The organism is Klebsiella sp. H-Nf2 (assembly GCF_002806645.1).
Lineage (GTDB): Bacteria > Pseudomonadota > Gammaproteobacteria > Enterobacterales > Enterobacteriaceae > Klebsiella > Klebsiella variicola.
Window position 1 is genome coordinate 57,672 of sequence record NZ_PIBL01000009.1, and the last position, 115,343, is coordinate 173,014.

The 115,343-nt window shown below is 57.6% G+C and carries 104 protein-coding genes and 1 riboswitch (2 of these 105 cut by a window edge); of the genes, 57 read left to right on the plus strand and 47 right to left on the minus strand.

Annotated elements, in window-relative coordinates:
• A protein-coding gene (mrcB, locus tag CWM58_RS19705; protein WP_100681587.1) for a bifunctional glycosyl transferase/transpeptidase crosses the window boundary here: on the minus strand, positions 1-353 show its 5' portion. Its footprint begins 2,203 nt before the window's first position; only the first 353 of its 2,556 coding nucleotides appear in the window; it begins with the start codon at positions 351-353; the stop codon falls past the left edge of the window.
• A 587-nt stretch (positions 354-940) separates the two neighbouring features.
• Here mrcB and gspS point away from each other — a divergent pair.
• Positions 941-1,315: a type II secretion system pilot lipoprotein GspS gene (gene gspS, locus CWM58_RS19715; protein ID WP_100681646.1), complete on the plus strand. Its 375-nt coding sequence runs from the start codon at positions 941-943 to the stop codon at positions 1,313-1,315.
• A 39-nt stretch (positions 1,316-1,354) separates the two neighbouring features.
• On the opposite strand, the gene gspB is transcribed toward gspS, so the two are convergent.
• Both gspB and pulA read right to left on the minus strand, forming a co-directional pair.
• Entirely contained in the window at positions 1,355-1,912 is a 558-nt protein-coding gene (gene gspB / locus CWM58_RS19720; RefSeq protein ID WP_100681588.1) for a type II secretion system assembly factor GspB, read from the minus strand.
• Between the two features lie 60 nt (positions 1,913-1,972).
• On the minus strand, positions 1,973-5,281 hold the full coding sequence (pulA, locus tag CWM58_RS19725) for a pullulanase-type alpha-1,6-glucosidase (protein WP_100681589.1): 3,309 nt from the start codon (positions 5,279-5,281) through the stop codon (positions 1,973-1,975).
• A 184-nt stretch (positions 5,282-5,465) separates the two neighbouring features.
• Here pulA and CWM58_RS28775 point away from each other — a divergent pair, with 184 nt between their 5' ends.
• Genes CWM58_RS28775 through CWM58_RS19790 form a run of 14 tightly spaced genes read left to right on the plus strand, consistent with a single transcriptional unit; the run spans position 5,466 to position 17,209 of the window.
• Positions 5,466-5,603: a hypothetical protein gene (locus CWM58_RS28775; RefSeq protein WP_004219434.1), complete on the plus strand. Its 138-nt coding sequence runs from the start codon at positions 5,466-5,468 to the stop codon at positions 5,601-5,603.
• Complete coding sequence (gene gspC / locus CWM58_RS19730) at positions 5,588-6,430, plus strand: type II secretion system protein GspC (protein WP_100681590.1); 843 nt, start codon at positions 5,588-5,590, stop codon at positions 6,428-6,430. Before CWM58_RS28775 ends, gspC begins: the two co-directional genes overlap by 16 nt.
• A 9-nt stretch (positions 6,431-6,439) precedes the next feature.
• A complete protein-coding gene (pulD, locus tag CWM58_RS19735; RefSeq protein ID WP_165785033.1) occupies positions 6,440-8,413 on the plus strand; it encodes a GspD family T2SS secretin variant PulD in 1,974 nt (657 codons plus the stop codon).
• Positions 8,410-9,903 (plus strand): type II secretion system ATPase GspE, encoded by a 1,494-nt coding sequence (gspE, locus tag CWM58_RS19740; protein WP_100681592.1) that lies wholly within the window; start codon positions 8,410-8,412, stop codon positions 9,901-9,903. The genes pulD and gspE (CWM58_RS19740) overlap by 4 nt, the downstream gene beginning before the upstream one ends.
• Before the next feature lies 1 nt (position 9,904).
• Positions 9,905-11,119: a type II secretion system inner membrane protein GspF gene (gspF, locus tag CWM58_RS19745; RefSeq protein ID WP_100681593.1), complete on the plus strand. Its 1,215-nt coding sequence runs from the start codon at positions 9,905-9,907 to the stop codon at positions 11,117-11,119.
• A gap of 20 nt (positions 11,120-11,139) precedes the next feature.
• Positions 11,140-11,562 (plus strand): type II secretion system major pseudopilin GspG, encoded by a 423-nt coding sequence (gene gspG / locus CWM58_RS19750; RefSeq protein ID WP_100681594.1) that lies wholly within the window; start codon positions 11,140-11,142, stop codon positions 11,560-11,562.
• Complete coding sequence (gene gspH / locus CWM58_RS19755; protein ID WP_100681595.1) at positions 11,562-12,077, plus strand: type II secretion system minor pseudopilin GspH; 516 nt, start codon at positions 11,562-11,564, stop codon at positions 12,075-12,077. The genes gspG and gspH overlap by 1 nt, the downstream gene beginning before the upstream one ends.
• The gene (gene gspI / locus CWM58_RS19760; RefSeq protein WP_100681596.1) at positions 12,074-12,439 is read left to right on the plus strand and encodes a type II secretion system minor pseudopilin GspI; all 366 of its coding nucleotides are present in this window, start codon (positions 12,074-12,076) and stop codon (positions 12,437-12,439) included. Before gspH ends, gspI begins: the two co-directional genes overlap by 4 nt.
• On the plus strand, positions 12,436-13,032 hold the full coding sequence (gene gspJ, locus CWM58_RS19765; RefSeq protein ID WP_023297079.1) for a type II secretion system minor pseudopilin GspJ: 597 nt from the start codon (positions 12,436-12,438) through the stop codon (positions 13,030-13,032). Before gspI ends, gspJ begins: the two co-directional genes overlap by 4 nt.
• Entirely contained in the window at positions 13,029-14,009 is a 981-nt protein-coding gene (gene gspK / locus CWM58_RS19770) for a type II secretion system minor pseudopilin GspK (protein ID WP_100681597.1), read from the plus strand. The genes gspJ and gspK overlap by 4 nt, the downstream gene beginning before the upstream one ends.
• Positions 14,002-15,198 (plus strand): type II secretion system protein GspL, encoded by a 1,197-nt coding sequence (gspL, locus tag CWM58_RS19775; RefSeq protein ID WP_100681598.1) that lies wholly within the window; start codon positions 14,002-14,004, stop codon positions 15,196-15,198. The genes gspK and gspL overlap by 8 nt, the downstream gene beginning before the upstream one ends.
• Positions 15,191-15,676 (plus strand): type II secretion system protein M, encoded by a 486-nt coding sequence (locus CWM58_RS19780; protein ID WP_100681599.1) that lies wholly within the window; start codon positions 15,191-15,193, stop codon positions 15,674-15,676. Before gspL ends, CWM58_RS19780 begins: the two co-directional genes overlap by 8 nt.
• A complete protein-coding gene (locus tag CWM58_RS19785; RefSeq protein ID WP_100681600.1) occupies positions 15,666-16,412 on the plus strand; it encodes a type II secretion system protein N in 747 nt (248 codons plus the stop codon). The genes CWM58_RS19780 and CWM58_RS19785 overlap by 11 nt, the downstream gene beginning before the upstream one ends.
• The gene (locus CWM58_RS19790; protein WP_008807384.1) at positions 16,409-17,209 is read left to right on the plus strand and encodes a prepilin peptidase; all 801 of its coding nucleotides are present in this window, start codon (positions 16,409-16,411) and stop codon (positions 17,207-17,209) included. Before CWM58_RS19785 ends, CWM58_RS19790 begins: the two co-directional genes overlap by 4 nt.
• A 46-nt stretch (positions 17,210-17,255) precedes the next feature.
• Here the strand turns inward: CWM58_RS19790 and hrpB are convergent, their stop codons facing one another.
• Positions 17,256-19,685 carry an ATP-dependent helicase HrpB gene (hrpB, locus tag CWM58_RS19795; RefSeq protein WP_100681601.1) on the minus strand — a complete coding sequence of 810 codons (2,430 nt, stop codon included), beginning with the start codon at positions 19,683-19,685 and terminating at the stop codon, positions 17,256-17,258.
• Positions 19,686-19,757: 72 nt separating this feature from the next.
• Here hrpB and thpR point away from each other — a divergent pair, with 72 nt between their 5' ends.
• The 9 genes from thpR to panD all read left to right on the plus strand — a co-directional run bounded on the left by thpR (position 19,758) and on the right by panD (position 26,754).
• Complete coding sequence (gene thpR / locus CWM58_RS19800; protein ID WP_061155729.1) at positions 19,758-20,294, plus strand: RNA 2',3'-cyclic phosphodiesterase; 537 nt, start codon at positions 19,758-19,760, stop codon at positions 20,292-20,294.
• Positions 20,294-21,010 carry a DNA/RNA nuclease SfsA gene (sfsA, locus tag CWM58_RS19805; RefSeq protein WP_008807388.1) on the plus strand — a complete coding sequence of 239 codons (717 nt, stop codon included), beginning with the start codon at positions 20,294-20,296 and terminating at the stop codon, positions 21,008-21,010. The genes thpR and sfsA overlap by 1 nt, the downstream gene beginning before the upstream one ends.
• Before the next feature lie 162 nt (positions 21,011-21,172).
• Positions 21,173-21,628, plus strand: a complete 456-nt coding sequence (gene dksA / locus CWM58_RS19810; protein ID WP_007749299.1) for an RNA polymerase-binding protein DksA — start codon at positions 21,173-21,175, stop codon at positions 21,626-21,628.
• Positions 21,629-21,687: 59 nt separating this feature from the next.
• Positions 21,688-22,569 carry a tRNA glutamyl-Q(34) synthetase GluQRS gene (gluQRS, locus tag CWM58_RS19815; RefSeq protein WP_100681602.1) on the plus strand — a complete coding sequence of 294 codons (882 nt, stop codon included), beginning with the start codon at positions 21,688-21,690 and terminating at the stop codon, positions 22,567-22,569.
• A gap of 62 nt (positions 22,570-22,631) precedes the next feature.
• On the plus strand, positions 22,632-24,026 hold the full coding sequence (pcnB, locus tag CWM58_RS19820) for a polynucleotide adenylyltransferase PcnB (protein WP_071839121.1): 1,395 nt from the start codon (positions 22,632-22,634) through the stop codon (positions 24,024-24,026).
• Complete coding sequence (folK, locus tag CWM58_RS19825) at positions 24,023-24,502, plus strand: 2-amino-4-hydroxy-6-hydroxymethyldihydropteridine diphosphokinase (protein WP_074386850.1); 480 nt, start codon at positions 24,023-24,025, stop codon at positions 24,500-24,502. The genes pcnB and folK overlap by 4 nt, the downstream gene beginning before the upstream one ends.
• A 120-nt stretch (positions 24,503-24,622) precedes the next feature.
• On the plus strand, positions 24,623-25,414 hold the full coding sequence (gene panB / locus CWM58_RS19830) for a 3-methyl-2-oxobutanoate hydroxymethyltransferase (RefSeq protein WP_025714105.1): 792 nt from the start codon (positions 24,623-24,625) through the stop codon (positions 25,412-25,414).
• Between the two features lie 11 nt (positions 25,415-25,425).
• Positions 25,426-26,280, plus strand: a complete 855-nt coding sequence (panC, locus tag CWM58_RS19835) for a pantoate--beta-alanine ligase (protein WP_100681603.1) — start codon at positions 25,426-25,428, stop codon at positions 26,278-26,280.
• Positions 26,281-26,373: 93 nt separating this feature from the next.
• The gene (panD, locus tag CWM58_RS19840; RefSeq protein ID WP_008807395.1) at positions 26,374-26,754 is read left to right on the plus strand and encodes an aspartate 1-decarboxylase; all 381 of its coding nucleotides are present in this window, start codon (positions 26,374-26,376) and stop codon (positions 26,752-26,754) included.
• A gap of 35 nt (positions 26,755-26,789) precedes the next feature.
• On the opposite strand, the gene CWM58_RS19845 is transcribed toward panD, so the two are convergent.
• From CWM58_RS19845 to CWM58_RS19860, 4 genes are all read right to left on the minus strand, one after another.
• Positions 26,790-28,043 (minus strand): polysaccharide deacetylase family protein, encoded by a 1,254-nt coding sequence (locus CWM58_RS19845; protein WP_100681604.1) that lies wholly within the window; start codon positions 28,041-28,043, stop codon positions 26,790-26,792.
• Positions 28,044-28,101: 58 nt separating this feature from the next.
• A complete protein-coding gene (locus CWM58_RS19850; RefSeq protein ID WP_100681605.1) occupies positions 28,102-28,542 on the minus strand; it encodes a PTS sugar transporter subunit IIA in 441 nt (146 codons plus the stop codon).
• A 122-nt stretch (positions 28,543-28,664) separates the two neighbouring features.
• Entirely contained in the window at positions 28,665-29,435 is a 771-nt protein-coding gene (locus tag CWM58_RS19855; protein ID WP_044614773.1) for an ABC transporter permease, read from the minus strand.
• Positions 29,432-30,358, minus strand: coding sequence for an ABC transporter ATP-binding protein (locus CWM58_RS19860; RefSeq protein WP_008807399.1), 927 nt, complete (start codon positions 30,356-30,358; stop codon positions 29,432-29,434). The genes CWM58_RS19855 and CWM58_RS19860 overlap by 4 nt, the downstream gene beginning before the upstream one ends.
• A gap of 184 nt (positions 30,359-30,542) precedes the next feature.
• On the opposite strand from CWM58_RS19860, the gene can reads away from it, so the two are divergent.
• On the plus strand, positions 30,543-31,205 hold the full coding sequence (gene can / locus CWM58_RS19865) for a carbonate dehydratase (RefSeq protein WP_012542834.1): 663 nt from the start codon (positions 30,543-30,545) through the stop codon (positions 31,203-31,205).
• Between the two features lie 58 nt (positions 31,206-31,263).
• On the opposite strand, the gene hpt is transcribed toward can, so the two are convergent.
• Both hpt and CWM58_RS28780 read right to left on the minus strand, forming a co-directional pair.
• On the minus strand, positions 31,264-31,800 hold the full coding sequence (hpt, locus tag CWM58_RS19870) for a hypoxanthine phosphoribosyltransferase (RefSeq protein ID WP_023322073.1): 537 nt from the start codon (positions 31,798-31,800) through the stop codon (positions 31,264-31,266).
• 4 nt (positions 31,801-31,804) lie between these two features.
• Complete coding sequence (locus CWM58_RS28780; protein WP_012542835.1) at positions 31,805-31,924, minus strand: hypothetical protein; 120 nt, start codon at positions 31,922-31,924, stop codon at positions 31,805-31,807.
• Positions 31,925-32,003: 79 nt separating this feature from the next.
• Here CWM58_RS28780 and CWM58_RS19875 point away from each other — a divergent pair, with 79 nt between their 5' ends.
• On the plus strand, positions 32,004-34,394 hold the full coding sequence (locus tag CWM58_RS19875) for a glucose/quinate/shikimate family membrane-bound PQQ-dependent dehydrogenase (RefSeq protein WP_061155736.1): 2,391 nt from the start codon (positions 32,004-32,006) through the stop codon (positions 34,392-34,394).
• Between the two features lie 81 nt (positions 34,395-34,475).
• Here CWM58_RS19875 and cueO read toward each other — a convergent pair whose 3' ends face one another.
• Positions 34,476-36,077, minus strand: a complete 1,602-nt coding sequence (cueO, locus tag CWM58_RS19880; protein WP_100681606.1) for a multicopper oxidase CueO — start codon at positions 36,075-36,077, stop codon at positions 34,476-34,478.
• Positions 36,078-36,223: 146 nt separating this feature from the next.
• Here cueO and CWM58_RS19885 point away from each other — a divergent pair, with 146 nt between their 5' ends.
• The 5 genes from CWM58_RS19885 to speD all read left to right on the plus strand — a co-directional run bounded on the left by CWM58_RS19885 (position 36,224) and on the right by speD (position 40,832).
• Complete coding sequence (locus CWM58_RS19885; RefSeq protein WP_002888808.1) at positions 36,224-36,571, plus strand: YacC family pilotin-like protein; 348 nt, start codon at positions 36,224-36,226, stop codon at positions 36,569-36,571.
• A gap of 247 nt (positions 36,572-36,818) precedes the next feature.
• Entirely contained in the window at positions 36,819-37,229 is a 411-nt protein-coding gene (locus CWM58_RS19890; RefSeq protein WP_061155738.1) for a hypothetical protein, read from the plus strand.
• Between the two features lie 560 nt (positions 37,230-37,789).
• Positions 37,790-39,004 carry an FKBP-type peptidyl-prolyl cis-trans isomerase gene (locus tag CWM58_RS19895; protein WP_165785828.1) on the plus strand — a complete coding sequence of 405 codons (1,215 nt, stop codon included), beginning with the start codon at positions 37,790-37,792 and terminating at the stop codon, positions 39,002-39,004.
• Positions 39,005-39,152: 148 nt separating this feature from the next.
• A complete protein-coding gene (gene speE, locus CWM58_RS19900; RefSeq protein WP_008807405.1) occupies positions 39,153-40,013 on the plus strand; it encodes a polyamine aminopropyltransferase in 861 nt (286 codons plus the stop codon).
• A 24-nt stretch (positions 40,014-40,037) separates the two neighbouring features.
• A complete protein-coding gene (gene speD, locus CWM58_RS19905; protein ID WP_008807406.1) occupies positions 40,038-40,832 on the plus strand; it encodes an adenosylmethionine decarboxylase in 795 nt (264 codons plus the stop codon).
• Positions 40,833-40,980: 148 nt separating this feature from the next.
• Here the strand turns inward: speD and yacL are convergent, their stop codons facing one another.
• Complete coding sequence (yacL, locus tag CWM58_RS19910) at positions 40,981-41,343, minus strand: protein YacL (RefSeq protein WP_004204373.1); 363 nt, start codon at positions 41,341-41,343, stop codon at positions 40,981-40,983.
• A gap of 187 nt (positions 41,344-41,530) precedes the next feature.
• Positions 41,531-44,128: a bifunctional aconitate hydratase 2/2-methylisocitrate dehydratase gene (gene acnB / locus CWM58_RS19915; protein WP_074386855.1), complete on the minus strand. Its 2,598-nt coding sequence runs from the start codon at positions 44,126-44,128 to the stop codon at positions 41,531-41,533.
• A gap of 429 nt (positions 44,129-44,557) precedes the next feature.
• Here acnB and CWM58_RS19925 point away from each other — a divergent pair, with 429 nt between their 5' ends.
• Positions 44,558-46,162, plus strand: coding sequence for a DUF3300 domain-containing protein (locus CWM58_RS19925; protein ID WP_100681608.1), 1,605 nt, complete (start codon positions 44,558-44,560; stop codon positions 46,160-46,162).
• An 11-nt stretch (positions 46,163-46,173) separates the two neighbouring features.
• Positions 46,174-46,980 (plus strand): DUF2950 family protein, encoded by an 807-nt coding sequence (locus CWM58_RS19930; RefSeq protein WP_100681609.1) that lies wholly within the window; start codon positions 46,174-46,176, stop codon positions 46,978-46,980.
• Between the two features lie 44 nt (positions 46,981-47,024).
• Here CWM58_RS19930 and CWM58_RS19935 read toward each other — a convergent pair whose 3' ends face one another.
• The 5 genes from CWM58_RS19935 to pdhR all read right to left on the minus strand — a co-directional run bounded on the left by CWM58_RS19935 (position 47,025) and on the right by pdhR (position 54,598).
• Positions 47,025-47,309 (minus strand): hypothetical protein, encoded by a 285-nt coding sequence (locus CWM58_RS19935; RefSeq protein WP_100681610.1) that lies wholly within the window; start codon positions 47,307-47,309, stop codon positions 47,025-47,027.
• Positions 47,310-47,473: 164 nt separating this feature from the next.
• Positions 47,474-48,898: a dihydrolipoyl dehydrogenase gene (gene lpdA, locus CWM58_RS19940; RefSeq protein WP_061155744.1), complete on the minus strand. Its 1,425-nt coding sequence runs from the start codon at positions 48,896-48,898 to the stop codon at positions 47,474-47,476.
• A gap of 206 nt (positions 48,899-49,104) precedes the next feature.
• Positions 49,105-51,003 carry a pyruvate dehydrogenase complex dihydrolipoyllysine-residue acetyltransferase gene (gene aceF / locus CWM58_RS19945; RefSeq protein ID WP_061155745.1) on the minus strand — a complete coding sequence of 633 codons (1,899 nt, stop codon included), beginning with the start codon at positions 51,001-51,003 and terminating at the stop codon, positions 49,105-49,107.
• A 14-nt stretch (positions 51,004-51,017) separates the two neighbouring features.
• Positions 51,018-53,681: a pyruvate dehydrogenase (acetyl-transferring), homodimeric type gene (gene aceE, locus CWM58_RS19950; RefSeq protein ID WP_061155746.1), complete on the minus strand. Its 2,664-nt coding sequence runs from the start codon at positions 53,679-53,681 to the stop codon at positions 51,018-51,020.
• Positions 53,682-53,818: 137 nt separating this feature from the next.
• Positions 53,819-54,598, minus strand: coding sequence for a pyruvate dehydrogenase complex transcriptional repressor PdhR (gene pdhR, locus CWM58_RS19955; protein WP_002888699.1), 780 nt, complete (start codon positions 54,596-54,598; stop codon positions 53,819-53,821).
• 644 nt (positions 54,599-55,242) lie between these two features.
• Here pdhR and aroP point away from each other — a divergent pair.
• The 3 genes from aroP to CWM58_RS19970 all read left to right on the plus strand — a co-directional run bounded on the left by aroP (position 55,243) and on the right by CWM58_RS19970 (position 59,154).
• Complete coding sequence (gene aroP, locus CWM58_RS19960; protein WP_008807413.1) at positions 55,243-56,613, plus strand: aromatic amino acid transporter AroP; 1,371 nt, start codon at positions 55,243-55,245, stop codon at positions 56,611-56,613.
• 184 nt (positions 56,614-56,797) lie between these two features.
• Positions 56,798-58,204, plus strand: coding sequence for a glycoside-pentoside-hexuronide (GPH):cation symporter (locus tag CWM58_RS19965; protein ID WP_008807414.1), 1,407 nt, complete (start codon positions 56,798-56,800; stop codon positions 58,202-58,204).
• Entirely contained in the window at positions 58,204-59,154 is a 951-nt protein-coding gene (locus tag CWM58_RS19970) for a family 43 glycosylhydrolase (protein WP_100681611.1), read from the plus strand. The genes CWM58_RS19965 and CWM58_RS19970 overlap by 1 nt, the downstream gene beginning before the upstream one ends.
• A 120-nt stretch (positions 59,155-59,274) precedes the next feature.
• Here CWM58_RS19970 and ampE read toward each other — a convergent pair whose 3' ends face one another.
• Both ampE and ampD read right to left on the minus strand, forming a co-directional pair.
• Positions 59,275-60,129 carry a beta-lactamase regulator AmpE gene (gene ampE, locus CWM58_RS19975; RefSeq protein WP_061155750.1) on the minus strand — a complete coding sequence of 285 codons (855 nt, stop codon included), beginning with the start codon at positions 60,127-60,129 and terminating at the stop codon, positions 59,275-59,277.
• On the minus strand, positions 60,126-60,689 hold the full coding sequence (gene ampD / locus CWM58_RS19980) for a 1,6-anhydro-N-acetylmuramyl-L-alanine amidase AmpD (protein ID WP_008807417.1): 564 nt from the start codon (positions 60,687-60,689) through the stop codon (positions 60,126-60,128). Before ampD ends, ampE begins: the two co-directional genes overlap by 4 nt.
• Positions 60,690-60,822: 133 nt before the next feature.
• Here ampD and nadC point away from each other — a divergent pair, with 133 nt between their 5' ends.
• The 4 genes from nadC (at position 60,823) to hofC (ending at position 64,920) form a co-directional block, all read left to right on the plus strand.
• On the plus strand, positions 60,823-61,716 hold the full coding sequence (gene nadC, locus CWM58_RS19985) for a carboxylating nicotinate-nucleotide diphosphorylase (RefSeq protein ID WP_061155751.1): 894 nt from the start codon (positions 60,823-60,825) through the stop codon (positions 61,714-61,716).
• A 181-nt stretch (positions 61,717-61,897) separates the two neighbouring features.
• Complete coding sequence (ppdD, locus tag CWM58_RS19990) at positions 61,898-62,329, plus strand: prepilin peptidase-dependent pilin (protein ID WP_061155752.1); 432 nt, start codon at positions 61,898-61,900, stop codon at positions 62,327-62,329.
• 10 nt (positions 62,330-62,339) lie between these two features.
• Entirely contained in the window at positions 62,340-63,725 is a 1,386-nt protein-coding gene (gspE, locus tag CWM58_RS19995; protein WP_100681612.1) for a type II secretion system protein GspE, read from the plus strand.
• Positions 63,715-64,920, plus strand: coding sequence for a protein transport protein HofC (gene hofC, locus CWM58_RS20000; RefSeq protein ID WP_100681613.1), 1,206 nt, complete (start codon positions 63,715-63,717; stop codon positions 64,918-64,920). The genes gspE (CWM58_RS19995) and hofC overlap by 11 nt, the downstream gene beginning before the upstream one ends.
• A gap of 36 nt (positions 64,921-64,956) precedes the next feature.
• On the opposite strand, the gene CWM58_RS20005 is transcribed toward hofC, so the two are convergent.
• Positions 64,957-66,000 carry a GMP reductase gene (locus CWM58_RS20005; protein ID WP_008807421.1) on the minus strand — a complete coding sequence of 348 codons (1,044 nt, stop codon included), beginning with the start codon at positions 65,998-66,000 and terminating at the stop codon, positions 64,957-64,959.
• Positions 66,001-66,343: 343 nt separating this feature from the next.
• On the opposite strand from CWM58_RS20005, the gene coaE reads away from it, so the two are divergent.
• From coaE to yacG, 3 genes are read left to right on the plus strand one after another with little or no spacing between them, the layout of a single operon-like run.
• Positions 66,344-66,964 (plus strand): dephospho-CoA kinase, encoded by a 621-nt coding sequence (coaE, locus tag CWM58_RS20010; protein ID WP_061155756.1) that lies wholly within the window; start codon positions 66,344-66,346, stop codon positions 66,962-66,964.
• The gene (gene zapD / locus CWM58_RS20015) at positions 66,964-67,707 is read left to right on the plus strand and encodes a cell division protein ZapD (protein WP_061155757.1); all 744 of its coding nucleotides are present in this window, start codon (positions 66,964-66,966) and stop codon (positions 67,705-67,707) included. The genes coaE and zapD overlap by 1 nt, the downstream gene beginning before the upstream one ends.
• Before the next feature lie 9 nt (positions 67,708-67,716).
• Entirely contained in the window at positions 67,717-67,911 is a 195-nt protein-coding gene (gene yacG, locus CWM58_RS20020; RefSeq protein WP_061155758.1) for a DNA gyrase inhibitor YacG, read from the plus strand.
• A 54-nt stretch (positions 67,912-67,965) separates the two neighbouring features.
• Here the strand turns inward: yacG and mutT are convergent, their stop codons facing one another.
• From mutT to leuO, 23 genes are all read right to left on the minus strand, one after another.
• Positions 67,966-68,358, minus strand: coding sequence for an 8-oxo-dGTP diphosphatase MutT (gene mutT / locus CWM58_RS20025; protein ID WP_061155759.1), 393 nt, complete (start codon positions 68,356-68,358; stop codon positions 67,966-67,968).
• A 57-nt stretch (positions 68,359-68,415) separates the two neighbouring features.
• Entirely contained in the window at positions 68,416-71,121 is a 2,706-nt protein-coding gene (gene secA / locus CWM58_RS20030) for a preprotein translocase subunit SecA (RefSeq protein ID WP_100681614.1), read from the minus strand.
• 62 nt (positions 71,122-71,183) lie between these two features.
• Positions 71,184-71,681 carry a secA translation cis-regulator SecM gene (secM, locus tag CWM58_RS20035; RefSeq protein WP_061155761.1) on the minus strand — a complete coding sequence of 166 codons (498 nt, stop codon included), beginning with the start codon at positions 71,679-71,681 and terminating at the stop codon, positions 71,184-71,186.
• A gap of 323 nt (positions 71,682-72,004) precedes the next feature.
• Entirely contained in the window at positions 72,005-72,922 is a 918-nt protein-coding gene (gene lpxC, locus CWM58_RS20040; protein ID WP_002888632.1) for a UDP-3-O-acyl-N-acetylglucosamine deacetylase, read from the minus strand.
• Between the two features lie 100 nt (positions 72,923-73,022).
• Positions 73,023-74,174 (minus strand): cell division protein FtsZ, encoded by a 1,152-nt coding sequence (gene ftsZ, locus CWM58_RS20045; protein WP_002888628.1) that lies wholly within the window; start codon positions 74,172-74,174, stop codon positions 73,023-73,025.
• Between the two features lie 62 nt (positions 74,175-74,236).
• Entirely contained in the window at positions 74,237-75,499 is a 1,263-nt protein-coding gene (gene ftsA / locus CWM58_RS20050; protein WP_004204343.1) for a cell division protein FtsA, read from the minus strand.
• A complete protein-coding gene (gene ftsQ, locus CWM58_RS20055) occupies positions 75,496-76,326 on the minus strand; it encodes a cell division protein FtsQ (protein WP_004204342.1) in 831 nt (276 codons plus the stop codon). The genes ftsA and ftsQ overlap by 4 nt, the downstream gene beginning before the upstream one ends.
• Before the next feature lies 1 nt (position 76,327).
• Positions 76,328-77,248, minus strand: coding sequence for a D-alanine--D-alanine ligase (locus CWM58_RS20060; protein WP_100681615.1), 921 nt, complete (start codon positions 77,246-77,248; stop codon positions 76,328-76,330).
• Positions 77,241-78,716, minus strand: a complete 1,476-nt coding sequence (gene murC / locus CWM58_RS20065) for a UDP-N-acetylmuramate--L-alanine ligase (protein WP_100681616.1) — start codon at positions 78,714-78,716, stop codon at positions 77,241-77,243. The genes CWM58_RS20060 and murC overlap by 8 nt, the downstream gene beginning before the upstream one ends.
• Before the next feature lie 48 nt (positions 78,717-78,764).
• Positions 78,765-79,835, minus strand: coding sequence for an undecaprenyldiphospho-muramoylpentapeptide beta-N-acetylglucosaminyltransferase (murG, locus tag CWM58_RS20070; RefSeq protein ID WP_100681617.1), 1,071 nt, complete (start codon positions 79,833-79,835; stop codon positions 78,765-78,767).
• Positions 79,832-81,106, minus strand: coding sequence for a cell division protein FtsW (ftsW, locus tag CWM58_RS20075; RefSeq protein WP_061155763.1), 1,275 nt, complete (start codon positions 81,104-81,106; stop codon positions 79,832-79,834). Before ftsW ends, murG begins: the two co-directional genes overlap by 4 nt.
• The gene (gene murD, locus CWM58_RS20080; RefSeq protein ID WP_100681618.1) at positions 81,106-82,422 is read right to left on the minus strand and encodes a UDP-N-acetylmuramoyl-L-alanine--D-glutamate ligase; all 1,317 of its coding nucleotides are present in this window, start codon (positions 82,420-82,422) and stop codon (positions 81,106-81,108) included. Before murD ends, ftsW begins: the two co-directional genes overlap by 1 nt.
• Before the next feature lie 2 nt (positions 82,423-82,424).
• Complete coding sequence (mraY, locus tag CWM58_RS20085; protein ID WP_008807434.1) at positions 82,425-83,507, minus strand: phospho-N-acetylmuramoyl-pentapeptide-transferase; 1,083 nt, start codon at positions 83,505-83,507, stop codon at positions 82,425-82,427.
• Complete coding sequence (murF, locus tag CWM58_RS20090; RefSeq protein ID WP_012968939.1) at positions 83,501-84,859, minus strand: UDP-N-acetylmuramoyl-tripeptide--D-alanyl-D-alanine ligase; 1,359 nt, start codon at positions 84,857-84,859, stop codon at positions 83,501-83,503. The genes mraY and murF overlap by 7 nt, the downstream gene beginning before the upstream one ends.
• A complete protein-coding gene (gene murE, locus CWM58_RS20095; protein WP_100681619.1) occupies positions 84,856-86,343 on the minus strand; it encodes a UDP-N-acetylmuramoyl-L-alanyl-D-glutamate--2,6-diaminopimelate ligase in 1,488 nt (495 codons plus the stop codon). The genes murF and murE overlap by 4 nt, the downstream gene beginning before the upstream one ends.
• Complete coding sequence (locus tag CWM58_RS20100; protein ID WP_061155767.1) at positions 86,330-88,096, minus strand: peptidoglycan glycosyltransferase FtsI; 1,767 nt, start codon at positions 88,094-88,096, stop codon at positions 86,330-86,332. The genes murE and CWM58_RS20100 overlap by 14 nt, the downstream gene beginning before the upstream one ends.
• Before the next feature lie 15 nt (positions 88,097-88,111).
• Positions 88,112-88,477, minus strand: coding sequence for a cell division protein FtsL (gene ftsL, locus CWM58_RS20105; protein WP_002888550.1), 366 nt, complete (start codon positions 88,475-88,477; stop codon positions 88,112-88,114).
• Positions 88,474-89,415, minus strand: coding sequence for a 16S rRNA (cytosine(1402)-N(4))-methyltransferase RsmH (rsmH, locus tag CWM58_RS20110; protein ID WP_061155768.1), 942 nt, complete (start codon positions 89,413-89,415; stop codon positions 88,474-88,476). The genes ftsL and rsmH overlap by 4 nt, the downstream gene beginning before the upstream one ends.
• Positions 89,416-89,417: 2 nt before the next feature.
• Positions 89,418-89,876 carry a division/cell wall cluster transcriptional repressor MraZ gene (mraZ, locus tag CWM58_RS20115; RefSeq protein WP_012542858.1) on the minus strand — a complete coding sequence of 153 codons (459 nt, stop codon included), beginning with the start codon at positions 89,874-89,876 and terminating at the stop codon, positions 89,418-89,420.
• A gap of 641 nt (positions 89,877-90,517) precedes the next feature.
• Positions 90,518-91,522 (minus strand): catabolite repressor/activator, encoded by a 1,005-nt coding sequence (cra, locus tag CWM58_RS20125; RefSeq protein ID WP_004145952.1) that lies wholly within the window; start codon positions 91,520-91,522, stop codon positions 90,518-90,520.
• Between the two features lie 180 nt (positions 91,523-91,702).
• Complete coding sequence (gene ilvN / locus CWM58_RS20130; protein ID WP_002888536.1) at positions 91,703-92,194, minus strand: acetolactate synthase small subunit; 492 nt, start codon at positions 92,192-92,194, stop codon at positions 91,703-91,705.
• A 2-nt stretch (positions 92,195-92,196) separates the two neighbouring features.
• Positions 92,197-93,921, minus strand: coding sequence for an acetolactate synthase 3 large subunit (ilvI, locus tag CWM58_RS20135; protein WP_061155769.1), 1,725 nt, complete (start codon positions 93,919-93,921; stop codon positions 92,197-92,199).
• A 394-nt stretch (positions 93,922-94,315) separates the two neighbouring features.
• Entirely contained in the window at positions 94,316-95,284 is a 969-nt protein-coding gene (leuO, locus tag CWM58_RS20145) for a transcriptional regulator LeuO (protein WP_100681620.1), read from the minus strand.
• Between the two features lie 613 nt (positions 95,285-95,897).
• Here leuO and leuL point away from each other — a divergent pair.
• The 9 genes from leuL (at position 95,898) to aroD (ending at position 106,078) form a co-directional block, all read left to right on the plus strand.
• A complete protein-coding gene (gene leuL, locus CWM58_RS20155) occupies positions 95,898-95,984 on the plus strand; it encodes a leu operon leader peptide (protein ID WP_004222662.1) in 87 nt (28 codons plus the stop codon).
• Between the two features lie 95 nt (positions 95,985-96,079).
• Positions 96,080-97,651 (plus strand): 2-isopropylmalate synthase, encoded by a 1,572-nt coding sequence (leuA, locus tag CWM58_RS20160; protein ID WP_061155771.1) that lies wholly within the window; start codon positions 96,080-96,082, stop codon positions 97,649-97,651.
• Positions 97,651-98,742 carry a 3-isopropylmalate dehydrogenase gene (leuB, locus tag CWM58_RS20165; RefSeq protein ID WP_008807444.1) on the plus strand — a complete coding sequence of 364 codons (1,092 nt, stop codon included), beginning with the start codon at positions 97,651-97,653 and terminating at the stop codon, positions 98,740-98,742. Before leuA ends, leuB begins: the two co-directional genes overlap by 1 nt.
• Positions 98,743-98,744: 2 nt before the next feature.
• Positions 98,745-100,145: a 3-isopropylmalate dehydratase large subunit gene (gene leuC / locus CWM58_RS20170; protein WP_100681621.1), complete on the plus strand. Its 1,401-nt coding sequence runs from the start codon at positions 98,745-98,747 to the stop codon at positions 100,143-100,145.
• A gap of 10 nt (positions 100,146-100,155) precedes the next feature.
• Positions 100,156-100,761, plus strand: coding sequence for a 3-isopropylmalate dehydratase small subunit (gene leuD / locus CWM58_RS20175; RefSeq protein ID WP_061155773.1), 606 nt, complete (start codon positions 100,156-100,158; stop codon positions 100,759-100,761).
• Positions 100,762-101,158: 397 nt separating this feature from the next.
• A complete protein-coding gene (locus CWM58_RS20180; RefSeq protein ID WP_074386870.1) occupies positions 101,159-103,192 on the plus strand; it encodes an FAD-dependent oxidoreductase in 2,034 nt (677 codons plus the stop codon).
• Positions 103,193-103,203: 11 nt separating this feature from the next.
• Positions 103,204-104,067 (plus strand): shikimate dehydrogenase, encoded by an 864-nt coding sequence (locus CWM58_RS20185; RefSeq protein WP_008807448.1) that lies wholly within the window; start codon positions 103,204-103,206, stop codon positions 104,065-104,067.
• Positions 104,068-104,077: 10 nt separating this feature from the next.
• On the plus strand, positions 104,078-105,292 hold the full coding sequence (locus CWM58_RS20190) for an MFS transporter (RefSeq protein ID WP_100681622.1): 1,215 nt from the start codon (positions 104,078-104,080) through the stop codon (positions 105,290-105,292).
• A 30-nt stretch (positions 105,293-105,322) separates the two neighbouring features.
• Positions 105,323-106,078 (plus strand): type I 3-dehydroquinate dehydratase, encoded by a 756-nt coding sequence (aroD, locus tag CWM58_RS20195; RefSeq protein ID WP_100681623.1) that lies wholly within the window; start codon positions 105,323-105,325, stop codon positions 106,076-106,078.
• Positions 106,079-106,115: 37 nt separating this feature from the next.
• Here aroD and CWM58_RS20200 read toward each other — a convergent pair whose 3' ends face one another.
• Positions 106,116-107,012: a LysR family transcriptional regulator gene (locus CWM58_RS20200; RefSeq protein WP_061155777.1), complete on the minus strand. Its 897-nt coding sequence runs from the start codon at positions 107,010-107,012 to the stop codon at positions 106,116-106,118.
• Positions 107,013-107,243: 231 nt separating this feature from the next.
• Here CWM58_RS20200 and CWM58_RS20205 point away from each other — a divergent pair, with 231 nt between their 5' ends.
• Positions 107,244-108,554, plus strand: a complete 1,311-nt coding sequence (locus CWM58_RS20205; protein WP_012542864.1) for an MFS transporter — start codon at positions 107,244-107,246, stop codon at positions 108,552-108,554.
• Positions 108,555-108,598: 44 nt separating this feature from the next.
• Here the strand turns inward: CWM58_RS20205 and CWM58_RS20210 are convergent, their stop codons facing one another.
• Together CWM58_RS20210 and sgrT are read right to left on the minus strand one after the other, a co-directional pair.
• Positions 108,599-109,783: a sugar efflux transporter gene (locus tag CWM58_RS20210; RefSeq protein WP_100681624.1), complete on the minus strand. Its 1,185-nt coding sequence runs from the start codon at positions 109,781-109,783 to the stop codon at positions 108,599-108,601.
• Between the two features lie 277 nt (positions 109,784-110,060).
• Positions 110,061-110,213 (minus strand): glucose uptake inhibitor SgrT, encoded by a 153-nt coding sequence (sgrT, locus tag CWM58_RS20220; protein WP_100681626.1) that lies wholly within the window; start codon positions 110,211-110,213, stop codon positions 110,061-110,063.
• Positions 110,214-110,300: 87 nt separating this feature from the next.
• On the opposite strand from sgrT, the gene sgrR reads away from it, so the two are divergent.
• From sgrR to thiQ, 4 genes are all read left to right on the plus strand, one after another.
• The gene (sgrR, locus tag CWM58_RS20225) at positions 110,301-111,956 is read left to right on the plus strand and encodes an HTH-type transcriptional regulator SgrR (protein ID WP_061155779.1); all 1,656 of its coding nucleotides are present in this window, start codon (positions 110,301-110,303) and stop codon (positions 111,954-111,956) included.
• A 37-nt stretch (positions 111,957-111,993) separates the two neighbouring features.
• A riboswitch (TPP riboswitch) is annotated at positions 111,994-112,213 on the plus strand.
• Between the two features lie 32 nt (positions 112,214-112,245).
• Positions 112,246-113,229 carry a thiamine ABC transporter substrate binding subunit gene (gene thiB / locus CWM58_RS20230; RefSeq protein WP_100681627.1) on the plus strand — a complete coding sequence of 328 codons (984 nt, stop codon included), beginning with the start codon at positions 112,246-112,248 and terminating at the stop codon, positions 113,227-113,229.
• The gene (gene thiP / locus CWM58_RS20235; protein ID WP_100681628.1) at positions 113,205-114,815 is read left to right on the plus strand and encodes a thiamine/thiamine pyrophosphate ABC transporter permease ThiP; all 1,611 of its coding nucleotides are present in this window, start codon (positions 113,205-113,207) and stop codon (positions 114,813-114,815) included. The genes thiB and thiP overlap by 25 nt, the downstream gene beginning before the upstream one ends.
• On the plus strand, positions 114,799-115,343 hold the 5' portion of the coding sequence (thiQ, locus tag CWM58_RS20240; RefSeq protein WP_100681629.1) for a thiamine ABC transporter ATP-binding protein ThiQ. It continues 157 nt past the right edge of the window; 545 of the gene's 702 nt are visible here — the first part of the coding sequence; it begins with the start codon at positions 114,799-114,801; its stop codon lies off the right edge, out of view. The genes thiP and thiQ overlap by 17 nt, the downstream gene beginning before the upstream one ends.

Here is a 115,343-nt window from a genome sequence, read left to right on the forward strand (position 1 = left end):
TGCATGTCCGGCTCAAGGTTCACCATCCGGCCATAGACCGCGGCCGGCAGCTCCCAAACTTTACCGTCAATGCGGCTACGGATTTTCTGATCGAGGTAGACGCCATAGGCGGCAATCAGCACCGCAAAGACAATCCCCAGCTTGACCAGCAGCCACAGCCAGCGGCGCTTACGACGAGGTTTGCTGCCGTTGCCTTTTCCTTTTCTCGGCACCGGTTTCTCATCCTCATAATCATCGTCATCATACTCGTCGTCGTAGTCCTCTTCCCGGACCCGGCGACGGGTGACTTTTTGTTTTGTCGGACGCGAGGGTCTCCCCTTACGTCCGATAGGCTCGCGGTCATCTCCCGCCATGCTTTTTCTCCGCAACGTTCAAGCGCAAAGGCCTGATTCTCAATACTTCCCCTGCACAGAGGAAGAAGAAATCTCTCAAATTAACGTCCAGGCTGCTTATCCTTCGGACGACAACCTGCTGGCAGGCAGGACATGCCGCCAGCCTTTCATGAGGTTGGTTTGCTTCGTTTTACATGATATTAACAATAAAAATTCACCATAAAATCATTATGTTAAACGCATCACCAGCAGAAATGGTCAGAACATAGCACGTAATGTTCAGGGCATACAGGATAGCACTAAAATGCGACATTCTTAACCAGCATTTTACCTCCTGCGCACGTAACAAGATGGGAAAGAGTATGTTTTTTAATAACATAAAAAATGACGCTCGCCATGATGCCAAACGCACTGGCCTCATCTCCGACTGAAAATATATTTCCCGGACGAAAGCATTTATTATTGAGAGAAGTAAAGGGGTTTAACTGATTTTCTGCTGATAAAAATGCGAGCCTGTTAACATTTATGCCGAATAATATTTTATGATGACACCAGGGGAATATTTGTTAAACTAGCGGCCAGTGATTCATTATTTTGATTACTCTACTATGCGCATTCCGTTTATATTTTCGCTTTGCGTGGTCGCCATGCTCTCTGGCTGCCAACAGAAACCCGCCTCAACGCTCAGCCCGGCCATCAGCAGCCAGGCGCAGCTGGAGCAGCTCTCGTCGGTAGCGGCCGGGACGCGCTATCTCAAGAATAAATGTAATCGTAGCGATCTGCCCGCCGATGAAACGATATATCGGGCAGCGGTGAATGTCGGCAAAGCGCGCGGATGGGGAAATATTGACGTGGCGACGTTAAGCCAAAATAGCGACCGGCTTTATCAACAACTTTTGCAGGACAGCACTCCGGAAGCCACACAGTGTAGTCAATTTAATCGCCAGCTCGCTCCCTTTATTACCAGTTTGCGCAGCGACTAAGCAAAATATTCTCAACGCGCATATTATTGCGCGTGCCCCTTATTCCCCTTTCGGCTCCTCGTCAATTTTCCCGCCGGGCCAGTCATCCAGCGCCGCCAGGGTAAATGTTGTGCCGTTGAAGCTAAAAATCGTCACATCCTGCTGGATCTGCTCCACCACCAGATTGGGCAGCGGGGAATCGCCCTCCGACCACGCTTTGCCGTTTAACACAATGCTGCGCTTTTCCGGTAGCGAGGCGTAGACATGGGCGCTGTAGCGCAGGGGCGGCAGCGTATCGCTGTCCACTACCGGCGCCGCAGGCGCGCTGGGTTTTACCGCCGGCGACGGTTTTTTTGGCGCGGTCTCCCCGGCGGCGGTTAACGGCAAAAGCGCCGCATGAGCCACCGGCAGAGGCAGCGTTTGCGGCGGTGACGGATGGCGCCACTGCTCGCCGCCAAACCAGCCGAGCGCGATAAATAATCCGGCGTACAGCGGGATAATCCAGCCGGGGACCTGCACCATCCGGCCGCGGCTTACCGGCGCGTCTGCCTGCGCGGACGGCGGCTGATGCGCCACCAGCGGCGGGATCCCTCTTTCACTATCATCACGAACAATCACAACCGTCTCCTGTTCCCCCACGGTGCAGAGAAGGCGCCCTTACGGGCACCCCACGTCACCTTATTTACTGCTCACCGGCAGGCCAGCGCCCTGCGATTCGCCCTGCGGCAGCTCGAGGACCGCTACCGACCAGGCTGGCAGCGTGACCGAGCCGTCAGCGGCAACCTGCACGCCGCTCGCCAGCGAACGGTCGCCTGCCGCCTGCTGGATGGCGCTCAGCTGCAGCGATGTGCCGGCGAAGTCCTGCAGCGTCCGGCTTTCCGGTGCGGCGTTGATCGCCACCACGATGGCGTCGACACGGCTGTCCAGACTGGCGCCAGCCTGCATCCCGTCATCGATGGTCATCACCAGCAGACCCGTCTGCTGATCGGCGCCGGTGTTGCGGAAGTCCACGCGCTTCATCACCGTCGCGCCGTCACCGAGGGTAAACAGCGGAGACGATTTACGCAGCGCGGTCAGCTCCTGATAAAACGCGGTCATCTGCTTGAGCTCCGTTTCACCCGGAGTAGCCACCGCGTCTTTCACCCGGGCGATAATGTCATAGTTGCTGCCATCATCGCTGCTGCGCGGCATACCCACGTTGTAGTTGTTGTCCTGCAGGGAGTAATCCACGCGGTTAAACCAGTCACCGGAATCATACGAATCGCGGGTAAAAGATTTAGAGCGCAGCAGCTCCGAGCCCTGCTGGTCAAAGGCGATCCCCTGGCCGAGCATCACCGTCGCCAGCGACACCGCCTGCATCCGGACGCGGGTATCGAGATCCGCCTCCTGAGCAGCTTTGTAGCTGATCATGTCCCACAGCGTTTGGTTGTCGTGTTTTGACACATAGTTCACGACTTCCGTCGGGTCAGCCGCATAGCCGCCAGGCGCGCCGTTATAGTCAATCTCGCTGCCTTTCTTCACCGCGCCGTCTTTGTCGATCAGCACGAAGTCCGCAAGGTTACCGGCCATGCCCAGACGGGTCAGATCGGCGAGGTGGCGCGCCTGATCGTCGGTCATGCTGGTCAGCTCATTCGGCAGAACGCCGGCGCCGCTGCCCACCCCCTGATTCTGGCGCAATGCATCGCCGGAATCGAACGGCCCGCCGCCGCGCACGGCGTCACGCAGACGATCGGAGAACGTGCCGATCCCGGTGCCTTTCAGATTGATTTGCGAGGCAATTTCAAAGCGATCGCTCTGGTTGGAATCCCAGCCTTCACCAAAGAAGTAAATGTCCGGGTTCAGCGCTTTAATACGCTCCCAGGCCGAGAGGATCTGCGCTTTCGGATGGTAGCCCATCAGGTCGAAGCGGAAGCCATCGATCTTATAATCGGTGGTCCATACCGCCAGTGAATCGGCGATAAGCTTGGCGAACATCCGGTGCTCTGGCGCCGAGTCGGAGCAACAGGTAGCCGATTCCACGCTGCCGGTGGTTTCATTCAGGCGCTGATAGTACCAGGGGACGAGCTTATCCAGCACCGAGGTGCGGTCGGTCGGGCCGGCGGCGTTGGTGTGGTTATACACCACGTCCATGATGACGTTCATTCCCAGATCCTGCTTGATCGCCTGAATCATGGTGCGGAACTCTTTAATGCGCGCCGTGCCTTCCGGATCGGTGGCGTAGGATCCTTCCGGCACCGTGTAGTGGAACGGATCGTAGCCCCAGTTATAGGAGTCGGTCTGCGCCACCAGCGTGTTCAACGCCTGCACCTGCGGGTTATCCTTGCTGTCGTTTTGCTTCAGCTGAGTCAACACCTCTTCGACCGTCGAACCGCTGTCGCAATAGCCCGCGAACTCGCTGCTCTTCACCGCGCTGTTGATCTCGCACAGGCGACTGAACGGCTGCTGAATATCGGCGACTTTGTCGCTGAACTCATTGACCGTGGCCAGATCGAAGACCGGCAGCAGCTCAATATGGGTCACACCCGAGGCCGACAGCTTTTTCAGATGCTGGACCATATTGCTCTCCTGGGCGGTGAGCGCCAGATATTTACCGCGCAGTTCAGCGGGAACGGTTTGATCCCAGGCGGACAGGTCGCGAATATGCGATTCGTGGATCGTCATTTTCGCCAGGTCGGCTTTGGTTTTCTGCGCGTGCGGCATCGTCAGCCCGTCCCAGCCTTCCGGCTTCAGCGCGCTGTCGTTGAGATCGACCACCTGGCTGTACTCCGAGTTGGTCGACAAACTATGGGCGTAGGGATCGGTCACTTCGTACTGCTCGACTTTACGCGACTGCGGGTGGTAGACGGTCATCGCGTAGCGGTAGAACGCGCCCTTCAGGTCGCTCCCGCCCTGCCAGGACCAGGCGCCGGAGGCGCTGTCGCGAGTCATCGGATGGCTGGCCACCACCTTCTTGTCGGCGCTGTAGACCACCAGTTCAACCTGCTGCGCCGTGGGTGCCCAGACGCGGAAGGTCACGCCGCTATCGGTTAGCTGGGCGCCGTAGCTCAGCGCCTCGGCGGCGGCGGCATAGGTATCGTCCAGCACGCCAGCGGTCTGCACCTGGGTGGCGGAGCTCAGGATCCCATCGCTTTCCGCAGATATCGCCACCGCCTCGCCCTGCAGCAATTCATCGACGTTGACATCATCCGGCAGCTTAAAGGCAGGATAGCTGGCGAGATGCGGGAAGCGCATGCTCACCTGCTGGCTGACGGTGGTGGGGGTCAGCTTGACATATTTATCGGTAAATTCGCCCTTGCTGTCGGCGGCCACCTTACTGCTGTGGCTGTAGTAGAGACGAACAATCGGTTTATTCTCTCCGCCCGACCACAGCAGGGTGGTTTTATCGACCCAGTGCGCATCGGCCAGCGCCACGCCAAAGGCGGCGCGGAAAGCGTCGGCGCGGGAGTCATAGACCGCGCTGTTGCCGGCGATGACCGATACCGTGCGATCGGTGAAATCGCCAAAAGAGACGCGCAGGTCGCTGTCGATCAGCTTATTGGTGCCATCGCGCACGATAACGTTGATACATCCGCTCCCTTTAGTCAGCGGGATCACCCAGTAAGGGCCATATTTGTCGCTACCGGCCGGCGTGGTGCTGACATCATTCCAGTCCGCCACCGGCGCGCTCAGCGCATCACAGGTTTCGTTATTCCACAGATAGAGGTTTTTAGTCGCATAGTCGGCCGGCGTGCTGCTGGTGATGCCGGCGATATCGACAAGGTGAATGACAGCCTGGTTGGCGGAAGCCTGCACCGCTTCGCCAGGGACGGCAACGTCCGGTAAGCGGACGACCACATCCTGCGGGTCGGGCGTGCCGGGAGTACCTGGGTTGCCAGGATTGCCTGGTGAACCCGGTGAGCCAGAGGGTGAAGAGGAAGAGCTGTTATCACAGCCACTCAATAATACTAACGATCCAAGAAATAGGGCATGACAGGTATATCTGAGCATTCGATAGTCCCTAATATGCTTATTAAATTATAAAAGGTAAGAAAGGATGAATATCTTTACAGCGCGCTAATTAGATATTTTTGCTTTCCGGGGCGCAATCATCCCCCACAAATGAGAGGGGGGCGTAGGAAGCCGGGGGAGTAAATCAATAAAGGGAATGACGACCCGAAACCGCAAACTGATTATGATTCGCCACGCTTATCGCCACTCTCCGGCAATAAATAATTCAAAAGCCAATAATCACCTACCTGTTTCGGTAGGGTATTACGCCAACGTGCAGAAAAATAAATTAGCAAAGGAATTAAAATGCCAGTTTCTGTGATGGGGTTAACAAATATAAATAAAGGGATAATTAAATTATTACCACAAATTGTGACGCTCATCATATTAATAACCGCTATCCCCCAGCTGGCGAAATTAACCTGGCGCGTGGTATTCCCTGTCAGTCCTGAGGATATTTCCGCCCTGTCATTAACCGCTTCTCCAATGGAGGAGTCGGAATTAAAAACCGAACGGCCCGTATTTACCCTGTTTGGTCTGGCGGCAAAAAACAGCCCTGCGCCAACGGATGCAACCCACCTCAATCAGGTGCCGGTTTCCAGCCTGAAACTACGCCTTACGGGTCTACTCGCCAGCAGTAACCCGGCGCGATCCATCGCCATTATAGAAAAAGGAAATCAGCAGGTTAGCCTTAGTTCCGGCGATACTGTCCCGGGGTACGATGCGCGGATCGTCGCTATTCTTCCCGACCGGATCATCGTTAACTATCAGGGACGCAAAGAGGCCATTTTGTTATTTAACGATACCCGCGCGCCGTCGTCATCGCCCGCTACAGCGGCCACTCCGCCTCTTGTGAAGCGACTCCGCGAACAGCCGCAAAATATCCTCACTTATTTATCTATTTCGCCGGTGCTCAGTGGCGACAAACTGCAGGGCTATCGCCTTAACCCAGGCAAAGACGCCACGCTATTTCGTCAGTCCGGCCTGCAGGAAAATGATTTAGCCATTGCCCTAAATGGCATTGATTTACGCGATCAGGCGCAAGCACAGCAGGCGCTGCAACACCTGAATGAACAGACCGAAATAACGCTGACCGTTGAGCGAGAAGGTCAACGACACGATATCGCTTTCGCGCTGGGGGATGAATAATTGCCAACCATAAAACGACTGCGGAAAATGCTGACTGCGCTGCTGATATTAACGCCGCTGCTATTTCGCCCGGCCATCGCAGAAGAATTTTCCGCCAGCTTTAAAGGCACCGATATCCAGGAGTTTATCAATACCGTCAGCAAAAACCTGAATAAAACGGTGATTATCGATCCCAGCGTACGCGGCACCATTACCGTACGCAGTTACGATATGCTCAATGAAGAGCAATATTATCAATTCTTCCTTAGCGTGCTGGATGTGTATGGCTTCGCCGTGATCAATATGAATAACGGCGTACTGAAGGTGGTGCGGGCTAAAGATGCGAAAACCTCGGCCGTCCCGGTCGCCAGCGAGGCTGCACCGGGCGAAGGCGATGAAGTGGTCACCCGGGTGGTGCCCCTGACCAACGTCGCCGCCCGCGATCTCGCCCCGCTGCTTCGTCAGCTGAACGATAACGCCGGCGCCGGCAGCGTGGTCCATTATGAGCCCTCCAACGTGCTGCTGATGACCGGCCGCGCAGCGGTCATCAAACGCCTGCTGACCATTGTCGAGCGCGTCGACAACGCCGGGGATCGCAGCGTGGTGACCGTTCCCCTCTCCTGGGCCTCCGCCGCGGAGGTGGTCAAGCTGGTTACCGAGCTCAATAAAGACAGCAGCAAGTCGGCGCTGCCGGGCTCGATGGTGGCGAACGTGGTGGCCGATGAGCGCACCAACGCGGTACTGGTCAGCGGCGAGCCAAACTCGCGCCAGCGCATTATCGCCATGATCAAACAGCTCGACCGCCAGCAGGCGGTGCAGGGCAACACAAAAGTCATCTACCTGAAGTACGCCAAAGCCGCCGATCTGGTGGAGGTCCTCACCGGGATCAGCAGCTCGCTACAGAGCGATAAGCAAAGCGCCAAGCCGGTGGCCGCGATCGACAAAAATATCATTATTAAAGCCCACGGCCAGACCAACGCCCTGATCGTCACCGCGGCGCCGGACGTGATGAACGATCTCGAGCGGGTGATCGCCCAGCTCGATATCCGCCGCCCGCAGGTGCTGGTGGAGGCGATTATCGCCGAAGTGCAGGATGCCGACGGCCTCAACCTCGGTATCCAGTGGGCCAATAAAAACGCCGGCATGACCCAGTTCACCAACAGCGGGCTGCCGATCTCCACGGTTATCGCTGGCGCCAATCAGTACAACAAAGACGGTACCGTCAGCAGCTCGCTGGCCAGCGCTCTGGGCTCGTTTAACGGTATCGCCGCTGGCTTCTATCAGGGGAACTGGGCGATGCTGCTCACCGCCCTCTCCAGCAGTACCAAGAACGATATTCTGGCCACCCCCAGCATCGTGACCCTCGACAACATGCAAGCCACCTTTAACGTCGGCCAGGAAGTTCCGGTATTAACCGGCTCGCAAACCACCTCCGGCGACAACATCTTTAATACCGTCGAGCGCAAAACCGTCGGCATTAAGCTGAAGGTGAAACCGCAGATTAACGAAGGCGATGCCGTGCTGCTGGAGATTGAGCAGGAGGTATCGAGCGTCGCCGACTCGGCCTCCAGCACCAGTAGCGATCTCGGCGCGACCTTCAATACCCGGACGGTGAATAACGCCGTGCTGGTCGGCAGCGGTGAAACGGTGGTGGTTGGCGGGCTGCTGGATAAAAGCGTCACCGATACCGCCGACAAAGTGCCGCTGCTCGGCGACATCCCGGTGATCGGCGCCCTGTTCCGCTCCGAGAGCAAGAAAGTGTCGAAACGCAACCTGATGCTGTTTATCCGCCCGACCATCATTCGCGATCGTGATGAGTACCGTCAGGCCTCTTCCGGCCAGTACACCGCATTCGACAATGCGCAAACCAAACAGCGGGGCAAAGACAGCAGCGAAGCGACGCTCAGCAATGACCTGCTGCACATCTATCCAAAGCAGGAGACCCAGGCCTTCCGCCAGGTCAGCGCCGCCATTGACGCCTTTAACCTCGGAGGCCGCCCATGACGCCAGTCGCCGAACGCCGTCCGCTGCTGCCCTTTGCCTGGGCCCGCGCGCATCATCTTGTGCTGCTCAGCGACGGCGAACGCTGCGAAGCGCTGTGCCGCGCTGATACCGCCGCCCGGGCGCTGCTGGAAGCGCGTCGCCTGGCAGACGGGCCGATGAGCGTCAGCCGTCTGGCGCCGGACGCGTTCGAGAAAGTGCTGGTGCTCAGCTATCAGCGCGACTCGGCGGAAGCGCACCGCATGATGGCCGATATCGGCAATGAGCTCGACCTCTATACCCTCGCCGAAGAGCTGCCGGACACCGACGATCTGCTCGACAGCGAGGACGACGCGCCGATCATCCGCCTGATCAACGCCATGCTCACCGAGGCCATCAAAGAGAAAGCCTCGGATATCCATATCGAAACCTATGAGCGCCATCTGCAGATCCGCTTTCGCGTCGACGGCGTGCTGCGCGAAATCCTGCGCCCGCAGCGGCGGCTGGCCGCGCTGTTAATTTCGCGCATCAAGGTGATGGCTAGCCTGGATATCGCTGAAAAACGGATCCCTCAGGATGGGCGGATGGCGCTGCGCATCGGCGGGCGGGCGATCGACGTCCGCGTCTCCACCCTGCCCTCCAGCCACGGCGAACGCGTCGTCCTGCGTCTGCTGGACAAAAACAGCGTCAACCTGGATCTGCTGACGCTGGGCATGCCCCCGGCCCTGCTCGATCGGGTCGACGCGCTGATCGCCCGGCCACACGGCATTATTCTGGTCACCGGGCCGACCGGGTCGGGGAAAAGCACCACCCTGTATGCCGCCCTCAGCCGCCTCGACGCCCACGAACGCAATATCATGACCATTGAAGATCCGGTGGAGTATGAGCTGGAGGGCATCGGCCAGACTCAGGTCAACGCCAAAGTCGATATGACTTTCGCCCGCGGCCTGCGCGCCATACTGCGCCAGGATCCGGATGTGGTACTGGTGGGGGAAATCCGCGATGGCGAAACCGCCCAGATCGCCGTCCAGGCCTCGCTGACCGGACACCTGGTGCTGTCGACCCTGCACACCAACAGCGCGCTGGGCGCCATTTCCCGTCTGCAGGATATGGGCGTAGAGCCCTTTTTACTCTCCACGTCGCTGCTGGCGGTGATGTCGCAGCGGCTGGTGCGCCAACTGTGCCCGCACTGCCGTCAACCCAGGCAGGCGGATGCCGACACCGCCCGGCAGATGGCGGTCCCGGTCGGCGCGCGGCTGTGGCAGCCCAAAGGCTGTCCGGAGTGTAATTTCACCGGCTATCGCGGACGCACCGGTATTCATGAACTGCTGCTGATTGACGACCGCGTCCGCGCCGCCATCCACCGCGGCGAGAATGAGATCACCCTGATCCAGCAGCTGGGGCCTGCCTACAATACCCTGCGTCATGCCGGACGCGACAAAGCGCTGGCGGGGATCACCAGCTGGGAGGAGGTGATGCGGGTCACCGAACAGCAAACGACGGAAAGCCTCTGAGATGGCCCTGTTTCGCTATCAGGCGCTGGACCCGCAGGGTAAAACCCGCCGCGGCGTTCAGCAGGCCGACTCCGCCCGCCACGCCCGCCAGTTGCTGCGGGACAACGGCTGGCTGGCGCTGGAAGTGACCGCCGCCGACCCGGCGCGCCGGCTGTGGCGCAGCGGTTCCCTCACCCGGCGTACCAGCGCCGGTGATTTAGCCCTGCTCACCCGCCAGCTGGCCACGCTGGTCGCCGCCGGGATCCCGCTGGAAAAGGCGCTCGATGCCGTCGCCCAGCAGTGCGAAAAGGCGCCGCTGAGAACGTTAATGGCCGGGGTGCGCAGCAAAGTACTCGAAGGCCATTCGCTGGCAGAGGCGATGCGCGGCTATCCCGCCTGCTTCGACGGGCTGTTCTGCGCCATGGTGGCGGCTGGCGAAACCTCCGGCCATCTCGACGGCGTGCTGAACCGGCTGGCGGACTATACCGAGCAGCGCCAGCAGCTTCGCGCCCGCCTGCTGCAGGCAATGATCTATCCCATCGTGCTAACGCTGGTCGCCATCAGCGTGATCGCCATTCTGCTCTCCACTGTGGTCCCAAAAGTCGTTGAGCAGTTTGTTCATCTGAAACAGGCCCTGCCGTTCTCCACCCGGCTGCTGATGAGCCTGAGCGATATCGTGCGCAGCGCGGGGCCCTGGCTGGTGCTGCTGTCGCTACTGGCGCTGCTGACGCTGCGTTATCTGCTGCGCCAGCCCCGCCGGCGGCTCGCCTGGGACCGGATGCTGCTGCGCCTGCCGGTCATCGGCCGCGTGGCCCGCAGCGTGAACAGCGCACGCTACGCCCGCACCTTAAGCATTCTCAATGCCAGCGCGGTGCCGCTGCTGCTGTCGATGCGCATCAGCGCCGGCGTCCTCAGCAACGCCTGGGCGCGCAGCCAGCTGGCGGCGGCCAGCGAATCGGTACGCGAAGGCATCAGTCTGCATCGGGCGCTGGAATCCACCGCCCTGTTCCCGCCGATGATGCGCTACATGATCGCCAGCGGCGAGCAGAGCGGCGAGTTGACCGCGATGCTGGAGCGCGCGGCGGAGAACCAGGACCGGGAGCTGAGCGCGCAGATCCAGATGGCCCTCAGTCTGTTTGAACCCCTGCTGGTGGTCACCATGGCCGGCATGGTGCTGTTTATCGTGCTGGCTATCCTGCAGCCGATCCTGCAACTGAACACCCTTATGAGTATGTAACTGTATTAATGGAGAAAACTATGCAACGGCAACGCGGTTTCACGTTACTGGAAATTATGGTGGTGATCGTCATTCTCGGCATTCTCGCCAGCCTGGTGGTGCCTAACCTGATGGGCAACAAGGAGAAAGCGGACCGCCAGAAAGTCGTCAGCGATCTGGTGGCGCTCGAGGGGGCGCTGGATATGTATAAACTGGACAACAGCCGCTACCCCAACACCGAGCAGGGACTGCAGGCGCTGGTGACCGCCCCGGCCGCCGAGCCGCACGCCCGCAACTACCCGGAAGGCGGCTATATCCGCCGTCTGCCGCAGGACCCGTGGGGAAATGAGTATCAGCTGTTAAGCCCGGGTCAGCATGGCGCCATCGACATCTTCAGCGTCGGTCCGGACGGGATGCCCGATACCAATGACGACATCGGCAACTGGACCCTCGGGAAGAAATAGTGTCTCAGCGCGGTTTCACGCTCCTTGAGATGATGCTGGTCCTGCTGCTGATAGGCGTCAGCGCCAGCATGGTGCTGCTGGCGTTTCCCTCCGCCCGCACCCAGGAGGCCACACAGATCCTGGCGCGCTTTCAGGCGCAGCTGGATTTTGTCCGTGAGCGCGGGCAACAAACCGGTCAGCTCTTCGGCATCGTCATCCACCCCGACCGCTGGCAGTTTATGCGCCTGCAGCCTGCCGACGAAGACGCTCCGGCGGCGGCTGATGACCGCTGGGGCAACGCGCAGTGGCTGCCACTGCAGGCCGGACGCGTCACCACGGCGGAAACCCTCCCCCGGACCAGGCTGACGCTGCGCTTTCCCGACGGCCAGGCGTGGACGCCGGGCGAGCAGCCCGACGTACTTATTTTTCCCGGCGGCGAAGTCACGCCGTTTCAGTTGCGAATTGACGCCGCGACGGGCATCAACATCGACGCCCAGGGTGACAGCCAGCCGCTGGCGGCGCGGGAGCAGCCATGAAACGCCAGGACGGAATGACGCTTATCGAAGTGATGGTCGCGCTGGTGATTTTCGCGCTCGCCGGCCTGGCGGTGATGCAGTCCACCCTGCAGCAGACGCGCCAGCTTGGGCGTATGGAAGAGAAAATCCTCGCCAGCTGGCTGGCGGATAATCAGCTGGTGCAGCTGCGGCTGGAGAAACGCTGGCCCGCCCTCAGCTGGTCCGAAACCACTGTGGAAGCCGCCGGAACGCGCTGGTTTGTCCGCTGGCAGGGGGTGGAAACCGCGCTGCCGCAGCTGCGGGCGCTGGACGTGGAGGTCCGGCGGCAAAAAAGCGATCCCGCGCCGCTGGCAACCCTGCGCACCTGGGTGACGCCGCCATGATAACCAGGATGCGCGGTTTCACCCTGATTGAAACGTTGCTGGCGCTGGCTATCCTCGCCGTCCTTAGCGCCGCCGCCGTGATGGTACTGCAGAACGTCATCCGCGCCGATGGCCTGACCCGCGAGAAGAGCCAGCAGATCGCTGCCCTCCAGCGCGCCTTTCGCCAGATCGCCGACGATGTCACGCACATCATTCCCCGTCGCGCCAGAAACAGCGACACGCTTTTCTTCGCCGGACGTTTCCAGTTGCAGAGCGACGACTGGGGGCTGGCCTTCAGCCGCAGCGGCTGGCCGAACCCGCTGGGGATCCTCCCGCGCTCGGAGATCCAGAACGTCAGCTACCGTCTGCGTCAGCAGCAGCTTGAGCGACTGAGCTTCGATCAGCAGGATCCGCTGACCGGCAGCCAGCCGACGGTTCGGGTGGTATTGCGCGAGGTGACAGCGTTTCGCCTGCGGTTCTACGCTGACGGACGCTGGCAGGAGACCTGGGATCGCTCGCAGACGCTGCCGCAGGGGCTGGAGATCACCCTGACGCTGGCGAACAGCGGGGAGATAACCCGCCTGTTTTTACTCACCCCGGGAGGCAGCCAGTGAAAAATCGGCAACGCGGCGTCGCGCTCCTGATGGTGCTGTTCATCCTCGCCCTGATGATGATCCTCGCCAGCGCCATGACCGAACGCACCGCGGTCATGTATCAGCATACCGCCGTGACCCTCGATAATCTGCAGGCCAGATGGTATGCCCTGGCGGCGGAAAATATGGCCGCCGCGCTCCTGCAACGCGACGCGCTGGACTCACCCAGTCAAACGAACCTGGCGCAAAGCTGGGCGCAGGAGGGGCGCCGCTTTACCCTCGACGATGGCGAAATCCTCGCGACGATCCGCGACGGGCACGCCTGCTTTAACCTCAATGCCATCAATCATCGCGCGGATGAAACCAGCAGCGGAACGCCCTACCCGACCGACGTCTTCGTCCGGCTGCTGGCGCTGCTCGGCGAGTCACCGCTGCGCGCCAGCCAGATCGCCGCCGCCCTTGGCGACTGGACGGACAGCGACGGCCAGCCGCGGCTGAACGGAGCAGAGGATGAGGTCTATATGGCGCAAACCCCGGGCTATCTCGCCGCCAACCAGCCGATGCAGGATGTCAGCGAGCTGCGCCTGCTGGCGGGTATGGACGCCGCGCTCTATCAGCGCCTGCTCCCCTTCGTCTGCGTCCAGCCGGATGACGCGCTGCAGGTCAATGTCAACACCCTGCGGCCCTCCCAGGCCGCCCTGCTGGTGGCCCTCTTTCCCGGCGAGCTGACGCTGCAGGAGGCGCAACAGCTGCTGCACAACCGCCCACGAACCGGGTGGAGCAGCGTCGCTGCGTTTCTCGCGCAGCCGACGCTGCAGAAAACCGATACCACGCTTGCCCGCCCCTGGCTGACGGTGCACAGCACGCGCTTTATCGCCGCCTTTACCGTGGTGACCGGCAATCTTCGCTTTCAGCTGCACAGCGTCCTGCAACAGGAGGGGCGCACGTTTACCGTCGTCCAGCGGCGATATGGACTTTCTATGGTGGTCGATGAATAAGTTTAACGCTTCTCCCCAGGCCACGCTGATCGTGCGCTTCGCCCCCGGGCAGGCACCGCTGCACTGGCAACTCTTCGCTCCCGGCGAGCCGCACCACGAGGCCAGCGGCCGGTGGCCGGCTGACGACGCCAGCCCTTTCCCGGCGTTGGCGGCGCACTACCCCGCCTGGGTGCTAATCCCGGCCAGCGACTGCGCGTTTCACTCGCTCACCCTACCGGTGGGTTTGCGTAAACCACCGCTGCAGGTCGCCCCATTCCTGCTGGAAGAGCAGCTGGCCGACGATGTCGAAGCCACCCATTTTGCCCTGATCCACCGCCAGCAGGCGCAGTGCGAGATCGTCGCCGTACAGCGGCAGAAAATGCGCGACTGGCTGGCCCGCTGCGAGTCGCTCTCCCTTCGGCCCCTGGCGTTGACGCCCGACGTGCTGGCCCTGCCCTGGCATCCGCCCGCGTGGAGCGCGGTGCAGGTGGACGAGCAGTGGCTGATCCGCCACCAGCCGTGGGGCGGCATGGCGGCGGAAAACGTCTGGCTGACGGAGCTGCTGCAGAGCGAGGCGGAAGAACCAGTCATCGACAGCTATTCACCGCCGCCCGCAGCGCCGGGCGTCTGGCGGGCGCAACCTGCGCAGACATTGCTGACCCTTGCCGCACGCCATCCGGCAGCGCAAAAGCTCAGTCTGCTGCAGGGGGAATTCGCCGTCCGTCGGCGGCGGCCTGCACAGGCGACCTGGCGTTCGGCGCAGTATGCCGCGCTGGCTCTGGCGTTACTGGTGGGGACAAACAGCGTGCTGGACCATCTCGATCTGGCGCGTCAGGCCGAGGCGGCACAGCAGGCCAGCCGGGCTTTCTATCACCGCTGGTTTCCGACGGAGAAAAAGGTGATTAATCCGCGACTGCAGATGCAGCAACACCTGCAAACCCTCGCCCGTCAGGCGCAGCATGCCCCCCTCGTCGAGCGCCTCAGCGCGCTGCAAAACATCCTCAGCGACACGCCGGGGATCCGCCTGCAGGCGCTGAGCTGGGATGCCGCGGGCAACCGTCTGCAGCTGGATATCGCCGCGGTCTCTTCCCGGGCGCTGGAGCAGTTCACCCAGCGGGCGCAGACGCGGTTTCGCGTCCGGCCAGGCGACATGACCACGAAACCGGATGGCATTGAGGGACAACTGACGCTGGAGGAAAACAATGGCTAATCTGCTTATCTGGTGGCGGCAGCGCACGCCGTCCGAGCAGCGCCTGCTGCTCGGACTCGTGGGGCTGCTGGTGGTATGCGCCCTCTGGTACGGACTGTGGCAGCCCTGGCGAGCCCGTGAGGCGCAGTGGCGACAAACCCTGATGAAAGAGCAGGCCAGCCTGCGCTGGATGACGCAGCAGACTCCGCGCCTGCAGCAGCTCAGCCAGCAGCCCACGCCGGCGGCAAAAGAGGCGCTCACCGCCCTGGTGATGCGCGAGGCGGCGAGCCACGGGCTGGCCGTCGCCCGCCTGCAGCCGCAGGGAAAACGTCTGCAGGTCACCCTCCAGCCCTGCACCTTCCAGGCGCTGATGGCGTGGCTCGACGCCCCGGCGATGCGCGGCGTCAACGCGGTCTCCCTGTCCGTGACCGGGCAGCCGTCGCGGCCGGGCTGGGTCACGGTCAACCATCTGCTGCTGGAACGCGACGATGAAAGCTAAAGGGATCGCGGTGGCGCTGCTGCTGGCGCTCTATCTACTGTGGCTGGCTGCTACCGCCCCGGCGCGCCTGCTGGTCCCGATGCTGTCGCCCGGCGTACAGGTGGGCAGCCTTAGCGGCAGCGTCTGGCGCGGCGCGGCGCAGCCGGTCTACTGGCATGGCGAACGGCTTGAACGACTGGCGTGGTCGCTGACCCTGGCTGGCTGGCAGGTCTCTCTCAGCGATCCCCGCGGTGTGGAGGGTCAGGCCCGGCTGTGGGGCCTGCGCGATCTGCGCCTGCAGGAGGGGCGGCTCACCGCCCCCGCCAGCCTGCTCAGCCGCTGGCTGATGTCGACCATGCCCGTCAGCGCCGCGGGAGAGGTCACTTTCAGCCTGGCCGAAGCGCACTTCAGCGAGGGGCGCTGCCGACAAATCACCGCCGGAGGCGCGCAGTGGCGTCAGGCCCGACTGCACTCCCCGGTCGGCAGCCTGGAGCTGGCCCAGGTTAATGGCACCTTCCGCTGTACGGCGGACGGCGCCGTGGCGCTGACCCTCCGCCAGGATTCTCATCAGCTGAGCCTCAGCGGCCAGGGGACCCTGTCGCCCGATGGCCGCTATCTGTTTCGCGGTACGCTACAGCCCCGGCAGGGAATGCCGCCGCTGTTGGCGCTGCTGGTGACGCGCCCCGCCTCTAAAAACGAGCCGGGTCGCACACCGTGGCAGATTCAGGGAAAATGGTTACCCCAGGAGCAAAAATGACGACATTAACGGCATTATCGCTGCACTTTCCCCTTGTCTGGTATGGCTTCCTGCTGCTGTTCGGCCTGGCGCTGGGCAGCTTTTACAACGTGGTGATCTATCGTCTGCCGCGCATGTTGACCCAGACCGCGGACGACGAGCGGATAACCCTCAGCACCCCGGGCTCCTCCTGCCCGCAGTGCCGCCAGCCGATCGCCTGGCGGGACAATATCCCGCTGCTCAGTTTCCTCTGGCTGGGCCGTCGCGCCCGCTGCTGTCAGGCGCCCATCGCGTGGAGCTATCCGCTGACCGAGCTGGCCACCGGCCTGCTGTTTATCCTCGCCGGGGCGCTGCTCGCGCCGGGCCTGCCGCTGGCGGGCGGCCTGCTGCTGCTCTCGTTCCTGCTGATGCTGGCGCGGATTGACGCCCGGACCCAGCTGTTGCCCGACCGTCTGACGCTGCCCCTGCTGTGGGCCGGGCTGCTGTTCAATCTTAACGAGGTGTACATTGCCCTGCCGGACGCGGTCGCCGGGGCGATGGCCGGTTATCTGGCGCTGTGGTCGGTCTACTGGCTGTTCCGCCTGCTGACCGGGAAAGAGGCGCTGGGCTATGGCGATTTTAAGCTGCTGGCGGCGCTGGGCGCCTGGTGCGGCTGGCAGGTTCTGCCGCAGGTGCTGTTGCTCGCCTCGGCCTGCGGGCTGGTGTGGACCCTGCTGCAGCGCCTGTGGACCCGGCAGTCGCTGCAGCAGCCGCTGGCCTTCGGCCCCTGGCTGGCGCTGGCCGGAGGGGGCATTTTTCTCTGGCAGCAGATGGTCTAGCGGTTACTGCCCGTCTGGCCGGGCAGGATACCGCCCGGCCAGACGGCTACGAATATTTTTTGCTGCGGCGGGTCGGGGCGGTGTTGGCCGGATCGTCCGGCCAGACGTGTTTCGGGTAGCGTCCCTTCATCTCTTTTTGCACCTCGCGGTAGCTTCCCTGCCAGAAGGCGCTCAGATCGCGGGTGATCTGCAGCGGACGCTGGGCGGGCGACAGCAGCTCCAGCACCAGCGGCACCCGCCCCTCGGCGATAACCGGCGTCGTGGCCTCGCCGAACATCTCCTGCATACGTACCGCCAGCGCTGGCGGGTTCTCCGCATGGTAACGGATCGCCAGACGGCTGCCGGTCGGCACGGTATAGTGCGTCGGCAGCTCGCGATCCAGCTTCTGGCGCAGCGGCCACGGCAGCCAGTCCTGTAGCGCCTGACGCAGATCCAGTGCCTTCAGCGCCCGCAGCGAGTGAACGCCGTTCATCTGCGGCAGCAGCCATGCCTCCAGCGAGGCCAACAGCGAAGCGTCATCCACCGCGGGCCACGCCTCTTCCGGCAACCACTGCGCCGCACACTGCAGCCGCAGTCGCAGCTGCTCAGCCTCTGGCGTCCAGTTGAGCACACCGAGGCCTTTCTCACGAATCCCGTTGAGCATCGCCTGATGCAGCTCCGCCTCAGAGGGCTTCGCCAGCGGCTGGGTCTTGATCACCAACTGGCCTATCACCGTCCGCCGCCAGGCTTTCAGCGTCCCCTGCGCTTCATCCCACTCCACCGTGTCGGAACGCTGCGCCAGCTCGGGACGGGCGGCGATCAGCTCGCCGATATCTACTGGCAGAGCCAACAGCATGCGGGCATCCGGCGAGGCGCTGCCCTGCAGCAGCAGCGGAGCGATCAGCCACTCATGGCGGCCGAGCGCGTCGTCGGCGTCCAGCATCGCGCCCATGCCGTTCGCCAGCTGGTAGCGCCCCTCCTGACCGCGGCGGCGGGCGATGCGATCGGCGAAGGCCGACGCCAGCAACCCCGCCATTCCTCCGGCATCGGGCTGGCCGCCGCGGCGGGCCAGACGCTTCATCAGCTGCTGCGCCCGCTGCTGCCAGTTGGCCTGCTGACGGGAAAAGACGGCGCCCAAATCCGCCACCCCGCCGCGCGGAGGCTCCTCAAGGATCGCCGCCAGCCTGGCCGCCGTCGCCGCCTCGTCATCGGTCTGCGCGGCGGCCAGCATCGCCGCCAGCCGGGGCTCGTTGCCGAGGGTCGCCATTTTGCGGCCAAACGCCGACAGCCGCTCGCCGTCCAGCGCCGAGAGCGCCTCCAGCAGGCGGCGCGCGGCGGCCAGGTTCACCGCGGGCGGCTGATCCAGCCAGGCCAGCGCGGCCGGATCGTGGCAGCCCCACTGCAGCAGCTCCAGCAATAGCGCCGACAGATCGCTGTGCAGGATCTCCGGTTCGCTCTGCGCCGCCGCCCGTTCCGCCTGTTCTTTGCCGAGCAAATGCAGGCAGATCCCCGGGGAGAGACGACCGGCGCGTCCGGCGCGCTGCGTCATCGATGCCTGGCTGATGCGCTGCGTCACCAGCCGGGTCAGCCCGGTGCGCGGGTCAAAGCGGGCGACCCGCTCCTGGGCACTGTCGACCACCAGGCGGATCCCCTCGATGGTCAGACTGGTCTCGGCAATGTTGGTGGCCAGCACCACTTTGCGCTTCCCGACCGGCGCGGGGAGGATCGCTATACGCTGCTCACTTAAAGGCAACGCGCCATACAGCGGGCAGAGGATGACATCCTCCGCCACTCGCTCCGTCAGCTGGTCGAGAACGCGCTGGATCTCGCCGACGCCGGGCAGAAACAGCAGCATCGACCCCTGTTCATGACGCAACAGCTCCGCCACCGCCACCGCCACGGCCTCATCAAAACGCTGGTGCGTGGGAAGCGGGTTGAAACGGCGCTCCACCGGATAAGCGCGCCCCTCCGAGACCACCACTGGCGCCTCAGGAAGCAGACGCTGCAGGCGATCGTTGTCGAGGGTCGCCGACATGATCAGCAGCTTGAGATCGTCACGCAATCCCTGCTGGACGTCGAGCAGCAAGGCCAGCGCCAGATCCGCCTGCAGGCTGCGTTCGTGAAACTCATCGAGGATCACCAGCCCCACGCCCGCCAGCTCCGGATCACGCTGGATCATGCGCGTCAGGATCCCCTCCGTAACCACCTCAAGGCGGGTCTGCGGCCCAACGCAGGTTTCGGCGCGCATGCGGTAACCTACGGTCTCGCCCGGCTTTTCGCCAAGTACTTCAGCCAGCCGCTGCGCGACATTACGCGCCGCCAGGCGCCTCGGCTCCAGCAGGATAATGCGCCCCGCGATGTTGCCCTCGGCGAGGATCTGCAGCGGCAGCCAGGTCGATTTCCCGGCGCCGGTCGGCGCGTTAAGCAAAACCTGCGGCGCGTGCTGCAGGGCGGATAACAGTTCTGGGAGGACGGCGGCAACCGGCAATAAGGACACAAAAGGCTCCGGGGGTTAACATTCAGGGGCTCGCATTGTAGCATCCCCCTAATTCATTACCGAGTCTCTATCATGTCTGAGCCGAAAAGGCTGTTTTTTGCGATTGAACTGCCGCCTGCCGTCCAGAAACAGATTGTCCAGTGGCGGGCAAGCCACTTCCCCGAGGATGCCGGCAGGCCCGTCGCGGCGGATAACCTCCATCTGACGCTGGCGTTTCTCGGCGAGGTGAGCGCGGAAAAACAGCGGGCGCTGGCCGCCCTCGCCGGCCGTCTCCGTCAGCCGGGCTTTACCCTGACGCTGGACGATGCCGGACAGTGGCTGCGCTCGCGGGTGGTCTGGCTCGGAACCCGTCAGCCGCCGCGCGGCCTGCTGCAGCTCGCCAGTATGCTGCGCGCTCAGGCGGCGCGCAGCGGCTGCTATCAAAGCCCGCAGCCGTTTCATCCACATATTACCCTTTGGCGCGATGCCCGCCAGGCGGTGCCGATCCCGGCCCCCGGCTTTCACTGGTCGTTTCCGGTGAACGAGTTCGTGCTCTATGAGTCCAGCTTTGGCCGCGGGCGCACGCGCTACACGGCGCTGGAACGTTATCCGTTTCATAAGGAAAGTTGATGCAGTTTGATCCGCCGTTACAACCCGCTATTTTGCTTAAACGTTACAAACGATTTCTTGCTGACGTGGTTACCCCCGATGGCCGTGAGCTGACGCTTCACTGCCCCAATACCGGCGCAATGACCGGTTGCGCCGCCCCGGGCGACACCGTCTGGTATTCCACTTCTGACAATGCGAAGCGCAAATATGCCCATACCTGGGAATTAACTGAAACGCAGCAGGGTGCGGTTATTTGCGTCAATACACTGCGCGCGAATTCGCTGGCAAAAGAGGCGATTTCCGCCGGAATAATCCCTGAGCTTTCAGGCTATAACCAACTGAAAAGCGAAGTGAAATATGGCGAAGAGAATAGCCGTATCGATATTATGTTGCAGGCAGATGACCGACAAAACTGCTATATTGAAGTGAAATCGGTTACGTTGGCGGAGAAAGAATACGGTTATTTTCCCGATGCGGTGACCACGCGCGGCCAGAAGCACCTGCGGGAGCTGATGGCCGTCGCGGCGAATGGCGACCGTGCGGTGATTTTATTTGCCGTTTTGCATTCGGCAATTGACCGTTTCTCCCCCGCGCATCATATTGATGCCAGATACGCACAGCTGTTAACAGAAGCCCGCGACAAGGGGGTGGAAATTCTCGCCTGGAAGGCGGAACTTTCTACGACGAAGATGACTCTGAATAAGCCGATTGCCGTGGTGTTAAACCCCGGTAAATAAGTGGCTAAATAGTGTTCGGGTCGCAAGCGCGAATACGCTTTTCTTCACAGGGTTGTCAAGTGTAACGTTTAGATAATTGCTATCCGGAAAAGCATCTGCTATTTATAGCGGCCTGATTTTCCCCCACATGGGGATCGATAGTGCGTGTTAAGGAGAAGCAACATGCAAGAAGGGCAAAACCGTAAAACATCGTCCCTGAGTATTCTCGCCATCGCTGGGGTGGAGCCGTACCAAGAGAAGCCGGGCGAAGAGTATATGAACGAAGCCCAGCTGGCGCACTTCAAGCGTATTCTTGAAGCATGGCGTAATCAACTCAGGGATGAAGTGGATCGCACCGTAACGCACATGCAGGATGAAGCTGCCAACTTCCCGGATCCGGTAGACCGTGCCGCCCAGGAAGAAGAGTTCAGCCTGGAACTGCGTAACCGCGACCGCGAACGTAAACTGATCAAAAAGATCGAGAAAACGCTGAAAAAAGTTGAAGATGAAGACTTCGGCTACTGCGAATCCTGCGGCGTGGAGATCGGCATTCGCCGTCTGGAAGCGCGTCCGACTGCGGATCTGTGCATTGACTGCAAAACCCTGGCGGAAATTCGCGAAAAACAGATGGCGGGCTAATCCCCTGCTGCCTCACTCTCTGGCGGGAGTCTCTCCCGCCTGGTTCTGTTGTCCGTAACATGACTGACTCACGCTATATTGGGCGCTTTGCTCCCTCCCCCTCCGGTGAACTCCACTTCGGCTCTTTGATTGCCGCGCTCGGCAGCTACCTGCAAGCCCGCGCGAACCAGGGTATCTGGCGCGTTCGTATTGAAGATATCGACCCGCCGCGCGAAGTCCCCGGGGCCGCCGACACCATTCTGCGCCAGCTTGACCACTACGGTCTGCACTGGGACGGCGACGTGCTCTGGCAGTCGCAACGACATGAAGCTTACCGCGAGGCGCTGGCCTGGCTGGGTGAACAAGGGCTGAGCTATTACTGCACCTGCACCCGCGCGCGGATCCATGCCGTAGGCGGGATCTACGATGGTCACTGCCGCGACCTCGGGCTGGGGGCGGAAAACGCCGCGCTGCGCCTGCGCCAGACCCGTCCGGTGCTGCAGTTCACCGATCGCCTGCGCGGCACGCTGGTCGCCAACGAGCCGCTGGCGCGCGAGGATTTTATTATCCACCGTCGCGACGGCCTGTTTGCCTACAATCTGGCGGTGGTGGTTGATGACCACTTTCAGGGGATCACCGAGATCGTCCGCGGCGCTGACCTGATTGAGCCGACGGTCCGGCAGATTTCACTGTATCAGCATTTTGGCTGGCAGGCGCCGGACTACCTCCATCTGCCGCTGGCCCTCAATGCTGACGGGAATAAACTCTCTAAACAAAACCACGCACCGGCGCTGCCGGAAGGCGATCCGCGCCCCGAAATTGTCCGGGCGCTCCGGTTTCTTAATCAGGACATCGCCCAGGACTGGCAAGCCCTGAGCATTGACGATTTACTCAGTCAGGCCGTCGCCAACTGGCAGCCCGCAAAAATCGAGCATTCTCAAATGGCTCCCGCTGAGCTATGATTAGCCGCTATTTTTATACTGTACAGTTGATCTGAAGTCCGTCTGACACTACGAGGTGCACCATTTTTACCCGAGTCGCTAATTTTTGCCGTAAGGTGCTAAGCCGTGAGGAGCGCGAGGCAGAAGCCGCCGTCGAACCCATGCCTATGACGGTGATCCCGCGTGAGCAGCATGCTATTTCCCGCAAAGATATCAGTGAAAACGCCCTCAAGGTCATGTACCGCCTCAACAAGGCAGGCTACGAATCCTGGCTGGTCGGCGGCGGTGTCCGCGACCTGCTGCTTGGCAAAAAGCCGAAAGATTTTGACGTCACCACCAACGCCACGCCGGATCAGGTGCGCAAGCTGTTCCGCAACTGCCGTCTGGTCGGGCGACGTTTCCGCCTGGCACACGTCATGTTCGGGCCGGAAATCATTGAAGTCGCCACCTTCCGCGGCCATCACGAAGGGCACACCACCGATCGCGTGACCTCCCAGCAGGGTCAGAACGGCATGCTGCTGCGCGATAACATCTTCGGCTCGATCGAAGAGGATGCCCAGCGTCGCGACTTCACCATCAATAGCCTTTATTACAGCGTGGCTGACTTTACCGTTCGCGACTACGTCGGCGGCATGAAGGATCTGCAGGACGGCGTGATCCGCCTGATCGGCAATCCGGAAACCCGCTATCGCGAAGATCCGGTGCGCATGCTGCGCGCGGTGCGCTTTGCCGCCAAGCTGGATATGAGCATCAGCCAGGAAACGGCTGAACCGCTGCCGCGCCTGGCCACCCTGCTCCACGACGTGCCGCCGGCACGCCTGTTCGAAGAAGTGCTTAAGTTGCTGCAGGCCGGGTATGGCTACCAGACCTATATGCTGCTGCGGGAATACAACCTGTTCCAACCGCTGTTCCCGACCATCACTCGCTACTTTACCGAGCGCGGCGACAGCCCGATGGAGCGGATCATCAGCCAGGTGCTGAAGAACACCGATACCCGCATTCATAACGACATGCGCGTCAATCCGGCCTTCCTCTTCGCGGTGATGTTCTGGTATCCGCTGCTGGAGACGGCGCAAAAAATCGCCCAGGAGAGCGGTCTGGCGTACTACGACGCCTTCGCCCTGGCGATGAACGATGTCCTGGACGAAGCCTGCCGTACGCTGGCGATCCCTAAACGCATCACTACCCTTATTCGTGATATCTGGCAGCTGCAGCTGCGCATGTCCCGTCGTCAGGGCAAACGCGCCTGGAAGCTGATGGAACATCCGAAATTCCGTGCCGCCTACGATCTGCTGGAGCTGCGTGCCGGGGCGGAAAACAACAGCGAACTGCAGCGTCTGACCAAATGGTGGGGCGAATTCCAGGTTGCCGCGCCGCCGGAACAAAAAGACATGCTCAACGACCTCGGGGACGATCCGGCGCCACGCCGTCGCCACCGCCGTCCGCGCAAACGCGCGCCGCGTCAGGGTAACGCATGACCCTGGTCTATATCGCGCTTGGCAGTAACCTTGCTTCTCCGCTGGAGCAGGTGCAGGCGGCCATCCGCGCGCTGGGCGATATTCCGCACAGCCGCGTGGTGAACGTCTCTTCGTTCTACCGCACGCCGCCGCTAGGCCCGCAGGATCAGCCGGACTATCTCAACGCCGCCGTCGCGCTGGAAACCACCCTGGCGCCCGATGCGCTGCTCGATCACACTCAGCGCATCGAGCTGCAGCAGGGTCGGGTGCGCAAAGCTGAACGCTGGGGACCGCGCACGCTCGACCTCGACATCATGCTGTTTGGCGATGAGGTCATCAATAGCCCGCGCCTGACCGTTCCGCACTACGATATGAAAAACCGCGGCTTTATGCTCTGGCCGCTGTTCGAGATCGCCCCGGATCTCCATTTTCCTGACGGCCCTGCGCTGCGCGCCGTGCTGGATAATCTGGGCGCGGAAAAACCCGCGAGCTGGTAATCCCCTCTCCCTTTTTTAGCATTTGCGGCGATCGTCGTAATCGGTTGCCCAAAATCATTGCCCCTCTGAATGCTGCTGTTAGAATGCCGGTTAATATGACTTTCATCATCAGGAAATGTTATGAAACCGACCACCATTGCCCTGCTGCAGAAATGCAAACAGGAAAAGAAGCGCTTTGCCACCATTACCGCCTACGACCATAGCTTCGCGAAGCTGTTCGCCGATGAAGGCATTAATGTGCTGCTGGTGGGCGATTCCCTGGGAATGACGGTACAGGGTCACGACTCCACCCTGCCGGTCACCGTGGAAGATATCGCCTATCACACCCGCGCCGTCCGCCGCGGTGCGCCGAACAGCCTGCTGCTTGCCGACCTGCCGTTCATGGCCTACGCCACTCCCGAACAGACCTTCGAAAATGCGGCCATCGTGATGCGCGCTGGCGCCAATATGGTCAAACTCGAAGGCGGCGCCTGGCTGGCCGATACCGTGAAGATGCTGGCGGAACGCGCGGTGCCGGTTTGCGGCCACCTCGGCCTCACGCCGCAGTCGGTAAACGTATTCGGCGGGTATAAAGTGCAGGGGCGCGGCGATGCGGCGCAGACCCTGTTTGAAGACGCGTTAGCGCTGGAAGCGGCTGGCGCGCAGCTGCTGGTGCTGGAGTGCGTGCCGGTAGAACTGGCGAAACGCATTACCGAAGCCCTGACCATTCCGGTGATCGGCATCGGCGCGGGCAACGTCACCGACGGGCAGATCCTGGTGATGCATGACGCATTCGGGATCACCGGCGGCCACATCCCTAAATTCGCCAAGAATTTCCTTGCCGAAGCGGGCGACATCCGCGCCGCGGTACGGCAGTATATTGCCGAAGTTGAATCCGGGGTCTATCCGGGCGAAGAACACAGTTTCCATTAAGGAGTCTTGTTGTGCTGATTATTGAATCCGTGCTGCTGCTGCGTCAGCATATCCGCCGTCTGCGTCAGGAAGGTAAGCGTATCGCGCTGGTTCCGACGATGGGCAACCTGCATGATGGTCATATGAAGCTGGTTGATGAGGCTAAAGCCAGCGCGGACGTGGTGGTGGTCAGTATTTTCGTCAATCCGATGCAGTTTGACCGCGCCGACGACCTGGCACGCTACCCGCGTACCCTGCAGGATGATTGCGAAAAGCTGAACAAGCGCCATGTCGACTTTGTCTTCGCACCGACGCCGGCGGAAGTCTACCCGCAGGGCACCGAAGGCCAGACCTACGTCGACGTCCCTGGCCTGTCCACTATGCTGGAAGGCGCCAGCCGCCCGGGCCATTTCCGCGGCGTGTCGACCATCGTCAGTAAGCTGTTCAATCTGGTTCAGCCGGACGTCGCCTGCTTCGGCGAGAAAGACTTCCAGCAGCTGGCGCTGATCCGCAAGATGGTCGCTGACATGGGCTACGATATCGAGATTATCGGCGTACCGATCGTCCGCGCGAAAGATGGCCTGGCGCTGAGTTCGCGCAATGGCTACCTGACCGCCGACCAGCGCAAAATCGCTCCCGGCCTGTACAAGGTGCTGAGCACGGTGGCGGAAAAACTGGCCGCCGGCGATCGCCAACTCGACGAGATCATCGCTATCGCTGAACAGGAGCTGAATGAAAAAGGCTTCCGCGCCGACGACATTCAGATCCGCGATGCCGACACCCTGCTTGAGCTGACAGATGCCAGCCAGCGCGCGGTGATCCTGATGGCCGCCTGGCTGGGGCAGGCCCGCCTGATCGACAACCAGATCGTCACGCTCGGTCAGTAGACAGCGGGTAAAAATCGGGCAATACTTGCCCGGGCTTTTCTCAGGGCGGACGACCTGTCCGCTCTGCTACATTAAGGTTGAAGGGTAGAAGTTATGATGCGTAATATGCTGCAGGGCAAGCTCCACCGCGTAAAAGTCACGCAGGCTGACCTGCACTATGAAGGTTCATGCGCCATTGACCAGGATTTCCTGGATGCGGCCGGTATTCTGGAGAATGAAACCATTCACCTCTGGAACGTCACCAACGGCAACCGTTTCTCCACCTACGCCATTGCCGCCGAACGTGGTTCCAGAATCATCTCCGTCAACGGCGCCGCCGCGCACTGCGCCAGCGTCGGCGATATCCTGATCATCGCCAGCTTCGTCACCATGTCGGACGAAGAGGCGCGCACCTGGCAGCCCAACATCGCCTACTTCGAAGGCGACAACGAAATGAAGCGCCAGGCGAAAGCCATTCCGGTTCAGGTCGCCTGATGACCGCGGCGCTGCGCTCAGGCACAGCGCCGGTGTTACCCCTGCGGCTGGTTACTGATCAGCCGCGACATCGTCTCCAGCGAATCCGTGCGTAAGATATATAACCGCTTCAGCAGAAACGGATTGTCCCCCGGCTTCACCTTCCCCCGCACCGTCGTCACCGCCATATGAAATCCGGCGTCATTCGCCGCCTGCACCGCCGTGGCGTTATAGCCGCCGAAGGGATAGGAAAGGTAGAGAACATGCGGATTAAACTGGCTGAGCGCCCGGCGCGAGTGGGCGAAATCAAACAGAATATTATGGTAATTGCGGCTGAATAAAATCGGCCGGCGGCTGGCGTCAATCCGATGCAGGAAGTGGGTATGCGACTGAATATCAAAAACATCCTGGATCTGCCTTAGCTCAGAAATACTCATGAACTGCAGCGATTTCGGATCCCATTTCTGCGGATGGCGCTTAATACGCGAGGAGATAATAAATGCAGTGGCATGGAAGCCATACTGTTTCAGCACCGGATAGGCGTAACGGTTTACCGATTTCAGGCCGTCATCGAAGGTAATGACCACTGCCCGCGCCGGAAGGTTGATTTTATTACGCACATAGCCTTCCAGTTGATACAAGGTCAGCGTGGTATAGCCCTGATCGCGCAGCCAGGTCATCTGGTTGTTGAAGGCGCGTACCGAGGTGGTGGTCGAGGTATGGCGGAAACGGGTGTTCTCTTCGTCGCGCAGAATGTGGTGATAGGTCAGCACGGGAATACCGTTATCTTCCTGCGCATCCAGACTGCTGACCCACGCCAGCCGGTCGCCAATGCGGATCTGAAACCAGGTCTGATTGAGCCGGTCTTTCAGCTTGCTGAGGATCGGATAGCGCAGATTAGTGGCCAGCGTACCAAACGGCACGCTGCTCACTGAAGGAGCGTCATAGAGCGGAGTATCTTTCCAGGTGAGTAAATTCTGGTTACTCAACGGTTTATTGAGATCCCCCAGTCGGTCCTCCACTCGCTGTTTACCCTGTACCGGCTCGAGGTGGCCTTTATCAATAAACCCGGTGCCGAAGCCGAAGCGAAATTCATAATAGTCAGCCGCCGTCGGGACGACCGCGAGGATCTGCCCGGCACGCACATTGCCGACGCTGACCACACGGTTCCCCACCTGCGCCCAGATGACCGCATCTTCGGTAGTCTGCATATAGCGTACAGGCTTGCCCTGCTGGCTAAGCAGGCTGGCGGAAGCGCTGAGCGAGGTCAGTAAAAAAAGAAACGTAAAAAATCGGGCAAGCATGCGCATCGAACCGGTAAACCATCAACGGCAGTTATTGTAACAAAAGCAGCATCTGTCACGCTGCTTAATTTCCGAAGGTATCATGGCGCAAGCGGAACGGGGGATTCTTCTGCTGCTGATGCCACAAGCTGCTCACCATCGGCCCGCCCGCACTGACGATAGTCTGACGGAACGCCTCGCTGCTTAACGTGCCCCGCAGCAGATACATTCGCTCAAGTAATGAATAGCTGACGCCGGAGATCACTTCGCAATGGGTATGCTTGTGGCTCATCAGCGCGGCGGCCCGATAAGGTGCCGCGCCGGTTCTGTCGGTCAGGAAAATGACGCCATCCCCGGAGTCGGTGGCATGCAGCGCATCGCACATCATCCGGCTCAACATATTACTGCTGAGATTGCGCCAGTAATTGACCGCCCGACACTGGGCCAGCGGACCAAACTTTTGTTCAAGACGATCCAGCATCTCCTGCGCCAGCTCATCGTGACAGGTAATAACCCAACCAAGCATGCTTCCCTCCTTAGCCAGCAAACAATGTAGCAAGGGGAGGATGGCGTATCGGTGATGGCGGTCAAAGATAAGCGGTTAGCGCTTCGCGTATTGGCGTCAGGAAGCGCTAACCGTGATGAGCATCAGCTGCGCAGGCCGCGGCCGCGCTGGATTAACGACCAGCAAAGCAGATAGAAGGCGACGATGAAGACCACCAGCACCGCAAAGGTCGTCACCAGCGGCACATCGTTGATACCCAGGAAGCCGAAGCGGAAACCGCTGATCATGTAGACGATGGGATTCAGATGCGACAGCCCCTGCCAGAACGGCGGCAGCAGGGTCAGCGAGTAGAACACCCCGCCGAGGTAGGTCAGCGGCGTCAGCACAAAGGTCGGGATCAGGCTGATGTCGTCAAAGGTCTTGGCAAACACCGCGTTCAACAGGCCCGCCAGCGAGAACAGCACCGCGGTGAGGAGCAGCGTCAGGGCGACAAACAGCCAGGAGTGAACCTGGAACGGCACAAAGAACAACGACACCGCCGTCACCAGGATACCCACGCACAGCCCGCGCGCCACGCCACCGCCAACGTAGCCGGCGATAATGACATGCGTTGGCACCGGCGCCACCAGCAGCTCTTCAATATTGCGCTGAAACTTGGCGCTGAAGAACGACGAGGCGACATTGGCGTAAGCGTTGGTGATCACCGCCATCATGATCAGGCCCGGCACGATAAACTGCATATAGGTAAAGCCATGCATCTCGCCGATGCGCGACCCGATCAGGTTGCCAAAAATCACGAAGTACAGGGTCATGGTGATCACCGGCGGCACCAGCGTCTGGATCCAGATGCGCATAAAACGGTGGATCTCTTTGGTCCAGATGCTTTTCAGCGCGACCCAATAAAGCTGCATCATGCTGACTCTCCTTTTCGCTCATGCACCAGCGTGACAAACAGCTCTTCCAGACGGTTAGCTTTGTTACGCATACTCAGTACCTGCACCCCCTGGGCGCTCAGTTGGGCAAAGACGCTGTTAATCCCCTGCTCGCGCAGAACCTCGACTTCCAGCGTCGAGGTATCGACCAGCTGGTACTGGTAGCCTTCGAGCTTCGGTACCGGGCTTTTTGGCGCGAGGTCAAGAATAAAGGTCTCAGACTTCAGCTTCGACAGCAGCGCTTTCATCGAGGTGTTTTCCACCAGCGCGCCGTGCTGGATGATGCCGATGTTGCGGCACAGCATTTCGGCCTCTTCGAGATAGTGGGTGGTCAGGATAATGGTGGTCCCGCGATCGTTCAGATCCTTGAGAAAGCCCCACATTGAGCGACGCAGTTCAATATCGACGCCAGCGGTCGGTTCGTCGAGGATCAGCAGCTTCGGCTCATGCATTAACGCGCGGGCGATCATCAGGCGACGCTTCATCCCGCCGGAGAGCATCCGCGCGCGTTCGTTGCGTTTTTCCCACAGATCGAGCTGTTTTAGGTATTTTTCGCTGCGGGCGACGGCTTCTTTGCGTTCCACGCCATAGTAGCCCGCCTGGTTAACGACAATCTGTTGCACGGTCTCGAACGGGTTGAAGTTAAACTCCTGCGGCACCAGGCCAAGCTGACGCTTGGCGTTGACGACATCTTTTTCCAGATCGTAGCCAAAGACATTGACCTGACCGGAGGTTTTATTCACCAGCGAACTGATGATGCCGATAGTCGTGGATTTTCCGGCCCCGTTCGGCCCCAGCAGGGCATAGAAATCCCCCGCCTCGACCTGCAGGTCGATTCCCCGCAGCGCCTGAACCCCGCCGGGGTAGGTTTTTTTGAGCTGTTTTAATTCCAGAGCAATGGTCATTAAATATCTCTTCTCGTGTCGTGACACGTCATTAACCCGCCTGACTCACGTTTGCGTTCTACTGGCGCTGGCGCCGCCAACGCATCGGTAGCCTGACGTATCACGGGTTAAGATGGTTTTAAAAAAGGTGAGCTTACCCTATATTAGCGCAACGCACTTACTTGGTTACAGGCCGATAACGTCCATGAATGATATAGATACACTCATCAGCAATAATGCACTATGGTCAAAAATGCTGGTGGAAGAGGACCCCGGCTTTTTTGAGAAACTGTCGCAGGCGCAGAAACCGCGCTTTCTGTGGATTGGCTGCTCTGACAGCCGCGTTCCCGCTGAGCGACTTACCGGCCTGGAACCAGGCGAACTGTTTGTCCATCGTAACGTCGCCAATCTGGTGATCCACACCGACCTGAACTGCCTGTCGGTGGTGCAGTATGCCGTCGATGTCCTCGAAGTCGAGCACATTATTATTTGCGGCCACTACGGCTGCGGCGGCGTGCAGGCGGCGGTGGAAAACCCGGAGCTGGGGCTCATCGACAACTGGCTGCTGCATATCCGCGATATCTGGTTTAAGCACAGCTCACTGCTGGGTGAAATGCCGGAGGAGCGCCGTCTGGATACCCTTTGCGAACTGAACGTGATGGAGCAGGTATACAACCTGGGACATTCGACGATTATGCAATCGGCGTGGAAGCGCGGACAGAAGGTCACCATCCACGGCTGGGCATACGGCATTCACGACGGGCTGCTGCGCGATCTGGATGTCACCGCTGTGAGCCGGGAAACCCTCGAACAGCGCTATCGCCACGGGATCTCCAACCTCAAGATCAAGCATATCAACCACAAATAGCCTTCAGGCTTAGCCACCCTGGAGAGCGCGGCGCGCGCTGTCCAGAGTGGGATATCTCTTACTCGTCCAGCAGGGTGACTTTGCCAATATACGGCAGATGACGGTAGCGCTGGGCGTAGTCGATACCGTAGCCCACCACGAACTCGTCCGGAATGGCGAAACCGACGAACTCAACCGGGACGTTGACTTCACGACGGCTTGGTTTATCCAGCAGCGTACAAATGGCCAGCGATTTCGGCTCGCGCAGGCTGAGGATCTCACGCACTTTAGACAGGGTATTGCCGGAGTCGATGATGTCTTCCACGATCAGTACGTCTTTACCGCGGATGTCTTCATCCAGATCTTTGAGGATTTTCACATCACGGGTAGTGGACATGCCGCTGCCGTAACTGGAGGCGGTCATAAAATCGACTTCATGCGGCACCTGCACTTCACGGCACAGGTCGGCCATGAACATAAATGAGCCGCGCAGCAGCCCCACCAGCACCATTTCGCTGCCGCTGTCCTGGTAATGTTCGTTGATTTGACGACCCAGTTCCGCGATGCGCGCTTTGATCTCGGTTTCCGGGATCATCACTTCTACAGTATGTTTCATAAGACTAACCATTTGATTCTAAATATAAATCATCAAAGCCGCTGCTTTCGCCCCGACGATGACCGGCAAGCCATCCAGTATACCAGCAAAAAGAAATCTTCGGTGCAGGGATTAATAAAGCCATATTTGTGATTCCGATCACACTTGTTAAAACCTATAATTAATTGCAGTTAAAAAATTAACAAACATACGAGTAACTTTCTATGGCTGAAACAAAGTCTCAACAATCAAGGCTCCTGGTGACGCTGACTGCGCTATTTGCAGCGTTCTGCGGCCTCTATCTTTTAATCGGCGGAGCATGGCTGGTCGTGCTTGGCGGCTCCTGGTACTACCCCATCGCCGGTCTGGTGATGCTGGGCGTGACCGTGATGCTGCTGCGCGGCAAACGCGCTGCGCTGTGGCTGTACGCCGCGCTGCTGCTGGCGACCATGATCTGGGGCGTCTGGGAAGTCGGCTTCGACTTCTGGGCGCTAACGCCGCGTAGCGACATCCTCGTCTTCTTTGGTATCTGGCTGATCCTGCCCTTTGTCTGGCGCCGTCTGCCCTCCCCTTCCACTGGCGCCGTAGGCGCGCTGGTCGTCGCCCTGCTGATCAGCGGCGGCATGCTGACCTGGGCCGGCTTTAACGACCCGCAGGAAGTCAACGGTACCCTGAGCGCCGACGCCACCCCGGCCGCGCCGATCTCCACCGTCGCCGACGGTGACTGGCCGGCGTATGGTCGTAACCAGGAAGGCCAGCGCTTCTCCCCACTGAAGCAGATTAACGCCGACAACGTGAAGAACCTGAAGGAAGCCTGGGTATTCCGCACCGGCGACCTGAAGCAACCGAACGACCCGGGTGAAATCACTAACGAAGTGACGCCGATTAAAGTCGGCGACACGCTCTTCCTGTGTACCGCCCACCAGCGTCTGTTCGCGCTGGACGCGGCCACCGGTAAAGAGAAGTGGCATTTTGACCCGCAGCTGAACGCCGATCCGTCGTTCCAGCACGTCACCTGCCGCGGCGTCTCTTATCACGAAGCCAAAGCGGATAACGCCCCTGCTGACGTCGTCGCCGACTGTCCGCGCCGCATTATCCTGCCGGTGAACGATGGCCGCCTGTTCGCGGTAAATGCCGACAACGGTAAGCTGTGCGAAACCTTTGCCAATAAAGGTATTCTCAACCTGCAGACCAACATGCCGGTCACCACGCCGGGTATGTATGAACCCACTTCTCCGCCGATTATCACCGATAAGACCATCGTGATTGCTGGCGCGGTCACCGATAACTTCTCTACCCGCGAGCCGTCTGGCGTGATCCGCGGCTTTGATGTGAATACCGGTAAACTGCTGTGGGCCTTCGATCCGGGCGCGAAAGATCCGAACGCCATCCCGAGCGATGAGCATCACTTCACACTCAACTCACCGAACTCCTGGGCGCCTGCCGCCTACGACGCTAAGCTGGATCTGGTCTATCTGCCGATGGGCGTGACCACCCCGGATATCTGGGGCGGCAACCGCACGCCGGAGCAAGAGCGTTACGCCAGCTCGATTGTGGCGCTGAACGCCACCACTGGTAAGCTGGCCTGGAGCTACCAGACCGTCCACCACGATCTGTGGGATATGGATATGCCCTCCCAGCCGACGCTGGCGGACATTGAGGTTAATGGTAAAACCGTACCAGTCGTCTATGCCCCGGCGAAAACCGGCAACATCTTCGTACTGGATCGCCGTAATGGCGAGCTGGTGGTCCCGGCCCCGGAAAAACCGGTTCCGCAGGGCGCTGCCAAAGGGGATTACGTCGCCAAAACTCAGCCGTTCTCCGATCTGAGCTTCCGTCCGAAGAAAGATCTGACCGGGGCGGACATGTGGGGCGCCACCATGTTCGATCAGCTGGTGTGCCGCGTGATCTTCCACCAGATGCGCTATGAAGGTATCTTCACCCCGCCATCTGAGCAGGGCACTCTCGTCTTCCCGGGTAACCTGGGGATGTTTGAATGGGGCGGTATCTCCGTCGATCCGAACCGTCAGGTGGCTATTGCCAACCCGATGGCGCTGCCGTTCGTCTCTAAACTGATCCCACGCGGCCCGGGCAACCCGATGGAGCCGCCGAAAGATGCGAAAGGCTCTGGCACCGAGTCCGGCGTGCAGCCACAGTACGGCGTCCCGTACGGCGTCACTCTGAATCCGTTCCTGTCGCCGTTCGGTCTGCCGTGCAAACAGCCGGCCTGGGGCTATATCTCCGCGCTGGATCTGAAAACCAACGAAGTGGTATGGAAAAAACGTATCGGTACTCCGCAGGATAGCCTGCCGTTCCCGATGCCGGTTAAGCTGCCGTTCACCATGGGGATGCCGATGCTTGGCGGTCCGATCTCCACGGCCGGTAACGTCCTGTTCATCGGTGCGACCGCAGATAACTACCTGCGCGCGTACAATATGAGCAACGGCGAGAAGCTGTGGGAAGCCCGTCTGCCAGCCGGCGGTCAGGCCACCCCAATGACCTACGAAGTGAATGGCAAACAGTATGTTGTCATCTCTGCCGGCGGTCACGGCTCGTTCGGTACCAAAATGGGCGATTACATCGTCGCCTATGCGCTCCCGGATGACGCCAAATAAAACGCAAAACGGCAACGAAAGTTGCCGTTTTTTTGTGTTTATCCCTTCTCCCCATGGAAGATGGCAGCAGGCCGCCGAGCCCTAAACCGTGAATCCCAACATCATCCCGGTGTCTTCATGCTCCAGCAGGTGGCAGTGGGCCATATAGGCAAACTCCTTCGGCGCTGGATGATCAAACTTCACTAACACTTCACTGACGTCACCTTCCACACGGACGGTATCTTTCCAGCCGCTGCGGTGGGCGGCTGGCGGTTTGCCGTTCTCGCTGAGGATGCGGAACTGGGTGCCGTGGATATGGAACGGATGCAGCATCATGTCGCCCTTACCCGATATCACCCAGCGCTCGTACTGGCCTCTGGCTGCGGCAAACATCGGCACATTCATGTCGAAGGCTTTGCCGTTGATGCGGTTGGCGTTATGGAAATCAAACCCCTTGCCTGACGACATGTCATGATCCCGACCAGCCCCGTGGTTCATATTGCTCATGTCACCGTGGTGCATATTGCTCATGTCGCCCATGCCGCCATGCCCCATCATGCCGTGGTCCATTCCCGCCATCGCCTGGTCGCCATACTTTTCCATCAGCGCCTGCATGCCCATCCTGTCGAGCATCGGATCCATCGACAGCTGGAGCTGACGCTGCGTCAGCCCCGTCAGGGACGGTAGCGCTGGCAGCGCGGCCAGCGTATCCAGCAGTTTGCCGGAGGCGGGAATGACCAGTGGCTGAACGCGCAGCACCGGCTGCGGTTTATCAAAAGGCGCAATAGCCATGCCCATCTGGCTCACCGGCAGGGTCACCAGATCGAAAGGTTTACCGTCGCTGGTGTCCACCAGCACCTCAAAGCGTTCCCCCATCAATACCGGCAATTCATCGACCTTGACCGGCTCGGCCAACAGACCGCCGTCACTGGCCACCACGTACAGCGGACGCTTATCGCTGGTGGCAAAATTGAGGGAACGGGCATTACAGCCGTTTAGCAAGCGCAGACGGAGCCAGCCGCGCGGGGCGGCATGTTCGGGATAGAGAGCGCCATTGGTCAGCAGCGTATCGCCAAACCAGCCGACGGCGGCGCTCATCACATCCAGCTGGTAGTCGATCTCGCCGGCGGCGGTGAACTTCTTGTCCTGGACAATCACCGGCACATCATCGATTCCCCATTGCTTAGGCAGCAGCAGGCGTCCGCTCTCTTCATCCTCGATCAGCACCAGGCCGGCCAGCCCCATCGCCACCTGCCGGCCGGTGGTCCCGTGTTGATGCGGATGAAACCAGCAGGTGGCCGCCCGCTGCGTCGGCGTGAAGCTCACCGTACGGGTGGCGCCCGGGGCGATAACGCCCTGCGGCCCCCCGTCGACCTCGCCCGGGACCTCCAGACCATGCCAGTGCAGCGTGGTCTCTTCCGCCAGCTGGTTGGTAATGTCCACCGTGATGGCCTTCCCCTGCGTCAACTGTAGCGCAGGACCCAGCAGCGAACCGTTATAGCCCCAGGTGGTGGCGTGCAGAGCGCCAAACTGCGTTTTGCCCGCCTGGATCGTCAGGGCGATACGGTTGCGCGCATCGGCCGTCAACAGCGTCGGTATCGGCAGAGCCGGGCGACTGGCCGCAAAAACCGCACGGCTCCATAGCGGTAATGCACTGGCCACGCTGACCGCGGCGGTCAGTTTGAGGAAGTCTCGACGTTGCATATTCACATCCTTTTTATTCTGCGGGCGAATATTTGAGCTTAAACCCTACCGTAACGGGAAGGTCAAGCAGAAGAGTAAGAATAAAGATCGGCGCTGTGTAAAGAAGTATGCTAATTTGAAGCGTCGGTGATCTAATGGTAGAAAAAATGAAGACGCTTTTCAGAACAATGGTACTCGGCAGCCTGCTTGCTCTCTCCGCCAACAGCTACGCGCTCAGCGAATCAGAAGCAGAAGATATGGCTGATTTAACCGCGGTTTTTGTGTTTCTGAAAAACGACTGTGGCTACCAGAACCTGCCCAATACACAGATCCGACGCGCGCTGGTGTTCTTTGCCCAACAGAACCAGTGGGACCTGAGCAACTACGACAGCTACAACATGAAAGCGCTTGGCGAGGACAGCTACCGCGATCTCAGCGGTATTAACATCCCGACGGCGAAAAAATGCAAAGCGCTGGCCCGCGATTCGCTCAGCCTGTTGGCTTACGTCAAATAATCTCCTGCGCGGACAGTCACGCTCCGCGCTGTTACCGTTTCATTTGTCACCTCTCAATATTTATATTTATTATTGTATATAAACAAACCTTATTTAATTGCAAACCCATCAATTCGCCAAATAAATTAAACCCCTAATAATGATGAATGACTAAAAAACTAATAAAATATCATTACTCATATATTGCAAAATAAAAAGCACCCTTCTAGAATCCGGTGAAAATATACCTACTTCATGGACTGAAATTGTGAATATCTCTCCGACTCTCCGTATTATCCCGCTCGCCGCACTTTTATTAGTGGGCTGTAGCAATACCTCATCTCGCCAGCAGGTAAAACCGATCACCACGCCGCTCACATCACAGCAGCAGGCTGAGCAGGAGCGAGCGGCCAGCGAACAGGAGCGTATTGAGTCCTGCCGAAAGGCGCTGGATTCACTTAAAGAGGTGAACCCACAGCAGGCAACTAAACTCAGCAATGAGTTCAATGCCCTGGTGCGTTCGGCATCACAATACAACAACGTGCGCGAGAAAGTGGCCGATCCCACCCGACTGGGCATTGACTCCATGTATCAGTTTAAATCCATCAAACTGTGTTCCGATATCCAGAAAACGCTGATCGATACCCTGGTACAGCGTGGTGAAAACAAACTGCCATGAACAAACCCGCCACGCTGACCCCTAAAGCACCACTGCTGATGCTCGTCGCGGCGCTGGCGCTTTCAACCTCATTCTACGCCGGTGCTACGCCGGCTTTTCTCGATTACGCCCAGCAGCAAACTCAGCAAGCTCAGGCGCAAGAAGAGAAAAGCGCGGCGGCCACAGCAAAGCAAGCGTCAGGCGCTCGCCAGAACGCGGACAATAAAAAAACGACGGCCAATAACGCACAGTTGCAAAAAAGAATCGCCAGCCAGCAGGCAACGATCGCGCAAAAAGATAAAACTATTCAACAATTAAAAAAACAGCTTACCGCCACGCCAGCCACGGAAACGTCCATTGCGAATGAGCAAGCGGCGTTAAATAATAAAATAAAACAATTACAGCTCGCCTTAACCGCCGCCACGGCGGAAAATGAGACGTTAATTAAAAAGGAAGCGGTTGCCCAGAATAATACTCTGCAACAGAGCCAGGCTGCCGCACTTAAGCAGATCCAACAATTAACGTCGCAGCTTCAGAGCGTCGAAGCGGAAAATAAACGGCTCAGCGCCAGCCTCACCACGCTGAATACGGATAAACAAACGCTGACCACCCGGCTGGCCGCCGCGGAAAAAGCACAGCAGACCGCGCTCGGCCAGCTCAAAGCCCTCGACACAGACAAGCAGTCACTCACCGCCCGGCTGATGGCTGCGGAAAAAGAGAAACAGACCGCTCTCGACCAGGCCAAAGCCCTTAACGCCGACAAACAGCCGCTGGCCACCCGACTGGCCGCGGCGGAAAAAGAGAAGCTGTCCGCTCTCGAACAGGTCAAAGCGCTGACCACCGATAAGCAGTCGCTGACTATCCGGCTCGACGCCGCGGAGAAAACGCAGCAGGCCGCCCTCGACCAGGTCAAGGCGCTGAACGCCGACAAGCAGTCCTTGACCACCCGACTGGCCGCCGCGGAAAAAGCGCCAACGACCCGCCCTGATCCAGCCGCAGCGCCAAAAAATGAGCCACCGGAGATGGCGGTGGTTGTTGCGGCCTACCGCCTGCAGGCGGACAAAGACAACGCCCAGCTACGGATGAAAGAAGATGAAATCCAACTGCTGAGAACACAGCTTTCTGTACAGTCCAAAACGCGTAGCGGCGAGAGCGCCAACATCAAACTCAGCGCATCCGGAGAACAGCAGGCTTACGCGATCGGCGCCTCGATGGGAACAGAAGCCCTTAACGTCCTCACCACCCGTCGCACTCAGGGGATTACCGTCGACGCCGGGCTGGTGTTACGGGGTATCGAAGATGCCTTTAGCGGCCAGCTTCGTCTCGGAGAACAAGAGCGTAACAAGGCGCTGTTTGACGTCTCACAGCAGGTTTTCCAGAACCTGAATAAAATCGAGCAGAAAAACATCAGTGCCGGTAAGAAATATCAGCAGACGTTTGCGCGCAAAAAAGATGTGGTCTTCAAAGATGGCGTCTACAGTCGTATCGATTATCCAGGCAAAGGAAAAATAAGCGGTAACGATCTGGTCACCGTAGTAATCAAAGAGATGCTGACGGACGGGACAGTGATCAACGATATGGAAGCGAAAGATCAGGCGCTCACCCAGAAGCTGGATGCCTATCCCCCGGTGTTTCGCGGACCGCTGCAACGTCTGCAGAACCATGGATCCTTGACGCTGGTCGTCCCGCCCGAAAAAGCCTATGGCAGTAAAGGATTGCCACCGAAAATCCCGCCTGGCGCCACCATGGTTTATTCCGTGCGGATAGTAGATACCCAACCCGCACCGGCGAAATAATCTCGTCCACCTCACCGCCCTCCCCGGGCGGTGGCGGTTATTCCTGCCGCATTGCTGCAATAACCGCCGTGCATCCTCATCTATAGTTGTCTATGATGTTGCACTCGTTTTACGGGTGTAACAGATGTTAACGAAGAGGAGCCTCACCGTGGCCGATAATCCACTGTGGCATGAAACGCTGCATGACCATTTTGGTCAGTACTTTAGCGTTGATAACGTGCTGTACCACGAAAAAACCGATCATCAGGATTTGATCATCTTCGACAACCGCGCCTTTGGCCGGGTGATGGCGCTGGATGGCGTCGTACAAACCACCGAACGTGATGAGTTTATCTATCACGAAATGATGACCCACGTGCCGCTGCTGGCCCACGGCAACGCGAAGCATGTCCTGATCATCGGCGGCGGCGACGGCGCGATGCTGCGCGAAGTCTCTCGTCACCGTAGCATCGAAACCATCACCATGGTGGAAATCGATGCCGGGGTGGTCTCATTCTGCCGTCAGTACCTGCCCAACCATAGCGCCGGGGCCTACGACGATCCGCGCTTCACGCTGGTGATTGATGATGGCGTCAATTTTGTTAACCAGACGACGCAAACGTTTGACGTGATCATTTCGGACTGTACCGACCCTATTGGTCCGGGCGAAAGCCTGTTCACCTCGGCTTTTTATGAAGGCTGCAAACGCTGCCTGAACCCGGGGGGCGTATTCGTTGCGCAAAACGGCGTTTGTTTCCTGCAGCAGGACGAAGCGGTCGGAAGCCATCGCAAGCTGAGCCATTATTTTCGCGACGTCAGCTTCTACCAGGCAGCCATCCCAACCTATTACGGCGGGATCATGACCTTTGCCTGGGCGAGCGACAACGAGGCGTTGCGCCATCTCTCCAGCGAAATCATTCAGGCGCGCTTTCACAAAGCCAACCTGACCTGCCGTTACTACAATCCGGCAATTCATACGGCGGCCTTCGCCTTACCACAATATCTGCATGATGCTCTGTCCGCACCGTGACGCGAAGTAAGGGGGTGAACTAAATTGAAAAAATTGAAGCTGCACGGCTTTAACAACCTGACCAAAAGCCTGAGTTTTTGTATCTACGATATCTGTTACGCCAAAACGGCGGAAGAGCGCGACGGCTACATCGCCTATATCGACGAACTCTATAATGCCAATCGCCTGACGGAGATCCTGACAGAAACCTGTTCTATTATTGGCGCCAATATCCTGAATATCGCCCGCCAGGATTATGAACCCCAGGGTGCCAGCGTGACCATTCTGGTCAGCGAAGAGCCTGTCGATCCCAAGCTTATCGACCAAACCGAACATCCAGGTCCGCTACCGGAAACCGTGGTCGCCCATCTCGATAAGAGCCATATCTGCGTGCATACCTACCCGGAGAGCCATCCGGAAGGCGGCCTGTGCACCTTCCGCGCCGATATCGAAGTCTCTACCTGCGGGGTCATTTCACCGCTCAAAGCGCTGAACTATCTGATCCACCAGCTGGAATCGGACATTGTGACCATTGACTACCGCGTGCGCGGCTTTACCCGCGATATCAATGGGATGAAGCATTTTATCGATCATGAAATCAATTCGATTCAGAACTTTATGTCCGATGACATTAAGTCGTTGTATGACATGGTCGATGTGAACGTTTATCAGGAAAATATCTTCCATACCAAAATGTTGCTCAAGGAATTTGACCTTAAGCACTACATGTTCCATACCCGACCGGAAGAGTTGACCGCCGAAGAGCGCAAGGTCATTACCGACCTGCTGTGGAAAGAGATGCGCGAGATTTACTACGGCCGCAATATTCCTGCCGTGTAATATTGGAAATGCCCGGTGGCGCTTGTGCTTGCCGGGCCTGTGGTACTGCGCCGCCTGGTCGCCCAGGTAAGGCACCAGCCGCTACCCGGGGATTTCCCCTGCTCACGCTACGCTTAGCAGGGCTACGGTCTTGCGCCACCCGGCATAATTAACGCTGCTGCATAAATTCACGATAAGCGGCAACGACCTGCAGGAAATCCTCCACGCCGCAGAGAGAGAGGCTTTCTTCGTCGTAGTAGCTCATCCCCTCCTCGATTTCATCGCCAGAAAATTCCAGCTGATTGGCGCGGATCATCACCTCTTCGCCATCCAGCCACAGCGTATATTCATGGCCAGCCCGCTGCCAGGAACGTTCACTGCCCTTCACGGTGCGTGCAGCCTGCTCTACTTCATCAAGCAGGGCAAGATTGTCTTTCACCTCTTCGTTGAACCAGTGGCCAATCGCCTCGTGATCCATCGACATTCGCACCTTTACCACTCCGGTAATATCGCGCAGAAATTCGTAGTCCATAGTCTTTTCCTCTGCAAGGGCAATGCGTCACCGCTGCACTGTACCCATGCAGTAATTATCGCAGCAGACAGAAAGAAAAAAAGCGTAACGGGCAGGAGGTTTGGAAATAAAAATGCCCGGTGATGCAATGTTCACCGGGCATTGAGGAGTTTGTCGCCAAACGGTCAGCCGGGCTGACCGAATGGTTTTACACCGCGGTCTGGAAGATCACGCCGTCAGCTTTTTCAGTGTACTGATCCAGCTGGTTGAAGTTCAGATAACGGTAGGTATCTTCCGCTGTCTTATCCACCTGCGCCACGAAGGTCTGGTACTCTTCCGGCGTTGGCAGTTTGCCGAGCAGAGAAGCCACCGCTGCCAGCTCGGCAGAGGCCAGATAGACGTTAGCGCCGGTACCTAAACGGTTCGGGAAGTTACGGGTAGAGGTGGAAACCACCGTTGCACCGTCGGCCACGCGCGCCTGGTTACCCATACACAGGGAACAGCCAGGGATTTCGATACGCGCTCCGCTCTTACCAAACACACTATAGTAGCCTTCTTCGGTCAGCTGCGCGGCGTCCATACGGGTTGGCGGCGCCACCCACAGGCGAGTCGGCAGCTGGCCTTTGTGGCTGTCCAGCAGCTTACCGGCAGCACGGAAGTGGCCGATGTTGGTCATGCAGGAACCGATGAACACTTCGTCGATCTTCTCGCCCTGCACGTCAGACAGCAGACGGGCATCGTCCGGATCGTTCGGCGCGCACAGGATTGGCTCTTTGATATCCGCCAGATCGATATCGATCACTGCCGCGTATTCCGCGTCAGCGTCGGCTTCCAGCAGCTGCGGATCCGCCAGCCATTTTTCCATGCCCTGGATACGGCGTTCCAGCGTACGGCGGTCGCCGTAGCCTTCGGCGATCATCCACTTCAGCAGGACGATGTTGGAGTTCAGATACTCAACGATCGGCTCTTTGTTCAGCTTGATAGTACAGCCAGCAGCAGAACGTTCAGCGGACGCATCGGTCAGTTCAAATGCCTGCTCGACTTTCAGATCCGGCAGACCTTCGATCTCCAGGATACGGCCAGAGAAGATGTTTTTCTTACCTTTCTTCTCAACGGTCAGCAGGCCCTGCTTGATGGCATACAGCGGGATGGCGTGAACCAGGTCGCGCAGGGTGATACCCGGCTGCATTTTCCCTTTGAAGCGCACCAGCACCGATTCCGGCATATCCAACGGCATCACGCCGGTCGCAGCGGCGAAGGCCACCAGACCAGAGCCCGCCGGGAAGGAGATACCGATTGGGAAACGGGTGTGGGAGTCACCGCCGGTACCCACGGTATCCGGCAGCAGCATACGGTTCAGCCAGGAGTGGATAACGCCATCGCCCGGACGCAGAGAAACACCGCCGCGGTTCATGATGAAGTCCGGCAGGGTATGGTGCGTGGTCACGTCAACCGGCTTCGGATAAGCCGCAGTATGGCAGAAGGACTGCATCACCAGGTCAGCGGAGAAGCCCAGACACGCCAAGTCTTTCAGTTCATCACGGGTCATTGGACCGGTGGTGTCCTGAGAACCGACGGAGGTCATCTTCGGCTCGCAGTAGGCGCCCGGACGGATACCGGCAACGCCGCAGGCGCGGCCAACCATTTTCTGCGCCAGAGAGAAGCCGCGGTTGCTTTCCGCCACGTCTTTCGCCTGACGGAATACATCGCTGTGCGGCAGACCCAACGCTTCGCGCGCTTTGGTGGTCAGGCCGCGGCCGATGATCAGCGGAATACGGCCACCGGCGCGCACTTCGTCGATCAGCACATCGGTTTTCAGCTCGAAGCTGGCCAGCAGTTCGTTGGTCTCGTGGTTACGCACTTCGCCTTTGAACGGGTAAACGTCAATCACGTCGCCCATGTTCAGGTTGTTCACGTCCACTTCGATAGGCAGCGCGCCCGCATCTTCCATGGTATTGAAGAAGATTGGGGCAATTTTGCCGCCCAGGCACAGGCCGCCGCCGCGCTTGTTCGGCACGTTCGGGATATCGTCGCCCATAAACCACAGCACCGAGTTGGTGGCGGATTTACGCGAAGAACCGGTACCGACAACGTCGCCGACGTAGGCCAGCGGGTAGCCTTTCTGCTGCAGCGCTTCGATTTGTTTAATCGGGCCGACCGCACCCGGCTGATCCGGCTCAATACCTTCGCGGGCGTTTTTCAGCATCGCCAGCGCATGCAGTGGGATATCCGGGCGAGACCAGGCATCCGGCGCCGGAGACAGGTCATCGGTATTGGTTTCGCCGGTGACCTTGAAGACGGTAACGGTGATTTTCTCTGCCAGCTGCGGGCGGTTCAGGAACCACTCAGCATCAGCCCAGGATTGCATGACCCGTTTAGCATGCTCATTGCCTGCTTTTGCTTTCTCTTCTACGTCGTAGAAGTTATCGAACATCAGCAGAGTATGAGACAGCGCTTTCGCGGCAATCGGCGCCAGTTTCGCGTCGTCCAGCGCATCAATCAGCGGGTGAATGTTGTAACCGCCCTGCATGGTGCCCAGCAGTTCAATGGCTTTTTCAGGGGTTACCAGGGGGGAGGTCGCTTCGCCTTTGGCGATCGCGGCAAGGAATCCAGCTTTAACATAGGCGGCTTCGTCAACGCCCGGCGGTACACGGTTAATCAGCAGGTCTAACAGGAATTCTTCTTCGCCCGCAGGCGGGTTTTTCAGCAGTTCTACCAGCGCGGCCATTTGGGTTGCATCTAAGGGTTTGGCAACAATCCCCATGGCGGCACGCTCAGCTACGTGCTTACGGTATTCTTCTAGCACGACGGTTCTCCTCGCTCTCATTGTCATAATGCGGCCTACACGTCTTCAATCAATCTGCTTCGGTATTGGCAGTTTGCCGCCTTGACGCATCTTGAAGGATTTAGTGGCTGGGCGATTTTCTTCACGCTCCTGTGAGACAGCAGTTTGTAGGGTAAATGCCCGATACCGCGTCGGCAGCATAGCAGGATTTTTGAAAGGTGTTAATCTGTTTACAAAAAAGCAACATTAAAATTTAGCTGAATCGTTAAGGGCAGGATATTGCAGGCTTTCTGTTCAAATCCCGCGACAAAAATTCCTCTCGGTGTCGAGTTTGCTGGGCCGATCCCAACAAAAATCAAAAAAAAACACACCACTTACATATACTCAGCAGACGAGCCGTTTTCGCCGATACTTAAGCGAGATGGGTTACTTTTTGGGTCAGGAGCTTCTATGTCACTGCCGTTCAAACCCCATATTATCGCCCTGGTCTGCAGCGCAGGCTTACTCGCGGCGGCGGGAACACTCTATGTGCAAAGCCGTACCCCAGAGACGGTCACTGAAGCGACGGCGCAGCCTGCACCGACACCTGCGCCAACCCCAGCCACGCCACCTGCCACCGCACAACCGGCAGCCACCACCTATACGCCAGCGCAGATTGATCAGTGGGTCGCGCCCATCGCGCTTTATCCGGACAGTTTGCTGTCGCAGGTGCTGATGGCCTCCACCTATCCGGACAACGTCATGCAGGCGGTGCAGTGGTCCCAGGACAATCCTACCCTGAAAGGTGACGCGGCCGTGCAGGAGGTGACCAGCCAGCCGTGGGATCCCAGCGTCAAATCCCTTGTCGCCTTCCCAGCCCTGCTGGCGATGATGGGCGAGAACCCGCCGTGGGTAGAAAACCTCGGCAACGCTTTTTTGGCCCAGCCACACGATGTGATGGACTCGGTGCAGCGCCTGCGCACCATTGCCCAGCAGACCGGGACGCTGAAATCCACGCCGCAGCAGAAAGTGATTGTCACCGCTGCTGCGCCTGCACCGACCACTACTGCAAAAAGCAACACCGTATCAACGTCAACCACTACCGCGGCGGCGCCCGCGCCGACCCAGGTCATTAAAATAGAACCGACCGACCCGCAGGTGGTGTATGTCCCGAACTACAACCCTGCCTCGGTCTATGGCACCTGGCCGAATAGCGCCTATCCGCCGGTCTACCTGCCGCCCCCTCCCGGCGAGCAGTTTACCGACAGCTTCGTCAAAGGCTTTGGTTACAGCCTCGGCGTCGCCACGACCTGGGCGCTGTTTAGCAGCATCGACTGGGATGATGATGACTACCACCATCACGATGACGACTACCACCGCGGCGACTACTCGCACAATGGCGATAACATCAATATCAATGTGAATAATTTCAACCACATTACCGGGCAGAATCTGCCGGGCAACCGCGTTAACTGGCAACACAACCCTGCCTATCGCGGAAACGTGCCTTATCCCGATAATACCGTCGCCCAGCGTTTCCATCAGACCAACGTTGCCGGTGGACTGAGCGCCACCCAGCATACGCCGGTCGATCGCGATGCCCAGCGCCAGGCGGCAATGACCCAGCTTCAGCAGCGCAATGCGCCGGCGGCCACAGCGGGTAACCTGGCGGCAAACAATCCCTCGCGTGATGCCCAACGTCAGGCAGCCTCGGCGCAATTAAAACAAGCTACCCAGCGCAGCAACTATCGCGGTTACGACAGCACACCGACCCAGCAGCAGCGTCGCGATGCGGCAAAAACGCAGTTGAAAAATCCCACGCCGCAGCAACAGCAGCGTCGAGAAACCGTCAAAAGCCGCGAGCAGAACCCGACACCTCAGCAGCAACAGCGTCGGCAGCAGCAGGTTAGTCATTTACGTACCAGCGCTCTTAGCGGCAACGAAAGCCGCGCCCCCTCCTGGCAAGCGCAGCAGGAACGGGGACTGCAAAGCCGCCAGTTTTCCGGCGTAAACCGCGAACAGCGCAACGGCGCCAGAGAACGTTCTTCCGAACACCATGAACTGCGCCGCCGCTGAGGATGAGCAGAATGAGAAATCTATTACCTATTGCCCTGTTCACATTGATGCTGTCACCGTTAGCCGCGTTCGCCCAGCAGCAGTTTTCTACCCCGGAACAGGCCGCGAGCGCGCTGGCTGAGGCGCTCAGTCAGCAAAATGAAGCGGCGCTGAGCAAGGTGCTCGGTGATAACTGGCAGCAATTTTTACCGCCCGATGGGATCGACCCCAGCGCCGTCGACCGCTTTCAGCGCGACTGGCAGGTGAAACATGTCATCGTGCAGCAGGGTGATAACGCCTGGCTCGACGTCGGCAGCGAGGCATGGCGGCTGCCTGTGCCTATCGTAAAAACGTCTCAGGGCTGGCGCTTTGATATGGCTGCAGGCGAAGAGGAGATCCTCACCCGCGCCATCGGTCGCAATGAGCTGTCAGCGATAGCCGCCATGCACGCTTACGTTGATGCCCAGCAGGATTACTACCAGCTGAACCACCGCTGGGCGCAGAAAATCATCAGCAGTGAAGGCAAAAAAGATGGGTTGTACTGGCCGACGTCGCCGGGTGAAACGCCCAGCCCGCTGGGGCCAGCTTTCAGCCCGACGGAGCCCGGTACCGGTTATCATGGCTATCGTTTCCGCATTATCGCAGGCCGCGAAGACCAGGATACGGCCTTGCTGGCCTGGCCTGTGGAATGGGGCGAAACCGGGGTGATGAGCTTTATGATCGATCAGCACGATACCGTTTATCAGGCTAATCTCGGTGAAGAGAGCGCCGCAAAAGCGCAGGCCATCACGCGCTTTGCCCCCAATGCTGACGCCGGCTGGCAGGTTGTCAAACCATAAAAAAACGCCAGGTTGCCCTCAAGCAACCTGGCGTTTCTATTCGCTTAGCCCTGATGGGGCATCAGAGACGGGTCGCCGGCAAAAGTCGGCTTTGTGCTGGATAATGCTGCTTCATCAGCGCTGATGCTTCCGGAGTTCGCCGCCCATACCCCTTCATTGCTCTTTGTCACCTGCTGATGCTGGGCATTCAGATCCTGGCCCATCGCCGCGATATGGGTCGTTTCCGTACCACCGCTGTTGTCCGCCCAGGGAATGGTCACGTCAGCCGCGCAGGCCACACCGGATAAGCACGTTGCAGCGACCAGCGCTGCGGTTAAAAAGCGTTTCATCTCACACCTCAATCATATCGTTAACTGCCTATAAGTTTATGGCGTGACTATTTTCAAAGTATGTATAAGGTGTAGCGGTTTATGAACGGTGACATAGTTCTAAACATCAGGCATAAAAAAAGCGGCTCCGGGAGCCGCTTATGCTTTTTGCCTGAAAGAAAAAGTTACTTTTTCTTCGCTTTGGCGTTTGGCAGATCGGTGATGCTGCCTTCGAAGACTTCTGCCGCCAGGCCAACGGACTCGTGCAGAGTCGGGTGAGCGTGGATGGTCAGCGCGATGTCTTCAGCGTCGCAGCCCATTTCGATAGCCAGACCGATTTCACCCAGCAGCTCGCCGCCGTTGGTGCCGACAATCGCGCCGCCGATAACACGGTGGGTCTCTTTGTCGAAGATCAGTTTGGTCATACCGTCTGCGCAGTCGGAAGCGATAGCACGGCCGGAAGCAGCCCACGGGAAGGTGGCGGTTTCGTAGCTGATGCCTTTCTCTTTCGCTTCTTTCTCAGTCAGACCAACCCATGCCACTTCTGGCTCGGTGTAGGCGATGGACGGGATCACTTTCGGATCGAAGTAGTGTTTCAGACCAGAGATAACTTCTGCGGCAACGTGACCTTCATGCACGCCTTTGTGCGCCAGCATCGGCTGACCGACGATATCGCCGATAGCAAAGATGTGCGGCACGTTGGTGCGCATTTGTTTGTCAACGCGGATGAAGCCACGATCGTCCACTTCCACGCCAGCTTTGCCTGCATCAAGGTTTTTGCCGTTCGGTACGCGACCGATAGCCACCAGCACGGCGTCGTAACGCTGTGCTTCAGCCGGCGCTTTTTTGCCTTCCATGGAAACGTAAATACCGTCTTCTTTCGCTTCAACGGCAGTCACTTTGGTTTCCAGCATCAGGTTGAATTTCTTGCTGATGCGTTTAGTGAAGACTTTCACCACGTCTTTATCGGCCGCCGGGATAACCTGGTCGAACATTTCAACCACGTCAATCTCTGAACCCAGCGCATGGTATACGGTACCCATTTCCAGACCGATGATACCGCCACCCATGACCAGCATGCGTTTCGGTACGGATTTCAGTTCCAGAGCGTCGGTGGAATCCCATACGCGCGGATCTTCATGCGGGATAAACGGCAGCTGAATCGGACGGGAGCCCGCCGCGATGATCGCGTTGTCGAAGTTGATCACGGTTTTACCGTTTTCGCCTTCCACTTCCAGGGTGTTGGCGCCGGTAAATTTACCCAGACCGTTAACCACTTTCACTTTACGGCCTTTGGCCATACCAGCCAGGCCGCCGGTCAGTTGAGTGATAACTTTTTCTTTCCAGGTGCGGATCTTGTCAATGTCGGTTTTCGGTTCGCCGAAAACGATGCCGTGATCGGCCAACGCTTTCGCTTCTTCGATAACTTTTGCCACGTGCAGCAGCGCTTTAGACGGGATACAACCCACGTTCAGACAAACACCACCGAGGGTGCTGTAACGTTCTACGATGACGGTTTCCAGACCTAAATCAGCGCAACGGAAGGCTGCAGAGTAACCTGCGGGGCCTGCCCCAAGTACCACGACCTGAGTTTTGATTTCAGTACTCATCATGACCTCTGTAATTTATATCCGGCGGGTCTGACGCTATTATTCTTACGCCCAAGTCCACCGGGACGTTCTATCCGCGTGTATTTTACAAAATTGTTAACAATTTTTAAACAACAAACGGCAAACGATTTTGTCCTTTGTTGCTGATAATCCCCAACAGCCTGAGATTATCAGAAAAAAGCCGGCCGTCAGGCCGGCTTTTTCGATTACATCACCAGGCGGCGAATGTCGCTCAAGGTGTTGTTAATGATGGTAATGAAGCGGGCACCATCAGCACCGTCGATGACGCGGTGGTCGAAGGACAGAGAGATCGGCATCATCAGACGCGGAACGAACTCTTTACCATTCCATACCGGCTCCATCGCGGACTTAGACACGCCCAGGATGGCCACTTCCGGCGCGTTAACAATCGGCGCGAAGTGGGTGGTACCCAGGCCGCCGATGCTGGAGATGGTGAAGCAACCGCCCTGCATTTCGCCAGCCGTCAGCTTGCCATCGCGCGCTTTCTTCGAGATGGTGGTCAGTTCACGAGACAGCTCGGTGATGCTCTTCTTATTCACGTCTTTGAAGACCGGAACCACCAGACCGTTCGGGGTATCAACCGCCACACCGATGTTGATGTATTTCTTCAGCGTCAGACGCTGACCATCTTCGGAGAGCGAGCTGTTGAAGCGCGGCATCTGCTCAAGCGCAGCGGCAACGGCTTTCATGATGAAGACCACTGGGGTGAATTTCACGTCCAGTTTACGCTTCTCAGCTTCGGCGTTCTGCTGCTTACGGAACGCTTCCAGATCGGTGATATCGGTTTTGTCGAAGTGGGTAACGTGCGGGATCATCACCCAGTTACGGCTCAGGTTAGCACCAGAGATTTTCTGGATACGACCCAGTTCCACTTCTTCGATTTCACCAAACTTGCTGAAGTCAACCTTCGGCCATGGCAGCATGCCCGGGATACCGCCGCCAGCGGCAGCCGCCGGTGCGGATTCAGCGCGTTTAACCGCGTCTTTCACATAAGCCTGAACGTCTTCGCGCAGGATACGACCTTTACGGCCGGTGCCTTTCACTTTCGCCAGGTTAACGCCGAACTCGCGCGCCAGGCGGCGAATCAGCGGAGTCGCGTGAACGTAAGCATCGTTTTCAGCGAATTCGGTTTTGCCTTCTGCTTTCGCAGCCGGTGCAGCGGCAGGCTTAGCAGCCTGAGCCGGTGCAGCAGCCGGTGTCGGAGCAGCAGCTTGAGCCGGAGCGGCGGCAGGCGCAGCGCCTTCCACTTCGAAGACCATGATCAGGGAACCGGTTTTGACTTTATCGCCGGTGCTGATTTTGATCTCTTTGACGGTGCCTGCGAACGGCGCCGGCACTTCCATAGACGCTTTGTCGCCTTCGACGGTGATCAGGGACTGCTCGGCAGCCACTTTATCGCCGACTTTAACCATCACTTCAGTGACTTCAACTTCATCACCGCCGATGTCCGGGACGTTAACGTCTTTCGCGCCAGCGGCGGCAGCCGGTGCCGCGGCAGCCGGAGCGGCAGCTTGTGCCGGAGCAGCGGCAGGCGCAGCGCCCGCCACTTCGAAGATCATGATCAGGGAACCGGTGGACACTTTATCGCCGGTGTTGATTTTGATCTCTTTCACGGTACCCGCGAACGGCGCCGGCACTTCCATAGAGGCTTTATCGCCTTCTACGGTGATCAGGGATTGCTCAGCGGCGATGGTGTCGCCCACTTTAACCATGATCTCAGTGACTTCAACTTCATCGCCGCCGATATCCGGGACGTGAACTTCTTTCGCTGCCGCGGCAGCTGCTGGCGCAGCCGCAGCCGGAGCGGCTTCTTTCTTCTCTTCCTGCGCAGGTGCAGCGGCTGCTGCACCCTCGGCGGAATCGAAAATCATAATCAGTTTGCCAGTCTCGGTTTTGTCGCCGACGGAGACTTTAATCTCTTTCACGACGCCAGCCTGCGGAGACGGGACTTCCATAGAGGCTTTATCGCCTTCTACGGTGATCAGCGACTGTTCAGCTTCTACTTTGTCGCCAACTTTGACCAGGATCTCGGTGATTTCAACTTCATCAGCCCCGATGTCCGGTACTTTGATTTCGATAGCCATTATTCTTTTACCTCTTACGCCAGACGCGGGTTAACTTTTTCTGCATCGATGTCGAATTTAGCGATAGCGTCAGCCACCACTTTCTTATCGATTTCACCACGTTTAGCCAGTTCGCCCAGCGCCGCAACAACCACATAGGAAGCATCGACTTCGAAGTGGTGACGCAGGTTTTCACGGCTGTCGGAACGACCGAAGCCATCGGTACCCAGTACACGGTAATCATCAGCCGGTACATAAGTACGAACCTGCTCGGCGAACAGTTTCATATAGTCAGTGGATGCCACGGCCGGAGCGTCGTTCATCACCTGAGCGATGTACGGCACGCGCGGGGTTTCCAGCGGGTGCAGCATGTTCCAGCGTTCGCAATCCTGGCCATCACGCGCCAGTTCGGTGAAGGAGGTGACGCTATAGACGTCAGAGCCCACGCCGTAGTCTTTCGCCAGGATCTGCGCTGCTTCACGAACGTGACGCAGGATAGAACCGGAGCCCAGCAGCTGAACTTTACCTTTGCTACCTTCGATGGTTTCAAGTTTGTAGATACCTTTACGGATACCTTCCTCGGCGCCTTCCGGCATGGCCGGCATATGGTAGTTTTCGTTCAGCGTAGTGATGTAGTAGTAAACGTTCTCTTGCGCTTCGCCGTACATACGTACCAGACCGTCATGCATGATGACCGCCACTTCGTACGCGTAAGACGGGTCGTAGGAGATGCAGTTCGGGATAGTCAGCGACTGAATATGGCTGTGGCCATCTTCGTGCTGCAGACCTTCACCGTTCAGCGTTGTACGACCGGAAGTACCACCGATCAGGAAGCCGCGAGCCTGCTGGTCGCCTGCCTGCCAGCACAGGTCGCCGATACGCTGGAACCCGAACATCGAGTAGTAGATGTAGAACGGGATCATCGGCAGGTTGTTGGTGCTGTAAGAGGTCGCCGCAGCCAGCCAGGATGCGCCTGCGCCCAGCTCGTTGATCCCTTCCTGCAGAATCTGGCCTTTCTCGTCTTCTTTATAGTAGGCAACCTGCTCACGGTCCTGCGGGGTGTACTGCTGGCCGTTCGGGCTGTAAATACCGATCTGACGGAACAGACCTTCCATACCGAAAGTACGCGCTTCGTCGGCGATGATCGGCACGAGGCGGTCTTTGATGGATTTGTTCTTCAGCATCACGTTCAGGGCACGAACGAACGCGATAGTGGTAGAGATCTCTTTATTCTGCTCTTCCAGCAGCGGAGCGAAATCTTCCAGCGTCGGCAGCTCCAGCTTCTCAGAGAAGTTCGGCTGACGGCTCGGCAGATAGCCGTGCAGTTTCTGACGCTGGGCGTGCAGATAGGTGTGCTCTTCGGAACCTTCCGGGAAGGTGACGTACGGCAGTTTTTCGAGATCGGCATCGGCAACCGGCACGTTGAAACGATCGCGGACGTAACGAACGCCGTCCATGTTCATTTTCTTAACCTGGTGGGCGATGTTTTTACCTTCAGCGGTGTCACCCATGCCGTAACCTTTAATGGTATGGGCGAGGATTACGGTAGCTTTGCCTTTGGTTTCCTGCGCTTTTTTCAGTGCAGCGTAAACTTTCTTCGGATCGTGGCCGCCGCGGTTCAGGGCCCAAATCTGCTCGTCAGTCCAGTCGGCAACCAGCGCTGCGGTCTCCGGATATTTACCGAAGAAGTGCTCGCGGACGTAAGCACCGTCTTTGGATTTGAAGGTCTGGTAATCGCCGTCAACGGTTTCTTCCATCAGCTGAATCAGCTTACCGCTGGTGTCTTTACGCAGCAGCTCATCCCAACGACCGCCCCAGATAACCTTGATAACGTTCCAGCCAGCACCACCGAAGATGCCTTCCAGTTCGTTAATGATTTTGCCGTTACCCGTCACCGGGCCGTCAAGGCGCTGCAGGTTACAGTTGATAACGAAGACCAGGTTGTCCAGCTTCTCACGGGTGGCGATGGTGATCGCACCTTTAGATTCCGGCTCGTCCATCTCACCGTCGCCCAGGAAAGCATAAACGGTTTGTTTGGAGGTGTCTTTCAGACCACGGTGTTCCAGATATTTCAGGAACTTAGCCTGATAAATCGCCCCGATTGGGCCCAGGCCCATCGAAACGGTCGGGAACTGCCAGAATTCCGGCATCAGTTTCGGGTGCGGATAAGAGGACAGACCTTTACCGTGAACTTCCTGACGGAAATTGTTCATCTGCTCTTCAGTCAGACGACCTTCCAGGAAAGCACGCGCATATACGCCCGGAGAGATGTGACCCTGGAAGTAAACCAGGTCGCCGCCATCCTGCTCGTTGCGTGCACGGAAGAAGTGGTTGAAGCACACTTCGTAGAAGGTTGCAGAAGACTGGAAGGACGCCATGTGGCCGCCCAGTTCGAGATCTTTTTTCGATGCGCGCAGAACGGTCATGATCGCGTTCCAGCGGATCGCAGAACGGATACGACGTTCCAGATCCAGATTACCCGGATATTCCGGTTCATCTTCAACGGCAATAGTGTTTACGTAACCGCCGGTCGATGCGCCAGCAGCCACTTTCACCCCGCCTTTGCGGGCTTCAGAAAGGAGTTGGTCAATAAGATACTGAGCACGCTCAACACCTTCTTCACGGATGACCGATTCGATCGCCTGTAGCCAGTCGCGAGTTTCGATCGGATCCACGTCATTTGGTAAACGTTCTGACATGGGGGGTATTCCTTATCTATCTAATCGTTGATTAATCTGGAACCTGTCCCATTGAACTCTTTGCTCTTCACGTTTGAACAACCAAAAATTCAATAAGACAGGTTCTGCGTTTAGTTGCCGCGCTCTAAAAATGGCGCTTAAGAACCGGAGTTCTCGTCCTTTCGTTGCTGTAAACGACGCAGTGAGCGTTCTCTACGACTCTGCTCACGGCTACGGTCCAGCAAAATTTCCTCAATGAACGCCAGGTGACGGTGCGACGCCTCACGCGCCTGCTCCGGCTCCCCGGCCATTATCGCCTCGAAAATGCGAGTACGATGGTTGCTGACCAACGGGAGCATCTCCCGGCGGGCATACAGCAATTCAAAGTTCTGACGAACGTTTTGTGCCAGCATCGGCTCCATACACCTTAGCAGATGGAGCAAAACCACATTGTGTGCCGCCTCGGTGACGGCGATTTGATACTGGACGACGGCGCCGGACTCAGCGTCCAGATCGCCCGACTGCTGAGCGCGTTCAATAGCCTGATGCAGCTCGCGGATACGATCGCGATCTTCATCATTGCTGCGCAGCGCCGCGTAATAAGCCGCGATGCCTTCCAGCGCGTGACGGGTCTCTAGCAGATCGAATTGGGATTCAGGGTGATCGGACAGCAGCTCGACCAGCGGATCGCTGAAGCTCTGCCACAGGCGGCTCTGAACAAACGTTCCACCTCCCTGACGACGAAGCAACAAGCCCTTGGCTTCGAGGCGTTGAATCGCCTCACGCAGCGAGGGGCGGGAAACGTCGAACTGCTTAGCCAGTTCGCGTTCGGGCGGAAGTTTTTCACCGGGGCGCAAGGTCCCCTCAAGGATCAGAAACTCCAGCTGCTGCTCTATCACATCGGATAATTTTGGTTGGCGGATTTTGCTGTAGGCCATATTCCCTGTCTCTGCCATTAGCCCGGAGTCAATTGGTCTTACCAATTTAAAGTTCGTAGCGCTAAAGTAACAAAGTATTCACCTTCTGTCCATACAGGTTTTGATTGAAATCAGTAAACCGCGGACATTTTAACAACCTTACAGAAATAACATTTCAGAAATGTAACCTTGCACAAATGTTACGTTTACTCACAAAGGGGTAGCGTTAACTTTATGGAAACGAAAAATTACGCTATCTGAACCGATTCAACTGCGCCACAAATGAATAAAAAATCAAATTAACAGAATAGATAACCACTCATGGGTAATGCGACGGAATAATACTGAATGTGTCTATTGATGTCTTTTTAGACACATCGTCATCATCCCTTCATAAAGCAGGTGCATTCGGTCGCGCTTAACACTATTCTCCCTCAGACGAAAGGCCTTTTTTTGAATTACCGCACCGCCTTCCGTAAACAAAACAATACAGAAACGGAAGTCGATAAATACACAAACACAACAATATGTGCGCGCCATCACTCAGGTAAAAAGTGGGCCACTTCGCCCAAATTTTCGCTGGCTATGCTTTCTGGCAGGGACAGCAGAGAAGCAGCAACCTGACGGATGACGTACACAAAAAATAACCACACACGAGGTTTCATATGGAAGGTCAACAGCACGGCGATCGGCTGAAGCGCGGCCTGAAAAACCGCCACATTCAGCTTATCGCGCTGGGCGGGGCTATCGGCACCGGCCTGTTTCTGGGAAGCGCGTCCGTCATTCAGTCCGCCGGCCCGGGTATCATTCTTGGTTACGCTATCGCCGGCTTTATCGCCTTTCTGATCATGCGTCAGTTGGGTGAGATGGTGGTGGAAGAGCCGGTAGCGGGTTCGTTCAGCCACTTCGCATATAAATACTGGGGCGGCTTTGCCGGCTTCGCTTCCGGCTGGAACTACTGGGTGCTGTATGTCCTGGTGGCCATGGCGGAACTCACCGCCGTCGGCAAATATATCCAGTTCTGGTGGCCGGAAATCCCGACCTGGGCCTCGGCGGCGGTCTTCTTCATCGCTATCAACGCCATTAACCTGACCAACGTGAAAGTGTTCGGGGAAATGGAGTTCTGGTTCGCGATTATCAAAGTGGTCGCCGTGGTGGCGATGATTCTGTTCGGCGGCTGGCTGCTGTTCAGCGGCAACGGCGGCCCGCAGGCGACGGTACGTAACCTGTGGGATCAGGGTGGCTTCCTGCCGCACGGCTTTACCGGACTGGTAATGATGATGGCGATCATCATGTTCTCCTTCGGCGGTCTGGAGCTGGTGGGGATCACCGCGGCGGAAGCGGATAATCCGGAGCAAAGCATTCCGAAAGCCACCAACCAGGTTATCTACCGTATCCTGATCTTCTATGTTGGCTCGCTGGCGGTGCTGCTCTCCCTGCTGCCGTGGACCCGCGTGACCGCGGACACCAGCCCATTCGTCCTGATTTTCCATGAGCTTGGCGATACGCTGGTGGCAAATGCCCTTAACGTCGTGGTGCTGACGGCGGCTCTGTCGGTTTATAACAGCTGCGTCTACTGCAACAGCCGTATGCTGTTCGGCCTTGCCCAGCAGGGTAACGCGCCGAAAGCGCTGCTCAGCGTCGACAAACGCGGCGTGCCGGTGAATACCATCCTCGTCTCGGCCCTGGTGACCGCGCTGTGCGTACTGATAAACTACCTGGCGCCGGAATCCGCCTTCGGCCTGTTGATGGCGCTGGTGGTCTCGGCCCTGGTTATCAACTGGGCGATGATCAGCCTGGCGCATATGAAATTCCGTCGCGCCAAACAGCAGCAGGGGGTCACCACTCGCTTCCCTGCCCTCTTCTACCCGCTGGGTAACTGGGTGTGCCTGCTGTTTATGGCGGCAGTGCTGGTGATTATGCTGATGACCCCGGGGATGGCGATTTCCGTTTGGCTGATCCCGGTATGGATTGCGGTGCTGGGCGTGGGCTATCTGTTTAAACAGAAAGCCGCCGCCACCATAAAAGCACAATAATACATCTCATAAATATTTCTCTTTGCTCTGCGCCCCTCCCTGAATAACGGGCGCAGAGCATTGTTATCTGCTTCACACTTTCCCCTCCATAGCTGATATATCCATATCGTTAACGAGTTCCTGCAACGTATTTCCCTCGATAGCAGCCAATAATTCTCTCCATACTGCAACGGAGAGACCGCACATGGCAGACAATAGACTATCAATAAAGGAAAAGATTGGTTACGGGATGGGTGATGCCGGATGCAATATCATATTTGGCGCCATCATGCTGTTTGTTAACTATTTTTATACCGATATCTTCGGCCTGGCGCCGGCGCTGGTCGGCGTACTGCTGTTGTCGGTGCGCGTCATCGATGCGGTGACCGATCCGATTATGGGCGCCCTTGCCGACCGTACCCGCAGTAAATATGGCCGCTTTCGTCCATGGCTACTGTGGATTGCCTTCCCCTACGCCCTGTTCAGCGTGCTGATGTTCACTACTCCTGAGTGGACCTATAACAGCAAAGTTATCTATGCGTTCGTGACCTACTTTCTGCTGTCGGTGACCTATACCGCGATTAACATCCCCTACTGCTCGCTGGGAACGGTGATGACTGCTGATCCGAAAGAACGCGTTGCCTGCCAGTCCTATCGTTTTGTGATGGTGGGTATCGCCACGCTGCTGCTGTCATTGACGCTGCTGCCAATGGCCGACTGGTTCGGCGGCGCCGATAAAGCGAAGGGCTACCAGATGGCGATGACCGTGCTGGCCTTTATCGGCATGTGTATGTTCCTGTTCTGCTTCGCTACCGTGCGTGAACGCATACACCCGGCGGTGCAGACGAATGATGAACTGAAAAAAGACCTCAAAGACGTGTGGAAAAATGACCAGTGGGTGCGCATCCTGCTGCTCACGCTGTGCAACGTCTGCCCGGGCTTTATTCGCATGGCCGCCACCATGTATTACGTCACCTGGGTGATGGGACAAAGCACCCATTTTGCCACCCTGTTTATCAGCCTCGGCGTGGTCGGGATGATGATTGGCAGCATGCTGGCGAAAGTCCTCACCGACCGCTGGTGCAAACTGCAGGTTTTCTTCTGGACCAACATCGTGCTGGCGATTTTCTCCTGCGCCTTCTATTTCTTTAATCCGCACGCCACCACGCTGATTATGGTGCTCTACTTCCTGCTCAACATCCTGCATCAGATCCCCTCTCCGCTGCACTGGTCGCTGATGTCCGACGTTGACGACTATGGCGAGTGGAAAACCGGTAAGCGCATCACCGGCATTAGCTTCTCCGGCAATCTGTTCTTCCTCAAGGTCGGCCTGGCGGTCGCCGGAGCAATGGTAGGTTTCCTGCTGTCATGGTACGGCTACGACGCCGGCGCGAAAGCGCAAAGCGCCTCCGCCCTCAACGGCATCGTGCTCCTATTCTCGGTCATCCCCGGCGTCGGCTATCTGATCACCGCCGGCGTGGTGCGCCTGCTCAAGGTTGACCGCACCCTGATGCGCCAGATTCAGAGCGATTTAGAGAAGCGCCGCAGCAACTACAGCGAGCTGAACGAATACCAGGAACTGAAAACCAGTGAACACGTAAGGAAAGCCTGATGAACAACTGGCCAAACCCCTTTATTGAACAGCGTGCAGACCCCTTTATTCTGCGCCATCTTAGCCACTACTACTTTATTGCCTCGGTGCCGGAATACGACCGGCTGGAGATCCGGCGCGCGACAACCCTTGAAGGATTGCGCGATGCTGAACCAGTGGTGGTCTGGCGCGCGCCGCAAAGCGGGCCGATGAGCCAGCTGATTTGGGCGCCGGAGCTGCATGAAATAGACGGTAAGTGGTATATCTATTTTGCCGCTACCCATACCCACGATCTGGATGCGCTGGGGATGTTCCAGCATCGCATGTTCGTTCTCGAGTGCGCCGACAGCGATCCGCTGACCGGTCGCTGGCAGGAAAAAGGCCAGGTGGTCACGCCTTTCGATACCTTCGCCCTCGATGCCACTACTTTTATCCATCAGGGCAAACGCTGGTATCTGTGGGCGCAAAAATCCCCGCATATTGAAGGCAACTCAAACCTGTATCTTGCTGAAATGGCCAACCCGTGGACGCTAAAAGGCGAGCCGGTCATGCTGAGCAAGCCGGAGTTCGACTGGGAGTGCCGGGGATTTAAGGTCAACGAAGGTCCTGCGGTGCTGGTGCATGGCGATAAGCTGTTCATCAGCTATTCCGCCAGCGCCACCGATGAAAACTACTGCATGGGGTTACTCTGGATCGATCTGCAGGCCGATCCGCTGCAACCGACGAACTGGCATAAAGCCCCGCAGCCGGTCTTTCGTACCAGCTATGAAAACCACCAGTATGGCCCAGGCCATAATAGTTTTACCCAAACGCCGGAAGGAGAAGATGTGCTGGTGTATCACGCGCGGAATTACACCGAGATAGAAGGCGATCCGCTGTATGACCCCAATCGCCATACGCGGTTAAAACTCGTCAGCTGGAGGGAGGACGGGATGCCCGACTTCGGCATCCCGCCGGCGGATACGCTGTAGCGGTTCGCTATGACACCCGCTGGCGCGGGTTCTGCAGGCCGGGTCAGGCGCAGCCGCCACCCGGCAACAAGAGTCCCGCTGGTGCGTGCATCGTGGCAGGCAGAGTGCGGGCTCAGGCCGTTAAACCAGGGTACCGTAAATCGTCAGCAGCGCCATGATCACCACCACCACCAGCGAGGTTTTCTTGGCCATCGATACCGCGGCTTTTGGCGTCGCCACTTTATCCACATGCGGTTCACGGGCCAGGGAATACTGCGCCAGGCGGGTCAATACCTGATACTGCGACGAATGGCGGTCACCTAGCGAGGCAAACCACGCCGGAAGGGCTTTCTCACCATGTCCCACCAGGGCATAGACCACCCCCACCAGACGCACCGGCAGCCAGTCCACGATATGCAAGATACCATCGATTCCGGACTGCAAACGGTGATGCGGCGTCTGGTAGCGCGCCAGCCACGTCTGCCAGGCCCGCAGTACGCTGTAAGCGATAAGCGTCAGAGGGCCCCACGCCCCACCCACGACAAACCAGAAAAGCGGCGCCAAATAGTAGCGATAGTTAATCCACAGCAGCGCATTTTGCAGTTCGCTAAGGTATTCACGCTCATCACAGCCCGGCGGTACGCCGTGGATCAGCGTCAGCTCGCTGGCCATGGCATCGCAGGCTCGACTGTCATTGCGCGACGCCGCTTTCAGATAGGCATGATAATGCAGCCGAACCTTGCCTGCCCCGATGCACAGCAGGCCCAGCAAGATCCAGAACACCAGCAATGGTATGTTAAATAGCTGCCCTTGCAGCAGGCGCTGAATGAGATACACCACCACGACAGCCACCACCGTCATCAGCAGCGTGCCCAGCAGCGAAAAGTGTTTTATCCGGCGGAACACCACCTCCAGCCGATGATCAAGCTGCCAGTGTTCGCCCAGCTTAAACAGCCGTTCGGCGATAAGCACCAGCAGCGTCGTAAACAGCGTCATGAGGTCTCCTTATCTGACGGCGCACTGAGTAGCGCCCGGAATTTTATCCAGTCAAAGGCCGGTCCTGGATCGGTTTTCCGCACGGGCGCGATATCGCTGTGGCCCGCGATGTTTTCGGCAATAGCAGGATAAATCGTGATAAGCAGTTCCGTCACCGCCGCCAGCTGCTGGTACTGCGCATCGGTATACGCCAGAGTATCCGTGCCTTCCAACTCAATGCCGATGGAAAAGTCATTGCAGCGTTCGCGCCCCTGATAGCAGGAGACCCCCGCATGCCACGCACGCTTATCGAAAGGCACATACTGCACGATTTCGCCATCACGGCGAATCAGACAATGTGCCGAAACGCGCAGATGAGCAATCTCGGCAAAGAAAGGATGCGCATGCGGATCCAGGGTGCCAGTGAACAGCGCATCAATCCACGGACCACCAAATTCACCCGGTGGCAGGCTAATGTTATGCACCACCAGTAAGGAAGGGGCTTCTTCATCCGGACGGCAGTCATGGTGCGGCGAGGGAACCCGACGCGCGCCGACCAGCCATCCCTCGTTCAACTGCATGCGGGATCTCCTTTCGCGAACTCATGCTTCCGGGCCACACGCCGGCCCAAAGGATGAAGTGTGTATGGTACTGAAACGTCGTTCAGGTTAGCATGTTTCCCACTTCTGAATCTTATCTATCTGGAGCTTTATCATGTCGCCTCGTCGTTACAACCCCGACCGCCGCCGTGACGTGCTGCTGGAACGTATTAATCTCGATATTACCGATGCTGTCGCACACTCCCTGCGGGAAGATTTGGGCGGCGAAGTCGACGCCAACAACGATATTAGCGCGCAATTATTGCCGCAGGATGCACACTCCCATGCGGTGGTCATTACCCGCGAAGATGGCGTCTTCTGTGGCAAACGTTGGGTGGAAGAGGTCTTCATTCAGCTCGCCGGTGACGACGTGAACATCACCTGGCACGTGGCCGACGGCGATGCGGTCAAAGCCGATCAGCCGCTGTTTGAACTCGAAGGTCCGTCGCGTATTCTGCTCACCGGCGAACGAACGGCGCTGAACTTTGTGCAAACCCTCTCCGGCGTCGCCAGCGTCGTCCGTCGCTACGTCGACCTGCTGGCCGGGACCAAAACCCAACTCCTGGATACGCGTAAAACGCTGCCAGGGCTGCGTACTGCGCTAAAATACGCGGTACTCTGCGGCGGCGGCGCCAACCATCGACTGGGCCTGTTCGACGCTTTCCTGATTAAAGAAAACCATATCATCGCCTCCGGCTCGATCCGTCAGGCGGTGGAAAAGGCGTTCTGGCTACATCCTGATGTGCCGGTGGAAGTGGAAGTGGAAACCCTGGATGAGCTGGAGCAGGCGTTAAAAGCCGGGGCCGATATCATTATGCTCGATAACTTCACCACCGATCTGATGCGCGAGGCGGTGAAAATCACCGCAGGCCAGGCGGCGCTGGAGGTCTCCGGTAACGTCACCTTTGACACCATCCGCGAATTTGCCGACACCGGCGTCGACTATATCTCTGTCGGTGCCCTGACCAAACATGTGCAGGCGCTCGACCTGTCGATGCGTTTTCGCTAAGCAATTGGCCTTCACGCCTCCGGGCGTGAGGGCCTGAATTTGCGAGCCGACTCGCAGCCGTTCATGCCCACCATGTAATCAAAGTAAAAACCCTGGAATCTGGTTTCCCGGATCGTTTTCGCCTTCTCGCCTGACATCCCGAATCCCGTCACAGTGCTCCTGTCACAACAAGGAGCAACTTATGGATAAACAACGTGGTTTCACCCTGATTGAACTGATGGTGGTCATTGGGATCATCGCTATTCTCAGCGCCATCGGCATCCCGGCCTACCAGAACTACCTGCGTAAAGCCGCCCTCACCGACCTGCTGCAGACCTTTGTCCCCTATCGGACGGCCATCGAACTTTGCGCGCTGGATCATGGCGGCCTGACGCCATGCGACGGCGGCAGCAACGGCATTCCCTCGCCGACAACCACGCGCTACCTCTCAGCCATGAGCGTAGCCAAAGGGGTCGTCACCCTCACCGGCCAGGAAAGCCTGAACGGACTAGGCGTCACTCTGACGCCGACCTGGGATAACGCCGAGGGCGTCACTGGCTGGCAGCGCGTCTGCACCATCACCAGCAACAGCGCCCTTCAGCAGGCCTGCGAAGACGTCTTCCGGGTGAAGTAAGGGAAAACACATGAAAACAGAACAACTGATCCCTCTCTGCCGCCGCTATCACGCCATGCTGCTGCATAGCGACGAGCAGACAATAGCCATTGCGGTGGTCGATACCCCACCGGCGGAGCTGATGGAGGCGCTGCGCTTCGCGACGCAAAAGCGAATCGATATTGAATGCTGGAGCCAGGAACAGATGGACAAGCGCCTGCAGGCCCAGGAAAAGCAGGCGCAACTGGCGCAAAACGCGGGGCCAGAGAATATCGCCGAACGGGTCAACCAGATCCTCGAACAGGCTCTGCGTCAGCGGGCGTCCGATATTCATATCGAACCCACGGAAACGCACTTGCGCATCCGCCTGCGGGTCGATGGCGTCCTTCACGCCCTGCCGTTGCTGGCCCCCGAGCTGGCCGCACCGGTTATCGCGCGACTCAAGGTGATGGCCAGTCTGGATATCGCCGAGCATCGTTTACCACAGGATGGTCAGTTCGCGCTGAACCTCGGCGGTCGACCACTCTCCTTTCGCATCGCCACTCTGCCCTGCCGCTATGGCGAAAAAATTGTTCTGCGTCTTCTGCATCAGGTTGACCAGGCCCTGGATCTGGAGGGCCTCGGGCTCTCCTCTTCCCAGCTGGCGGCCTTTCGCCAGGCGCTGAATCAGCCGCAGGGTCTACTGCTGGTCACCGGCCCTACCGGAAGCGGTAAAACGGTGACCCTCTACAGCGCCCTGCAGGCCAGAAACCAGGAGCAAGTGAACATCTGTAGTGTGGAGGATCCGCTGGAGATCCCCATTGCCGGGATGAATCAGACGCAAATTAATCCGCGTTCCGGACTCACCTTTCACAGCGTACTTCGTGCCCTGTTACGCCAGGATCCGGATATTGTCATGGTAGGCGAGGTCCGCGATGCCGAGACCGCTGAAATCGCGCTCAAAGCCGCTCAGACCGGCCACCTGGTGCTTTCCACCTTGCACACCAACTCCACCAGCGAAACCCTTACTCGCCTGCAGCAAATGGGCATTGCCCGCTGGATGATATCTTCAGCGCTCTCGCTGGTTATCGCCCAGCGCCTGGTCCGCAAGCTGTGCCCCCACTGTCGGCGCAATGTCGGTAGCGCCGCCGACCTGCCGCACAGCCTGTGGCCGCGCCCGCTGCCGCGCTGGCAGGCGGCTGGCTGCGAACACTGTTATCACGGTTATCACGGCAGGCTGGCGCTGTTTGAGGTCATGCCTGTCACCCCCGGGTTACGCCAGGGAATAGTCCAGGGGCTGAATGCCATTGAGATTGAATCTCTGGCGCGAGCCGCGGGGATGATGACGCTTTTTGAAAGCGGTTGTCAGGCTATCGAACAGGGGCTGACCAGCCTTGAAGAGGTGGTGCGGGTGCTGGGGATCCCCCATGGCGACTAAACGTCTCTGGCGCTGGCGCGGTATCGATGCGCACGGCGCCCCGAGCCAGGGGATGCTATGGCAAACCAGTCGTCTGGAGGTGCTGCATCACCTGCAGCAGCAGCATGTCATGCCGCTGGCCGTGCGCCGCTGTGCAGTGAAGTTGAGCCTCTGGCACCCTCGCTACAGTAGCGAAACGATCCGTCAGCTCGCCACCTTGCTGCAGGCTGGCCTGCCGCTGGCGGACGGTTTATCGCTACTGGCGCAGCAGCAACCACACCCGCAATGGCAAGCCCTGCTTGAGGCCCTGGGCCGCGAGCTGGCTCAGGGTGTAGCTTTCTCTACCGCGCTGGCGCAGTGGCCGCAAGCCTTTCCGCCACTTTATCTGGCGATGATTAGCACCGGCGAACTGACGGGCAAGCTCGATATCTGCTGCCTGCAGTTGGCCAACCAACAGCAGGAGCAGCAGCGGCTCGCCGGCAAGGTCAAAAAAGCGCTGCGTTACCCGCTGATTGTGCTCGCCCTGGCGCTGCTGGTGGTGCTGGGGATGCTCTATTTTGTCCTGCCCGAGTTCACCGCCATCTACCAGACGTTCAGTACGCCGCTGCCGCTGTTGACGCGGATGGTCGTTGCGGCAGGCGACATGCTCAGTCGCGGCTGGCCGCTACTGCTGGCCCTTTTCCTGAGCCCGCTGCTGCTCAACCAGCTGGTCCGGCGGCGTAGCGACTGGTTGCTGCGTCGCCAGCGGCTGCTGAACGCGCTCCCTCTCATCGGCCCCCTGCTCGGCGGCCAACAGCTGAGCCTGATCTTCACCGTCCTGGCGTTAACCCAAAGCGCCGGTATTAGCTTTCTGCAGGGGCTGCAAAGTGTGGAAGCAACCCTGTCGTGTCCGCTCTGGCGCCAGCGCCTGGCGCAAGCCCGTGCGCTGATAGCCCAGGGGGAACCGATTTGGCAGGCGTTAAGCCGGTGCGGCGGTTTTACTCCGCTGTGCCTGCAGCTCATCCGTACGGGTGAAAGCGCGGGGGCCCTGGATCAGATGCTGGAAAATCTGGCGCGCCATCATCGAGAGCAAACGCATCAGCGAGCCGACAGTCTGGCTGCGCATCTCGAACCCCTCATGCTGGTGATAACCGGCTCACTGGTCGGCATCCTGGTGGTGGCGATGTATTTGCCTGTTTTTCATCTGGGCGATGCCATTGGTGGGGCGGGAGGGTGAGAAACGCTGGCGCAGCACAGGCGCCAGCGAAGCCGATTACAGGCTATTGAATATCCGGTTCTCTTGTTCCTGAACGCGGATAAAGGTCGTCCGTTTGGTCAGCTCTTTCAGACGCGAAGCGCCAACATAGGTGCAGGCTGAACGCAGGCCGCCAAGGATATCGCGAGCAGTATTGTCCACCGGGCCACGCAGCGGCAGCTTAACGGTTTTCCCTTCCGCCGCGCGGTATTTCGCGACACCGCCCACATGGCGCGTCATCGCCGACTCGGAGCTCATGCCATAGAACAGCATGAATTTTTCCCCGTTCTCTTCAACGATAGTTCCGCCGCTCTCCTCATGGCCCGCCAGCATGCCGCCGAGCATCACGAAATCGGCGCCGCCGCCGAAAGCTTTCGCCACATCGCCCGGCATGGTGCATCCGCCGTCGCTAATGATCTGGCCGCCCAGGCCATGTGCCGCATCAGCGCACTCGATCACGGCGGAGAGCTGCGGATAGCCGACGCCAGTTTTGACGCGGGTAGTGCAGACGGAACCCGGGCCAATCCCGACTTTCACAATATCGGCGCCGGAGAGGATCAGCTCTTCGCACATTTCACCGGTGACCACGTTCCCGGCGATAATGGTTTTCTGCGGCCAGGCTTCACGGGCTTTCGCCACAAACTGCACAAAGTGCTCAGAGTAGCCGTTAGCCACGTCGATGCACACAAAGTTCAGTTGCGGATTCTGAGAGAGGATCTGTTGGGTCTTTTCGAAATCGGCATCGGAAGTGCCGGTGGAAACCATCACATGCTTGAGGACGTCTGCGGATGCGCCCTGTACAAACGCCTGCCATTCCTCAACGGTGTAGTGCTTGTGTACCGCGGTCAGAATACCAAAAGTGGCCAGCGCTTTCGCCATACTGAAGGTGCCGACGGTATCCATGTTGGCCGCAATAATTGGCACACCGGACCAGGTCTGGCCTGAATGTTTAAAAGTGAATTCACGTTCTAGCTCAACATCAGAACGGCTTTTGAGAGTAGAGCGTTTCGGGCGGATAAGAACGTCTTTGAAACCAAGCTTCAGATCTTCTTCAATACGCATGTGCGAATTCCTGGGGTTAATTGCATTATTGTGAGAGCACAACTCCAGTGACGTTATCATACGCACGAATCAGGCCTGCGCAAGACTGCGATTTTCACTTTTTTTACGCTACAATCGTATAAATTTACCTGGTGAATGGAGAAAAAAGCACTTATGCCTTTCCCCGCCAGCGTATTATTTTTAACCATTTGATTTGCTTGATTAAAAGAAACAGAATAGCGGGCGGCGATCCCGGTTGACACGTGACTATCACGATATGATCACTATCACCTCTCCGACGTGCGGCCAGTCATCGCTGTCTGAATGCAAAAAATACGAGCAATCCGTTTCAGGGTCAGAAGATATGGGGTACACAGTCGCGTTAACAGGTGGGATCGGCAGCGGTAAAAGCACTGTCGCCGACGCCTTCGCGCAGCTCGGGGTTAACGTTGTTGATGCCGATGTTATCGCCCGCCAGGTGGTCGAACCTGGCACCCCGGCGCTCCAGGCCATCGCCAGCCACTTTGGGTCGCAGATGATTGCCCCCGACGGCACGCTGAACCGCCGCCTGCTGCGGGAAAAAATTTTTGCTCACGTGGAGGATAAAGCCTGGCTTAACGCGCTGTTACATCCGCTGATCCAGCAGGAAACGCGCCGCCAGATGCAGGCTGCTACCTCCCCTTATCTCCTCTGGGTCGTACCTTTGCTGGTCGAAAACCGCCTGTCCGGCCAGGCCGATCGCGTACTGGTCGTCGATGTGCCAAAAGAAACGCAGATCGAACGCACCATGCTGCGTGACAAGGTCAGCCGCGAACATGCTGAACATATTCTTGCCGCTCAGGCCACGCGCGAGCAGCGCCTGGCCGTCGCGGACGATGTTATTGAAAACACTGGCACGCCGGATGCAGTGGCATCGGATGTTGCCCGCCTGCACGAAAAGTATTTAACGCTGGCATCGCAGGCCGCCTCACAGGAAAACTCGTAATGCATACCCCCGTTCTGTTTGAACATCCTCTTAATGAGAAAATGCGTACCTGGCTGCGCATCGAATTTCTGATCCAGCAGATGGCTTTCCATCCGATGATTGCCACTCATGCCGATGCGCTCCATTTTTTCCGTAACGCCGGCGATCTGCTGGATGTGCTGGAGCGTGGCGAGGTGCGTACCGACCTGGTTAAAGAACTGGAGCGCCAGCAGCGCAAGCTCCAGTCCTGGGCAGAAGTGCCGGGCGTCGATCAGGAGCGTATTAACGAGCTGCGCCAGCAACTGAAACAGTCCTCCAGCACCCTGATGGCCGCGCCGCGTATTGGTCAGTTTCTGCGGGAAGATCGCCTGATTGCGCTGGTGCGTCAGCGCCTGAGTATTCCAGGCGGCTGCTGCAGCTTCGATTTACCGACCCTGCATATCTGGCTCCATATGCCACAGGCGCATCGAGACGAGCAGGTGGCCAGCTGGCTTACCAGCCTCGATCCGCTGGTACAGTCCCTGAACCTGATCCTCGACCTGATCCGTAACTCTGCGCCGTTTCGTAAACAGACCAGCCTCAATGGTTTTTACCAGGATAATGGCGATGATGCTGACCTGCTACGCCTGCGTCTCGATCTGGCTCACCAGCTGTATCCGCAGATCTCCGGCCATAAGAGCCGTTTCGCCATCCGCTTCATGCCGCTGGATAGTGAGTATGGGATCGTGCCGGAGCGCTTTGATTTTGAACTGGCCTGCTGCTAAGGAGATAACATGTCTGAAGAGACCATCGTCAACTGCCCGACCTGCGGCAAAAACGTGGTGTGGGGCGAGCAGAGTCCCTTTCGTCCATTCTGCAGCAAGCGCTGTCAGCTGATCGACCTGGGAGAATGGGCCGCAGAAGAGAAGCGTATCCCCAGCGCGGGCGATCTCTCCGACAGCGATGAATGGAGTGAACAGCAGCCCTGATTTACCGACATGCTAACCCGATATATATATCGGGTTAGCATCGTAGCCTGATGCTCAGCCCTGGGCGATGAGTTTGCTGATAACCGGTTCATTCGCCGGGGGGAACGCCTCTGGATCCAGTGTTTGTCCCGCCATCCACCGCCCCGGCTGCCCCTCTTTCCCCCATGGCTCACCTTGCCAACTTTCCACGAGGAAAAACCACAGCGTAATATGGCGGTCGGGGAACTGATATTCCAGCTTATCAAATAGCGTTGCAGACCTTACCGTAATCCCAACCTCTTCCTGCAGCTCGCGAATCAGTGCCTGCTCCGGCGTCTCATCAGATTCAATCTTCCCCCCCGGGAACTCCAGCTTATTCGCCATATGGGCATCGGCGGCGCGCTGGGTAATAAAGATTTCGCCTTGCGGATTGCGAATTATCCCGACGGCGATTTGCAGTTTTTTCATTGAATCAGCTCCATAAAAAAGGCGCAGAATTCTGCGCCTTTGTTTTTTTATCAGGCCTTAGCTCAGACGGCCGTGGCACTGTTTGTATTTTTTGCCGGAACCGCACGGACAGGGATCGTTACGCCCCACTTTACGCTCGCCGGTTTGTGCCGCCAGATCTTCGGCAGCGGCCTCATCATCGCTCTGATGACTGAGCTGCTGCATCTGCGCCAGGCGCTCGGCCTCTTCACGACGCTGCTGCTCCATCGCTTCAACTTCTTCCGGCATCCGCACCTGAACTTTGCTCAGGGTGCTGATCACTTCATACTTCAGTGACTCCAGCATCGCAGCAAACATAGAGAACGATTCGCGCTTGTACTCCTGCTTCGGATCTTTCTGCGCATAGCCGCGCAGATGGATACCCTGACGCAGATAATCCATCGCTGCCAGATGCTCTTTCCACAGGGAGTCCAGAGTCTGCAGCATCACACCTTTCTCGAAGTGGCGCATCATCTCGGCGCCGACCACTTCTTCTTTACGCTGGTAGGTTTCTACCGCGCTCTGCAGAATACGTTCACGCAGGGTCTCTTCATGCAACTCCGGCTCTTTATCCAGCCACGCTTTGATCGGCAGATCGAGGTCGAAGTCGTTTTTCAGACGCTCCTGCAGGCCTTCAATATCCCACATCTCTTCCAGCGACTGCGGCGGAATATGCGCATCGATAGTCGCTTTAAAGACGTCTTCGCGGATGCTGTTGATGGTTTCGCTGACATCAGACACGTCCAGCAGTTCGTTACGCTGAGTGTAGATCGCGCGGCGCTGGTCGTTGGCCACATCATCATATTCCAGCAGCTGCTTACGAATATCAAAGTTACGGCTTTCCACTTTACGCTGGGCGTTGGCGATAGCCTTAGTCACCCACGGGTGCTCGATGGCTTCACCCGGTTTCATCCCCAGTTTGCGCATCATGCCGGACACACGATCGGAGGCGAAGATACGCATCAGGGCATCTTCCATCGACAGGTAGAAGCGGGAAGAACCGGCATCACCCTGACGACCCGCACGGCCACGCAGCTGGTTATCGATACGGCGTGATTCATGACGCTCAGTACCGATGATGTGCAGACCGCCTGCGGCCAGAACCGCATCATGGCGCACCTGCCAGTCCGCTTTGATTTTTTCAATCTGTTCCGGCGTCGGATTTTCCAGCGCGGCGACTTCCGCCTGCCAGCTACCGCCGAGCATAATATCGGTACCACGACCCGCCATGTTGGTGGCAATGGTCACCGCGGCAGGGTAACCCGCCTGAGCAACGATGTCCGCTTCGCTGGCGTGGAACTTGGCGTTCAGGACGTTGTGCTTAATGCCGGCTTTGGTCAGTTCACGGGAAACCACTTCAGATTTTTCGATTGAGATAGTACCGACCAGCACCGGCTGACCGGCAGCGGTACGATCTTTAATATCTTCGATTATCGCCTGAATTTTTTCCGCTTCGGTCATATAGACCAGATCCGCCATGTCCTTACGGATCATCGGACGGTTGGTCGGCACGACAACGGTATCCAGCTTATAGATAGAGCTGAATTCGAAGGCTTCGGTATCCGCTGTACCGGTCATCCCCGCCAGTTTCTCGTACAGGCGGAAGTAGTTCTGGAAGGTGATAGAGGCCAGCGTCTGGTTCTCGTTCTGGATCTCCACGCCTTCTTTGGCTTCAACCGCCTGGTGCAGACCATCGGACCAGCGGCGGCCTTGCATCGTACGGCCAGTGTGCTCATCGACGATGATAACTTCGCCATCTTTAACGATGTAGTCAACGTCACGAGTGAACAACGCATGGGCACGCAGCGCGGCGGTCACGTGGTGCATCAGCATGATGTTGGTCGGGGAGTACAGCGACTCACCTTCTTCCATAATGCCTTCCTGCACCAGCAGCTCTTCGATCAGCACCAGACCGCGTTCGGTCAGGTTAACCTGGCGGGCTTTCTCATCAACGGAGAAGTGGCCTTCACCGGTGAAGGTATCCGAATCCTCTTTTTCCTGACGGATCAGGTGCGGGATGATTTTGTTTACCTTGCGGTACATTTCAGAGCTGTCTTCCGCCGGGCCGGAGATGATCAGCGGGGTACGCGCTTCGTCGATCAGGATGGAGTCCACCTCATCCACCAGCGCATAGTGCAGTTTACGTTGAACGCGCTCTTCCGGGCTGAAGGCCATGTTGTCGCGCAGGTAGTCGAAGCCGTATTCGTTGTTGGTGCCGTAGGTAATATCGGCAGCGTAGGCTTCACGCTTCGCCGGAGCCGGCAGACCGGACATATTGATGCCCACGCTCATGCCAAGGAATTCGAACAGCGGACGGTTGTTTTCGGCGTCACGCTGCGCAAGGTAGTCGTTGACGGTGACCACGTGAACGCCTTTACCGGTCAACGCGTTGAGATACGCTGGCAGGGTCGCAGTCAGGGTTTTACCTTCACCGGTACGCATCTCGGCGATGCAGCGATCGTTAAGCACCATACCGCCCAGCAGCTGGACGTCGAAGTGGCGCATGCCGAACACGCGCTTACTGGCTTCACGAACGACGGCAAAGGCTTCCGGGATCAGGTTTTCCAGCACTTCGCCTTTTTCCAGGCGCGCGCGGAATTCAGCAGTTTTCGCTTTCAGCTCGTCATCAGAGAGTTTTTCCATCGCCGGTTCCATACCGTTGATGATATTGACAACTTTGCGCATACGACGCAGCGTACGGTCGTTACGGCTGCCGAAAACCTTGGTTAACATTTTAATAAGCATAATAAAATCTCAAACGCCCCGCGGTGCGGAGTCACAAAAAATAGGATGGTCCGTGGTTATTTTCAGCTGAGACGTTGAGGCCCTGCGCGGATCCCTGCCACCTGGCTAATCCAGGCGCTCACGCGGAACGCAGAATATGAGGAAGGGATGTAAGCCACCTGGCGGATCACCACCGGCGGCGTACTGTCCTGGGTCAGCAGCGCGCTGAGCGTATCGAGCAGCGCCAGATGCTGGGCCTGCAGCGGGGACGACTCTTCCGCCACCGGCAACGCCTGCGGCGCCATCGCGAAGGAGAGATGACGAATGACGGTGCGAATGGCATGCTGATGCCAGTAGTCGACGGTGAAGTTCGGCCGACGATTGCTCTCCAGCAGCGCCAGCTGGGAGAAATTAACTTTGCTCGGATTGTGGTTGCTGGCCGTCGCCTTCGCCGGCGTCGCGGTTTCATGGCTGTTGCTAAGCGCGGGCAGGCCAAAGCTGGCCGCGACCATCCCCAACAGGAGATGCGGCCAAAAATACCGTCTGCCAAACTGTCGCCAGCGCGTCAGCAATCCACTCACTTTTATTACCTTTCGTTGGTATACCCGTTACCGTTCAGGCTGCCTCTTAATTAGCGTTTTTTGCAGGACAACCTGACATCCACGGGGTAAAGCAACCCGGAGAAATAATTTTGCGCTCAAATACTAACATTATTACCGCGCTGAGGCAGCATGAATGAAGGCGATTGCCCGGGGAAAACGCTTAATAAAACAGCGAACGCACGCTAATTATTGCCCGGCAATCACTGCGAAAAATAACTGGAAGGGGTTATAAAAGAAAAACGACTGGTTCCCTGGTCGGAGAGAGTACCAGGTTACCAGTCGAATTTACTGAATGGTCAGGCTTACGCCAGAACCATCGACGGTGCGCGGAACGCCATAGGCAGTTTTGCGTCGTCTTCGAAGGTCACATACTCCCAGGCTTCCTGTTTTGCCAGGACCGCCTGCAGCAGTTTGTTATTCAACGCGTGACCCGATTTGTACGCCGTGAATGCGCCGATAATGTTGTGACCACACATAAACAGGTCACCGATCGCATCCAGCATTTTGTGGCGAACAAATTCGTCTTCAAAGCGCAGACCGTCTTCGTTCAGTACGCGATAATCGTCAACAACGATGGCACAATCGAAGCTGCCGCCCAGGCACAGGCCGCGGGACTGCAGATATTCGATATCGCGCATGAAACCGAAGGTACGCGCACGGCTAATCTGACGCATGAACGCATCGGCCGAGAAGTTCAGCGTATAGCGCTGGGTGCTGGCATCAATCGCCGGATGGTTAAAATCGATGGTGAAATCCAGCGAAAAACCATTGTACGGTTTGAATTCAGCCCATTTGTCGCCATCTTCGACGCGAACAGTCTCTTTGATACGGACAAATTTCTTGGCGCAGTTCAGTTCATCGATGCCGGCGTCCAGCAACAGATAAACGAACGGAGCCGCACTGCCGTCCATAATCGGGATTTCCGGTGCATCGACTTCAACAATAATGTTGTCGATACCCAGGCCAGCCAATGCGGCGTTCAGGTGTTCAACCGTAGAAATCCGCACGTCATGCTCATTAACCAGGCAAGTACAGAGCATGGTATCACGCACAGATTTGGCATCAGCCGGAAAATCTACCGGTGGATTCAAGTCGGTGCGACGATAGATGACCCCGGTATTTGCCGGCGCAGGGCGTAACGTCAGTGTGACTTTCTTGCCGGTATGCAAACCGACACCAGTCGCCTGAACGATACGTTTAAGAGTCCTTTGTTTGATCATCGTATAATCTCGCCAATTTACCTATCCAACCGAAGTGTACACCACTATCGGGAGGCCAGTTTAGCACAAAGAGCGCAGATGCCCAACTTCCAGTCGATTCTTAATCGGCTTGCTTACGCAGGAAGGCTGGGATATCCAGATAATCCGGCTCTTTCGCGGTTTGCGGCGTATTGTCGTTCACCACTTTTGCTGCCGGCTTCTGCTCTTGCGTCAGCGGCGACATACCGTGCTGCTGGTAGCGATCCATCACCGGCTGCTGAACCTGTTTGTTGGTCACCAGGGTAATTTCCGGACGCTTGTCCATGCCGATACCGGTCGCCACCACGGTCACGCGCAGCTCGTCGTTCATATCCGGGTCCAGAGAGGTACCGATAACCACGGTCGCGTTATCCGACGCAAAGGCACGGATGGTGTTACCCACGGTTTCGAACTCATCCAGACGCAGGTCGAAGCCCGCAGTGATGTTAACCAGTACGCCGCGCGCGCCGGACAGGTCGATATCTTCCAGCAGCGGAGAAGAGATAGCCATTTCAGCCGCTTCTTCCGCACGGTCTTCACCACTCGCCACGCCGGAGCCCATCATCGCGTAGCCCATTTCTGACATCACGGTACGGACGTCCGCGAAGTCGACGTTCATCAGGCCCGGACGCGTAATCAGTTCGGCGATACCCTGCACCGCGCCTTTCAGTACATCGTTTGCCGCGCCGAACGCGTCGAGCAGAGAAATACCACGGCCGAGTACTTTCAGCAGCTTGTCGTTCGGGATGGTGATCAGTGAGTCAACGTGCTTGGACAGCTCGGTGATCCCCTGCTCAGCAAACGCCATGCGCTTCTTGCCTTCAAAATTAAACGGCTTCGTGACCACCGCAACGGTGAGGATACCCAGATCCTTCGCCACTTCCGCAACCACTGGCGCCGCACCGGTACCGGTACCGCCGCCCATGCCTGCCGCGATAAACACCATGTCTGCGCCATCAAGGGCCGCACGCAGCGCTTCGCGGTCTTCGTCCGCCGCATTACGGCCGACTTCCGGGTTCGCGCCAGCGCCCAGACCTTTGGTAATACCGCTACCGATCTGGATAGTCTGGCCAACAGCCGTTTTACGCAGCGCCTGCGCATCGGTGTTCACCGCGAAGAATTCAACACCCTCAATGCGCTCGCGCACCATGTGTTCAACGGCGTTACCGCCGCCGCCACCGACGCCGATGACTTTAATCACCGCGTCGTTGGTCAGTTCCATAGGTTCAAACATAGTTTCTCTCCGTCTTGTGCCTGTCGCCTGAGAACGCTAATTGTCTGCGTTCTCTTAAAAAATTAAAACTCTTTTCGCAGCCAGCTGTTGAGTCGTTTAATCCACGAACCCACTGACGCCGTCACGCGTTTTTCGACTTCCGCTTCACCACTCAAATGTGACTCTTTGCCGTAGTGTAGCAGCCCAACCGCCGTCGAATAATACGGCTCCTGGGCGTAATCCGTTAAACCGGTGATGTTCAGCGGCGCGCCAATACGCACCTGGGTATGGAACACCCGCTGCGCGCAGGCCGCCAGGCCTTCAATTTGCGCCGCGCCGCCGGTTAACACAATCCCTGCCGCCAGATGATGTTTGACACCCTGCTGGCGGAGCTGTTCCTGCAGCTGCAGGATCTCTTCGTTGACCAGATTAAGCAGCTCGGTATAGCGCGGTTCAATCACCTCTGCCAGCGTCTGACGCTGCAGGCTGCGCGGCGGACGTCCGCCTACGCTCGGGACTTCGACGTTTTCGTCTTTACCGACGATGGAACCTAATGCGCAACCATGACGAACCTTAATCGCTTCGGCATCGCTCGGCGGCGTACCAAAGGCATAGGCGATATCGCTGGTCACCACGTTCCCGGCATACGGGATCACTTTGGTATGACGCAGCGCGCCGCCGGTATAGACGGCGATATCCATTGTACCACCGCCGATGTCCACGACGCAGACGCCCAGCTCACGTTCGTCTTCTGTTAATACCGAATAACTGGCCGCTAATCCGGCGAAAATAAGTTGGTCAACTTTCAGACCGCAACGTTCCACCGCTTTAACAATGTTTTTCGCCATATCGTTATGGCAGGTAATCAAATGCACCTTCGCCTGCATACGCACGCCGGACAGCCCTACCGGGTTTTTAATCCCTTCCTGGTAGTCGATGGCATATTCCTGCGGAATGACGTGCAGGACGCGATGTTCATCGCGGACGCGAACCGACTTCGCGGTGTGGACCACGTTCTCAACGTCATCCAGCGTCACTTCTTCTTCCGAAATCGGTACCATCCCGATTTCATTCTGACAGCTTATATGTTTACCCGAAAGTGCCAAATAAACTGATGAAATCTGGCAATCCGCCATCAGTTCGGCCTGGTCGATGGCGCGCTGTACGCATTTCACCACCGACTCGAGGTCGTTCACACCGCCTTTATCCATACCACGTGATGGGCAACTGCCCACGCCGATGATATTAATCATGCCGTCGGGCAGAACTTCCCCTACTAAAGCGGCCACCTTAGCGGTGCCAATCTCCAGTCCAACTACCAGTTTTCTGTCCGTCGCCTTGATCATTGTTGTTCTGCCTGTGCCTGATTCTGTTGTTGATTAGTTTCCTCTGCGGGAGCAGGTACCCAGCCCACTGCCGCACCCGAGTCATAACGCAAATCAACGTAGCTAATCCGTTTGCCGTCGGTCTGCGCCTGCTGCTGAAGAACCGGGTAGAGTTCCATAAAGCGCTGAAGCCGTTTCATGGTATCGCCACGGCCAAGGTTGAGCTTAATGTCATTATTAAGCGTCAACTGCCAGGAGCGACGGGCGGTCATCGCCGCCACTTTCAACGTGAATTTATCCTTTGCCAGCACCTGCCCCATGTCACGATACCCTTGCAGCACTTCGTTCTCACTGCCTTCCGGGCCGTATAACATCGGTAAATTCTGTTTACTGGTGCGATCCGCCGGTACGCTGAAGGCATTTCCTTCTGCATCCACCATATGTTGATCATTCCAGCGCGCAATCGGCACATATTCAACCAGATGAATCTTCAATTCATCGGGCCACTGCTTACGGACGCTCGCCTGCTTAATCCACGGCAAGCGTTCAATTTGACTCTGAATGATGTTCACATCCTGAGTCATGAAAGTACCCGGTGAACCCAACGCCAGAATCGCCTGGCGGATGTCATCATTGCGCGTATAGTGACGCTCGCCGGTCACCACCATCTTCGACAGCGGCAAGCGCTGCGCATCTTCCATCCAGCCAAGAACCATCCACCCGCTGACCAGCACGGTAAACAGCACCGCCAACAGGAAAACGATCCCTGCCAGCCGCGTTCCATTACTCCGACGCGAAGAAGAAACGTCCTCTTCATGGTTCCGCGTATTCAGCGCAGCCTGCGACATATCACCCCGCCAGGTCCAGAATTCGTACAACAAGCTGGGAGAAGCTCATTCCTGCCTGACGCGCCGCCATCGGTACAAGGCTATGGCTGGTCATGCCCGGGGAAGTATTTGCTTCCAGCAGATAAAACTGGCCATCGCTGTCCAGCATCACGTCAATACGGCCCCAGCCTTTACAACCCAGAACATTCCAGGCTTTAAGCACCAGGCTCTGAATGTCTGTCTCACGCGCGGGATCTTCAAATCCAGGGCAGAAATATTGCGTCTCATCAGACAGATACTTCGCCTCATAATCATAGAAGGTTCCCGCGGCCTGGATACGTATTGACGGTAAAATTTCTTCACCGACGATGGCGACGGTAAATTCCGGCCCACTAAGCCATTTTTCGACCAAAACTTCATCATCATGCTGAAAAGCCAGCGCCAATGCACTCGGTAAATCGCAGCTTTCACTGACTTTCGACATCCCGACGCTGGAGCCTTCACGGCTCGGCTTGATGATGACCGGCAGGCCCAGCGCCGCAATCTGTTGTTCAACGGCAGCAGAAAGTCCTGCAGTAAACTGTGCGCGGGTCAGCGCGACCCACGGCGCGACCGGTAATCCCGCCCCCTGCCACAGCCATTTGCTGCGCAGTTTATCCATCGACAGCGCGGAGGCCATCACCCCGCTGCCGGTATAAGGCAACTGGATCAGATCCAGCAACCCCTGCAGCGTGCCATCTTCCCCGCCGCGGCCGTGGAGGGCAATAAACGCTTTCTTAAAGCCCAGATTTTTTAACTGGGTAATATCGACGTCGCGCGGGTCGACCGGATGGGCATCCACCCCGCCTTCACGCAGCCCGGCCAGCACCGCGGCGCCTGAATTCAGCGACACTTCACGTTCAGCGGAGGTTCCACCGAAAAGCACCGCGATTTTATCAGCCATGGCGCTCTTCCTCCGTTTTTTGCGGAGCCAGTTTGATTTCAGCCAGGTGACGGGCAATTTTTCCGATATTGCCAGCGCCCTGCACCAGCACTAAATCGTTACCGGTCAGTACCGACGCCAGCATCTCCGCGGCCTGGGCCGGGTCAGAGACCAGAATCGGGTCAACTTTACCGCGACCGCGAATGGTACGACACAGTGAGCGGCTATCGGCGCCCGGGATCGGGGCTTCACCTGCCGGATACACATCCAGCATCAGCAGCGCATCGACCTGGGTCAGCACGTTGGCGAAATCGTCATACAGATCGCGGGTACGGGTATAACGGTGCGGCTGGAACAGCATCACCAGATTTTTATCCGGCCAACCAGCGCGCGCGGCTTTGATGGTGGCGTCCACTTCCGTCGGGTGATGTCCGTAGTCATCTATAAGCATCGCGCTGCCCGGCTTGCCGTTGACTTCCGCCAGCGGAAACTCGCCAAGAAAATCAAAGCGGCGTCCAGTTCCCTGGAAACTTTCCAGCGCGCGCAGGATTGCCTGGTCGTCAATCCCCTCTTCCGTCGCCACGGCCACCGCCGCGGCCGCGTTCAGCGCGTTATGGCGTCCCGGGGCATTGAGCGTGACCTGCAGGATCTCTTTATCCTGACGCACCAGGCGGAAATGACCTTGCGCCCCGACCTGACGGTAATCCTCAACGCGAACGTCGGCGTCGTCGCTAAAACCGTAGGTGGTGATCTGCCGGCCGACGCGCGGCAGCAGTTCACGGATCACAGGATCGTCCACGCACATCACCGCGCGTCCGTAGAACGGCAGGTTGTGCAGGAAGTTAATAAAGGTCTGCTTCAGATTCTCGAAGTCGCCATGGTAGGTATCCATATGGTCGGCTTCGATGTTGGTCACAATCGCGACCATCGGCTGCAGATGCAGGAACGACGCATCACTCTCATCCGCTTCCGCAATCAGGTAACGGCTATGGCCGAGACGGGCATGCACGCCCGCCGCTTTCACCAGCCCGCCGTTGACGAAGGTCGGGTCAAGTCCGGCTTCCGCGTAAATACTTGAAACCATCGCGGTGGTGGTGGTTTTGCCGTGGGTTCCGGCAATCGCGATCCCGTGACGGAAGCGCATCAGCTCCGCCAGCATTTCCGCACGGCGGATCACCGGGATGCGCGCTTCGTGTGCGGCAACGATTTCCGGGTTATCCGCAGAAATCGCGCTGGAAACGACGACAACGCTGGCATCGCGCACGTTTTCCGGGCGATGGTTGAAATATATGGTGGCGCCAAGCTGCGACAGCTGTTGGGTTACCGGATTCGGCGCCAGGTCGGAGCCACTGATCTGGTAACCTTCATTAGCCAACACTTCGGCAATACCGCCCATACCGGCACCGCCGATGCCGACAAAGTGAATGTGCCGGACGCGACGCATCTCGGGCACTATGGAACGCAGTTTTGCCAAATCTTGTGTATTCATTCTTTACGCCATCAACTTCTGTCATTCGGGCGGTGAAAATCACCGCAATTAGCGCGCCAAAGCTACGGCGCTGACCTCTTCTGCTACTCGCTCGGTAGCGTCCGGAATCGAAGCGCCACGCGCTCGTTCCGCCATATCCAACAGCATTTCCCGATCCCAGCTCGCCAGGGTAGAGGCAACCGCCTCTACCGTGAACTCAGGCTGTTCGAGAATTTTCGCCGCGCCGGCTTTCTCCAGCGGCAGCGCATTCCAGTACTGCTGACGATCTTTGTGCTGGAACGGTACAAACAGCGCCGGTAAACCGGCGGCAGCGATTTCGCTGACCGTTAGCGCGCCGGAACGGCAAACCACGACATCTGCCCAGGCATATGCCGCGGCCATGTCATCAATAAATTCCGTCACTTTATGCTGCGGCTGCCCCGCAGCGGCATAGGCCTGCTGCACGGTTTGCTGGCCGCCTTTACCGCTCTGGTGCCAGATGGTCACCGCATCGCCCAGCTTCGCCGCCACCTGCGGCATGGTCTGGTTCAGGACGCGCGCGCCCTGAGAGCCACCGACCACCAGCACGCGAATCGGTCCATGACGCCCCACCAGACGCTGACCCGGCAGCGGCAGCGCCAGTACGTCGGTGCGCACCGGGTTCCCGACAACGTCCGCATGCGGGAACGCACCGGGAAACGCCTGCATCACTTTCTTCGCAATCTTTGCCAGCCACTTGTTAGTCAGGCCGGCAATACCGTTTTGCTCGTGGAGGACCACCGGGATCCCCAGCGACCACGCCGCCAGACCGCCAGGCCCGGAGACATAGCCGCCCATGCCCAGCACCACATCCGGCTGGAAACGCTTCATGATCGCTCGCGCCTGACGCCAGGCGTTGAAGATACGCACCGGCGCCAACAGTTGCGCTTTTATCCCTTTGCCACGCAGGCCGGAGATACGGATAAAATCAATCTCGATGCCGTTTTTCGGCACTAAATCCGCTTCCATACGATCGGCGGTACCCAACCAGCGAACCTGCCAGCCCTGGTCCATTAAATGGTGCGCGACCGCCAGCCCCGGGAACACATGCCCGCCGGTACCGCCCGCCATCACCATCAACCGCTTTTCCTGACCGCTCATCGAACACCCCGCGTAAACGCCTGGGCTTTTTCCAGACGCGTTTCATAATCAATTCGCAACAACAACATGATGGCTGTCGACATAATCAGCAGACTGGAACCACCATAACTGATCAGCGGCAGCGTCAGACCTTTGGTCGGCAGCATTCCCGCCGCCGCACCGACGTTAACCAACGCCTGGAAGCTAAACCAGATACCGATGGCACAGGCGAGGAAACCGGAGAAGCGATGGTCGATCTCCAGCGCTTTACGGCCAATCGACATGGCGCGGAAAGCGACGAAGAATACCATTAAAAGCGCCAGTACCACACCGATATAACCGAGTTCTTCGCCGATAATGGCGAAGATAAAGTCAGTGTGCGCCTCCGGCAAATACTCCAGTTTTTGCACTGAGTTACCGAGGCCCTGCCCCCACATCTCGCCGCGGCCGAAGGCCATCAGCGACTGGGTCAGCTGGTAGCCGCTGCCGAACGGGTCTTCCCACGGGTTCCAGAAGGAAGTCACGCGGCGAATACGGTACGGTTCGGCGAGGATCAACAGGACCACCGCTGAGATACCCATGCCGATAATGGCGATGAACTGCCACAGCTTCGCGCCGGCGAGGAACAGCATCGCCAGCGTGGTGACGAACAGCACCACCACCGTACCGAGGTCAGGCTGCGCCAGCAGCAAAATCGCCAGCACGAAAATCACGCCCATCGGTTTTAAGAACCCGCGCAGGTTGTTACGCACTTCGTCGGCTTTACGCACCAGATAGTTGGCGATATAGCAGAACAGCGACAGCTTGGTGAACTCCGCCGGCTGAATACGCAGCGGGCCGAGGGCGATCCAGCGCGATGCCCCGTTTACCGAGCTGCCCACCACCAGTACGATCAGCAGCATCACAATTGAGGCAATCAGCATCGCGGTACTGTGGCGTTGCCAGAAGTCCATCGGCAACCGCAGCGTCACCAGCGCCAGGACAAAAGCCAGCACGATGTACAGGCCATCACGCTTGGCAAAAAGGAAAGGATCGCTCGCCAGGCGCTGTCCCACCGGCATTGATGCCGAGGTCACCATGATAAAGCCGATCGCCGCCAGGCCGAAGGTCAGCCACAGCAGCATCCGGTCATACATCACCAGACTGTCGTTATCTTTCGGGCGCGAGCCCATCACCCAGCCTTTCAGCGCGGCGAACAGCCAGGCGAAGATAAACATCCCCGGCAGTCGCGGCAGTCTCAACCGAGGCAAGCTCAGCTGCGGCATTCTCAGGCGTGGGAGAGAGAAACGCATCAACCTAACTCCTTCGCCAGACGGGCAAAAATATCGCCCCGTTGTTCAAAGTTCTTAAACTGATCCAGGCTGGCGCAGGCCGGCGACAGGAGGACCATATCGCCCGCTTTCACCAGAGGAGCAATCTGACGCATCGCCTGTTCCATGGTCTCAGTTTGTACCGCCACGTCCGGACGCAGCTCAGCGAGCTCGGCGCCGTCGCGACCAAAGCAGTACAGGCGAATACGATCGCCGCCAAGGTAGCGCTTCAGCGGAGTAAAATCAGCGGACTTGCCGTCGCCGCCCAGCAGCAGATACAGCGTGCCATCCAGCTGCAGGCCGTTCAACGCCGCCTCGGTGCTGCCGACATTGGTCGCCTTTGAATCGTTAATCCAGCGGACGCCATTGTGATCCAGCACCAACTGGAAGCGATGCGCCAGGCCGGTGAAGGTAGTCAATGCCTTCAGGCTGCTGGCCCGAGGCAGGCCTGCGGCATCGGCCAGCGCCAGCGCTGCTAGCGCATTGCTGTAGTTATGCTGGCCGGTGATGGACATCTCTTTCACGTTGAGCACTTTCTCACCTTTGACCCGCAGCCAGGTTTCGCCCTGCTGGCGGTTAAGGTGGTAGTCACCGACATCGACACCAAAGCTGATGCAGCGATCGTCCGCGCCGCGTACCGGCATCGTGAGCGCATCGTCCGCGTTCACCACGCAGGTTTTTGCATTCTCGTAAATTCGCAGCTTCGCCGCACGATACTGCTGCAGCCCGAGCGGATAGCGGTCCATATGATCCTCACTCACGTTGAGGATGGTTGCCGCCACAGCCTGCAGGCTGGAAGTGGTTTCCAGCTGGAAGCTGGAGAGCTCCAGCACATACAGCTCACGATCGGTGTCCAGCAGCATCAGCGCCGGCAGGCCGATATTACCACCCACGCCGACGTTAACCCCGGCCGCTTTCGCCATCTCGCCCACCAGGGTAGTGACGGTGCTTTTACCGTTAGAGCCGGTAATGGCGATAATCGGCGCCTGCGCTTCGCGGCAGAACAGTTCGATATCGCCAACGATTTCTACGCCAGCATCGGCCGCCGCGTTCAGGGAAGGATGGGCCAGCGCGATCCCGGGACTGGCGACAATCAGATCCGCTGCCAGCAGCCAGGTATCATTGAGCCCACCAATATGGCTCTCGACCGATTCGGGTAGTTTATCCAGCCCCGGAGGCGCGACGCGGGTGTCCATTACACGCGGCGTCACGCCGCGCGCCATGAAAAAGTCCACGCATGACAGGCCGGTCATACCCAGCCCAATAATGACGACTTTTTTACCCTGATAATCTGCCATGATTAACGTACCTTCAGCGTCGCCAGGCCAATCAGCACCAGCATCAGCGAAATAATCCAGAAGCGCACGATAACGCGCGGCTCCGGCCAGCCCTTCAGTTCATAGTGATGGTGAATCGGCGCCATACGGAAGATGCGCTGACCGCGCAGCTTAAAGGAGCCAACCTGCAGGATCACCGACAGAGTCTCCACGACGAAAACGCCGCCCATAATCACCAGCAGGAATTCCTGACGCAGCAGCACGGCGATAATGCCCAGCGCGCCGCCAAGCGCCAGCGAACCGACGTCGCCCATAAAGACCTGCGCCGGATAGGTGTTAAACCACAGGAAGCCCAGACCCGCGCCGACAATCGCCGTACAGACGATCACCAGCTCGCCAGCATGGCGCAGATAAGGAATGTGCAGGTAGTTGGCGAAGTTCATGTTGCCGGTAGCCCATGCCACCAGCGCAAAGCCGGCAGCGACGAAGACGGTCGGCATAATCGCCAGGCCGTCGAGGCCATCGGTCAGGTTGACGGCGTTGCCGGTACCGACGATAACGAAGTAAGCCAGCAGGATATAGAGCAGGCCCAGCTGCGGCATCACGTCTTTAAAGAATGGCACCACCAGCTCGGTCGCCGGGGTGTCTTTCCCGGCCAGATAGAGCGCGAACGCCACGCCCAGCGCGATCACCGACATCCAGAAATACTTCCAGCGGGCGATCAGGCCTTTGGTATCTTTGCGCACGACTTTACGGTAATCATCAACAAAGCCGATGATCCCGTAGCCGATTAATACCGTCAGTACGCACCAGACGTACGGGTTGGAGGGGTAAGCCCACAGCAGAACGGAGACGGTGATCGCAGTGAGGATCATGATCCCCCCCATGGTCGGCGTGCCGCGTTTGCTGAAATGGGACTCCGGACCGTCGTTACGTACGACCTGGCCGAAGGAGAGTTTTTGCAGACGGGCGATCATGCGCGGGCCCATCCACAACGAGATGAACAGCGCGGTCAGCAGGCTGACGATGGCGCGAAACGTCAGATAAGAAAAGACGTTAAAGCCGGAATAATATTTGACCAAATGTTCGGCCAGCCATACTAACATGTCCCAGTCTCCTGTAATGCGCGTACTACCTCTTCCATGGCGGCACTACGTGAACCCTTCACTAAAATGGTCATTATCTTGTGCTCCGCCAGCAGCTCGCGCAGGCGAGCCACTACTGCGGCTTTATCATTAAAATGTTCGCCCACGCCGCTGGCGCGGCTGATATCCGCGCTCAAGGTGCCGACGCTGAGAACGCAATCCAGCCCCGCCGCTTTCGCTGCCTCGCCGACTTCGCGATGGCAGGCCGCGCTTTCCGCGCCAAGCTCCGCCATATCGCCGACCACCATCGCCCGGAAGCCGGGCATCTCTGACAGTACCTGCACTGCCGCGGTCATCGAACCAACGTTGGCGTTGTAGGAGTCATCCAGCAGCAGCTGGCTCTCCGTCAGCCGGATCGGGAACAGACGCCCCGGAACGGCCTTCAGCTGCGCCAGACCGGCTTTTACCGCCGCCAGATCGGCGCCTACCGCCATCGCCAGCGAGGTCGCCGCCAGCGCGTTAGCGATGTTATGGCGTCCCGGCAGCGGCAGCAGGACGTCAACGTTGCCGGTTGGGGTCTGCAGCGTAAATTCGGTACCGTGGCTGGTGATCTGCACGTTGGTCGCCGTGAAGTCGCTGTTGGCCGCATTCGGTGAGAAGCGCCACACTTTGCGATCGCCAATCACCGCCTGCCAGTTCAGCCAGTCGTTGTTATCGGCATTGAGAATGGCGATGCCGTTTTCCGGCAGACCGGTATAGATTTCGCCCTTCGCCTTCGCCACGCCCGCCAGCGAGCCGAAACCTTCGAGGTGCGCCGCAGCAAGGTTGTTGACCAGCGCGGCTTCCGGACGCGTCAGGCTGACGGTCCAGGCGATTTCGCCCTGGTGGTTGGCGCCGAGTTCGATCACCGCGTACTGATGCTCTTTAGTCAGGCGCAGCAGCGTCATCGGTACACCGATATCGTTGTTCAGGTTGCCAGCGGTATACAGTGTGTTGCCGCACTGGCTAAGGATCGCCGCGGTCATCTCTTTGACCGAGGTTTTACCGGACGAGCCGGTCAGGGCGACGACCCGGGTCGGTACCTGCTGACGCACCCAGGCGGCTAACTCACCGAAAGCCTGGCGGGTATCTTTCACGATCACCTGCGGGAGATCGCAGGCCAGCGGGCGACTCACCAGCAGTGCGCCGGCGCCAGCGGCTTTCGCCTGTTCGGCAAAATCATGAGCGTCGAAACGCTCGCCTTTCAGCGCCACAAACAGGCAGCCCGCCGTCACTTTACGGGTATCGGAGGTCACCTCGTCGATAGCGATATCGCTACCCTGCCGTTCGCCATGGGCGATCGCGGCGAGCTGGCTTAACGTAAAGCGAATCATGCTACCGCTCCCAGCAGACGCGCGACGGTGACGCGGTCGGAATAATCCAGACGGCGATTGCCGACGATCTGGTAATCTTCATGGCCTTTACCCGCCACCAGCACCACGTCGTTCTCTTTCGCCTGCATCACGGCGTTGGTGACCGCTTCCGCGCGGCCTTCCATCACCTTCGCATGACCCGCATCGAGCATGCCGGCCAGAATATCGTTGATAATCGCCCGCGGCTCTTCGGTGCGCGGGTTGTCATCAGTGACCACCACGATGTCGGCAAATTCTTCAGCGATAGCGCCCATCAGCGGACGCTTGCCTTTATCACGGTCGCCGCCGCAGCCGAAAACGCACCACAGTTTGCCACTGCAGTGCAGACGCGCGGCCTGCAGCGCTTTTTCCAGCGCGTCAGGGGTATGGGCATAATCCACCACCACGGCCGGTTTACCCGGCGCACTGAACACCTCCATACGGCCACATACCGGCTGTAAACGCGCTGCGGTTTTCAGCAAATCGGCCAGCGGATAGCCCAGCGCCAGCAGCGTGGCCAGCGCCAGCAGCAGGTTGCTGACGTTAAAGGCGCCCATCAGGCGGCTTTCGATTTCGCCTTTGCCCCAGCTCGAGTCAAACTGGATGGTCGCGCCGCTGTCGTGATAGTTGACCGCGGTGGCCTTCAGCCAGCGGCCGTGGCAGTTCGGATTGATATGATCTTCCATCGACACCGCCACCGCATCCGGCAGCTTCGCCAGCCAGCGACGACCGACTTCATCGTCAGCATTAACGATGGCCTGACCGCAATGGTGGGTCGAGTACAGCAGCCATTTCGCCGCTTCGTAGTGCTCCATGTCGCCATGGTAGTCGAGGTGGTCGCGGCTCAGATTGGTAAACACCGAGGCGGCAAACTGCAGCGCCGCCACGCGGTGTTGCACCAGACCGTGGGAAGAGACTTCCATCGCGCCGAAGGTTGCCCCCTGCTCGACCAGACTGGAGAGCACATGCTGAACGTCTACCGCAGAACCGGTGGTATTTTCGGTCGGCACGACTTTATCCAGCAGGCCGTTGCCAACGGTACCCATCACTGCGCTGGTTTCGCCGAGCAGTTTCGCCCACTGCGCCAGCAGTTGGGTGGTGGTCGTTTTACCGTTAGTACCGGTGACGCCCACCAGACGCAGCTGTTGCGACGGCTGATGATAAAAACGCCCGGCCAGCGCCGATAAGCGTTCGTTAAGCTGGCTCAGGTAGATAACCGGCACGCCGTGCATTTCACGGATCTCACCGTCTTCAGCCTCGCCCTGCGCTTCAGCAATAATGGCAGCCACACCTTGCGCTATCGCCTGCGGGATATAACGACGCCCGTCCGCCTGATGACCCTGTACCGCGATAAAGAGATCGCCGGAAGCAGCCACCCGGCTGTCCAGCGTCATCTCTCGCAGAATGCGCTCCGGTGCGTTTGGCACCCACGGAGCGAGTAGGTCGCGCAAATTACGATCTGCCACCTGTTCCCTCGCCTTGATTAATTACAAATTCACTTTTTTCGCCCGTTGCCAGCGCATCCGGCTCGATGTTCATGGTGCGCAATACGCCGCCCATGATGGCACCGAACACCGGCGCGGAAACGGCGCCACCGTAGTATTTACCTGCCTGCGGGTCGTTGATCACCACCACCAGCGCGAAGCGCGGATGGCTGGCGGGCGCAACGCCTGCGGTGTAAGCAATATATTTGTTGATATAGCGGCCATCCGGCCCCACTTTTTTCGCCGTACCGGTTTTAATCGCGATGCGATAGCCTTTGATCGCCGCTTTCACGCCGCCGCCGCCGGGCAGCGCCACGCTTTCCATCATATGAACGACGGTACGAACGAGTGAATCCGGGAAGACACGCTCGCCCGGAACCGGTGGATCAACCTTGGTAATCGACAGCGGGCGATAGATGCCATAGCTGCCAATCGTTGCGTAGACTCGCGCTAACTGTAACGGGGTTACCATTAGCCCGTAGCCGAAAGAAAAGGTGGCCCTCTCTATGTCAGACCACCGTTGTTTTTGAGGATATAAGCCACTGCGTTCTCCGACCAACCCCAAATTGGTCGCCTTTCCAAGCCCAAAACGTGAGTAAGTATCTACTAACGCTGAGGACGGCATCGCTAACGCCAGCTTAGAAACACCGACGTTACTCGACTTCTGTAGCACCCCGGTCAGGGTCAATTCGCTGTAGCGTGCCACGTCTTTGATTTCGTGGCCGTTAATTCGATAGGGAATGGTATTCAGCACAGTATTTTCGTTAACAATGCCGCGCTGAAGCGCCGTCATCACCACCATCGGTTTCACCGTTGAACCCGGTTCGAACACGTCGGTAATGGCGCGGTTACGCATGGTATCTTTGGAGGTGCCCGCGAAATTATTCGGGTTGTACGATGGGCTGTTGGCCATCGCCAGCACTTCACCGGTGTTAACGTCTACCAGAACGGCAGTACCTGACTCCGCTTTGTTAAAGGCCACGGCGTTGTTCAGCTCGCGATAAACCAGCGCCTGCAGGCGTTCGTCGATACTCAGCGCCAGGTTGTGTGCCGCCTGGCTGTCGGTAGAAGAGATGTCTTCAATCACGCGGCCATAGCGGTCTTTACGCACGATACGTTCGCCCGGCTGACCGGTGAGCCATTTATCAAAGCTTTTTTCGACCCCTTCAATCCCCTGGCTGTCGACGTTAGTGAAGCCAATGAGGTGAGCGGTTACTTCTCCGGAAGGATAGTAACGACGGGACTCTTCGCGCAGATGAATGCCTGGCAGCTTCAGCTTTTTGATGTAATCGGCCATGTCAGGGTTAACCTGACGCGCCAGATAGATAAAACGCATCCGCGGATTGGTGTTGATGCGCGTTGCCAGCTGATCCAGCGGCATATTGAGGGCATCCGCCAGCGCCTTCCAGCGCGTATCCAGGGTGACCCCGCCGGCATCATGGAGTTCCTTCGGATCGGCCCAGATAGCCTTCACCGGCACGCTGACCGCCAGCGGCCGCCCGGAGCGGTCGGTAATCATCCCGCGCGCGGTAGACACTTCCTGTACGCGCAACGAGCGCATATCGCCCTGACGCACCAGCATATCGGGGCTGACCACCTGTAGCCAGGCGACACGCCCCAGCAGGAAAGTCAACGCCAGCAGAATACAGCCGCACAGCAACGCAAAACGCCAACTGATAAAGTTGGCCTGTTCTTCCTGACGCTTTGCTTTTGGCGTTTTTGGCGCTGCTTTCATCCGTCGCAATAATCCTTATTTCTGTACAACGATATTTTCTTGTGATGGATCGACGTGCTGCATCTGCAACTTCTCGGTCGCGATCCGCTCAACCCGACTGTGATCGCCGAGTGCGTTCTCTTCGAGGATCAGGTTGCGCCACTCAATATCCAGGGCGTCGCGTTCCAGAACCAGTTGTTCACGCTGCGCGGTCAACAGGCGCGTATGATGCGCGGTGGTGACCACGGTAATCGCCGTAATAATGATGCAAATGAACAGGCAGAGTGGCAGTTTCCCAAACCGCAGAAGGTCGTCCCCGATCACGCCAGGCAAAGCATGGCGCTCGTTGCTTCCAATCGACCCTTTAACCTTGCTTAAGGCCTCTGTCACTCTGCCGATCATGCGTTCGTCCTCTCTGCGATACGCAGCACTGAACTACGGGCACGTGGATTCTCTGCCACCTCTTCTTCGCCCGGCATCAACTTGCCTAGTGCTCGTAACTCACGGCCGCCCAGTTTTTTGAGCTGTGCTTCGGTCATCGGTATTCCCGCCGGAACCTGCGGACCGCGGCTTTGTTCACGCATAAAGCGTTTCACAATGCGATCTTCCAGCGAATGAAAACTAATGATCGACAGCCGTCCACCCGGGGCCAGCACGCTGAGCGAGCTTTTTAGCGCCTGCTCTATCTCCTCCAGTTCACTGTTTACCCAAATGCGCACCGCCTGGAAGGTACGGGTCGCGGGATGTTTGTGCTTATCTTTTACCGGCATCGCGGCGGCGATGACCTCCGCCAGCTCTTTGGTGCGGGTCATCGGTTCAATACGATTACGCTCCACGATCGCGCGGGCGATACGTTTGCCAAACCGCTCTTCGCCAAAGGTTTTAATCACCCAGGCAATATCCGCTTCCTCAGCGGTTTGTAGCCATTCGGCCGCAGACTGACCGCGCGTCGGATCCATGCGCATGTCCAGCGGACCGTCGCGCATAAAGGAAAAGCCGCGTTCCGCATCGTCAAGCTGCGGGGAAGAGACGCCGAGATCGAGCAGAATGCCGTCGATCTTACCGGTAAGATTGCGCTCGTCGACGTAGTCAGCGAGCTGCGAAAAAGGACCATGTACGATGGAAAAGCGGGGATCATCGATGGTTTTTGCGACGGCAATCGCCTGTGGATCGCGATCGATTGCCAGCAAACGTCCTTCCGCTCCCAGCTGGGAGAGGATCAGGCGCGAGTGACCGCCGCGGCCAAAGGTACCATCAATATAGATACCGTCTGGACGAATATTGAGGCCATTGACGGCTTCATCCAGAAGTACCGTAGTGTGTTTAAAATTTTCCATCATTTTTATAAGGACAAATCCTGCAGGCGCTCCGACAGTTCACCGGTCGCGGACTGCTCAGCGTCGATATCTTCCTTGACCCGTTGATACCAGGTCGTTTCATCCCACAGTTCAAACTTATTAAACTGCCCGACCAGCATCACTTCTTTTGTCAGCCCGGCATGCTGCCGTAACACCGGCGCGATGAGCAATCGTCCGGCATTATCCATCTGACATTCGCTGGCATGACCCAGAAGCAAACGCTGTACGCGCCGCTCAACGGGATTCATGCTCGATAAACGCGACAATTTCTGCTCGATGATTTCCCATTCAGGCAATGGATAAAGCAGCAGGCACGGGTGATGAATGTCAATGGTGCACACCAATTGACCGGCAGCGTCCTCGATCAGCCCATCGCGATAACGCGTTGGCACGGCCAGGCGGCCTTTGCTGTCGAGATTGACCAACGTTGCTCCACGGAACATGCCAGCCTCACCCCTTTTCGCCACTTTATCCCACAAATTCCCACTAGAAGGAGTTTACGGAGCGGAGGAAAAGCTTGTCAAGCCAGCACGGATGCCAACAGAGCTCAAAAACCCATTATTTACAGCCGACATTAGCCCTGATGAAAAATTCATCAACAGGCGAGGCAAATTAACGTTATGAATACGTGTAAGAAAATAACCAACAAACTCGTAACAGTTATAAACAACAAAATATCTTCGGCGGGAAAATATAAAGTGTCAGTTTGCGACGCGAGCGGCATTTTAGGCCATTATGCCGGCCGTTAACAGTACCTGTTGCTGTCTGAAGGGCGGACCAGGCGCGGGATAGGGCAGGAGAGAAAGGTCGGGGCGAACAAAATGGGTGTTAATTCAGCAATTAACCCGGTGAATGTAACAAAATAATACAATTAAAGCCCGCTTAATCATTTTTTGTGTCCCGTTTTGAGTAACAAAAATGACTGCCAGCGAATAAAACAAAATAACGCGTAAAGAAGTTTAGGGATTTGTCTGAAATATATTCAGTTTTGCATTTTTAACGTCAGTTGCCTGATTAATCGCCAAAGGCCTGCTTTCCGGCAGGCCCGCCAGGAATAATCCTGGACTCTGGCGATATAGCGCCCTTAACGGCGATTCAGGCTACCGCGACGATAAAGATTACGGCGAATACGGCTCAGGCCCGGCTTTGGCTTGCGCGGTTCATCGAGGCTGGCAAGGACGATCTCCAGCACCCGCTCAGCGACATCGCGATGGCGCTGAGCCACCGCCAGCACCGGGCACTGCAGAAAATCGAGCAGCTCATTATCGCCGAAGGTGGCGATCGCCAGCTCAGAAGGCAGTTTGCCCTCGCGGCGCAGCGTCACATCCATCACACCCTGCAGCAACGGGAAAGAGGTGGTAAACAGCGCCTGGGGCATCGGATGGGTTTCAAGCCATTTCTCAAATAGCTGAGCCGCCGCTTCGCGCTCATAGCTGTTGGCATAGAGATAATGCACCTCACGCGGATCGTCCTGCCAGGCTTTGCGGAAGCCCTGCTCGCGCAGGAAGCTCACCGACAGTTCCGGCAGCGCGCCGAGATAAAGTACCGTTTCGCCAGGGAAGGTCCGCAGCTCGGCAGCGAGCATTTCAGCGTCATCCTGATCAGCGCCGACCACACTAGTGAAATGCTCGCGGTCAAGGGCGCGGTCAAGCGCGACAATAGGAAAAGGATCGTTAGCCCAGCGTTGATAGAAAGGGTGCTCTGGTGGCAGCGAGGTGGAGACGATAATAGCGTCAACCTGGCGCTGCAGCAGATGCTCAATGCAGCGCATCTCGTTATCGGGTTGATCCTCAGAGCAGGCAATCAGCAGCTGATAGCCGCGCTGACGCGCCTGACGTTCCAGATAATTTGCAATGCGGGTATAGCTGGTATTTTCGAGATCCGGGATCACCAGACCGATAGATCGTGTGCGTCCTGCACGCAGGCCAGCAGCGACCGCATTCGGATGATAGTTGTGCTCTCGCACCACAGCCATCACCTTCTCGACCGTTTTGTCACTTACGCGGTACTGCTTCGCTTTGCCATTAATCACATAGCTCGCGGTGGTTCTTGAAACACCGGCCAGCCGGGCGATTTCATCCAGTTTCACAATTGCCCCTTGGGTAAGAAGTGCCAAACATAACCATTATTCAGGTATGGAACCCTTTTTATAACATCTAAGCGCAGAATAGTTAGCGCAGCAACCGCTTTCGCTTACAGTTCCTACTGATTTCGCAAAAAAAAAGCCCGACAGTCGCTGCCGGGCTATTTTTGCATCAGTTCCCGATCCTCAGCGCATGATTTTATCACCGCGAGACAGGCCGACCACACCGGAGCGAGCGACTTCCACGATCCGAGCGACATCGCGCAGCGAGGCCAGGAAAGCATCAAGTTTATCGCTGGTCCCGGCGAGCTGAACGGTATAGATAGAAGGCGTCACATCGATAATCTGCCCACGAAAGATTTCGGTGTTGCGCTTCACTTCTTCACGGCCATAGCCGCTGGCCTGTACCTTCACCAGCATGATTTCGCGTTCGACATGGGCCCCCTGCCCCAGCTCGCTGACCCGCAGCACATCCACCAGCTTGTGCAGCTGCTTTTCAATCTGCTCGATCGCTTTTTCATCACCCACGGTCTGGATGGTCATTCTGGAGAGCGTAGGGTCGTCCGTCGGTGCCACAGTCAGGCTTTCTATATTATAGCCGCGCTGGGAAAAGAGTCCGATAACGCGGGACAATGCGCCCGATTCGTTTTCCAGTAATACCGATAATATCCGGCGCATAATCAGGTCCTCTCCGTTTTGCTCAACCACATCTCATCCATGCCGCCGCCGCGGATCTGCATGGGGTACACATGCTCACTGCCGTCGACGGTGACATCGACAAACACCAGCCGGCGCTGACGCACCTGCTCCAGCGCTTCAGCAAGCTTTGACTCCAGCTCCTGCGGCTCGCTGATGCGGATCCCGACGTGACCATAGGCTTCCGCCAGACGCACAAAGTCCGGCAGCGACTCCATATAGGACTGCGAATGGCGTCCGGAATAGAGCATATCCTGCCACTGCTTCACCATCCCGAGATAGCGGTTGTTAAGGTTGAGCACCAGTACCGGCAACTCATACTGCAGCGCAGTAGAGAGCTCCTGAATGTTCATTTGGATACTGCCGTCACCGGTCACGCAGACCACCATTTCGTCCGGCAGAGCCATTTTGACCCCCAACGCAGCCGGTAAGCCAAAGCCCATGGTGCCGAGACCACCGGAGTTAATCCAGCGCCGCGGCTTGTCGAAGGGGTAATAAAGGGCGGCGAACATCTGGTGCTGGCCCACATCGGAAGTGACGTAGGCATCGCCCTGGGTCAGCCGCCAGATAGTTTCAATCACCGCCTGCGGTTTGATTTTATCGCTCTGATCGTCGTAGCGCAGACAATGGCGGGCACGCCACTGCTCAATCTGTTGCCACCAGTCGCGAATGTCGTCCAGCGGCTGCTGCGTCTCTTCCTGGTCCAGTAGCTCCAGCATCTGCTCCAGCACCAGCCGGGCATCACCGACGATCGGCACATCTGCCGGCACGGTTTTCGAGATCGAGGTCGGATCGATATCAATATGCAGCACCGTCGCGTTCGGACAGTACTTGGCCAGATTGTTGGTGGTCCGATCGTCAAAGCGGACGCCGACGGCGAAAATGACGTCCGAATGGTGCATGGTCATGTTGGCTTCATAGGTGCCGTGCATACCCAGCATCCCCAGCGCCTGCGAGTGCGTCGCCGGGAAAGCGCCAAGCCCCATCAGGGAGGAAGCAACCGGCAGCTTCAGCTTTTCCACCAGCTCACGCAGCTGGGGTTCGCAATGCGCATTGATCGCCCCGCCGCCGACGTAAACAACCGGCTTACTCGCCGCCGCCAGGGTCTGCAAGGCGCGTTTAATCTGTCCCTTATGGCCGCTGGTAGTCGGGTTATACGAACGCATACTCACCGCGTCCGGCCAGGCGTACGGCAGCTTTTTCGCCGGATTGAGAATATCTTTCGGTAGATCGACCACCACCGGTCCCGGGCGACCGCTGGCCGCCAGCCAGAAGGCTTTCTTCAGGACACCGGGAATATCTTCGGTCTGCTTCACCAGGAAACTGTGCTTCACCACCGGACGGGAAATTCCCACCATGTCGCACTCCTGGAAGGCATCGTAACCGATAAGCGATGTCGCCACCTGCCCGGAGAGGATCACCAGCGGAATGGAATCCATATAGGCCGTCGCGATGCCGGTGATGGCGTTCGTCGCCCCTGGTCCAGAGGTGACCAGCACGACGCCAACCTCGCCGGTCGCCCGCGCCAGGCCATCCGCCATATGCACTGCCGCCTGCTCGTGGCGAACCAGCACATGATCGATACCGCCAAGGGTATGTAACGCATCATAGATATCGAGGACTGCGCCTCCGGGATAGCCGAATACTTGCTTGACGCCCTGATCGACAAGCGATTGGACGACCATCTCGGCTCCTGACAACATCTCCATGGTTTGCCTCCAGGCTTATTGTTTTACGACAGCGGAACTCAATTTCCGCGCGCTCGCACGATGCGGAGGAGAGACCCTCCGCACTGAGGTGAATGGACTGCATGCCACTACCATAACTGCTCGCCAGCAGGCAGGCAATTCGCCGCAGGGGATGTGTTCCCCCCGTAATAAGAAGAAAAGAAAGCGGAGAGGTGAAAATATGGTGGATTGCTTCAGAGATAAGAAAAGGGAATGGTAAATACTCGGAGAAAAGGCGTGATAGCAGGAATTGATCCATTTTTCACGAACCCGACGAGCGTCTCGCACAGGCCAAACAGAACAAAATTCTGCGTTATCGAATTTATATCATATAAAAAAAGGAGCCGAAGCTCCTTTCATCCTCGTTGCCATCGACTCAGCGCTTGCAAATATCCACCAGCAGCTCTTCCATCCACTGATGGCCTTTATCGCGGCCAGCCGCTTCATGCCACGAGAGATAGCAGGCCCGGCTGTTGACCTTCAACGGTAAGGGTAATATTTGCAGTGCTAATTTATCGGCAAACTCATTGGCCAACCAGCGTGGCGCAATGGCCACCATCTGGGTTTGCGATACCACGTTTAATACGCTGACCATCGCATTACCCTGATAGGCGATACGCGCCTGTTTATCGGCCGTGTCATACCACGGTAAACTGAATGAGGCATACCGATCGAGAGCCACTGTAGCATGCTCCTCACGATAAATATCCGCCTCCATCACCGGCCCGGAAATACGGGGGTGGTTGCGACTGGCCACCAAAACCATTTCGTCTTTGAATAATGGGACGCAGGCAAACTCAGGGCGACGGAACTCTTCATAACCGATCACAAATTCCGTTTCCTGATAACGTAACTGATGTTCTGTATTTTGATTCAGCGCGGATTTAAAGACCAAATGAATATTGGGCGCGATCTCCGCAACTTTATTAAAAATAACCGACGTCAGGATGTTATCCAGCGGGCTGCAGACGCACAGATTGAAAACGCGCTCACTGCTTAGCGGTTCAAAACCGGAGCCCGGCAATTCGTTTTGGACCAGCTGCAGTGCCTGGCGCACAGAACCAAAAAGCTGATAGGCCCGCGCCGTCGGCTGAATACCGCGACCATAGCGCACAAACAGCTCATCATTAAACATCACTTTCAGACGTGAAACCGCGTTGCTCACCGCGGGTTGCGACATGCCGAGCGTATGGGCGGCACGGGTAATATTCTGCTCTTGCATCACCGCATCAAAAACGGTGAGCAGATTGAGATCAACCATCCGTAGTTGAGGTTTAACGACTTCCTGTCCGGGGGCTGTTTTATATTCTGGAGTTTCAATTAACATATCTAATTCCGCCGTCACGATGAATTCCCTTTACTAAATCACTATAATTAGCGTCGAAAATATCATTTATCATGCAAATGACATTTGCAAAATAGCAAAGGAGATTTTTAGGAATATATCAAGGCTATGAGTGGCAGTGAAAAAGCGGGATTACCAGGAAAATGAACCGCTCAAACCATACCAGTTACTTAATGATGATGAGTGTAACCATAATCCGTAAAAATAAAAACAACACCAATAGTTAACTGTAACTTAAGCAATAATAAAGTATTTTAGTTTTAACACCATATTATTAACAAATATTTATCATTGAAAAATAATCCGCTAATGAGCAAATACATTCACAAAAAAAATAAATATAATATTTTCATTCAGATAGCTTTTTTTTGCCGCCTCGTTCACGGCACATCGTGAGCGATGCGTTGAATGCAAAGCACTTTTTCAAATGAAACAAATGAGGACGCGCCTCCCTTTGTCCAAAATAGGATCTTCGGCAAAACAGGGCTTACATCAGCACAATTTGCTAATTCACATCGTGAGCCAATAACGCTTTTTCCGTGCCAGGGGTTGACTTTAAAACGGCTATCCAGTAACTCTAAAAGCATAACGATTTCATCTGGAGTTTGACGCAATGATTCGCACCGCTCGTATCACCAGCCTACTACTACTAAACGCATGCCATTTGCGCGGTAGGCTGTTGGGCGACGTTCAGCGTTAAGTCATCTTCCAGCAAGACTATAAAACCCGCGCCTTGGCGCGGGTTTTTTTATGCTCGTCAACAAGGCGCCAGGACACAGACTAAGGATCCAAACCATGAGCCAGCAAGTCATTATTTTCGATACGACCTTACGTGATGGCGAACAAGCGTTACAGGCAAGCCTGAGTGTCAAAGAGAAGCTGCAGATCGCTCTGGCCCTTGAGCGTATGGGGGTCGACGTAATGGAAGTCGGTTTCCCGGTCTCGTCCCCGGGCGATTTTGAATCGGTGCAAAGTATCGCGCGCACCATCAAAAACAGCCGCGTTTGCGCTCTGGCGCGCTGCGTTGAGAAAGATATCGATGTAGCAGCAGAATCCTTAAAGGTGGCTGAAGCTTTCCGCATCCATACCTTTATTGCGACCTCGCCGATGCATATCGCCACCAAACTGCGCAGCACACTGGATGAAGTGATTGAGCGCGCGATCTATATGGTGAAGCGGGCGCGCAACTACACTGACGATGTCGAATTCTCCTGTGAAGACGCCGGCCGTACGCCGATTGCCGATCTGGCTCGCGTCGTCGAAGCGGCGATCAACGCTGGCGCCACCACCATTAATATCCCGGACACCGTCGGCTACACCATGCCGTTCGAATACGCCAATATTATCAGCGGCCTGTATGATCGCGTGCCGAATATCGACAAAGCGATTATTTCCGTCCACACCCATGATGATCTGGGCATCGCCGTCGGTAACGCCCTCGCCGCGGTCCACGCCGGTGCACGCCAGGTAGAAGGCGCGATGAACGGTATCGGCGAACGCGCCGGTAACTGCGCGCTGGAAGAGGTCATCATGGCGATCAAAGTGCGCAAAGACATCATGAACGTGCACACCAACATTAATCATCATGAAATCTGGCGCACCAGCCAGACCGTCAGCCAAATCTGCAATATGCCGATCCCGGCCAACAAAGCCATCGTCGGTACCGGCGCCTTCGCCCACTCCTCCGGTATCCACCAGGACGGCGTGCTGAAGAACCGCGAAAACTACGAAATCATGACCCCGGAATCCATCGGCCTGAACCAGGTACAGCTGAACCTGACCTCCCGCTCCGGCCGCGCGGCGGTGAAACACCGGATGGAAGAGATGGGCTACCAGGAGAGCGATTACAACCTGGATCATCTGTACGACGCCTTCCTGAAGCTGGCGGACAAAAAAGGCCAGGTCTTCGATTACGATCTGGAAGCGCTGGCGTTTATCAACAAGCAGCAGGAAGAGCCGGAGCATTTCCGTCTGGATTACTTCAACGTCCAGTCCGGCTCCAGCGATATCGCGACCGCCTCGATCAAGCTGGTCTGTGGGGATGAGATCAAAACCGAAGCCGCCAACGGCAACGGTCCAGTCGACGCCATCTACCAGGCCATTAATCGCGTCACCAATTACAACATTGAATTAGTGAAGTATGGCTTAAGTGCAAAAGGCCACGGCAAAGATGCCCTGGGCCAGGTGGATATCGTCGTTGACTACAACGGCCGCCGCTTCCACGGGGTGGGTCTGGCAACGGATATCGTTGAGTCGTCAGCAAAAGCCATGGTTCACGTGCTGAACAACATCTGGCGCGCCGCCGAAGTCGAAAAAGAATTGCAACGCAAAGCTCAGAATAAAGAGAACAATAAGGAAACCGTGTAATGTCGAAGAATTATCATATTGCCGTTTTGCCGGGTGATGGCATTGGCCCGGAAGTGATGAACCAGGCGATGAAAGTACTGGAAGCCGTGCGCCAACGTTTTGCCATGCACATTACTACCAGCCAGTATGACGTCGGTGGGGCGGCTATTGACCGTCAGGGGACTCCCCTGCCGCAGGCGACCGTCGCCGGATGTGAACAGGCGGATGCTATCCTGTTCGGCTCCGTCGGTGGCCCGAAATGGGAACACCTGCCGCCCGCCGAGCAGCCAGAGCGCGGTGCGCTGCTGCCGCTGCGTAAGCACTTCAAACTGTTCAGCAACCTGCGTCCGGCCAAACTGTATCAGGGGCTGGAGGAGTTCTGCCCGCTGCGCGCCGATATCGCTGCCAACGGCTTCGACATTCTCTGCGTTCGCGAACTGACCGGCGGCATCTACTTCGGCCAGCCGAAAGGCCGCGAAGGCAGCGGTCAGCATGAGAAAGCCTTTGATACCGAGGTGTATCACCGCTTTGAAATCGAACGTATCGCGCGCATCGCTTTTGAATCCGCTCGTAAGCGTCGTCATAAAGTGACCTCCATCGATAAGGCCAACGTCCTGCAGTCGTCCATTCTGTGGCGCGAAATCGTCACTGAGATCGGCAAGGAGTATCCGGACGTTGAGCTGGCGCATATGTATATCGATAACGCCACCATGCAACTGATTAAAGATCCGTCCCAGTTCGACGTGCTGCTGTGCTCTAACCTGTTTGGCGACATCCTCTCCGACGAGTGCGCGATGATCACCGGCTCGATGGGTATGTTGCCATCCGCCAGCCTCAACGAACAAGGTTTTGGCCTGTATGAGCCGGCGGGCGGTTCCGCACCGGATATCGCCGGCAAAAATATCGCTAACCCGATCGCGCAGATCCTCTCTCTGGCCCTGCTGCTGCGCTACAGCCTCGACGCTGACGAAGCGGCGACCGCCATTGAAAGCGCCATCAACCGAGCCTTAGAAGAAGGGGTTCGTACCGGCGACCTGGCGCGCGGAACGGCGGCGGTCAGTACTGATGAAATGGGCGATATTATTGCCCGCTATGTCGCAGAAGGGGTGTAATCATGGCGAAGACGTTATACGAAAAATTATTTGATGCGCACATAGTGTATGAGGCGCAGAACGAAACCCCGCTGCTGTACATCGACCGCCATCTGGTGCACGAAGTGACCTCCCCGCAGGCGTTTGACGGCCTGCGCGCACATGGCCGCCAGGTGCGCCAGCCGGGTAAAACCTTCGCTACCATGGATCACAACGTCTCGACGCAGACCAAAGATATCAACGCGTCCGGCGAGATGGCCCGCATCCAGATGCAAGAGCTGATTAAAAACTGTAAAGAGTTTGGCGTTGAGCTGTATGACTTGAATCACCCATACCAGGGCATCGTCCACGTCATGGGCCCGGAACAGGGCGTCACCCTGCCAGGGATGACCATTGTTTGCGGTGACTCCCATACCGCCACCCACGGCGCGTTCGGTGCGCTGGCGTTCGGTATCGGCACCTCCGAAGTGGAGCATGTGCTGGCGACCCAGACCCTGAAACAGGGCCGCGCGAAGACCATGAAAATCGAAGTCCAGGGCAAAGCGGCGCCGGGCATTACCGCCAAAGATATCGTGCTGGCCATCATCGGTAAAACCGGTAGCGCCGGCGGCACCGGCCATGTGGTTGAGTTCTGCGGCGAAGCGATCCGCGATCTGAGCATGGAAGGGCGTATGACCCTGTGCAACATGGCGATCGAGATGGGTGCCAAAGCGGGCCTGGTCGCGCCAGACGAAACCACCTTCAATTATGTACGCGGCCGTCTGCATGCGCCGAAAGGCAAAGATTTTGACGATGCCGTCGCGTACTGGAAAACCCTGAAAACCGACGACGGCGCGACGTTTGATACCGTGGTGACGCTGCAGGCGGCAGAGATTGCCCCGCAGGTGACCTGGGGCACCAACCCGGGCCAGGTGATCTCAGTGACTGATAATATCCCCGATCCGGCGTCATTCAGCGATCCAGTGGAACGCGCCAGCGCCGAAAAAGCGCTGGCCTACATGGGCCTGAAATCCGGGATCCCGCTGACGGATGTGGCTATCGACAAAGTGTTTATCGGCTCCTGCACCAACTCGCGAATCGAAGATTTACGCGCCGCGGCGGAAATCGCTAAAGGGCGTAAAGTGGCGCCGGGTGTCCAGGCGCTGGTGGTGCCGGGTTCCGGTCCGGTGAAAGCGCAGGCGGAAGCGGAAGGCCTGGATAAGATCTTCATCGAAGCCGGCTTTGAGTGGCGCTTACCGGGTTGCTCGATGTGTCTGGCAATGAACAATGACCGCCTGAATCCGGGCGAGCGCTGCGCCTCCACCAGCAACCGTAATTTTGAAGGCCGTCAGGGCCGCGGCGGACGCACGCACCTGGTGAGCCCGGCAATGGCCGCAGCGGCAGCTGTTACCGGACATTTCGCCGATATCCGTAATCTGAAGTAAGGAGACCATCATGGCAGAGAAATTTACCCAACATACCGGCCTGGTGGTTCCGCTGGATGCTGCAAACGTCGATACCGACGCGATTATTCCCAAGCAGTTTTTGCAGAAAGTGACCCGCACTGGCTTTGGCGCCCACCTGTTTAACGACTGGCGCTTTCTCGACGATAAAGGCCAGCAGCCGAACCCGGAGTTTGTGCTGAACTTCCCGCAATACAAAGGGGCGTCAATCCTGCTGGCACGTGAAAACTTCGGCTGCGGCTCCTCGCGCGAGCACGCGCCGTGGGCGTTGACCGATTACGGCTTTAAGGTCGTTATTGCGCCAAGCTTTGCCGATATCTTTTACGGCAACAGCTTCAATAACCAGCTGCTGCCGGTAACCTTGAGCGACGAGCAGGTCGACGAGCTGTTCAAGCTGGTGCAGGCCAACCCGGGCATTACGTTTGAAGTGGATCTGGAAGCGCAGGTAGTTAAAGCTGGGGATAAAACCTACAGCTTTAAGATCGACGACTTCCGTCGCCACTGTATGCTCAACGGCCTGGATAGCATCGGCCTGACGCTGCAGCACGGAGAGGCGATTTCCGACTATGAACGCAAGCTGCCGGCGTTTATGAATTAACCTTCGGGCCCGGTCATTTGACCGGGTTTTTTATTTTATCGTGGCGGAAAATTGAGATCCCGCGCACAAAAAACAATATTCTCGCGCTGGTCGCCAGACCATTACACTGACCTGTACTTAGAGATAAAGGCGAATCATTCCGCTTTCCTCCCCTTTCTCTGCGCTGTTTATGTATTATCCCTTCACTGCAAGTAAAAATAAGGTACGAGTGTTTAATATAAAAATATAAGAATGTGAAAGAAGCGTTAATCTCATAGAGAACCCCTATAGCTCAGAACAAAAAAAAGCATTATTTTTCGATTTTTCCCCTCGCTATCTTTTACCACAGAGAAATATTAACTAAGGACACGCCCGGGCCCCCGCATATCGGCCTCCCGGCCTCCTGTGGAGAGAAGAGATGAGCCACTACCCGCACCTTTTCAGTCCGTTGACCATCAACGGCATGACGCTTAAAAACCGCATTATCATGCCTCCTATGGGCACCAATATGGCCACGCTCAACGGCGAGGTCTCGCAGGAACAGCTTGAATACTACGAACTGCGAGCCAAAGGTGGCACCGGACTTATCACCATCGAAAATATCTGTATTGATTTTCCCTTCGCTTCCAATGGCACCACACAGCTGCGCATCGATAACGATCAATATATTCCGCGACTGTTTAAATTAACCGAAACCCTGCATAAACATGGCGCCTGCGTATCCATTCAGTTAAATCATGCTGGCGCTTCCGCTTATGCCTACCGCCTCGACGGTCAGACGCCGCTCTCCTCCTCCTCGACGCCCTCGAAAAAGAACGGAAATATTCCGCGCCCGATGACGCATGAGGAAATTTATCATGCCGTTGAAAAGTTTGGTGATGCCGCGGAGCGCGTTCGTCGTGCGGGTTTTGACAGCGTCGAAATTCATGCCGGTCATTCCTATTTAATTAGCCAGTTTTTATCGCCGTTATTTAACAAACGCACCGATGAATTTGGCGGCAGCGTCGAAAACCGTACCCGGATATTAAGTCTGATTATCGATAAAGTGCGCGCCTGCGTGGGGCCGCGTTTTCCGGTCAGCCTGCGCATCAGCGCCGATGACTTCCTCAAAGGTGGCAATACCCTCGAAGATTCCCTGCGGATCCTTGAACTCTGCCAGGATAAGGTCGATATCATCAACGTCTCTGCGGCGCAGAATGACAACCTGAATCTGCAAATCGACCAGATGTCGCTGGAGGATGGCTGGAAGCGCTATCTTTCCCGCGCGGTGCGCGATAAATTCCATAAGCCCACGGTCATCGCCGGCAATATTCGCTCACCACAGGTGGCCGAGGATATTCTCGCCAGCGGCGATGCCGACCTTATTGCCATTGGCCGCGGCCTGATTGCCGAGCCGGAGTGGGTGCAGAAGGTGCAAGGCGGTAAAGAGCGCCTGATGCGCAAATGCATCTCCTGCAATATCGGTTGCGCTGACCATCGTATCGCCCGCTCGCGCCCGCTGCGCTGTTCGATTAACCCAGACATCATCCACGGCGATGCCTACAAAATGCGCCGCGTCAGTCGCGAAACGAATGTAGTCGTCATCGGCGCCGGCACCGCCGGGATGGAAGCCGCCTGCACCGCGGCGGAAGTCGGTTGCCATACCTGGCTGCTGGAGGCGAAAAACCACGTCGGCGGCCTCGCCAGCGATATCTCCCGTCTGCCGGAGAAAAAGCGTATCGCCGATTTCCCGCAGTTTATGAAAAATCGCATCGCCTCGCTGGACAACCTGATGCTGCAGGTCGGCAAACGTGCCGACGTGGCCTCAGTTTCCGCCCTGCATCCGCATCTGATTGTCAACGCCACTGGCTCAACGCCGCTGCTGCCGCCCATTGAAGGCTTGCGGGAAAACATTGATACCGCGGACGGCAAAGTCTTTTCCATTACCGGCATGATCGACAACCTGGCGAAATTTACCAATATCGAGGGTAAACGTATCGCCGTCGTCGGCGCAGGCGCCGTTGGCCTCGACGTTATCGAATACTTTACGGCACGCGGCGCACAGGCGGTATTAATCGAGATGCAGGACGCCGCCGGTCGCGACCTCGACATCATTACCAAAAATGCCATGTTGACCATGCTCGACGAGCACCAGGTCGAACAGCACATGAATACCCAACTGATGGCGGTCGCTGCCGACCATTTCCGGGTGAAAAATACACAGCAAACCTTCGATATCCCCTTCGACTATGGCTTTGTCTGCCTGGGGATGCGCGCCAACCGAACGGGCCTCGACGAGATCGAGCGCTGGGCCAATGCCAATAACGTCAAAATCATGAATATCGGCGACAGCCTGATGGCACGGCGCATTATCGACGGCATCCGCGAAGGCCGCAACGTGCTGGATACCCTGGAAGATATGGGTGCGCTGGGCAGCCGCGAAGCACAACGAATTCCCTTTCTAACTTATTGAGGATTTTTGTCATGGCAGAACGTATTACTGGACACACTGAGCTGATTGGCCTGATCGCCACCCCGATTCGCCACAGCATGTCACCCACCATGCATAACGAGGCTTTCGCCCATCTCGGGCTGGACTATGTTTATCTGGCTTTTGAAGTCGGTAATCAGGAGCTGAAAGACGTTGTGCAGGGCTTCCGGGCAATGAAGCTGCGCGGCTTTAATGTCTCTATGCCGAACAAAACCGAAATTTGCCAGTATCTCGATAAGCTGTCGCCGGCGGCGCAGCTGGTCGGGGCGGTCAACACCGTGGTCAACGACGATGGCGTACTGACCGGTCATATCACCGATGGCACCGGCTATATGCGCGCCCTTAGCGAAGCGGGTATCGATATCATCGGCAAGAAGATGACCGTGCTCGGCGCCGGCGGCGCGGCGACCGCGCTCTGCGTCCAGGCGGCGCTGGATGGCGTGAAGGCGATTTCTATCTTCAACCGCCGCGATAAATTCTTCGCCAACGCCGAAGAAACGGTAGCTAAGATCCGCAACAACACCAACTGCGAGATCCATCTGTTCGATCTCGACGATCATGACAAGCTGCGCGCCGAAATCGACAGCAGCGTGATCCTGACCAATGCCACCGGCGTTGGCATGAAGCCGTTCGAAGGCCAAATGCTGCTGCCGAACGACAGCTTCCTGCGCCCGGATCTGATCGTCTCTGACGTCGTCTACAACCCGCGTAAAACCCACCTGCTGGAAGTCGCAGAGAAAAAAGGCTGCCGTACGCTGAACGGTCTGGGGATGATGCTGTGGCAAGGCGCGCGCGCGTTCGAAATCTGGACGGGTAAACAGATGCCGGTTGATTACATCAAGAGCATTCTGTTCTAAGAGGCGAATGATGAAAAATAAATACATCCCTACTGCGGCAGGGCTGTATCTCAACTACCTGATCCACGGCATGGGGGTGCTTTTAATCACCCTCAACATGGCCCATCTTCAGGAACAGTGGGGAACAGACGCTGCTGGCGTATCAATCGTTATCTCCTCGTTAGGTATCGGCAAGCTGGCGACCATCGTAACCGGCTTTTTGTCGGATCGTTTCGGTCGTAAGCCTTTTATTTATCTGGGGATCTTCAGCTATCTGATCTTCTTCGTCGGCATCCTGCTGACTAAAAATATCTATCTGGCCTATGTCTTCGGCATTATGGCGGGCCTGGCGAATAGCTTCCTCGACTCCGGAACCTACCCGGCGCTGATGGAGTCTTTCCCGCACTCCGCCAGCCGGGCCAACGTGCTGATCAAAGCCTTCGTTTCCGCCGGGCAGTTCCTGCTGCCGTTCATTATCAGCTTCCTGATCTGGGCGAATCTGTGGTTCGGCTATTCGTTCGTGATTGCGGCGGCGCTGTTTGTCCTGAGCGGTATCTACCTGCTCAAAATGCCGTTCCCTGATAGCCAGTCGGCGAAAAAAGAGGAAGCCTCCACGGCGCAGGCGGAAGCAACTGCCCGGCCGCAGGCCAATAAGCTGGATATGGTGGTCTTCACCCTGTACGGCTACATTGGCATGGCGACCTTCTATCTGGTCAGCCAGTGGCTGGCGCAGTACGGTCAGTTCGTGGTCGGCCTGCCCTATGCCTCGGCGATTAAACTGCTTAGCATCTATACCGTCGGTTCGCTGGTTTGCGTCTTCGTGACCGCCGCCTTCGTCAAAGAGGTGTTCAGCTCAGCCATCGCCATGATCATCTATACTGGCCTGTCGATGATTTCGCTGCTGCTGGTGTGCCTGTTCCCGACGCCGATGATGGTCACCGGCTTCGCCTTTGTCATCGGCTTTGCCGCCGCCGGCGGGGTACTGCAGCTGGGAGCAACCATCATGGCGATGAGTTTCCCGAACGGAAAAGGCAAGGCAACCGGGATCTTCTACACCGCCGGCAGTATCGCCAGCTTCACGATCCCGCTGATCACCGCAAAGCTTTCGCAGATCAGTATTGCCAGCATTATGTGGTTTGATCTCCTGATCGCCGTAATCGGCTTTGTGATCGCCCTGTACATCGGCTATCGTCAACTGCAGGCTCGGGCGGCACAAAAAGTGTCCCGCACCGCAGTCACCGCCTGAGGTTCAACGCGAATAATAATGGATACCTACATGACAAATGCAGTAACCGTAAAGAACATCACCTTTCAGGAAGGGGAAACCCTCATTTGTGTACCGCTGATCGGCAAAACCCTGGATGAGATACTGGGTAACGCCCACGGCCTGGTTGACGCCGGGGCCGATATTATCGAGTGGCGCGTTGACCACTTTACCCAGGTCAGAGAACTGACCCAGGTGATGACCGCGCTGGCGGAAATCCGTGGCGCGCTGAAAGCGCTCCCGCTGCTGTTCACCTTCCGCAGCAAAAAAGAAGGTGGCGAAACCGAGATCAGCGACGAAGCGTATTTCACGCTCAATCGCGAAGCCGCGCGCAGCGGACTGGTTGATGTTATCGATATCGAGCTATTCAATGATGAAGCGCAGATCCGCGCGCTGGTTGACGATGTGCATGCCGCGGGCGTCAAGGTGATCATGAGTAACCATGATTTCCACAAGACCCCCGCTCAGGAAGATATTATCTATCGCCTGCGCCGCATGCAGGATCTGGGTGCCGACCTGCCGAAGATCGCGGTGATGCCGCAGTCGCCGCAGGACGTTCTGACCCTGCTCGCTGCCACGCTGACCATGAAAGAAAAATATGCCACTCGCCCGCTGATTACTATGTCGATGGGGAAATCCGGTGGCGTTAGCCGGGTGACCGGGCGCTTGTTCGGTTCGGCGATGACCTTCGGCACCGTAGGACAGGCTTCTGCGCCGGGACAGATCGCTATCGCCAAGCTACGTGAAGTGATGGATATTCTTTCCTGATACCCGGATGGCCCGGAGATCACCTCCGGGCCAATCGCTAACAGAGATTCTGGCTGTCGTGGATAACCACATTTTTAAATGACTGTAGCGCTGGGGAAAGTAGCCGATCTTTCATTGTCGCCAGATAGATGTAACGTGGGGGGATGGTGTTTTTAATCTTCAGGATGTGAACGTTGTAATAGGAGAGCGCAGAGATACGCGGCATAATCGCGATCCCATAGTCAATACTGACCAGCCCGGCCATCGCGGTATCCTCTTCCACGTAGCAGGCGATCTCCGGTACCAGCTTTTGCTGCATAAACACATTATCGATAAACGGACGTAAACCGCTATTCTCTGAAAAATAGATATAGGGATAATGAATCGTCTCTACCAGATCGACCTCATGTTCATACAAGCGGGCCAACGGATGATCCTTCGCCGTGACCACCACCAGCTCCTGCTGAATAACAGGAATAAAATCGATATCCGGCTCATCCGCAATATAAGAACAGATCGCCAGATCGACTTTGCCTGCTTTCAGCTCCTGCAATAACGTCAGTGATGTCCCCTGAGTAAAAGAAAAAGTAACATTGTGACATTCAGGTGAAAGAGAATATTGATTAATTAACTGCGGAACAACATATTCGCCCATCGTGTAAATAAAGGCGATGCGAATATTCTCTTTATTCTCAACGCCATTTTTTTGTAGTGTCACCCGGCCATTTTCCAGCGAGGCCAGAGCATCTTCGACATATGGCAGAAAACGCTTGCCGTTTTGCGTTATTTTAACGTTCCGTCCCTGTCTGGCGAACAGCGCGACCCCTAACTCCTTCTCCAGCTCCGATATCGCATGGCTTAGCGAGGGCTGAGTGATGCACAGACTGGAGGCAGCTTCGGTGTAATGTTCGGTTTCAGACAGACGTTTAAAATAATAAAGTTGCTTTAGGTTCATTATTTTTGCCCGTATAATATAAGAATAAATGCACTGACGCTAATATACCATGCAAGCCACCAATAATGTGCGTGAGCGGGTAAATATCGGCGTTACATCAAATATTCTTTTGTGAAGCGTATGAATGTGCAACAAAGCGTTGCCATTCATAGATACTATCTATAGTTCCTGGAGATGTTTTTGCATGTGCGAATATATGCAAAAATATTTTAAACTTTAAAGGAACTCGCTATGAGTATGTCAAACTCTCAGGAAGTCCTCACTTCCTCATCGGGGACGAAAAAAAGAAGCCGCGTTCGGATAGTTATTTTACTGCTGTTGTCCGTCGGAACGATGATAAATTATCTCGATCGCACGATCCTTGGTATTGTCGCCCCACAATTAACCCAGGAAATTCATATCGATCCGGCGATGATGGGCATCATTTTCTCCGCCTTTGCCTGGACCTATGCGCTGGCGCAGATCCCTGGCGGGGTATTTTTAGACCGTTTTGGTAACAAGCTCACCTATGCTCTGTCTATTTTCTTCTGGTCGCTGTTTACCCTGCTGCAAAGTTTTACCCTCGGGCTGAAAACCCTGCTCCTCCTGCGCCTGGGGCTTGGCGTCAGCGAAGCGCCCTGCTTTCCGGCCAACAGCCGCATCGTCAGCACCTGGTTTCCCCAGCATGAGCGCGCGCGGGCGACGGCAACATATACGGTTGGCGAATATATAGGGCTGGCCGCTTTCTCGCCGCTATTATTTCTAATCCTCGAACACCATGGCTGGAGAACGCTGTTTTTTCTCACCGGCGGATTAGGTATTTTATTTACGTTGGTATGGTGGCGTTTTTATCACGAACCGCATGAATCACGCACGGCTAATAAAGCAGAGTTGGATTACATCGGCGCAAACAACATTAACAATAAAATCCAGAACGTTCCATTTAACTGGCGTGACGCCAGGCGTCTGCTGGGCTGTCGTCAGATCGTAGGCGCCAGTCTGGGTCAGTTCGCCGGGAACACCACGCTGGTGTTTTTCCTGACGTGGTTTCCCAGCTATCTTGCCAACGAGCGCCATCTTCCCTGGCTTCACGTCGGATTCTTCGCCACCTGGCCCTTCCTCGCCGCCGCGATCGGCATCCTCTTCGGCGGCTGGATCTCGGACCGGTTGCTGAAGCGAACCGGCTCCGTCAACATCAGTCGAAAGTTACCAATAATTTCCGGTTTATTGTTGTCCAGCTGTATTATTGCGGCGAACTGGGTAAGCGCTAACAGCACCGTTATCATTATTATGTCGGTGGCGTTTTTTGGCCAGGGAATGGTCGGTCTGGGCTGGACATTAATTTCTGATATTGCCCCGGAAAATATGGCAGGCCTCACCGGCGGCATATTTAATTTCTGTGCCAATATGGCATCCATTATTGCGCCACTGATAATTGGCGTGATTATTTCCGCAACGGGTAATTTCTTTTACGCACTGATCTACGTCGGCCTGACGGCGCTGATCGGCGTGATTGCCTACATTTTTATCATCGGCGATATCAAGCGTATCGTCCTGGAGTAGTCAGCTTGCCCCGGCGACGCTGTACGCCGGGGCAAGGCGGTTTGTCAGATATCTTTCACCTTGCTGGTCAAAAACAGCGTCACCAGCGAAATCGCGGCGATCGTCCAGTAGACGCTGGCGTGGCCATAACTTTGCGACAGCGCCCCCTGCATCACCCCGGCGAGGATCACGCCGGTGGAAATACTGTTGGTGAACAGGGTGGTCGCTGCCCCCGCCCGACCCGGCATTAAATCCTGGAACCACAGCATACCGATCCCGGCGATAATGCCGATAAAGACCGCGTTAAACATCTGCAAGGCCAACAGCGCCGTACGGCCATGAAACAGAATCAACCCGGCATAAAACAGCACACCGGCCGCGACCGCCGCCACCATCATTTTCCGTTTGCCAAAGCGCTTCACGTAGTAACCGGCGAGGATCATCGCCGGTATCTCCAGTCCGGCGGCAGTGCCCATCAGGATCCCGGCCAGGCTATCGGGAAGGCCGAGATCGCTACTGATCCACAGCGGCATATCAATGATATACATCGTGTTGCAGGTCCACATCAGCGTGGAGGCGATGAACAGCATGCGTACGTTCTTATCCTGCCAGCCTCCGGCCTGCACCAGCGCCGCCGCCTCTTCCGAAGGCTGTTCCACCCGCGGGACCGAGGGCAGTTTGATGGCAATCAGCGCCAGACTAATCACAAAGATGCCCGCCGCAATGGAAAACATGGTGGTAAAGCCATAATTGAGCGCCAGCATAAAGGCCAGAGGCGGGCCAATCACCCACGCCAGCGACAGCTGGGCGCGCATGATCGAGCTGAACATCACTACTTCCCGCGCTGAGCTGTCGGCATACTCCCGCGCCAGGGCGAAGAGCTGCGGCATAGCGGCATTGGCGATGGACGCCAGCATCACGCCGCAGGTAATTAGCGTCAGGTAGTGACGGTTGAAGGCAAACAGCAGCGCATTGCCCACCGCCATCAGGCAGCAGAGCATAATTAACCGCCGCCGATCGCCGCGGCTATCGGAGCGCTTAGCCAACGCCAGACTCACCAGAATCCCGACAATAGCATTCACGGTGTAGAACAGGCCCACCCAGAACGGCTGCGCCCCCACTTCGCGGCTGAGAAACAAACTCAACGTCGGCGCCTGCAACGCGCCCGCCACGCCCATCATAAAAGCAACCAGCATAAAGGCGGCATAGACGCCGTTTAGCCGTCGTCCCATCGTCATCAACCACAGCATGGAATGTCCTTAACACACGCGAAGTAAACGAAAAAAGCCAGCAGAGGATTTCTGCTGGCGGGTGATTCTATACTCTATGGGTTTCATGTTGCAGGACAAAACGGTTAACCGTTTTGCACAGCGCTTGCGCTTGCGCTGGCCCTGAAAGGGTGAGCGTGGCCAGAACGTTAGGCCCTGAGCGCATCGACAGCGACGCGAGCGGTCGCAGCCAACGCCCCTGCAGCGTGAAAAACGACGAGTATAACACCAATACTCAGTCACACATGATGTCTGCAAGTCAATGATCAGAGGCCTTTGACGTCACTCCCCACTGCATCAGTTCTCCCAGGATTTCCTGTTGTCGTCCTGCCATCAGGCGGGCCAGCCAGGACGCATTCTGCGTCGCAGAAAAATAGCGCTGGTAGAACGATTTTGCGGTAGACCTCATCATATTCACCTCCTCGCTTCATCGGGATTCATTATTGGCTTAATATGGGGAGTAATAAATTGCTGAGTTTTGCGCAGGAGTTCCCCTTTTATGTCTTCCAGCCGTCTGCAACAACAGTTCATCCGCTTATGGCAGTGCTGCGACGGCAAGTCGCAGGAGACCACCCTCAACGAGCTGGCGGAAATGCTGAGCTGCTCGCGCCGTCATATGCGCACCTTGCTCAATATGATGGAGTCCCGTGGCTGGTTGGCCTGGGAGGCGGAGGCAGGCCGCGGCAAGCGTTCGCGGCTGACCTTTCTCTATACCGGCCTCGCCCTGCAGCAGCAGCGTGCCGAAGATCTCCTCGAGCAGGATCGCATCGATCAGCTGGTGCAGCTGGTCGGCGATAAGGCCGCCGTCCGCCAGATGCTGATCTCTCATCTTGGCCGCAGCTTTCGCCAGGGGCGGCATATCCTGCGCGTGCTCTACTACCGTCCGATGAAGAATTTACTGCCCGGCAGCGCGCTGCGGCGTTCGGAAACGCATATTGCCCGGCAAATTTTCAGCGCCCTGACGCGGGTAAATGAGGAAAATGGGGAACTGGAAGCCGATATTGCCCACCACTGGCAGCAGCTGACCCCCACCCACTGGCGCTTTTTCCTCCGCCCAGGCATCCATTTTCACCACGGCCGTGAGCTGGAGATGGCGGATGTGATCGCCTCTCTGCAGCGCAGCAATGCCCTGCCGCTCTATTCACATATCGAACGCATCGAATCGCCCACCGCCTGGACCTTGGATATTCATCTGCGCCAGCCCGACCGCTGGCTGCCCTGGCTGCTGGGTCAGGTGCCGGCGATGGTGCTGCCGCAGGAGTGGCAGACCATGAACCACTTTTCCTCCATGCCGGTTGGCACCGGCCCTTATGCCGTGGTGCGTAACAATCAGAACCAGCTCAAGATCCATGCCTTTGAAGACTATTTTGGCTACCGGGCGCTGATCGATGAGGTGAACGTCTGGGTGCTGCCGGAAATTAGTGAAGAACCCAATGGCGGCCTGACGCTGCAGGGCAATACCGAAAGCGAAAAAGCGGTGGAGAGTCGCCTGGAAGAGGGCTGCTATTACCTGCTGTTCGACTCGCGAAGCCCGCTGGGGGCCAACGACGCGGTGCGTCGCTGGTTAAGCTATCTGTTTCAGCCCGCCAACCTGCTCTACCATGCGGGCGAACACTACCAGGGCAACTGGTTTCCCGCCTATGGCCTGCTGCCGCGCTGGCATCACGCCAGCAACCACGCCTGCGAGAAGCCTGCGGGGCTGGAGACCGTCACCCTCACCTATTACCGCGATCACGTCGAACATCGGGTGATCGGCGGGATCATGCGCGACCTGCTGGCAGCGCATCAGGTAAAGCTGGAGATCCAGGAGCTGGAGTACGATGCCTGGCATCGCGGCGAGGTGGTCAGCGATATCTGGCTCAACAGCGTTAACTTCACCTTGCCGATCGAATTCTCACTCTTCGCCTATCTGTACGAAGTCCCGCTCATTCAGCGCTGCATCCCCATTGACTGGCAGGCAGACGCTTGCAACTGGCGCGCGGGAGAGTTTAATCCGGCCACCTGGAGCCAGCGGCTGCTGGCCGGGCAACATATCGTGCCGCTGATCCACCACTGGCTGATGATTCAGGGGCAGCGCAGTATGCGCGGCGTACGGATGAACACCCTCGGCTGGTTCGACTTTAAATCCGCGTGGTTTGCGCCGCCGGAGCCGTAAGCGCTTTCCGTCATCTGACAAAATCATTACACTAAGGCCGTTCTCAACGGGGTGCTAATAAACATACGCAATATCATTCAAGTTGCATCAAGGCAGCAAGCGGGTGAATCCCCTGGAGCATAGATAACTATGTGACTGGGGTGAACGCGCGAAGCTAACGCAGATGCGGCTTGAAGGATGAAGCGTATGGGCTGAGAAAATACCCGTCGAACCTGATCCGGATAACGCCGGCGAAGGGATTTGAGGCTCACTCAAAATCCTTTGCCACCCCTTTTTTCTGAGGTGCAAAGTGTTGAAAAAATTACTCCCGCTGCTGGCGCTGGTCGCCATGCCCGCTCTGGCTAAGCCTGTCCTCACCGTCTATACCTATGACTCCTTCTCTGCCGACTGGGGCCCCGGCCCGGCGGTCAAAAAAGCCTTTGAAGCGGACTGCGGCTGCGAACTGAAGTTCGTCGCCCTGGAAGATGGCGTTTCGCTACTGAATCGCCTGCGCATGGAAGGCAAGAACAGCAAGGCCGACGTCGTGCTTGGCCTGGATAACAACCTGCTGGAAGCCGCGGCGCAGAGTCAGCTGTTCGCCAAAAGCCACGTTCCCGCCAGCGCGGTCAGCGTGCCGGGCGGCTGGGATAATGACACCTTTGTCCCCTACGATTACGGCTACTTCGCCTTCGTCTATGACAAAAATAAACTGGCTAACCCGCCGAAGAGCCTGAAAGAGCTGGTTGAGAGCCCGCAGAAATGGCGCGTCATCTACGAAGATCCCCGCACCAGTACCCCGGGACTGGGCCTGCTGCTGTGGATGCAAAAGGTCTATGGCGATAAAGCACCCGAGGCCTGGCAGAAGCTGGCGGCGAAAACCGTCACCGTCACCAAGGGCTGGAGTGAAGCCTACGGTCTGTTCCTGAAAGGGGAAAGCGACCTGGTCTTAAGCTACACCACCTCGCCGGCTTACCACATAATTGAAGAGAAGAAAGACAACTATGCGGCGGCGAGCTTCGCCGAAGGCCATTATCTGCAGGTCGAAGTTGCCGCGCGTACCGCCGCCAGCAAGCAGCCGGAACTGGCGGAGAAGTTCCTCAAATTTATGGTCTCGCCTGGCTTCCAGAACGCCATCCCCACCGGGAACTGGATGTACCCGGTGACCCAGGTCGCGCTGCCGGCCGGGTTTGATACCCTGGTGAAGCCGCAGACCACCCTGGCGTTTACCCCGCAGCAGGTCGCCAGCGAGCGTCAGACCTGGATTAATGCATGGCAACGCGCCGTCAGCCGCTAAACCTTAGCGGGCTATTGCCGGGCCTTTTTGCCGCCACCCTGCTCTGCGCCGTCGCGCTGGCGGCATTTCTGGCGCTGTGGTTTAGCGCGCCCGGCGCGGGCTGGCAATCGGTCTTCAGCGATAGCTACCTGTGGCACGTGGTGCGCTTCTCCTTCTGGCAGGCGTCGCTGTCAGCGCTGTTCTCGGTGGGGCCGGCGATCTTTCTCGCCCGCGCGCTTTACCGGCGTCGCTTCCCGGGCCGCACGCTGCTGCTGCGCCTGTGCGCAATGACCCTGATCCTGCCGGTGCTGGTGGCGGTGTTTGGCATCCTCAGCGTCTATGGCCGCCAGGGGTGGATCGCCGCGCTGTTCCACGCGCTCGGCTGGCAGTGGGATTTCTCGCCCTACGGTCTGCAGGGCATCCTGCTGGCGCACGTCTTTTTCAATATGCCGATGGCCACCCGCCTGCTGCTGCAGGCGCTGGAGAGTATCCCTGGTGAACAGCGGCAAATTGCCGCCCAGCTTGGCATGCGCGGTTATGCCTTCTTCCGCCTCGTCGAATGGCCGTGGATGCGGCGGCACATTCCCGCCGTCGCCGCACTGATTTTTATGCTCTGCTTCGCCAGCTTCGCCACTGTGCTGTCGCTGGGCGGCGGTCCGAAAGCCACCACCATTGAGCTGGCTATCTACCAGGCGCTGAGCTTTGACTACGATCCGGCGCGAGCGGCAATGCTGGCGCTGATCCAGATGCTTTGCTGCCTCGCGCTGGTGCTGCTCAGCCAGCGTCTGAGTAAAGCGGTGGCTATCGGCGTCAGCCATGTCCACGGCTGGCGCGACCCTGACGATCGCCTGCACAGCCGCCTGAGCGATGGACTCTTGATCGGCGCCGCCCTGCTGCTGTTGCTCCCGCCGCTGCTGGCGGTCATCGTCGACGGGATCAACCGCAACATGCTGAACGTGCTGGCGCAGCCGGCGCTCTGGCAGGCATTGAGTACCTCTCTGCGCATCGCCATCGCCGCCGGGCTGTTGAGCGTGACCCTGACGATGATGCTGCTGTGGAGCAGCCGGGAGCTGCGCGCCCGCCAGCGGCCGCTGGCCGGGCAGGCGATGGAGCTGAGCGGCATGTTAATCCTTGCGATGCCTGGGATTGTGCTGGCCACTGGCTTTTTTCTGCTGCTCAGTAACAGCGTCGGACTGCCGGAGTCCGCCGACGGCATCGTCATCTTCACCAATGCCCTGATGGCGATCCCCTACGCGCTTAAAGTGCTGGAAAACCCGATGCGCGACGTGACCGCCCGCTACAGTATGCTGTGCCAGTCGCTGGGGATTGAAGGCTTCACGCGGCTGCGGGTGGTTGAGCTTCGCGCCCTCCGGCGCCCGCTGGCCCAGGCGTTAGCCTTCGCCTGCGTGCTGTCGATTGGTGACTTCGGCGTGGTGGCCCTGTTCGGTAACGAGGCGTTCCGCACCCTGCCTTTCTATCTGTACCAGCAGATAGGCGCCTACCGCAGCCAGGACGGCGCCGTCACCGCCCTGCTCCTGCTGCTGCTCTGTTTCTTATTATTTACGCTGATTGAAAAACTTCCGGGGCGTGATGCTAAAACTCAATGATGTGACCTGGCTGTACCAGCATCTGCCGATGCGCTTTACCCTCGACGTCGCGCGCGGCGAGCGTATCGCGGTGCTCGGCCCCAGCGGCGCCGGAAAGAGCACGCTGCTGAATCTGATCGCCGGTTTTCTGCCGCCCGCCAGCGGCAGCCTGCGGATCAACGGCGAGACGCATGACGCGACGCCGCCGGCGCAGCGTCCGGTCTCGATGCTGTTCCAGGAGAATAACCTGTTTAACCATCTCACGGTTCGGCAGAATATCAGCCTCGGGATCCACCCGGGCCTGAAACTGAGCCGCGAGCAGCAGGCGCAGGTGGCGGCGATGGCCGGACAGATGGGAATTGATGCGCTGCTGGAACGCCTGCCGGGCGAGCTTTCCGGCGGTCAGCGGCAGCGCGCGGCGCTGGCCCGCTGTCTGGTGCGCCAGCAGCCAGTGCTGTTGCTGGATGAACCCTTCTCAGCGCTTGACCCGGCGCTGCGTCAGGAGATGCTGTCCCTGGTCGCCGATGTCTGCGAGCAGCAGCAGCTCAC

Coding starts and splice junctions, on each gene's coding strand:
- yacL (WP_004204373.1), bottom strand. CDS start 41,343: ATGGACTACGAATTTCTGCGCGATATTACCGGAGTGGTAAAGGTGCGA.
- ppdD (WP_061155752.1), top strand. CDS start 61,898: ATGGATAAACAACGTGGTTTCACCCTGATTGAACTGATGGTGGTCATT.
- CWM58_RS19790 (WP_008807384.1), top strand. CDS start 16,409: ATGACGACATTAACGGCATTATCGCTGCACTTTCCCCTTGTCTGGTAT.
- CWM58_RS19935 (WP_100681610.1), bottom strand. CDS start 47,309: ATGAAACGCTTTTTAACCGCAGCGCTGGTCGCTGCAACGTGCTTATCC.
- leuD (WP_061155773.1), top strand. CDS start 100,156: ATGGCAGAGAAATTTACCCAACATACCGGCCTGGTGGTTCCGCTGGAT.
- leuC (WP_100681621.1), top strand. CDS start 98,745: ATGGCGAAGACGTTATACGAAAAATTATTTGATGCGCACATAGTGTAT.
- aceF (WP_061155745.1), bottom strand. CDS start 51,003: ATGGCTATCGAAATCAAAGTACCGGACATCGGGGCTGATGAAGTTGAA.
- sgrT (WP_100681626.1), bottom strand. CDS start 110,213: ATGATGAGGTCTACCGCAAAATCGTTCTACCAGCGCTATTTTTCTGCG.
- secA (WP_100681614.1), bottom strand. CDS start 71,121: ATGCTTATTAAAATGTTAACCAAGGTTTTCGGCAGCCGTAACGACCGT.
- CWM58_RS19850 (WP_100681605.1), bottom strand. CDS start 28,542: ATGCTTGGTTGGGTTATTACCTGTCACGATGAGCTGGCGCAGGAGATG.
- CWM58_RS19780 (WP_100681599.1), top strand. CDS start 15,191: ATGGCTAATCTGCTTATCTGGTGGCGGCAGCGCACGCCGTCCGAGCAG.
- CWM58_RS19930 (WP_100681609.1), top strand. CDS start 46,174: ATGAGAAATCTATTACCTATTGCCCTGTTCACATTGATGCTGTCACCG.
- thiP (WP_100681628.1), top strand. CDS start 113,205: ATGGCAACGCGCCGTCAGCCGCTAAACCTTAGCGGGCTATTGCCGGGC.
- hofC (WP_100681613.1), top strand. CDS start 63,715: ATGGCGACTAAACGTCTCTGGCGCTGGCGCGGTATCGATGCGCACGGC.
- CWM58_RS19785 (WP_100681600.1), top strand. CDS start 15,666: ATGAAAGCTAAAGGGATCGCGGTGGCGCTGCTGCTGGCGCTCTATCTA.
- nadC (WP_061155751.1), top strand. CDS start 60,823: ATGTCGCCTCGTCGTTACAACCCCGACCGCCGCCGTGACGTGCTGCTG.
- zapD (WP_061155757.1), top strand. CDS start 66,964: ATGCATACCCCCGTTCTGTTTGAACATCCTCTTAATGAGAAAATGCGT.
- CWM58_RS28780 (WP_012542835.1), bottom strand. CDS start 31,924: ATGGCTTTATTAATCCCTGCACCGAAGATTTCTTTTTGCTGGTATACT.
- can (WP_012542834.1), top strand. CDS start 30,543: ATGAATGATATAGATACACTCATCAGCAATAATGCACTATGGTCAAAA.
- CWM58_RS19855 (WP_044614773.1), bottom strand. CDS start 29,435: ATGATGCAGCTTTATTGGGTCGCGCTGAAAAGCATCTGGACCAAAGAG.
- CWM58_RS20210 (WP_100681624.1), bottom strand. CDS start 109,783: ATGCTGTGGTTGATGACGATGGGACGACGGCTAAACGGCGTCTATGCC.
- aroD (WP_100681623.1), top strand. CDS start 105,323: ATGACAAATGCAGTAACCGTAAAGAACATCACCTTTCAGGAAGGGGAA.
- pdhR (WP_002888699.1), bottom strand. CDS start 54,598: ATGGCCTACAGCAAAATCCGCCAACCAAAATTATCCGATGTGATAGAG.
- gspE (WP_100681592.1), top strand. CDS start 8,410: ATGACGCCAGTCGCCGAACGCCGTCCGCTGCTGCCCTTTGCCTGGGCC.
- aroP (WP_008807413.1), top strand. CDS start 55,243: ATGGAAGGTCAACAGCACGGCGATCGGCTGAAGCGCGGCCTGAAAAAC.
- CWM58_RS19925 (WP_100681608.1), top strand. CDS start 44,558: ATGTCACTGCCGTTCAAACCCCATATTATCGCCCTGGTCTGCAGCGCA.
- CWM58_RS19875 (WP_061155736.1), top strand. CDS start 32,004: ATGGCTGAAACAAAGTCTCAACAATCAAGGCTCCTGGTGACGCTGACT.
- murG (WP_100681617.1), bottom strand. CDS start 79,835: ATGAGCGGTCAGGAAAAGCGGTTGATGGTGATGGCGGGCGGTACCGGC.
- folK (WP_074386850.1), top strand. CDS start 24,023: ATGACCCTGGTCTATATCGCGCTTGGCAGTAACCTTGCTTCTCCGCTG.
- CWM58_RS19965 (WP_008807414.1), top strand. CDS start 56,798: ATGGCAGACAATAGACTATCAATAAAGGAAAAGATTGGTTACGGGATG.
- CWM58_RS20185 (WP_008807448.1), top strand. CDS start 103,204: ATGGCAGAACGTATTACTGGACACACTGAGCTGATTGGCCTGATCGCC.
- murC (WP_100681616.1), bottom strand. CDS start 78,716: ATGAATACACAAGATTTGGCAAAACTGCGTTCCATAGTGCCCGAGATG.
- CWM58_RS20190 (WP_100681622.1), top strand. CDS start 104,078: ATGAAAAATAAATACATCCCTACTGCGGCAGGGCTGTATCTCAACTAC.
- rsmH (WP_061155768.1), bottom strand. CDS start 89,415: ATGATGGAAAATTTTAAACACACTACGGTACTTCTGGATGAAGCCGTC.
- CWM58_RS20005 (WP_008807421.1), bottom strand. CDS start 66,000: ATGCGTATTGAAGAAGATCTGAAGCTTGGTTTCAAAGACGTTCTTATC.
- cueO (WP_100681606.1), bottom strand. CDS start 36,077: ATGCAACGTCGAGACTTCCTCAAACTGACCGCCGCGGTCAGCGTGGCC.
- mraZ (WP_012542858.1), bottom strand. CDS start 89,876: ATGTTCCGTGGAGCAACGTTGGTCAATCTCGACAGCAAAGGCCGCCTG.
- CWM58_RS20180 (WP_074386870.1), top strand. CDS start 101,159: ATGAGCCACTACCCGCACCTTTTCAGTCCGTTGACCATCAACGGCATG.
- ftsL (WP_002888550.1), bottom strand. CDS start 88,477: ATGATCGGCAGAGTGACAGAGGCCTTAAGCAAGGTTAAAGGGTCGATT.
- CWM58_RS20205 (WP_012542864.1), top strand. CDS start 107,244: ATGAGTATGTCAAACTCTCAGGAAGTCCTCACTTCCTCATCGGGGACG.
- CWM58_RS19860 (WP_008807399.1), bottom strand. CDS start 30,358: ATGACCATTGCTCTGGAATTAAAACAGCTCAAAAAAACCTACCCCGGC.
- ampE (WP_061155750.1), bottom strand. CDS start 60,129: ATGACGCTGTTTACGACGCTGCTGGTGCTTATCGCCGAACGGCTGTTT.
- panD (WP_008807395.1), top strand. CDS start 26,374: ATGATGCGTAATATGCTGCAGGGCAAGCTCCACCGCGTAAAAGTCACG.
- lpdA (WP_061155744.1), bottom strand. CDS start 48,898: ATGAGTACTGAAATCAAAACTCAGGTCGTGGTACTTGGGGCAGGCCCC.
- thpR (WP_061155729.1), top strand. CDS start 19,758: ATGTCTGAGCCGAAAAGGCTGTTTTTTGCGATTGAACTGCCGCCTGCC.
- sfsA (WP_008807388.1), top strand. CDS start 20,294: ATGCAGTTTGATCCGCCGTTACAACCCGCTATTTTGCTTAAACGTTAC.
- mutT (WP_061155759.1), bottom strand. CDS start 68,358: ATGAAAAAACTGCAAATCGCCGTCGGGATAATTCGCAATCCGCAAGGC.
- leuB (WP_008807444.1), top strand. CDS start 97,651: ATGTCGAAGAATTATCATATTGCCGTTTTGCCGGGTGATGGCATTGGC.
- ftsA (WP_004204343.1), bottom strand. CDS start 75,499: ATGATCAAGGCGACGGACAGAAAACTGGTAGTTGGACTGGAGATTGGC.
- sgrR (WP_061155779.1), top strand. CDS start 110,301: ATGTCTTCCAGCCGTCTGCAACAACAGTTCATCCGCTTATGGCAGTGC.
- ftsZ (WP_002888628.1), bottom strand. CDS start 74,174: ATGTTTGAACCTATGGAACTGACCAACGACGCGGTGATTAAAGTCATC.
- gspC (WP_100681590.1), top strand. CDS start 5,588: ATGCCAGTTTCTGTGATGGGGTTAACAAATATAAATAAAGGGATAATT.
- CWM58_RS19885 (WP_002888808.1), top strand. CDS start 36,224: ATGAAGACGCTTTTCAGAACAATGGTACTCGGCAGCCTGCTTGCTCTC.
- ilvI (WP_061155769.1), bottom strand. CDS start 93,921: ATGGAGATGTTGTCAGGAGCCGAGATGGTCGTCCAATCGCTTGTCGAT.
- ampD (WP_008807417.1), bottom strand. CDS start 60,689: ATGCAGTTGAACGAGGGATGGCTGGTCGGCGCGCGTCGGGTTCCCTCG.
- pulA (WP_100681589.1), bottom strand. CDS start 5,281: ATGCTCAGATATACCTGTCATGCCCTATTTCTTGGATCGTTAGTATTA.
- ilvN (WP_002888536.1), bottom strand. CDS start 92,194: ATGCGCCGGATATTATCGGTATTACTGGAAAACGAATCGGGCGCATTG.
- leuL (WP_004222662.1), top strand. CDS start 95,898: ATGATTCGCACCGCTCGTATCACCAGCCTACTACTACTAAACGCATGC.
- lpxC (WP_002888632.1), bottom strand. CDS start 72,922: ATGATCAAACAAAGGACTCTTAAACGTATCGTTCAGGCGACTGGTGTC.
- ftsQ (WP_004204342.1), bottom strand. CDS start 76,326: ATGTCGCAGGCTGCGCTGAATACGCGGAACCATGAAGAGGACGTTTCT.
- mraY (WP_008807434.1), bottom strand. CDS start 83,507: ATGTTAGTATGGCTGGCCGAACATTTGGTCAAATATTATTCCGGCTTT.
- murF (WP_012968939.1), bottom strand. CDS start 84,859: ATGATTCGCTTTACGTTAAGCCAGCTCGCCGCGATCGCCCATGGCGAA.
- gspF (WP_100681593.1), top strand. CDS start 9,905: ATGGCCCTGTTTCGCTATCAGGCGCTGGACCCGCAGGGTAAAACCCGC.
- dksA (WP_007749299.1), top strand. CDS start 21,173: ATGCAAGAAGGGCAAAACCGTAAAACATCGTCCCTGAGTATTCTCGCC.
- panB (WP_025714105.1), top strand. CDS start 24,623: ATGAAACCGACCACCATTGCCCTGCTGCAGAAATGCAAACAGGAAAAG.
- leuA (WP_061155771.1), top strand. CDS start 96,080: ATGAGCCAGCAAGTCATTATTTTCGATACGACCTTACGTGATGGCGAA.
- gspI (WP_100681596.1), top strand. CDS start 12,074: ATGAAACGCCAGGACGGAATGACGCTTATCGAAGTGATGGTCGCGCTG.
- CWM58_RS20060 (WP_100681615.1), bottom strand. CDS start 77,248: ATGGCTGATAAAATCGCGGTGCTTTTCGGTGGAACCTCCGCTGAACGT.
- CWM58_RS19845 (WP_100681604.1), bottom strand. CDS start 28,043: ATGCGCATGCTTGCCCGATTTTTTACGTTTCTTTTTTTACTGACCTCG.
- yacG (WP_061155758.1), top strand. CDS start 67,717: ATGTCTGAAGAGACCATCGTCAACTGCCCGACCTGCGGCAAAAACGTG.
- gluQRS (WP_100681602.1), top strand. CDS start 21,688: ATGACTGACTCACGCTATATTGGGCGCTTTGCTCCCTCCCCCTCCGGT.
- aceE (WP_061155746.1), bottom strand. CDS start 53,681: ATGTCAGAACGTTTACCAAATGACGTGGATCCGATCGAAACTCGCGAC.
- CWM58_RS19970 (WP_100681611.1), top strand. CDS start 58,204: ATGAACAACTGGCCAAACCCCTTTATTGAACAGCGTGCAGACCCCTTT.
- gspE (WP_100681612.1), top strand. CDS start 62,340: ATGAAAACAGAACAACTGATCCCTCTCTGCCGCCGCTATCACGCCATG.
- CWM58_RS20200 (WP_061155777.1), bottom strand. CDS start 107,012: ATGAACCTAAAGCAACTTTATTATTTTAAACGTCTGTCTGAAACCGAA.
- coaE (WP_061155756.1), top strand. CDS start 66,344: ATGGGGTACACAGTCGCGTTAACAGGTGGGATCGGCAGCGGTAAAAGC.
- gspG (WP_100681594.1), top strand. CDS start 11,140: ATGCAACGGCAACGCGGTTTCACGTTACTGGAAATTATGGTGGTGATC.
- gspL (WP_100681598.1), top strand. CDS start 14,002: ATGAATAAGTTTAACGCTTCTCCCCAGGCCACGCTGATCGTGCGCTTC.
- gspS (WP_100681646.1), top strand. CDS start 941: ATGCGCATTCCGTTTATATTTTCGCTTTGCGTGGTCGCCATGCTCTCT.
- CWM58_RS20100 (WP_061155767.1), bottom strand. CDS start 88,096: ATGAAAGCAGCGCCAAAAACGCCAAAAGCAAAGCGTCAGGAAGAACAG.
- hpt (WP_023322073.1), bottom strand. CDS start 31,800: ATGAAACATACTGTAGAAGTGATGATCCCGGAAACCGAGATCAAAGCG.
- CWM58_RS28775 (WP_004219434.1), top strand. CDS start 5,466: ATGATTCGCCACGCTTATCGCCACTCTCCGGCAATAAATAATTCAAAA.
- gspJ (WP_023297079.1), top strand. CDS start 12,436: ATGATAACCAGGATGCGCGGTTTCACCCTGATTGAAACGTTGCTGGCG.
- murD (WP_100681618.1), bottom strand. CDS start 82,422: ATGGCAGATTATCAGGGTAAAAAAGTCGTCATTATTGGGCTGGGTATG.
- ftsW (WP_061155763.1), bottom strand. CDS start 81,106: ATGCGTTTCTCTCTCCCACGCCTGAGAATGCCGCAGCTGAGCTTGCCT.